Source organism: Paucibacter sp. M5-1 (genome assembly GCF_027498415.2).
In the GTDB taxonomy this organism is placed as follows: domain Bacteria; phylum Pseudomonadota; class Gammaproteobacteria; order Burkholderiales; family Burkholderiaceae_C; genus Roseateles_E.
On sequence record NZ_JAPZLM020000001.1, the window covers coordinates 1,240,639 to 1,354,391 of the forward strand.

100 protein-coding genes and 3 pseudogenes (2 of these 103 only partly in view) are annotated in these 113,753 nt (G+C 65.6%); 39 read left to right on the top strand and 64 right to left on the bottom strand.

The features are described from left to right. The 3 genes from O5M90_RS05705 to O5M90_RS05715 all read right to left on the bottom strand — a co-directional run. Positions 1–950 carry the 5' portion of a DUF1800 domain-containing protein gene (locus O5M90_RS05705; RefSeq protein WP_269840307.1) on the bottom strand. It extends 751 nt beyond the left edge of the window, so only the first 950 of its 1,701 coding nucleotides appear in the window; its start codon is at positions 948–950; its stop codon lies beyond the left edge, outside the window. A 199-nt stretch (positions 951–1,149) separates the two neighbouring features. Beyond that, a complete protein-coding gene (locus tag O5M90_RS05710) occupies positions 1,150–1,788 on the bottom strand; it encodes a CoA transferase subunit B (protein ID WP_137941974.1) in 639 nt (212 codons plus the stop codon). 2 nt (positions 1,789–1,790) lie between these two features. After that, entirely contained in the window at positions 1,791–2,498 is a 708-nt protein-coding gene (locus O5M90_RS05715) for a CoA transferase subunit A (RefSeq protein WP_137941973.1), read from the bottom strand. A 104-nt stretch (positions 2,499–2,602) separates the two neighbouring features. On the opposite strand from O5M90_RS05715, the gene O5M90_RS05720 reads away from it, so the two are divergent. Then, positions 2,603–3,013: a PaaI family thioesterase gene (locus O5M90_RS05720; RefSeq protein ID WP_269840308.1), complete on the top strand. Its 411-nt coding sequence runs from the start codon at positions 2,603–2,605 to the stop codon at positions 3,011–3,013. Next, positions 3,010–3,564 carry a PAS and helix-turn-helix domain-containing protein gene (locus O5M90_RS05725; RefSeq protein ID WP_137941972.1) on the top strand — a complete coding sequence of 185 codons (555 nt, stop codon included), beginning with the start codon at positions 3,010–3,012 and terminating at the stop codon, positions 3,562–3,564. Before O5M90_RS05720 ends, O5M90_RS05725 begins: the two co-directional genes overlap by 4 nt. 17 nt (positions 3,565–3,581) lie before the next feature. On the opposite strand, the gene O5M90_RS05730 is transcribed toward O5M90_RS05725, so the two are convergent. Beyond that, on the bottom strand, positions 3,582–4,805 hold the full coding sequence (locus O5M90_RS05730; RefSeq protein WP_269840309.1) for an erythromycin esterase family protein: 1,224 nt from the start codon (positions 4,803–4,805) through the stop codon (positions 3,582–3,584). A 468-nt stretch (positions 4,806–5,273) separates the two neighbouring features. Here O5M90_RS05730 and O5M90_RS05735 point away from each other — a divergent pair, with 468 nt between their 5' ends. Further along, a complete protein-coding gene (locus O5M90_RS05735) occupies positions 5,274–5,996 on the top strand; it encodes a PEP-CTERM sorting domain-containing protein (RefSeq protein WP_269840310.1) in 723 nt (240 codons plus the stop codon). 31 nt (positions 5,997–6,027) lie between these two features. Next, a complete protein-coding gene (locus tag O5M90_RS05740) occupies positions 6,028–9,141 on the top strand; it encodes a S8 family serine peptidase (protein WP_269840311.1) in 3,114 nt (1,037 codons plus the stop codon). A gap of 50 nt (positions 9,142–9,191) precedes the next feature. On the opposite strand, the gene O5M90_RS05745 is transcribed toward O5M90_RS05740, so the two are convergent. Both O5M90_RS05745 and O5M90_RS05750 read right to left on the bottom strand, forming a co-directional pair. Next, positions 9,192–9,623: a DUF6691 family protein gene (locus O5M90_RS05745; protein WP_262970443.1), complete on the bottom strand. Its 432-nt coding sequence runs from the start codon at positions 9,621–9,623 to the stop codon at positions 9,192–9,194. 11 nt (positions 9,624–9,634) lie between these two features. Next, positions 9,635–10,069: a YeeE/YedE family protein gene (locus O5M90_RS05750; protein WP_269840312.1), complete on the bottom strand. Its 435-nt coding sequence runs from the start codon at positions 10,067–10,069 to the stop codon at positions 9,635–9,637. Positions 10,070–10,219: 150 nt separating this feature from the next. Between O5M90_RS05750 and O5M90_RS05755 the strand changes: the two genes are divergently transcribed. Further along, complete coding sequence (locus O5M90_RS05755) at positions 10,220–13,645, top strand: patatin-like phospholipase family protein (protein WP_269840313.1); 3,426 nt, start codon at positions 10,220–10,222, stop codon at positions 13,643–13,645. A 19-nt stretch (positions 13,646–13,664) separates the two neighbouring features. Here O5M90_RS05755 and O5M90_RS05760 read toward each other — a convergent pair whose 3' ends face one another. Genes O5M90_RS05760 through O5M90_RS05795 form a run of 8 tightly spaced genes read right to left on the bottom strand, consistent with a single transcriptional unit; the run spans position 13,665 to position 20,967 of the window. Further along, on the bottom strand, positions 13,665–14,390 hold the full coding sequence (locus O5M90_RS05760; protein WP_269840314.1) for an arginine N-succinyltransferase: 726 nt from the start codon (positions 14,388–14,390) through the stop codon (positions 13,665–13,667). Continuing rightward, positions 14,390–15,445, bottom strand: coding sequence for an arginine N-succinyltransferase (locus O5M90_RS05765; protein ID WP_269840315.1), 1,056 nt, complete (start codon positions 15,443–15,445; stop codon positions 14,390–14,392). The genes O5M90_RS05760 and O5M90_RS05765 overlap by 1 nt, the downstream gene beginning before the upstream one ends. Further along, entirely contained in the window at positions 15,442–16,425 is a 984-nt protein-coding gene (locus O5M90_RS05770) for a GlxA family transcriptional regulator (RefSeq protein WP_269840316.1), read from the bottom strand. Before O5M90_RS05770 ends, O5M90_RS05765 begins: the two co-directional genes overlap by 4 nt. 10 nt (positions 16,426–16,435) lie before the next feature. Further along, positions 16,436–17,200 carry an ABC transporter ATP-binding protein gene (locus O5M90_RS05775; RefSeq protein WP_269840317.1) on the bottom strand — a complete coding sequence of 255 codons (765 nt, stop codon included), beginning with the start codon at positions 17,198–17,200 and terminating at the stop codon, positions 16,436–16,438. Positions 17,201–17,212: 12 nt separating this feature from the next. Further along, a complete protein-coding gene (locus O5M90_RS05780; RefSeq protein WP_269840318.1) occupies positions 17,213–18,337 on the bottom strand; it encodes a succinylglutamate desuccinylase/aspartoacylase family protein in 1,125 nt (374 codons plus the stop codon). A gap of 4 nt (positions 18,338–18,341) precedes the next feature. Further along, complete coding sequence (locus tag O5M90_RS05785; protein WP_137941959.1) at positions 18,342–19,028, bottom strand: ABC transporter permease; 687 nt, start codon at positions 19,026–19,028, stop codon at positions 18,342–18,344. Then, complete coding sequence (locus O5M90_RS05790; protein WP_269840319.1) at positions 19,025–19,714, bottom strand: ABC transporter permease; 690 nt, start codon at positions 19,712–19,714, stop codon at positions 19,025–19,027. Before O5M90_RS05790 ends, O5M90_RS05785 begins: the two co-directional genes overlap by 4 nt. Before the next feature lie 17 nt (positions 19,715–19,731). Further along, positions 19,732–20,967, bottom strand: coding sequence for a cyanophycinase (locus tag O5M90_RS05795; RefSeq protein WP_269840320.1), 1,236 nt, complete (start codon positions 20,965–20,967; stop codon positions 19,732–19,734). A gap of 304 nt (positions 20,968–21,271) precedes the next feature. Here O5M90_RS05795 and O5M90_RS05800 point away from each other — a divergent pair, with 304 nt between their 5' ends. Next, positions 21,272–23,953: a TonB-dependent receptor gene (locus tag O5M90_RS05800; protein WP_269840321.1), complete on the top strand. Its 2,682-nt coding sequence runs from the start codon at positions 21,272–21,274 to the stop codon at positions 23,951–23,953. Here O5M90_RS05800 and O5M90_RS05805 read toward each other — a convergent pair. Further along, on the bottom strand, positions 23,938–25,497 hold the full coding sequence (locus tag O5M90_RS05805; RefSeq protein ID WP_269840322.1) for an aminotransferase class V-fold PLP-dependent enzyme: 1,560 nt from the start codon (positions 25,495–25,497) through the stop codon (positions 23,938–23,940). The genes O5M90_RS05800 and O5M90_RS05805 overlap by 16 nt on opposite strands. A gap of 131 nt (positions 25,498–25,628) precedes the next feature. Here O5M90_RS05805 and O5M90_RS05810 point away from each other — a divergent pair, with 131 nt between their 5' ends. Then, positions 25,629–26,096, top strand: coding sequence for an Lrp/AsnC family transcriptional regulator (locus O5M90_RS05810; RefSeq protein WP_137941954.1), 468 nt, complete (start codon positions 25,629–25,631; stop codon positions 26,094–26,096). 10 nt (positions 26,097–26,106) lie between these two features. Here the strand turns inward: O5M90_RS05810 and O5M90_RS05815 are convergent, their stop codons facing one another. The 6 genes from O5M90_RS05815 to O5M90_RS05840 all read right to left on the bottom strand — a co-directional run bounded on the left by O5M90_RS05815 (position 26,107) and on the right by O5M90_RS05840 (position 32,271). After that, on the bottom strand, positions 26,107–26,766 hold the full coding sequence (locus O5M90_RS05815; RefSeq protein ID WP_269840323.1) for a YceH family protein: 660 nt from the start codon (positions 26,764–26,766) through the stop codon (positions 26,107–26,109). 4 nt (positions 26,767–26,770) lie between these two features. After that, the gene (locus O5M90_RS05820; RefSeq protein ID WP_269840324.1) at positions 26,771–27,553 is read right to left on the bottom strand and encodes an SDR family oxidoreductase; all 783 of its coding nucleotides are present in this window, start codon (positions 27,551–27,553) and stop codon (positions 26,771–26,773) included. A gap of 75 nt (positions 27,554–27,628) precedes the next feature. Continuing rightward, the gene (locus tag O5M90_RS05825; RefSeq protein WP_269840325.1) at positions 27,629–29,362 is read right to left on the bottom strand and encodes a putative bifunctional diguanylate cyclase/phosphodiesterase; all 1,734 of its coding nucleotides are present in this window, start codon (positions 29,360–29,362) and stop codon (positions 27,629–27,631) included. After that, the gene (locus O5M90_RS05830; protein WP_269840326.1) at positions 29,359–30,681 is read right to left on the bottom strand and encodes a sensor domain-containing diguanylate cyclase; all 1,323 of its coding nucleotides are present in this window, start codon (positions 30,679–30,681) and stop codon (positions 29,359–29,361) included. Before O5M90_RS05830 ends, O5M90_RS05825 begins: the two co-directional genes overlap by 4 nt. Before the next feature lie 12 nt (positions 30,682–30,693). Next, complete coding sequence (locus tag O5M90_RS05835) at positions 30,694–31,086, bottom strand: PAS domain-containing protein (protein ID WP_137941950.1); 393 nt, start codon at positions 31,084–31,086, stop codon at positions 30,694–30,696. Between the two features lie 90 nt (positions 31,087–31,176). After that, positions 31,177–32,271 (bottom strand): phospholipase A, encoded by a 1,095-nt coding sequence (locus tag O5M90_RS05840; RefSeq protein ID WP_262970428.1) that lies wholly within the window; start codon positions 32,269–32,271, stop codon positions 31,177–31,179. 203 nt (positions 32,272–32,474) lie between these two features. Here O5M90_RS05840 and O5M90_RS05845 point away from each other — a divergent pair, with 203 nt between their 5' ends. Then, complete coding sequence (locus O5M90_RS05845) at positions 32,475–34,160, top strand: electron transfer flavoprotein-ubiquinone oxidoreductase (protein WP_137941948.1); 1,686 nt, start codon at positions 32,475–32,477, stop codon at positions 34,158–34,160. 57 nt (positions 34,161–34,217) lie between these two features. Beyond that, the gene (locus tag O5M90_RS05850) at positions 34,218–36,221 is read left to right on the top strand and encodes an alpha/beta hydrolase family protein (protein WP_269840327.1); all 2,004 of its coding nucleotides are present in this window, start codon (positions 34,218–34,220) and stop codon (positions 36,219–36,221) included. A 5-nt stretch (positions 36,222–36,226) separates the two neighbouring features. Here O5M90_RS05850 and O5M90_RS05855 read toward each other — a convergent pair whose 3' ends face one another. Together O5M90_RS05855 and O5M90_RS05860 are read right to left on the bottom strand one after the other, a co-directional pair. Continuing rightward, the gene (locus O5M90_RS05855) at positions 36,227–36,679 is read right to left on the bottom strand and encodes a GNAT family N-acetyltransferase (protein WP_269840328.1); all 453 of its coding nucleotides are present in this window, start codon (positions 36,677–36,679) and stop codon (positions 36,227–36,229) included. Continuing rightward, positions 36,676–37,296, bottom strand: a complete 621-nt coding sequence (locus O5M90_RS05860) for an FMN-binding negative transcriptional regulator (protein WP_269840329.1) — start codon at positions 37,294–37,296, stop codon at positions 36,676–36,678. Before O5M90_RS05860 ends, O5M90_RS05855 begins: the two co-directional genes overlap by 4 nt. Before the next feature lie 57 nt (positions 37,297–37,353). On the opposite strand from O5M90_RS05860, the gene pdxR reads away from it, so the two are divergent. Beyond that, positions 37,354–38,811 (top strand): MocR-like pyridoxine biosynthesis transcription factor PdxR, encoded by a 1,458-nt coding sequence (gene pdxR / locus O5M90_RS05865; RefSeq protein ID WP_269840330.1) that lies wholly within the window; start codon positions 37,354–37,356, stop codon positions 38,809–38,811. A 299-nt stretch (positions 38,812–39,110) separates the two neighbouring features. Continuing rightward, a pseudogene (locus O5M90_RS05870) lies at positions 39,111–39,359 on the top strand (SOS response-associated peptidase family protein); the annotation flags it as partial. A 169-nt stretch (positions 39,360–39,528) separates the two neighbouring features. Here O5M90_RS05870 and O5M90_RS05875 read toward each other — a convergent pair. The 3 genes from O5M90_RS05875 to O5M90_RS05885 are packed head-to-tail and all read right to left on the bottom strand — an operon-like array spanning position 39,529 to position 42,357. Beyond that, positions 39,529–41,610: a putative bifunctional diguanylate cyclase/phosphodiesterase gene (locus O5M90_RS05875; protein ID WP_269840331.1), complete on the bottom strand. Its 2,082-nt coding sequence runs from the start codon at positions 41,608–41,610 to the stop codon at positions 39,529–39,531. Between the two features lie 32 nt (positions 41,611–41,642). Next, positions 41,643–42,008 (bottom strand): TraR/DksA family transcriptional regulator, encoded by a 366-nt coding sequence (locus O5M90_RS05880; protein ID WP_269840332.1) that lies wholly within the window; start codon positions 42,006–42,008, stop codon positions 41,643–41,645. Between the two features lie 31 nt (positions 42,009–42,039). Next, complete coding sequence (locus tag O5M90_RS05885; protein ID WP_269840333.1) at positions 42,040–42,357, bottom strand: hypothetical protein; 318 nt, start codon at positions 42,355–42,357, stop codon at positions 42,040–42,042. Here O5M90_RS05885 and O5M90_RS05890 point away from each other — a divergent pair. The 4 genes from O5M90_RS05890 (at position 42,356) to O5M90_RS05905 (ending at position 47,207) form a co-directional block, all read left to right on the top strand. Beyond that, on the top strand, positions 42,356–42,784 hold the full coding sequence (locus O5M90_RS05890) for an Hsp20/alpha crystallin family protein (RefSeq protein ID WP_262970420.1): 429 nt from the start codon (positions 42,356–42,358) through the stop codon (positions 42,782–42,784). The two genes, O5M90_RS05885 and O5M90_RS05890, sit on opposite strands and share 2 nt — an antisense overlap. A 106-nt stretch (positions 42,785–42,890) precedes the next feature. Next, positions 42,891–43,622, top strand: a complete 732-nt coding sequence (locus tag O5M90_RS05895) for an ABC transporter ATP-binding protein (RefSeq protein WP_269840334.1) — start codon at positions 42,891–42,893, stop codon at positions 43,620–43,622. Beyond that, the gene (locus O5M90_RS05900; protein WP_269840335.1) at positions 43,619–45,985 is read left to right on the top strand and encodes an ABC transporter permease; all 2,367 of its coding nucleotides are present in this window, start codon (positions 43,619–43,621) and stop codon (positions 45,983–45,985) included. The genes O5M90_RS05895 and O5M90_RS05900 overlap by 4 nt, the downstream gene beginning before the upstream one ends. Before the next feature lie 10 nt (positions 45,986–45,995). Further along, the gene (locus tag O5M90_RS05905) at positions 45,996–47,207 is read left to right on the top strand and encodes an efflux RND transporter periplasmic adaptor subunit (RefSeq protein WP_269840336.1); all 1,212 of its coding nucleotides are present in this window, start codon (positions 45,996–45,998) and stop codon (positions 47,205–47,207) included. Positions 47,208–47,211: 4 nt separating this feature from the next. On the opposite strand, the gene O5M90_RS05910 is transcribed toward O5M90_RS05905, so the two are convergent. From O5M90_RS05910 to O5M90_RS05930, 5 genes are all read right to left on the bottom strand, one after another. After that, positions 47,212–47,670, bottom strand: a complete 459-nt coding sequence (locus tag O5M90_RS05910; protein ID WP_269840337.1) for a universal stress protein — start codon at positions 47,668–47,670, stop codon at positions 47,212–47,214. Positions 47,671–48,011: 341 nt separating this feature from the next. After that, positions 48,012–48,362: an RNA recognition motif domain-containing protein gene (locus tag O5M90_RS05915; protein WP_269840338.1), complete on the bottom strand. Its 351-nt coding sequence runs from the start codon at positions 48,360–48,362 to the stop codon at positions 48,012–48,014. Between the two features lie 111 nt (positions 48,363–48,473). After that, positions 48,474–48,683 carry a hypothetical protein gene (locus O5M90_RS05920; RefSeq protein ID WP_262968550.1) on the bottom strand — a complete coding sequence of 70 codons (210 nt, stop codon included), beginning with the start codon at positions 48,681–48,683 and terminating at the stop codon, positions 48,474–48,476. Positions 48,684–49,089: 406 nt separating this feature from the next. Further along, entirely contained in the window at positions 49,090–49,758 is a 669-nt protein-coding gene (locus O5M90_RS05925) for a sensor histidine kinase (protein WP_269840339.1), read from the bottom strand. A 224-nt stretch (positions 49,759–49,982) separates the two neighbouring features. Next, complete coding sequence (locus tag O5M90_RS05930) at positions 49,983–50,759, bottom strand: Crp/Fnr family transcriptional regulator (protein ID WP_269840340.1); 777 nt, start codon at positions 50,757–50,759, stop codon at positions 49,983–49,985. A 287-nt stretch (positions 50,760–51,046) separates the two neighbouring features. Between O5M90_RS05930 and O5M90_RS05935 the strand changes: the two genes are divergently transcribed. After that, entirely contained in the window at positions 51,047–51,883 is an 837-nt protein-coding gene (locus O5M90_RS05935; protein WP_440401869.1) for a VIT1/CCC1 transporter family protein, read from the top strand. Here the strand turns inward: O5M90_RS05935 and O5M90_RS05940 are convergent. Further along, positions 51,826–52,311, bottom strand: a complete 486-nt coding sequence (locus tag O5M90_RS05940; RefSeq protein WP_440401871.1) for a Crp/Fnr family transcriptional regulator — start codon at positions 52,309–52,311, stop codon at positions 51,826–51,828. The genes O5M90_RS05935 and O5M90_RS05940 overlap by 58 nt on opposite strands. Positions 52,312–53,044: 733 nt before the next feature. Here O5M90_RS05940 and O5M90_RS05945 point away from each other — a divergent pair. Then, positions 53,045–54,628, top strand: coding sequence for a methyl-accepting chemotaxis protein (locus O5M90_RS05945; protein WP_269840342.1), 1,584 nt, complete (start codon positions 53,045–53,047; stop codon positions 54,626–54,628). Positions 54,629–54,801: 173 nt separating this feature from the next. On the opposite strand, the gene O5M90_RS05950 is transcribed toward O5M90_RS05945, so the two are convergent. Next, positions 54,802–55,161, bottom strand: a complete 360-nt coding sequence (locus O5M90_RS05950; RefSeq protein ID WP_269840343.1) for an H-NS histone family protein — start codon at positions 55,159–55,161, stop codon at positions 54,802–54,804. Positions 55,162–55,491: 330 nt separating this feature from the next. On the opposite strand from O5M90_RS05950, the gene O5M90_RS05955 reads away from it, so the two are divergent. Both O5M90_RS05955 and O5M90_RS05960 read left to right on the top strand, forming a co-directional pair. Then, positions 55,492–56,460 (top strand): C1 family peptidase, encoded by a 969-nt coding sequence (locus O5M90_RS05955; protein WP_269840344.1) that lies wholly within the window; start codon positions 55,492–55,494, stop codon positions 56,458–56,460. 429 nt (positions 56,461–56,889) lie between these two features. Next, positions 56,890–57,600, top strand: coding sequence for a PEP-CTERM sorting domain-containing protein (locus tag O5M90_RS05960; RefSeq protein WP_269840345.1), 711 nt, complete (start codon positions 56,890–56,892; stop codon positions 57,598–57,600). A gap of 72 nt (positions 57,601–57,672) precedes the next feature. On the opposite strand, the gene O5M90_RS05965 is transcribed toward O5M90_RS05960, so the two are convergent. Continuing rightward, the gene (locus O5M90_RS05965) at positions 57,673–58,170 is read right to left on the bottom strand and encodes a DUF427 domain-containing protein (RefSeq protein ID WP_440401872.1); all 498 of its coding nucleotides are present in this window, start codon (positions 58,168–58,170) and stop codon (positions 57,673–57,675) included. On the opposite strand from O5M90_RS05965, the pseudogene O5M90_RS05970 reads away from it, so the two are divergent. Continuing rightward, positions 58,144–58,239: pseudogene (locus tag O5M90_RS05970) on the top strand (transposase); the annotation flags it as partial. The gene O5M90_RS05965 and the pseudogene O5M90_RS05970 sit on opposite strands and share 27 nt — an antisense overlap. Positions 58,240–58,284: 45 nt before the next feature. Here the strand turns inward: O5M90_RS05970 and O5M90_RS05975 are convergent. The 3 genes and pseudogenes from O5M90_RS05975 to O5M90_RS05985 form a co-directional block, all read right to left on the bottom strand. Beyond that, positions 58,285–58,632, bottom strand: a pseudogene (locus O5M90_RS05975) (integrase); the annotation flags it as partial. 20 nt (positions 58,633–58,652) lie between these two features. Then, positions 58,653–59,051 (bottom strand): carboxymuconolactone decarboxylase family protein, encoded by a 399-nt coding sequence (locus O5M90_RS05980; protein WP_269840347.1) that lies wholly within the window; start codon positions 59,049–59,051, stop codon positions 58,653–58,655. Beyond that, entirely contained in the window at positions 59,048–59,866 is an 819-nt protein-coding gene (locus O5M90_RS05985; protein ID WP_269840348.1) for a virginiamycin B lyase family protein, read from the bottom strand. Before O5M90_RS05985 ends, O5M90_RS05980 begins: the two co-directional genes overlap by 4 nt. Positions 59,867–59,950: 84 nt before the next feature. On the opposite strand from O5M90_RS05985, the gene O5M90_RS05990 reads away from it, so the two are divergent. Together O5M90_RS05990 and O5M90_RS05995 are read left to right on the top strand one after the other, a co-directional pair. After that, positions 59,951–60,865 carry a LysR substrate-binding domain-containing protein gene (locus O5M90_RS05990; protein ID WP_440401874.1) on the top strand — a complete coding sequence of 305 codons (915 nt, stop codon included), beginning with the start codon at positions 59,951–59,953 and terminating at the stop codon, positions 60,863–60,865. Positions 60,866–61,103: 238 nt separating this feature from the next. Continuing rightward, complete coding sequence (locus O5M90_RS05995) at positions 61,104–61,586, top strand: NUDIX hydrolase (protein WP_440401875.1); 483 nt, start codon at positions 61,104–61,106, stop codon at positions 61,584–61,586. Positions 61,587–61,871: 285 nt separating this feature from the next. On the opposite strand, the gene O5M90_RS06000 is transcribed toward O5M90_RS05995, so the two are convergent. Continuing rightward, positions 61,872–62,993 (bottom strand): FecR family protein, encoded by a 1,122-nt coding sequence (locus tag O5M90_RS06000; protein WP_269840351.1) that lies wholly within the window; start codon positions 62,991–62,993, stop codon positions 61,872–61,874. Then, on the bottom strand, positions 62,990–63,475 hold the full coding sequence (locus tag O5M90_RS06005) for an RNA polymerase sigma factor (protein WP_269840352.1): 486 nt from the start codon (positions 63,473–63,475) through the stop codon (positions 62,990–62,992). Before O5M90_RS06005 ends, O5M90_RS06000 begins: the two co-directional genes overlap by 4 nt. Before the next feature lie 139 nt (positions 63,476–63,614). Between O5M90_RS06005 and O5M90_RS06010 the strand changes: the two genes are divergently transcribed. Beyond that, positions 63,615–63,911 (top strand): helix-turn-helix domain-containing protein, encoded by a 297-nt coding sequence (locus O5M90_RS06010; protein ID WP_269840353.1) that lies wholly within the window; start codon positions 63,615–63,617, stop codon positions 63,909–63,911. 309 nt (positions 63,912–64,220) lie between these two features. Here O5M90_RS06010 and O5M90_RS06015 read toward each other — a convergent pair whose 3' ends face one another. From O5M90_RS06015 to O5M90_RS06025, 3 genes are all read right to left on the bottom strand, one after another. After that, entirely contained in the window at positions 64,221–64,835 is a 615-nt protein-coding gene (locus O5M90_RS06015; RefSeq protein WP_440401876.1) for a hypothetical protein, read from the bottom strand. A gap of 346 nt (positions 64,836–65,181) precedes the next feature. Beyond that, the gene (locus tag O5M90_RS06020) at positions 65,182–65,601 is read right to left on the bottom strand and encodes an ATP-binding domain-containing protein (protein WP_269840355.1); all 420 of its coding nucleotides are present in this window, start codon (positions 65,599–65,601) and stop codon (positions 65,182–65,184) included. Next, complete coding sequence (locus tag O5M90_RS06025) at positions 65,598–66,122, bottom strand: enolase C-terminal domain-like protein (RefSeq protein ID WP_332909490.1); 525 nt, start codon at positions 66,120–66,122, stop codon at positions 65,598–65,600. Before O5M90_RS06025 ends, O5M90_RS06020 begins: the two co-directional genes overlap by 4 nt. On the opposite strand from O5M90_RS06025, the gene O5M90_RS06030 reads away from it, so the two are divergent. Then, entirely contained in the window at positions 66,117–66,314 is a 198-nt protein-coding gene (locus O5M90_RS06030; protein WP_269840356.1) for a hypothetical protein, read from the top strand. The two genes, O5M90_RS06025 and O5M90_RS06030, sit on opposite strands and share 6 nt — an antisense overlap. Before the next feature lie 12 nt (positions 66,315–66,326). After that, positions 66,327–66,752, top strand: a complete 426-nt coding sequence (locus tag O5M90_RS06035) for a porin (protein WP_269840357.1) — start codon at positions 66,327–66,329, stop codon at positions 66,750–66,752. A gap of 177 nt (positions 66,753–66,929) precedes the next feature. On the opposite strand, the gene glk is transcribed toward O5M90_RS06035, so the two are convergent. From glk to O5M90_RS06060, 5 genes are all read right to left on the bottom strand, one after another. After that, positions 66,930–67,886, bottom strand: coding sequence for a glucokinase (gene glk, locus O5M90_RS06040; protein WP_269840358.1), 957 nt, complete (start codon positions 67,884–67,886; stop codon positions 66,930–66,932). Further along, positions 67,883–69,073, bottom strand: a complete 1,191-nt coding sequence (gene galK, locus O5M90_RS06045) for a galactokinase (RefSeq protein ID WP_269840359.1) — start codon at positions 69,071–69,073, stop codon at positions 67,883–67,885. The genes glk and galK overlap by 4 nt, the downstream gene beginning before the upstream one ends. Beyond that, on the bottom strand, positions 69,070–70,170 hold the full coding sequence (locus O5M90_RS06050) for a UDP-glucose--hexose-1-phosphate uridylyltransferase (RefSeq protein WP_269840360.1): 1,101 nt from the start codon (positions 70,168–70,170) through the stop codon (positions 69,070–69,072). Before O5M90_RS06050 ends, galK begins: the two co-directional genes overlap by 4 nt. A 285-nt stretch (positions 70,171–70,455) precedes the next feature. After that, the gene (locus O5M90_RS06055) at positions 70,456–72,636 is read right to left on the bottom strand and encodes a glycoside hydrolase family 36 protein (RefSeq protein WP_269840361.1); all 2,181 of its coding nucleotides are present in this window, start codon (positions 72,634–72,636) and stop codon (positions 70,456–70,458) included. 123 nt (positions 72,637–72,759) lie between these two features. Beyond that, positions 72,760–73,824, bottom strand: a complete 1,065-nt coding sequence (locus tag O5M90_RS06060; protein ID WP_269840362.1) for a LacI family DNA-binding transcriptional regulator — start codon at positions 73,822–73,824, stop codon at positions 72,760–72,762. Positions 73,825–74,077: 253 nt separating this feature from the next. Here O5M90_RS06060 and O5M90_RS06065 point away from each other — a divergent pair, with 253 nt between their 5' ends. Further along, positions 74,078–75,892: an endo-1,4-beta-xylanase gene (locus tag O5M90_RS06065; RefSeq protein WP_269840363.1), complete on the top strand. Its 1,815-nt coding sequence runs from the start codon at positions 74,078–74,080 to the stop codon at positions 75,890–75,892. A 35-nt stretch (positions 75,893–75,927) separates the two neighbouring features. Here the strand turns inward: O5M90_RS06065 and O5M90_RS06070 are convergent, their stop codons facing one another. Continuing rightward, the gene (locus O5M90_RS06070; protein WP_269840364.1) at positions 75,928–76,758 is read right to left on the bottom strand and encodes a phytanoyl-CoA dioxygenase family protein; all 831 of its coding nucleotides are present in this window, start codon (positions 76,756–76,758) and stop codon (positions 75,928–75,930) included. Positions 76,759–76,859: 101 nt separating this feature from the next. Between O5M90_RS06070 and O5M90_RS06075 the strand changes: the two genes are divergently transcribed. Next, positions 76,860–77,669, top strand: a complete 810-nt coding sequence (locus O5M90_RS06075; RefSeq protein ID WP_269840365.1) for a helix-turn-helix transcriptional regulator — start codon at positions 76,860–76,862, stop codon at positions 77,667–77,669. Between the two features lie 18 nt (positions 77,670–77,687). Here the strand turns inward: O5M90_RS06075 and O5M90_RS06080 are convergent, their stop codons facing one another. Continuing rightward, a complete protein-coding gene (locus O5M90_RS06080; RefSeq protein WP_269840366.1) occupies positions 77,688–78,428 on the bottom strand; it encodes a phytanoyl-CoA dioxygenase family protein in 741 nt (246 codons plus the stop codon). Positions 78,429–78,688: 260 nt separating this feature from the next. Between O5M90_RS06080 and O5M90_RS06085 the strand changes: the two genes are divergently transcribed. Next, positions 78,689–79,501, top strand: a complete 813-nt coding sequence (locus tag O5M90_RS06085) for a sugar phosphate isomerase/epimerase family protein (protein WP_440401878.1) — start codon at positions 78,689–78,691, stop codon at positions 79,499–79,501. A gap of 15 nt (positions 79,502–79,516) precedes the next feature. Next, positions 79,517–80,374 (top strand): AraC family transcriptional regulator, encoded by an 858-nt coding sequence (locus O5M90_RS06090; protein ID WP_269840368.1) that lies wholly within the window; start codon positions 79,517–79,519, stop codon positions 80,372–80,374. Between the two features lie 30 nt (positions 80,375–80,404). Here the strand turns inward: O5M90_RS06090 and O5M90_RS06095 are convergent, their stop codons facing one another. Beyond that, positions 80,405–81,769 (bottom strand): choice-of-anchor Q domain-containing protein, encoded by a 1,365-nt coding sequence (locus O5M90_RS06095; RefSeq protein ID WP_269840369.1) that lies wholly within the window; start codon positions 81,767–81,769, stop codon positions 80,405–80,407. Positions 81,770–81,783: 14 nt separating this feature from the next. After that, a complete protein-coding gene (locus O5M90_RS06100) occupies positions 81,784–83,259 on the bottom strand; it encodes a GH39 family glycosyl hydrolase (RefSeq protein WP_269840370.1) in 1,476 nt (491 codons plus the stop codon). Here O5M90_RS06100 and O5M90_RS06105 point away from each other — a divergent pair. Next, positions 83,258–83,440, top strand: a complete 183-nt coding sequence (locus O5M90_RS06105; protein WP_269840371.1) for a hypothetical protein — start codon at positions 83,258–83,260, stop codon at positions 83,438–83,440. The two genes, O5M90_RS06100 and O5M90_RS06105, sit on opposite strands and share 2 nt — an antisense overlap. A 2-nt stretch (positions 83,441–83,442) precedes the next feature. Here the strand turns inward: O5M90_RS06105 and O5M90_RS06110 are convergent, their stop codons facing one another. The 8 genes from O5M90_RS06110 to O5M90_RS06145 form a co-directional block, all read right to left on the bottom strand. Next, the gene (locus O5M90_RS06110; RefSeq protein WP_440401879.1) at positions 83,443–84,198 is read right to left on the bottom strand and encodes a PEP-CTERM sorting domain-containing protein; all 756 of its coding nucleotides are present in this window, start codon (positions 84,196–84,198) and stop codon (positions 83,443–83,445) included. Between the two features lie 102 nt (positions 84,199–84,300). Then, entirely contained in the window at positions 84,301–85,905 is a 1,605-nt protein-coding gene (locus O5M90_RS06115) for a glycosyl hydrolase family 8 (protein ID WP_269840373.1), read from the bottom strand. Between the two features lie 243 nt (positions 85,906–86,148). Next, positions 86,149–89,022, bottom strand: a complete 2,874-nt coding sequence (locus tag O5M90_RS06120) for a TonB-dependent receptor (protein ID WP_269840374.1) — start codon at positions 89,020–89,022, stop codon at positions 86,149–86,151. A 376-nt stretch (positions 89,023–89,398) separates the two neighbouring features. After that, positions 89,399–90,376, bottom strand: coding sequence for an SMP-30/gluconolactonase/LRE family protein (locus tag O5M90_RS06125; protein ID WP_269840375.1), 978 nt, complete (start codon positions 90,374–90,376; stop codon positions 89,399–89,401). Between the two features lie 6 nt (positions 90,377–90,382). Beyond that, positions 90,383–91,666, bottom strand: a complete 1,284-nt coding sequence (locus O5M90_RS06130) for a TRAP transporter large permease (protein ID WP_269840376.1) — start codon at positions 91,664–91,666, stop codon at positions 90,383–90,385. Next, positions 91,657–92,145, bottom strand: coding sequence for a TRAP transporter small permease (locus O5M90_RS06135; protein WP_269840377.1), 489 nt, complete (start codon positions 92,143–92,145; stop codon positions 91,657–91,659). The genes O5M90_RS06130 and O5M90_RS06135 overlap by 10 nt, the downstream gene beginning before the upstream one ends. Before the next feature lie 13 nt (positions 92,146–92,158). Then, positions 92,159–93,088, bottom strand: coding sequence for a TRAP transporter substrate-binding protein (locus tag O5M90_RS06140; protein ID WP_269840378.1), 930 nt, complete (start codon positions 93,086–93,088; stop codon positions 92,159–92,161). 71 nt (positions 93,089–93,159) lie between these two features. Continuing rightward, on the bottom strand, positions 93,160–93,963 hold the full coding sequence (locus O5M90_RS06145) for an NAD-dependent epimerase/dehydratase family protein (RefSeq protein ID WP_440401880.1): 804 nt from the start codon (positions 93,961–93,963) through the stop codon (positions 93,160–93,162). A gap of 390 nt (positions 93,964–94,353) precedes the next feature. On the opposite strand from O5M90_RS06145, the gene O5M90_RS06150 reads away from it, so the two are divergent. Both O5M90_RS06150 and O5M90_RS06155 read left to right on the top strand, forming a co-directional pair. Then, the gene (locus tag O5M90_RS06150; protein WP_269840379.1) at positions 94,354–96,243 is read left to right on the top strand and encodes a glycoside hydrolase family 2 protein; all 1,890 of its coding nucleotides are present in this window, start codon (positions 94,354–94,356) and stop codon (positions 96,241–96,243) included. After that, positions 96,240–97,664, top strand: coding sequence for a polysaccharide pyruvyl transferase family protein (locus O5M90_RS06155; protein WP_269840380.1), 1,425 nt, complete (start codon positions 96,240–96,242; stop codon positions 97,662–97,664). The genes O5M90_RS06150 and O5M90_RS06155 overlap by 4 nt, the downstream gene beginning before the upstream one ends. Before the next feature lie 50 nt (positions 97,665–97,714). Here O5M90_RS06155 and O5M90_RS06160 read toward each other — a convergent pair whose 3' ends face one another. From O5M90_RS06160 to O5M90_RS06170, 3 genes are all read right to left on the bottom strand, one after another. After that, on the bottom strand, positions 97,715–99,331 hold the full coding sequence (locus tag O5M90_RS06160) for a glycosyl hydrolase family 8 (protein WP_269840381.1): 1,617 nt from the start codon (positions 99,329–99,331) through the stop codon (positions 97,715–97,717). 94 nt (positions 99,332–99,425) lie between these two features. After that, positions 99,426–99,800 carry a glycoside hydrolase domain-containing protein gene (locus O5M90_RS06165; RefSeq protein WP_269840382.1) on the bottom strand — a complete coding sequence of 125 codons (375 nt, stop codon included), beginning with the start codon at positions 99,798–99,800 and terminating at the stop codon, positions 99,426–99,428. Positions 99,801–100,017: 217 nt separating this feature from the next. Beyond that, entirely contained in the window at positions 100,018–101,208 is a 1,191-nt protein-coding gene (locus O5M90_RS06170; protein ID WP_269840383.1) for a XylR family transcriptional regulator, read from the bottom strand. Positions 101,209–101,508: 300 nt separating this feature from the next. Between O5M90_RS06170 and O5M90_RS06175 the strand changes: the two genes are divergently transcribed. Both O5M90_RS06175 and O5M90_RS06180 read left to right on the top strand, forming a co-directional pair. After that, entirely contained in the window at positions 101,509–104,010 is a 2,502-nt protein-coding gene (locus O5M90_RS06175; protein WP_269840384.1) for a beta-mannosidase, read from the top strand. Between the two features lie 36 nt (positions 104,011–104,046). Beyond that, positions 104,047–106,257, top strand: a complete 2,211-nt coding sequence (locus O5M90_RS06180) for a GH92 family glycosyl hydrolase (protein WP_269840385.1) — start codon at positions 104,047–104,049, stop codon at positions 106,255–106,257. 20 nt (positions 106,258–106,277) lie between these two features. Here O5M90_RS06180 and O5M90_RS06185 read toward each other — a convergent pair whose 3' ends face one another. Together O5M90_RS06185 and O5M90_RS06190 are read right to left on the bottom strand one after the other, a co-directional pair. Next, complete coding sequence (locus O5M90_RS06185) at positions 106,278–107,111, bottom strand: helix-turn-helix domain-containing protein (RefSeq protein ID WP_269840386.1); 834 nt, start codon at positions 107,109–107,111, stop codon at positions 106,278–106,280. Positions 107,112–107,120: 9 nt separating this feature from the next. After that, on the bottom strand, positions 107,121–107,948 hold the full coding sequence (locus O5M90_RS06190; RefSeq protein ID WP_269840387.1) for a phytanoyl-CoA dioxygenase family protein: 828 nt from the start codon (positions 107,946–107,948) through the stop codon (positions 107,121–107,123). 344 nt (positions 107,949–108,292) lie between these two features. On the opposite strand from O5M90_RS06190, the gene O5M90_RS06195 reads away from it, so the two are divergent. From O5M90_RS06195 to O5M90_RS06215, 5 genes are all read left to right on the top strand, one after another. After that, positions 108,293–109,513 carry an ABC transporter substrate-binding protein gene (locus O5M90_RS06195; RefSeq protein WP_440402509.1) on the top strand — a complete coding sequence of 407 codons (1,221 nt, stop codon included), beginning with the start codon at positions 108,293–108,295 and terminating at the stop codon, positions 109,511–109,513. Positions 109,514–109,609: 96 nt separating this feature from the next. Next, on the top strand, positions 109,610–110,512 hold the full coding sequence (locus O5M90_RS06200) for a carbohydrate ABC transporter permease (protein ID WP_269840389.1): 903 nt from the start codon (positions 109,610–109,612) through the stop codon (positions 110,510–110,512). Further along, positions 110,509–111,423, top strand: a complete 915-nt coding sequence (locus O5M90_RS06205; RefSeq protein WP_269840390.1) for a carbohydrate ABC transporter permease — start codon at positions 110,509–110,511, stop codon at positions 111,421–111,423. Before O5M90_RS06200 ends, O5M90_RS06205 begins: the two co-directional genes overlap by 4 nt. A gap of 16 nt (positions 111,424–111,439) precedes the next feature. Continuing rightward, on the top strand, positions 111,440–112,519 hold the full coding sequence (locus O5M90_RS06210) for an ABC transporter ATP-binding protein (protein WP_269840391.1): 1,080 nt from the start codon (positions 111,440–111,442) through the stop codon (positions 112,517–112,519). Then, a protein-coding gene (locus O5M90_RS06215) for a hypothetical protein (RefSeq protein ID WP_269840392.1) crosses the window boundary here: on the top strand, positions 112,520–113,753 show its 5' portion. It continues 695 nt past the right edge of the window; only the first 1,234 of its 1,929 coding nucleotides appear in the window; the start codon lies at positions 112,520–112,522; its stop codon lies beyond the right edge, outside the window.

Consider the following 113,753-nt stretch of genomic DNA (forward strand, 5'->3'; position numbering starts at 1 on the left):
GCCGTCGGCCCGTCGGCCGTGGCGGGAATGTCGACCTGGAGCACCCGCTTCGCGCCGCTCGCAAAGCGGCCGGCGTTGTGGCTCATCGGCCGGCGCATGAAGCTCGGATCGGTCTCGCTGCGGCCGTCGAAATCCCAGCCGGTGAAGACCCGCGCCAGCTCGGTGATATCGGCCAGCGTGTAGCTCTCCTTGGGCTGGCCGCCGGCGCCCAGCACCGGAGTGCCGTCGAGATTGAGCTCGTGCAGGCCTATCGTGAACAGCTGCATCACCTCGCGCGCATAGTTTTCGTCCGGTGCGCTGCCCTTGCCGTCCTCCTTCTTGTTACCGCGCATATTCAGGTAGACGCCCATGCCGCAGGACAGGGTCACGCCCTCCAGCAGATCGCGGAAGGAACCGAAGGCACGCTGCTCCAGCATGTCCACATAGGCGGCCGCGGCGAAGTTGCCCCAGGCCACCGGCAGGCCCGTCATCGAGACCACGAAGATCTCGCTGAGCGCCATCACGACACGCTGGCGCAGCGCGTCCGGCGAGGACAGCCATTTGCGCCACAGACTGTTGTCGACACCGCTGAAACTGTATTTGTAGCTCTCGGCCCCATAGCCCTTGGCCAGCAACCAGTCGACGTGCGAGCTGCCGCCGCTGGCCCGGAACTGCTGCTCCAGCCAGGCGGCGTAGCCCCCCGACTTGACGCTGGCGATATCGGCCATGCTGGCGGAGAAACCGGCCTGGGCGAGGAAGCGCGCCGCGGCGGCGTCGGTGATCGGCACCTGGACCGGGGCCGGCGCCGGCGCCGAGTCGGGCTGGGCCGTGGTGCCGCCGGCCTCACCGCCGCCACCGCCACCACAGGCGCTCAAGGCCGCAGTGACGCCCAGCAGACTCAGGCTTTCTTGGGACAGCGCGATGCGCTGGGCAGGCACTACGGGGGTGGGCTCGGCAACAATCGTGCTCATGCGGGCTCTCGCTAGGATTCGAGGGCGCAATCTAAGGGAGCGACGGCTCCCGCCCGGTAACGAGCCTCCCGGCTTTGCAAGAGGGCGTAAGACCCGGGGCATAGTTCACGCTGGAGCCCGCATTGCACGCCCGAGCCAGCCGCGGCGATGCATGAAAAAGGGCCGCGATCAGCGGCCCTGTAACGAAGCGAAACCCGGCTCAGCGCAGCGGCACGCCGGTCTTGCTCTGCACGAACTCGCGCGTCACGCCCTCGGCCAGCTCGACCAGCTTCAGGCCCTCGGGCGTCACATCCATCACGCCCAGGTCGGTGATGATGCGGTTGACCACGCCCACGCCGGTCAGCGGCAGTGTGCACTTGGGGATGATCTTCAGGTCCTCGCTGCCGTCCTTCTTCTTCGCGACATGCTCCATCAGCACGATCACGCGCTTGACGCCGGCCACCAGGTCCATCGCGCCGCCCATGCCCTTGACCATCTTGCCGGGGATCATCCAGTTGGCCAGATCGCCGTGCTCGCTGACCTGCATCGCGCCGAGGATGGACAGATTGATCTTGCCGCCGCGAATCATCGCGAAGCTGTCATGGCTGCCGAAGATCGACGAGCCCTTGATCGTCGTGACGGTCTGCTTGCCGGCATTGATCAGGTCGGCGTCGACCTCGTCCTCGGTCGGGAAGGGGCCGATGCCCAGCATGCCGTTCTCGCTCTGCAGCCAGACTTCCTTGTCCGCCGGCACGAAATTGGCCACCAGCGTCGGGATGCCGATGCCCAGGTTCACATAGAAGCCGTCTTCGAGTTCCTGGGCCGCGCGGGCCGCCATTTGGTCTTGTGTCCAGGCCATGATCAGGCTCCCTTCTTCTCGGACAGAGTGCGCTTCTCGATGCGCTTCTCGGGGTTGGCGTTGACGACGATGCGGTGCACATAGATGCCCGGCAGATGCACCTCGTCCGGGTCGATCGCGCCAGTCTCGACCAACTGCTCGACCTCGACCACGGTGATCTTGCCGGCCATCGCAGCGGCCGGGTTGAAGTTGCGCGCGGTGCGGCGGAACACCAGATTGCCGCTCTTGTCGGCCTTGTAGGCCTTGACCAGGGACACATCCGGGTTCAGCGCATGCTCCATCACATAGGTCTGGCCGTCGAACTCGCGCAGCTCCTTGCCCTCGGCAACGATGGTGCCGACGCCGGTGCGGGTGAAGAAGGCCGGGATGCCGGCACCGCCGGCGCGCAGCTTCTCGGCCAGCGTGCCTTGTGGCGTGAACTCCAGCTCCAGCTCGCCCGCCAGGTACTGGCGCTCGAACTCCTTGTTCTCGCCGACGTAGCTGGAGATCATCTTCTTGATCTGGCGCGTCTCGAGCAGTTGGCCAAGGCCGAAGCCATCGACGCCGGCGTTGTTGGAGATCACGGTCAGGTTCTTGACCGCGCTGTCGCGCAGCGCCGCGATCAGGGCCTCGGGAATGCCGCACAGGCCGAAGCCGCCGACCGCCAGCAACTGGCCGTCGGCGACGATGCCCTGCAGCGCCTGGGCGGCGCTTGGGTAGAGTTTGTTCATCGGATTTGTCTCCGTGTGTAGCTGTCGAACGGCGCTCAGCGTACTACTTAATGCAATACGTAGGCGGTACGTAGAATCGCCTAAACCACCGAGAGACATCCCGTATGAAGCTCAGCGCCAGCGATCTGCAAGCCGCCATTCCCACGATTTTCGCCCCCTGGATCAGCGCCATGGAGCTGCAGGTGCAGGAGGCCGCGCCGGGCGCGGTGCGCCTGCTGATGCCGGTCAAGCGCGAGTATGTGCATGTGGGCGGCGTGATGTGCGGCCAGGCCGCGATGGCGGCGGCCGATACCGCGATGGTGCTGGCGATGATGGCCGAGCTCGGCGAGTTCAGGCCCATGACCACGGTGCAGCTGAACACCAGCTTTCTGCGCCCGATCTCGGCGGACCATTGCCTGATCAGCGCCAAGGTCCTGCGCAGCGGCAAGAGCCTAGCCTTCGGCACGATAGACATTGCCAACCCCGACGGCCGCCTCGCCGTGCAGGCCACCACCACCTACGCGCTGCTCGGATGAGCGTGGACTATCGCACCGCCTTCGAGATGGCGCCTATCGGCCTGATCCTGTCGGAGCGCCGCCAGATCCTGGACTGCAACCACCGCGTGCTCGCGATCTTCGGTGCGCAGCGCGAGCAGCTCGTCGGCCACAGCTTCGAGCTGCTCTACCCCAGCCCGGCCGAATTCGAGCGCACCGGCGCGCGCATCGTCGCCAGCCTGGACGCCACCGGCTTCTATGCCGACGACCGGGTGATGCGCCGTGTCGCCGGCCCCGAGGGCGGCCAGCTGTTCTGGTGCCATGTCTCGGGCCGCGCGCTGGACCCCAAGGACCCGCATGCCAAGGGCATCTGGAGCTTCGAGGACCTGTCGGCGCACCGCCAGATCAAGGCCGATCTGACCGCCCGCGAACGCGAGATCGCGGCCCTGCTGATCGAGGGCCTGACCAGCAAGCTGATCGGTCGACGCCTGGGCATCAGCCCGCGCACCGTCGATGTCTACCGCGCCCGGCTGATGAAGAAGTACGAGGCCGCGACCACGCCGGAGCTGGTGCACAAGCTGCTCGTGGCCTGAACCGGCGGTCGGCCGTCTCAGCGCTCCATCGTCACCGGGCGCAGCTCGCGGATATAGAACACGCCGTCCCAGTGCCGACCCAGGCCCGCGCCGCCGCCGGTGGGCAGGCCATAGCCGAACTCCATGGAGCGCGAGGGCAAACCGGCAAGATCGGCGCGCATCGGTCGCGGCGCGTCCAGGAAGATGAACTCGGCCGGGTTCTGCGCCAGCGCCGTCTCCAGGCTGCGCGGATAGGCCGGCGGCACCGGCTGGACCTGGCCCGAAGCGAATTCGAGGAAGGCCCCCTGCAGCGCCGTCGTGTTCAGCACGTAGTAGTCGCGGCCCAGCTTCTCGCCGAGGATGTCGCCGGCAAAGCGGTGCTGGGCATCCAGCTTGACGCCCCGGCCCAGATGGATGATGTGACCCCAGATCACCGCCTTCTTGCCCGGGTAGAGCTGCTGCAGCTGCCACAGCACGTTGTCGGCCATCGCATGGTCGCGCTGGTAATCGCCACGCCACAGGGTGGCGGCCTGGGCCTGCAGGCTGGCGAGGCTGCGGCACAGCAGGCCGTCCTCGCCACGGTGCTTGCCGGCGCAGAGCCGGCCGCGCAGCCGCTCGGCCAGCGCGTCGAAACGCTGCTGCTCGGCGGCCGGCGGCGCGCGCCGCTCGAGCGTGAACAGCGCGGCCGCCAGGCGCTCGAACAGCGGCCAGTCGGGCTCGGCACCGCCCAGACGCGCCTTCAGCCGCGGCAGCAGCTCGCGCTGGCTCAGTTCGCCGCTGAGCTGGCTGTCTATGCCCGACAGCAGCAGCGGGCGTGGCCCGGCCTGGCGCTCGTCCAGATAGCGCAGCAGGCCACGGCCGGCATCGCTCTTCGAGTACATATAGAACACCTTGCCGGGCGCCAGCGCCTCGAGCTTCTCGCCGCGCCGCATGGCCTCTTGCAGCAGCGCGATATCGAACACCCCGCTCTCCAGCAGCAGCACCTCGAAGCCCTGGTGCTCATGCAGATAGCGCAGCAGGCGCAGCCGCAGCTCGAACTCCTCGCGCCCGCCATGGGTCTGCTCACCCAGCGCCACCACCCGCGCCTGTCCGACCGCCGCGCCGAAAGCCTGCAGCTGCGCATCACTGATCTCGGCCGCCGTGGCCGCCGGCATCGCCTGGGCATGGCGGCCGACCCAGCTCATCGCCGCGTCGCCAAAGGCCGGCGCCGCCGCCATGGCCGCCAGCAGCGCGGCCGCCAGCCACTGTCTTCGTCCCCTCATCGCCCGTCCCCTCGTCTGGATAGCCGGCCAGCTTAGAGGGCCTGGGTTTAAGAGCGCATTAACGCTGCAGGCCGGCCGCCGCGTCGCGAGGCCGCAAAACCGACCTGGGACATTCCCTAGGGGCAGGGCCCGTCCGGCGGCGGTCTGGCACCGATTTATCGGCCTGTTTTCACTGTGAAGAAAGTCACGGTCGGGCCCTATTGCGCGCACTGACAAGCCCTGACCCCACCCCCATGAATGTGGGGGAGCCCGGCGATGTGCGAAGCGCGGTGCGCGGCTTATCGTCGGGCCTCGCGGCATGGTGAGCTGCGGCTCCCGGGCCGCAGCAGGGCAGGCAGCGCAAGTTCCGACGACAAGGTCCGCATGGGCAGTACGGGGACCGATCAGAACCGGCGAACGCTTGGTCACGGTGCCACACACATTGCCATTGATCCCTCGCGGATTCGCGCCCTCACAGGAGCTTGCCTCATGAAACCCATCAAGAAGATCGCCGCGCTGCTCGCCGCAGCCGCCGCCCTCAGCCTGCCTACGGCCGCGCTGGCCGGTTTCGTCTGGAACGAGACTGCCCCGGGCGCCGGCGACCTGCTGGGCACGGCCCAGACCACGTATGACAGCGGCTTCAACACGCTGAGCGGCATCGGCGGCGCGCTGACCGCCAGCGTGCCGGTCGGCGGCAACCCGCGCCACCAGGTTGATCTCTACAAGATCCGCATCAGCGACGCCGCCAGCTTCTCGGCCAAGACCCGGGACACCGGCTTCGATACCGCGCTCTACCTCTTCGACACCGCAGGCCTGGGCGTCTACATGAACGATGACATGCCTGATCTCTCCGGCCTGACCTCGCTGCTGCCCAGCGGCGATGCCAGCTCACCGATCAGCGACGGCATCTACTACCTGGCCGTCGCGATCGGCGGCTTCGTCGCCGATGGCGCCAACGGCAGCCCCTCCTTCCTGGCCGGTGGCTTCAACGATGTGCTGGGCGGCGATGCCGGTGCCGGCGCGCTGGCGGGTTGGACCGGCTTTGACAGCGGCAGCGAGTCGCCACTGAGTTACTTCATCGAGCTGACCGGCGCCACCAATGCCGAGCTGCCCGAGCCCGGCACGATAGGCCTGGTGCTGGCCGCCGGCCTGGGGCTGTGGGCCTCCTCGCGCCGGCGCGCCCCGCGCACGCCCTCGATCGCCGCCGCCTGACGCCACCCGCTTCTGCAACAAGGAGAACTCCATGTTCAGTTCCCGTACCGCAAGACACGCCCTGCTGAGCGCTGCCGCGATGGCAGCCTTGGGCGCTGCCGTCGCCCAGACCCCCTTGCCCAATACGGCGGCAGCGCTCGCGCTGCCCAGCCCGCAAACCCAGCAGCGCAACTCGCTGCTGCGCCAGCAGACCGGCACCGTGCAGGTGGCCGTGCGCCTGACCGATGCACCGCTGGCCCAGGCGCTGGCGATGAATGCGAAGAAGACCGGCGGCGGGATGACGCTGGCACAACGCCAGGCCTATATGGCCAGCCTGAAAAGCAAGCAGGACGCCTTGATGGGCCAGATCCAGGCCCTGGGCGGCAAGGAACTGGGCCGCCTGGGCAAGGCCTACAACGCCGTGGTGATCTCGGCCGACGCCGCCAAGCTGCCGCATATCGCGCGCCTGCCCGGCGTCTCGGCGCTGCGTCCGGTGGTCGATCACCAGAAAGCCCTGAGCAGCACCGTGCCCTATGTCGGCGCCAAGGTGCTGCAGGACCTGGGCCTGAGCGGCCAGGGCGTCAAGATCGCGGTGCTGGACTCCGGCATCGACTACACCCACCGCAATCTCGGTGGCTCGGGCCTGATCTCGGACTTCAATGCCGCGGCCGCTGCCGCCGCCGGCATGGCGCCGGCCACCCTGTTCCCCAGCGCCAAGGTGATCGGCGGCTATGACTTTGTCGGCGAGACCTGGCCCAATGGCCCGCAGCTCGCCGATCCGAACCCGATAGACGCGGGCGTCGGCTCCGGCCACGGCACCCATGTGGCCGATATCGCCGCCGGCGCCAGCCTGGACGGCCTGCACAAGGGCATGGCGCCCGGCGCCTCGCTGTATGCGGTCAAGGTCTGCAGCAGCGTCTCCACCAGCTGCAACGGCCTGGCGATCCTGCAAGGCATCGAATGGGCGATGGACCCGAACGGCGATCTGGACTTCTCCGACGCCGCCGACATCCTCAACCTCTCGCTGGGCGCCAGCTACGGCCAGCGCGAGAACCCCTCGACCGAGGCGATCAGCAATGCCGTGCGCTTCGGCATCGTCGCCGCGATCTCGGCCGGCAACTCGGCGGACCGCCCCTTCATCGTCGGCTCGCCGTCGAACGCGCCCGAGGCCATCAGCGTGGCGCAGACCAGCATGGCCAATGCCGGCGCCATCCCGCTGGTCGTGACCGCGCCGGCCGGCATTGCCGGCGTCTATTCGAACACCGCGACGCTGGACTGGGCACCGATAGGCGCCGGTTTCGGCGGCACGCTGCGGCGTGCCGGCCCGAACGGCTCGGCCAACGCGCTGGCCTGCGAGATGGCGACGACCATCGATTTCACCGGCACCGTGGCCCTGATTGATCGCGGCGTCTGCTCGATCAGCATCAAGGTGGCGAACGCGGCAAACCGCGGCGCGATCGGTGTGGTGATCGCCAACAATGCGGCCGGCGACGCGCCCACCTTCAGCTTCGGTGGCGGTGCACCGATGGTGCCCAGCCTGGTCGTCACCCAGGCCATCGGCAATGTGCTGAAGTCGGTGCCAACCGACACGGCACAGGTCAGCGTCAGCCCTGCCAACAGCATCCCGCTGGCCGGCAGCATGACCGCGACCTCCTCGCGCGGCCCGTCCTACAATTTTGCCGCGATCAAGCCCGAGATCGGCGCGCCCGGCGCCTCGGTCTCGGCGGTCAACGGCAGCGGCAACGGCACCGAAAGCTTCGGTGGCACCTCGGGCGCAGCGCCGGTGGTTGCCGGCGCGGCCGCACTGCTGCTGCAGAAGTTCCCGAATGCGGCGCCGCCCGAGATCAAGGCGCGGCTGATGAATGCGGCCAACCAGACGGTCTATACCAACCCGGCCACCCAGCCCGGCGTGCTCGCACCGATCTCGCGCATCGGCGCCGGTGAGCTGCGCGTCAATGCCTCGGCCGCGCTGACCACCGGCCTCTGGGACGCCAGCAACAGCTACAGCCCGGCCCTGTCCTTCGGCAGCCCGCGCGCCACCGGCGTGACGACCTTGAGCAAGAAGGTCGCGGTGCGGAACTACAGCGCCACGCCGCGCACCTACACCATCACCCGCAGCTTCCGCTATGCCGACGATGCGGCCAGCGGCGCGGTGGTGCTGAATGCGCCGGCCTCGATCGCGGTGCCGGCCAATGGCACGGCGGCCTTCACGCTGAGCCTGGTGCTGGATGCCTCCAAGCTGCCCGCATGGAACCTCGGTTCCGCCGCCAACCAAGGCAACGGCGCGCTGCTGCAGGGCGTCGAGTTCGACGGCTACATCACCGTGGCCGACGGCACCGACGGGGCCAGCGTGCCCTGGCATGTGCTGCCGCGCAAGAGCGCCAATGTGGTCGCCGCGACCAATGTGGCGCTGGGCGGTGCGGCCGCAGGCAATCTGCCGATCAGCAATGTCGGCGGCGCGGTCTCCGGCCCGCTGGAGATCTTCTCGCTGACCGGCAGCAGCCCGCAGATCAGCGGCCAGCAGCCGGCCTATGGTGGCGGCCAGGCCATCGTGGATCTGCGCGCAGCCGGCGTGCGGGCGGTGGATGTGGGCGGACTCGGCCTGCAGTTCGGCATCTCGACCTATGGCGAGCGTGCGCACCCGGCCTATCCGGCCGAGTTCAACGTCTATGTCGATGCCAATAACGATGGCATCTTCGATGCCGTGGTCTACAACGCCGAGAACGGCACCTTCGCCAGCAGCGGCCAGACCATCGTCTGGGTGCAGAAGCTCAATCCGGACGGATCGAACAATGGCGGGGCGGTTGCACGCTTCTACGCCGGCGCCGATCTGATGTCGGGCACTATGATCATGACCGTGCTGGCCAGCGATCTGGGGGTGACAGACCCGAACCAGCAGATGAGATTCTCGGTCTTCGCCTTTGACAACTACTTCACCGGCAGCCAGACCGATGCCATCACCAATATGGTTTACACGCCGGCCACGCCGCGCTTTGCCAGCGGCATCGGCAACTCGCTGGGCGTGCCGGTCGGCTTCAATGGCACGCTGCCGGTGAACCACAACCCGGCCGGCGCTGCCGCCTCGCCGTCGCAGACCGGTTTGCTGCTCTTGAATGGTCTGGCCAAGACCGGTCGTGAGGCCGATCTGGTCCTGATCAACCCCTGAGCAACGCCGCTCCCGTGAAAGCCACCGCTGCGGCGGTGGCTTTTTTTTCGTCAGGTGCGGCGCTGGCCCATGCGCTCGAGCATTTCGAACAAGCCCATGCCCGCCAGCATGGCCGCGACAAAGATCAGCGCCTGGCCCTCCCCCATGCCCAGCGCCACCAGGGCCGGGCCCGGGCAGAAGCCGGCCAGTCCCCAGCCGGCGCCAAAGGCCAGGCTGCCCAGCACCAGGCGGTGGTCGATATCGCGCGCGGTCGGCAGCCGCATCGCCTCGCCCAACCAGGACAGGCTGCGCGAGCCGGCCAGGCGGAAGGCGATCAGCCCCACCGCAATGGCCCCGGCCATCACCAGGGCCAGCGAGGGATCCCAGGCCCCGGCCAGATCGAGAAAGGCGATCACCTTGGCCGGATCGGCCATGCCCGAGATGATCAGGCCCAGGCCGAACACCAGGCCCGCCAAGGCGGCACTCAAGACAATAAGCAGCATCGCGACTCTCCTCAGCCCGCCAGTAGATGGCGCAGCACGAACACGGTGACAAAGCCGGCGGCCATGAAGGCCAGGGTGGCGACCAGCGAGCGCGGCGACAGCCTGGAGAGGCCGCAGACGCCATGGCCGCTGGTGCAGCCGGCGCCGTAACGGGTGCCGACGCCCACCAGCAGGCCGGCCGCCATCAAGGTCCCGGTGCCGGCTTCGATGCGCGGCACCGGCAGCGGCGCGAACAGGCCGTAGACCCACGATGCCCCCATCAGACCCAGCAGGAAGGCGACGCGCCAGGCCACGTCGCGCCGTGCCGGCCGCAGCAGCCCGCCGAGGATGCCGCTGATGCCGGCGATGCGCCCGTTCAGCAGCAGCAGCAAGGCGGCCGCCAGGCCAATCAGCGCGCCGCCGGCCAGGGCAGTCCACGGGGTGAAAGAGTTCCAGTCCAGGGTCATCACGCCTCCATCGAGCAAATCAAGCGGATCGGAACATCCGCCGCCGCGCATTGTGATTCAAAGCAACGCCACGCCGGCCCGGTACGGAGCTTAGGGATGCGCGCCGCCGCCGGCGGTGCAACACTGGGCCACTCGTGAGAGGTGGACGCTATGAGCGAGACGATTGCGGACCTGGTCAGACAGCGGCGCCAGGCGCTGTATGGCGCCAAGCGTCCACCCGGCGGCGAGGGGCTGTGGGGCTTGGCGCTGTCGGGCGGCGGCATCCGCAGCGCCACCTTCAGCCTGGGCCTGGTCAAGGCCCTGGCGCGTGGCGGCGCGCTGCTGCGCTTTGACCTGATGTCCACCGTCTCCGGCGGCGGCTATCTGGGCGCGGCGGTGGGCAAGCTGTTCCACCAGGCGCAAAGCCCCGAAGAGGTGGTCGAGACCGCCAATGCGCTGGCCAGCGTCGACAAGCGCTGGCTGGCCTGGTGGCTGCGCGCCAACGGCCGCTACCTGATCCCGCGCGGCCTGCGCGACGCGATCTTTGCGGTCTCGCTGTATCTGCGCAATCTGGTCGCCGTGCATATCGAGATGGGCGTGCTGGGCCTGCTGCTGGGCTGCCTGCTGGCGCTGTGCAATATCTGGGTCTGGCCCTGGCTGCGTGCGGCCCTGCCCGACGACGCGCTGGCGCGCAGCACGGTCTACGGCGTGCTGGCCTGGCTGCCGACGGTCTGGTTGCTGCTGCTGCCGCAGCTCTTCATCGCCAGCCTGCTGGCCTGCAGCTACTGGCTGCTGCGGGCGCGCCCGCGCGGTGCCTGGCCCCAGGCCACGCACTACCTGCTGCCGCTGCTCTGGCTGGGCCTGGCCGCGGCGCTGTGGCGGCTGCGGCCGCAGGGCGCGGCCAGCGACTGGCCGGCCGCGCTGTGGTGGGCCTGGCTGCTGAGTCTGTGTGGCGCGCTGGCCTGGGTGCTGGCCGGCCCCTATGCCGCCTGGACCCGGCATCGGCTCAAGCAGGCCGCCGCCCGGGCCGGCGAGCCCTTCTCGCTGCGCGTCGTGATGGAGCGGGCCCGACACAGCCTGACCGCCCAGCTGGCCCTGGTCGGCCAGATCGGCCTGTTGCTGGCGCTGCTGGGTCTGATCGACCGCCTGGCCTGGTATCTGGTCTTCGAGGGCAGCAGCCAGGGCTGGTATGGCGCCGCGCTGGTGGGCCTGTCCGGCCTGCTGCGCCTGCTGCTGCCGCGCCTGGTGCCCAGCAGCTCGACGATGACGCCGGCGCTGGGCCTGTCGCTGGCGGTGCTCGGTCATCTGGCCGGCCTGCTGCTGCTGCTGTCGCTGACGATCTGGTGGGTCTCGCTGGCCTATGCCCTGGTCTTCGTGCCGCAGCCCGACGGCATGATTGGCGCGCATGCGCCGCTGTGGGCCGGCGGCCTGGCCCTGCTGTGTCTGTCCTATATCGCCCTGAGTGCCTGGAATATCGAGTTCCTGAACCGCTCCTCGCTGCATATGTTCTACCGCGCCCGGCTGGTGCGCAGCTATCTGGGCGCGGCCAATGGCAAGCGCTTCGCGCAGGCTGGCGGCCTCAGCAGCGAGCAGGCGCGGCGCTGCCCGCTGGCGGTGATTCCCGATGAGCCCGATGGTGGCCTGCGCGTCGAGGCCATCGATGTGGTGGACCCCGACGACGATCTGGCGATGCGCCGCTATGCGCCCCATCGGCACGGCGGCCCGGTGCATCTGCTGAATGTCTGCATCAACCAGACCCAGGACCCGCGCGGCGGCCTGTTCAACCAGGACCGGCGCGGCCTGCCGCTGTCGGTCGGCCCGCTCGGGCTGGCCCGCGTCGGCCTGCGGCCCTGGCGCCGCATCGGGCCGCTGCGGGCCATGTCGCTGGGCTCCTGGGTCTCGATCTCCGGTGCGGCCTTCGCGCCGGGCCTGGGCGGCATGACACGCATGGGCATCGCGGTGCTGGCGATGAGCTCGGGCCTGCGCCTGGGCCATTGGTGGGACAGCCGCGGCCTGAAGGATTCGCAGGGCCAGCGCAGTCAGCGCCGCCGGCTGCGCGGCGGCAAGTCGGCCATGGTGCTGGCCGAGCTGTGCGGCCAGTTCGACCCGGACCGCCAGCGCCACTGGTACTTGAGCGATGGCGGCCACTACGAGAACACCGGCGCCTACGCGCTGCTGGTCGAGGAGGCCGAGCTGATCGTGGTGGCCGATTGCGGCGCCGATCCGCGCTACGGCTTCGCCGATCTGGAGAACCTGGTGCGCAAGGCCCGCATCGATCTGCAGACCGATATCAAGTTCCTGCGCCCGGCGGCCACCACTGGCACCGGCGGCGAGGCCGTGCCCGAGTGCTTCGGTTCGCTCAGCGATCTGGCCTCGGCGCAAAGCGTGGCCTGCATCGCGCTGGCCAGCATCAGCTACCGGCGCAGCGGCGCCAAGGGGCTGATGGTGGTGGTCAAACCGAATATCTGCCCCGGCCTGCCGGTCGACCTGATCAACTTCAAGCGCGAGAACCCGGGCTTCCCGCAGCAGTCGACCACCGACCAGTTCTTCGATGAGGCGCAGTGGGAGAGCTATTTCACGCTGGGCGACCAGCTCGGCCGCCATCTGGGTGACAGCATGCTGGAGCGCCTGCCGCAGCTGGCCATGCGCCTGTTCGTGCCCGATGACGGCATGCCGGTGGGCCGCAGCGGCAGCGTGCCGGTGGATCGAGAGTCGGGCAAGGCAGCGGCCAAGGGGAACACGGAAGCCAAGCCCGGCATGCTCAGCCGCCTGCCCTCGCGCATCGCCGGCCCGGCGGTGGCGACCACGGTGGGTCTGAGCGCGGCGACGACGATAGGCGTCTCGCTATGGCAGGCGCTGGAGGGCTGGCGTGATGACAGCGCCGAGATCGCCCGCGCCGACCGCGCCGCCTACAAGGAAATCTCCGAGCAGTACGGCCGGCTCGACCTGGCCAGCGACAAGGAAGTGGCCGCGCTGGCCGCCTCGGTGCTGCGTGTCGCCGAGACCCTGTGCCCCAGCGGCGAGGCCGGCTGGTTCCAGCGTTCGCCGCTGGCCCAGTGCGTGCTGCAGCACACCGAGCAGCTGTGCAGCACGCGGCGCGAGCGCCTGCCGGTCTGCGCGATGTTTCTGGACCTGCCGACCAAGCGCTGCCTCGACCTGGGCCGGCTGCGCCGCGACAACGAGGCCCAGCCGCGCTACTGGGGGCTGGACCTGAGCCCGCCGGCCCCGAGCTGTCCGCCGCTGGCCGCGATGGCGGCGACGGACAGCGCGAGCGCCGCAGCGCCCGGCCTGTGCGCCGGCAAGACCATCTACACCCAGGTCTACGGGCCCGAGCGCCTGCCCGAGGTGCGCAGCCTCGTCGTGCAGCTGCGCGCGCTGGGCGCCAAGGTCCCGGCCACCGAGGATGTGCTGGCCAGCGCGCAGCGGCGCGGCCGGGTGCCGCCCAGGCCCTATGGGCAGGTCACCGTGATCTATCACGACGCGGCCAGCCTGGCCTGCGCCGCCAGCGTGCAGCAGACCGGCTGGCAGCTGGCGCGGCTGCCCGAGGGCCTGCGGCCGACGCCGGGCGTGATCGAGATCTGGTGGCCGCCGCGCTGAGGCGCCGAGCCGCCGCGATTCAGCCCAGGTTCAGCTCCCAGATCGGCCCGCCATCATCGATGCGCACATGGCGGCCATAGGCAAAACCTGAGCCTGCGAGCGCGGCGGCGGCGTGGCGGCCGGCGGCGCCGACGCGGCCCAGCGCCGCCTGTGCGGCCTCGTCGAGGAAAGGCAGGTACAGGGTCTGGCGCGGCAGCAGAGCCGCCAGATGGCTGGTCCAGGCCTCGCCCCAGCGCTGGCGCGCCGCCGCCGGATCGCCGGCATAGAAAAAGCGCCCCAGCCCCTGCCAGAACGGCGAGCGGCCTTCGGCATCGCGCGGGCCGGCCAGCTCGACCACCAGGCGCTCGCCGTAGCGCGTGCGCTGCGCCGCGATGCGAGCCAGCGCGGCCACGATCAGGGCCTGCAGGGCCGCGACCGGCTCGGCGCAATCGGGGGCATGGGCCAGATCGGCCAGCTCGCTGTCGCCGGTGTGGTCATTGCCCAGCAGCAGCGTCGCCTGGCTCTGGAACAGGCCCAGCTCGGCCGCCGCGTGGACGGCCCGGCCGACGTGGTAGCTGTAGCGCGGCAGGCTCAGGCCCAGCCGTTCGCGCAGGCGCAGACAGGCCTGCGGCCGGCCCACTGCATCGGCGGCGATCAGCCAGCACTCGCCGGCCGCCAGGGCCGGCTCCACCGCCACACCGGCCTGATTGACCCAGCCGGCCAGCACGGCGGCATCGGCCGCCTCGAACTCACGCAGGAAACTCATCAGTGCCCTCCCTGTTCTGCTGAGGGATCGACGGGCGTGACCCGCAGCCGCGCGCCCTCGGCCAGGCCCAGCCGGGCGGCCGCCTCGTGGCCGGGCGAGAGCTCCTGCGCGGCCGGCGGCAGCGCGGCCAGCACGGCCCGGAAATCCTCACGCCCGCTGGTGGCGATCAGATGCCAGGCCGGCAGCCCCAGCGTCACCGCGCCGGCGCGCAGCGGCAGCGTGCGGGCATGGCGCACGCTGCGCAGCATCGCCAGGCTGGCCTCCACCGTCGGCCCGCCGTCGAAGATGTCGATATAGGTGTCGGCATCGAAGCCCTCGGCCTGAAGGATGGCAAACGGCAGCTCGCCCACCGGATGCAGCTGGCCGATGGCCCATTGCGCGTCCTCGGGCAGCAGGGCCACATAGACCGGCGAATGCGGCATCAGGTCGGCGATATAGGCCTTGCTGCGCCCGCCGGTCAGGGCCTCGGCCTGCGGGTAGTCCATATTGAAGAAACGCCTCCCCACCGCGTCCCAGAACGGGCTCTGGCCGGCCTCGTTGGCCAGGCCCGGGCTCTCGGCCGCGATGCGGTCGTTGAAGCGCTCGATGTGCTGCTCGATGAAGAGCAGCCGGGCGCGCGACAGCAGCTGCGGGGCCAGGCCTTGCTCATAGGCGGGCTCGATATAGAAGGAGGTCAGCAAGGTGTAGCCGGTCAGGTCATGGCACAGATGCAGGGTGTGCATGCGCTGGCTGACGCCCAGCGGGGCCGAGGCATGGACGACGAACTCGTTGCGATAGCTGTAGAAACGCTCGCGAAAGCCGGCGCTGGCGGCGATGCCGCTGCAGCCGACCACGCGACCGGCCTCCCGATCCTCCAAGACGAAGAGATAGGTCTCCTCACCGCTGGCGACGTCCTGGCTGGCAAAGGCCTCGATCGAGCGCGCGATGCGTGCGCTGAGCTTGTCGCGGTCGCTGGGCAGGGAGCCGATGCCATGGGCGCTGGCGGCGGCGATGCGCTCCAGCGCCGGCAGATCAGCGCCGGCCACCGGGCGCAGCAAAAGGGCAAGCGGGTTCATGGCGGGGTCTCTTCCGTGGAGGGCAGGCTGCGCCAGGCGGCGGCACGCTGGCTGCGCTCATCGCGCGGCGTGTGGCCGAAGGAGGCCTTGTAGCTGTTGGAGAAATGCGGCCCGGATGAAAAGCCGCAGGACAGGCCGATCTGCAAAATGGACTGGCTGCTCTGCTGCAGCAGCCGGCGTGCGCGGTTCAGGCGCAGCTCCAGGTAGTAGCGCGAGGGCAGCGAATCCAGATGCTGCTTGAACAGGCGCTCCAGCTGGCGCCGCGAGACGCCCACCAGCCGAGCCACCTCCTCGGTGGGCAGGGGCTCGGCCAGATTGGCCTCCATCAGGGCCAGGGCTTCGGCCAGCTTGGGGCTGCCGGCGCGCTCGGAGCTGGGCCGGCGCTGGCGCTCGTCGCGGCCACGCAAGCGCTCCAGGCCCAGGGCCAGGCTCAGCTCCTGCGCCAGGCGTTCGCCATGCAGCCGGCCCAGCCAGGCCAGCGCCAGATCCAGGCAGGCGGTGCCGCCGCCACAGCTGAGCCGGCTGGCCGCCGCGTTGATCTCCCAGACCTGGCCCGACCAGACCACGGCCGGATAGGCCTCCATCAACGTCTCGGCCAGGGTCCAGTGCACGCTGGCGCGTTCGCCTTGCAGCAGGCCGGCAGCGGCCAGCACGGCGCTGCCGCCGTCGACACCGGCCAGCACGCAAGACCTGCCCCCGAGCTCGCGCAGCAGGGCCAGCAAGGCCGCGCTGGCCGGCGCGCGTTCGTCGGACAGCACGAACAGCGCATGCCAGGGCAGCTGCGGGTCGAGCGCCTCGGTGATGAACTGGGCGCCGCTGCTCGCGGCCACCGGCCCGCCGCTCACGGACACCGGCTGCGGCCGGTAGTCGGCCTCGTCCTGCAAGTCATTGGCCCGGTAGAACGCCTCCAGCAAGGCGCCCGCCGCCAGCGCCGAATAGCCGGGCAGCAGCAGCAGGGCAATGGGGCGGGTCGGACTCACCTGCGCGACTCTACTTCAGCCCGCCGCTGAGGAACTGCTGCAGGCGCGGGCTCTGCGGCTTGAGCAGCACCTCGCGCGGATTGCCTTGCTCCTCGACCTTGCCCTGGTGCAGAAACATCGTGTGGGTCGAGACCTCGCGGGCGAAACCCATCTCATGGGTCACGACAATCATCGTGCGGCCCTCGGCCGCCAGATCGCGCATCACCTTCAGCACCTCGCCCACCAGCTCCGGGTCCAGCGCCGAGGTCGGCTCGTCGAACAGCATCACCTCCGGCTCCACCGCCAGCGCCCGCGCGATCGCGACGCGCTGCTGCTCGCCGCCGCTGAGCTGGGCCGGGTAGACATCCTTGCGGTGCGCCACGCCGACGCGGGCCAGCAAGGCCTCGGCCTTCTCGATGGCTTCGGCCCTGGGCACGCCCAAGACATAGACCGGCGCCTCGATGACGTTCTCGATCACGGTGCGGTGGCCCCAGAGGTTGAAGTTCTGAAACACCATCGCCAGGCGGGCACGCCAGCGCTGCAGCTGCTTGGCGTCCAGGGCCTTGAGGCTGCCGTCGCGGTCGCGGCCCAGTTTCAGTTGCTCGCCGCCCAGCGAGAAGCGGCCCTCCCAGGGCTGCTCCAGCAGGTTGATGCAGCGCAAGAAGGTGCTTTTCCCCGAGCCGCTGGAGCCGATCAGGGTGATCACATCGCCGGTGCGCGCGGACAGCGAGACGCCCTTGAGCACCTCGCGCTCGCCATAGCGTTTGTGCAGGTTTTCAACAACAAGACTGTCCATGATCTCTTTTCTTCAAGCGCTGAGGAGTTTGCCGCTGCGCAGCGCCTGCTCGCCGGCGATCTTGGCCAGGCGCAGGCCGGCATGGGCGTAGCGGCGGTGTTCGCGGGCGTAGAGCAGGCCGTCGACCGGGCTCAGCAGCGGCGTGATCGCGCCACTGAGCGGGTCGATCAGCTCGACGATCAAGTCCCCTGCCCTGACCTCGTCGCCAGGCGCACGTGCAAACACCAGGATGCCGGCATGCGGCGCGTGCAAAGGCATCGAGCCTTCCAGCGGCCGGGCGGCCCGGCGCAGCGGCGGCGGCTCGCTGACCGGCTGATCGATGAAGCCGCGCTCGCTCAGAAAGGCCAGGATGGCCATTGCATCCTGGACCGCCAGGCCATGGCCGACGTCGCCGTAGCCGCGATGCTCGATGGTGGCCGCGAAGCAGGCCTGCGGCACCGGATGGCGGCCCGCGAAGATCTGGCCGAGCCGCCACCAGACCTGGGAGCAGGCCTCATCGAAGGGCGCATCGCCGGACTCATTGGCCAGCAGGCTCAGGCTCACGCCCAGATGGCGGGCCAGGCGCTCGGCCTGCGGCCACAGCGGCGTGGCGCTGTACAGATGCAGCACGGCCTCGCAGTCGCAGTGCAGGTCCAGCACCACATCGGCATCGATCGCCAGGCCCAGCAGGATCTTGCGCAGGCTTTGCAGCTCGCTGCTGACCGGCAGCGCCGCCAGGCTCTCGCGCAAGGCCTGGCGCAGCACGGCCGTGTTGAGGGTCGGGTCTTGCGTCAGCCGCGGCGCGGCGCGCTCGGCGGCCTGGCGGCTCAGGTCGGCATAGTGGCGGTTGAAGTTCTCGCCCGAGTTGGCATCGAAGCGGCCCTGGTGGGCGAGTTGCTGCCATTGCGACAGGCCGATCGGATTGGCGGCCGGCAGCAGCACGATCTCGCCACGCAGCGACCCAGCGTCCTCAAGGCGCTGCAGCATCTGGCGCAGATGATGAGCCACCAGCATGCCGGGCACCTCGTCGGCATGCAGCGAGGCCTGCAACACGGCCTTGCGGCCGCTGCGCTCCTGATCGGGGCCGTAATGCAGGCTCAGCAGCTCGCGCCGGGTGCCGGGCGTGCCCAGCTCGATCACATGGTGAAGGGTTTGCATCGGTTCAACGGGCCAGCATCGGCTGCAGCCAGCGCTGCTCGGCAGCGCGCAGCAGGCCGACCAGGGCCAGGGTGATCAGCAGATAGAAGGCACCGGCCGTCAGATAGGCCTCGAAGGGCAGATAGTGGGTGGCGTTGAACTGGCGCGCCACGCCGGTCAGGTCGGCCAAGGTGACGATGCTGGCCAGCGAGGTGCCGTGCAGCATCATCACGATCTCGTTGCCATAGGCCGGCAGCGCGCGGCGCAGCGCGCTGGGCAGGGCCACACGGCGCAGCATCTGGGCCCGGCTCAGGCCCATCGCATAGGCCGCCTCGATCTCGCCGGCAGGCAAGGCGCGGATCGCGCCGGCGATGATCTCGGTCGTGTAGGCGCAGGTATTGATCGCGAAGGCTGCCACCGCGCAGAACCAGGCCGAGCTGAGCCAGGGCCAGGCCACACTCGCGCGCACCGCCTCGAACTGGGCCAGGCCGTAGTACAGCAGGAAGAGCTGTACCAGCAGCGGCGTGCCGCGGATGCAGTAGGTGAAGGCAAACACCGGCCGGCTCAGCCACGGCGAGGGCAAGGCCCGCAGCAGCGCCAGCGGCACGGCACAGACCAGCCCCAGCAGCAGGGCCAGCAGCAGCAACTTGAAGGTGGTGACGGCGCCCTGCAGATACAGCGGCAGCGCCTCGGCAACCAGATCCCAGTTCATAGCCGGCTCCCCTTGGCGCCGATGGCCAGGCGCCGCGACAGGCGCGCAAAACCCAGCTCCGAGACACTGGTGAAGGCCAGATAGACCAGGGCCGCCGTGCCGTAGAACAGAAAGGGCTCGCGGGTGGCACCGGCCGCGAGACCGGCGCGGTGCATCAGATCGGTCAGGCCGATCACCGAGACGATGGCCGTGCTCTTGAGCAGCACCAGCCAGTTGTTGGCCAGCGCCGGCAGCGCATGGCGCAGCATCTGCGGCGCGACGATGCGCGAGAACACCCGCCACGCGCCCATGCCGAAGGCCTGGGCCGCCTCGCGCTGGCCCGGCGGCACGGCCATGAAAGCGCCGCGAAACGTCTCGGTCAGGTAGGCGCCGAAAATGAAACCGATGGTGGCCACGCCGGCCACGAAGGGATTGATGTCGATGTAGTCCTCGTGGCCCAGGCGCAGCGCGATCTCGTTGATCAGGGCCTGGCCGCCGAAGAAGACCAGCAGCATCAGCAGCAGATCGGGCACCGCCCGTATCGTCGTCGTGTAGCTCTGGGCCAGGCCGCGCAGCAGCCGGCTGCGCGAGAGCTTGGCCAGCGCGCCCAGCAGGCCCAGGGCCAGGGCCACGCCCAGCGAGGCCAGTGCGAGCACGAGCGTCATCAGGGCGCCCTCGGCAAGGCTGGCGCCGTATCCATGCAACATCGGGAACTCCTCGCGGCTCAGGGGGTGGGCGCGTTCATCGGCAGGTAAAAAGGTCGCCTGATCTGCACCGGCAGCACATCCAGCTGCATGCGGACCACGGTGTAGTCCTCGCCGCCAAAGGCGCCGGTGAACCAGCCCCGGGTGTCGGGGCCTTTGTAGAGCCGGAACTCGAAGGCCAGGTCGGGCTTGGCATCGTCGGCCAGCGGCTGGCCGCTGAAGGCCAGGCCACGGGCCTCGCTCGCCGGGCTGTCCAGCAGCTGGCCCATCGCGTTGACGATGGTGGTGTCGCCCAGCATGTCGGGATAGAAAGGCACGCTCTTGAAATAGGGCTTGAAGCCGGTGGCATGCGGGTCGATGAAGAGGTCCTTGGCCTTCTGCGGCGAGGGCGTTGTCACGCCGCTCTTCAGCGAGTGGCGATCCCCGCGGTCCAGATAGCTCAGGCTGGCTCCGCGCACATTGAAGGCCGCGAGCTTGGCGTCATGCCTGGCCTGGCCCAGGTCCACCAGCAGCGCGCCCTTGGCGCCTATCACCTCGATCTCGCCGCCGCGGATGATGGCGGCGCTGTTCTCCTCGACACCGAGGCCCAGCCGGTAGCCCTGAGCCTGCATCAGCGGCAGCATGCGGCCGAAGCGGCCGCGCTTGAGAAAGTGCTGGTCGATGAAGAGATCCGGGCCGACAAAGCCCAGGCCGCGGTCGGTCTCTATGCCCTCGCGCAGCTGGCCCTTCAGCACCTTCAGCGTGTCCTGTGCATCGCGGAACATCGTGCGGCTCATGATGGCTGCGCCGGCGCTGCTGCCGGCCACGACGCCGCCGCGCTCGAACACCGACCAGATCGCCTTGAGCATCTCGGTGGGTCGGCCACCGGGCTGCAAGGTGTCGACGATCAGCTCCTGGGCACCGCCGGAGAAATAGACGCCGCGCGACTCGCGCACCCGGGCGATCAGCGACGGGTCATGAAGGCGGGCCTGCAGGTCCTCGCCCTTCAGGCGCGGGGCGACCGGGATGTGCTCGGCCTGCGCGCCGTGGCGGTTCAGCGCCTCGATGATCTGGCGGGCGCTGCGCTCGGGGTTGCCGGCGGCGGTGGCGAACACCGCGAAGCGCGCACCGGGGCCGCCGGCCTCGTCGACGATGCGCTTCCAGACCGCGTCGTTGTCGAATTTCAGCGCGCCGCCGATCGCGATGGCGGTCTGGGCGCTGGCAGGGCCGGCCTGCAGCAGCGCGGCCAGCAGCAGAAACAGTTTCAAGAAAGGCATGGAGCGTCGGTCTTGTGGTCGATGGCTGCCATCTTGTCAGCCGTCGCCGCGCCCGGCCAGCGGGTAAGGCCCTGGAAAAGCCCTCGCTGCGCCCAGGCCGCAACTGCATGTCGCATTCACGCAAGAGCGCAGCAGGCCGGGGGCGACGGCGCAACAAGGGCTTGCACGCAAGCGACGAGGACTTGCGCACAAGCGACCGCCCCGCCAAAACCCCATCCCCGCGACTTGCGGCCGACTTCTAGAGTCGCCTCAAGGCCTGCAGTCCCGGGCCGGCTCCCTCCACCGTTCGCCAAAGAGGCTTTCCATGTCCATGCCCCGCTTCCGCCGCCCCCAACTTCATCTGCTGGCCCAGGCCAGCCTGTTGCTGCTCAGCAGCGCCGCGCTGGCGCAGGAGGCCAAGCTCGAGCGCGTCGAGATCACCGGCTCCAGCATCAAGCGCATCGACGGCGAGACCGCGTTGCCGGTGCAGACCATCAAGCGTGACGACATCGACAAGAGCGGCGTCACCACCGCCGCCGAGCTGCTGAAGAACATCAGCGCCAGCGCCGCCAATCTCGGCGACGGCGCCTCCATCACCGACAACACCGGCGGCCAGCGCGGCTTCAACGGCGCCAATCTGCGCGGCATCGGCGTCTCCAGCACCCTGGTGCTGCTGAACGGCCGCCGCCTGGCCAACTTCGCCTCGCCCGGCGACAGCGCCGGCGTCGATCTCAACAGCATCCCGGCCGGCGCGATCCAGCGCGTCGAGATTCTGAAGGACGGCGCCTCGGCCATCTACGGCACCGATGCGATCGGCGGCGTGATCAACTTCATCACCCGCCAGGACTATCGCGGCGTCGATATCAGCGCCTATGTGGCCGACACCCAGGACGGCGGGGCCGGCAAGCGCACCGTGACCTTGAGCGGCGGCGTCGGCGACCTCAACCGCGACCGTTTCAATGTCTTCGCGACGCTGGACATCCAGAAGCTCGACGCGCTGCGCAGCACCCAGCGCGACTTCATCCAGGACCGTCCGCTGGCCGAGACCGTGCCCTACTACCTGTCGAGCCGCCCTTTCCCCGGCAATATCCGACTGTCGGGCACGGCCGCCACCCGCAACGCCCAGCTGGCCGCGATCAACGCCGCCGGCTACCGCTTCAACGGCCAGCCCTACAACCAGCGCACGCTCAATCTGTTCGCACCGGGCTGCAATCCGCCCGCCTCGGTCTACACCGAGCTGGTCGGCACCCAGGCCTGCGGCTATGACTACATGGCCGATACCGAGATCTATCCCAAGTCCGACAAGATCGCCTTCCTCAGCCGCGGCATCGCCGATCTGGGCGGCGGCCAGCAGGTCTTTGCCGAGCTGATGCTGGCGCGGGCCGAGACGCTGTATGTGCTGTCGCCCAACCCGACCACGCTCTCCGGGGTCAACTGGAGCGCGGTCAACGCCTTCCTGCCCAATCCGGTCAACCACCCGAGCAGCTTCGAAGTGCGCTTTCGCGCCACCGAGCTGGGCAACCGCAGCAGCGAGGTGACCAGCGAAGCCAATCGCGTCGTCGTCGGCACCACCGGCACCTTCGGCAGCTGGGACTACACGGTGGGCGCCAGCCATGCGCTCAACAAGGTCGAGGACCGCTATGTCAACGGCTACTTCAAGTTCAATGAGCTGGTAGCGGCCGTGCGCGGCGGCCAGATCAACCCCTTTGGTCCCAGCCCGGCCGCCAGCCAGGCGCTGATCCAGTCGCTGCGCATCGACGATGCGGCACGCCGCAGCGAGGGCACGACCTCGGGCCTCGACGCCAAGATCACCGGCACCCTCGGCCAGCTTGACGGCGGCGATATCGGCGTGGCCTTCGGCGCCGAGCTGCGCCGCGAGACCCAGAAGTTCACGCCCTCGGCCCTGCTGGTCAGCAACAACATCGGCGGCGACCGTGACGGCAGCGGCACCAACCCGGCCCTCGTCGCCACCAGCAACGGCCGCAATATCAGCTCGGCCTATGCCGAGATCAGCGCGCCCTACAGCAAGACCCTGGAGATCCAGGCCGCGCTGCGCGCCGACCACTACCAGCGCGTCGGCAGCTCGGTGAATCCCAAGCTGGGCCTGCGCTGGCAGCCGAACAAGGAGCTGCTGGTGCGCGCCTCGGCCGGCACCGGCTTCCGGGCGCCGAGCTTCAGCGAGCTCTACCGCCCGACCTCCTACGGCACCAGCGCCGCCTTCCTGTATGACGGCGTCTTCGACTCCTTCGAGCAGTACCCCACCGAGAAGGTCGCCAACCCCGATCTGAAGCCCGAGAAGAGCAAGCAGTTCTCGCTGGGCCTGGTGTTCGAGCCGCTGCGCGACACCAGCGTCAGCGTCGACTACTGGCATATCAAGAAGACCGATGTGATCAGCGACCTGTCCGGCAAGATCATCCTGGAGAATCCGGATCGCTATGCCGCCTATATCAAACGCGATCCGATCGACGATTTCCCGACCCTGATACTGCGCAAGGAAAACCAGGGCGGCCTGAAGACCTCGGGTCTGGACTTCGAAGGCCGCTGGCGCTCGGCCAGCACGGCAGCCGGCCGCTTCGGTGTGAACTTCAGCGGCACCTATGTGATCGAGTACAAGCGCCAGTTCGGCAAGACCGAGCCCTTCATCGAGAACGCCGGCCGCTTCCTGCAGGACCAGACCATCCAGCGCTGGCGCCATCGCCTGTCGCTGGACTGGGACCTCGGCCCCGCCAGCCTGACCCTGGGCAATAGCTACTTCTCGGCCCATACCGACGACAGCTACCTGCCGGACACCCAGCCGCGCAAGGTCAAGGCCTATGCGCTGTGGGACCTGAGCGGCAGTTACGCGATCAGCAAGGACCTGAAGCTGCGCGCCGGCCTGCTGAACCTGCTGAACACCGACCCGCCGTTCAGCAACCAGTCCTACTACTTCCTGTCCACCTATGACCCGACCTACACCGACCCGCGCGGCCGGACCTGGTTTGCAAGCCTGAGCTACAGCTTCCGCTGAGCGGGCCACAGCGCCAGGCCGCCAGCCAGGCTGAAGGCCTGGTCGCGGCCCAGCCGCCGCAGCGCCCTCGCGGCCTGGGCGCTGCGCTTGCCGCTGCGGCAGAAGAACAGCAGCGGCGTCCCGGCCGGCAGGGCCAGCCAGCCGGGCAGCGCCTCGGGCAGCGCCGACAGCGGCACGGCCTGGCAGGGTAAGGCCGTGCCGAGATCGAGGCTGAGGCCCATGCGCTGCTCATAAGGCTCGCGCACATCGACCAGCAGCAGCTCGGGGTGCTGCTGCAGCAGGGCCCGCACGGCGGCGGCGTCCAGCTCCGACCGCTGCTCCTGCGCATCACCGCCCTCCAGCGACAGCACCGGATGCAGCGGGCGCGGGCCGGCGCTGCATTGGCGCAGGGACTCGCCGCAGGCGCGGATGCGCTCGCAGGCCTGGGCGATGAACTCGGGCTCGGTGGCCGGGCCGAAGGACAGGCGCACCGCCGAGGCCGTCTGCCAGTCGGGCAATCCCATGGCCTCCAGCACATAGCTGGGCTGGGCCTTCGCGGCGCCGCAGGCCGAGCCGCCGCTGACGCGGATCTCGGCAGCGTCGAACAGGTCCAGCAGCAGCTTGGCGCTCAGGCCCGGCACCGCGAAGTTCAGCGTGGTGGGCAGGCACAGATCCGGCGGCGCATTGAAGACCAGGCCGGGAAAGGCCTGCCGCAGCGCGTCGGCGAGGCGCTCGCGGTAGCCGGCCAGCACGGCATGGTGCTTGAAGGTCTTGCCCTCATCCAGCGCCGCCAGCACCGCGCCCAGCGCGGCAATGCCCGACACATTCTCGGTGCCCGCGCGCTGCGCGCCCTCCTGGCCGCCGCCGGCCATCAGGGGCGTCAGCGGCGCGCCTTCGCGCACATAGAGCAGGCCTATGCCCTTGGGCGCATAGAGCTTGTGGCCCGAGAACGGCGCGTAGTCGATACGGCGCGCGGCCAGGTCCAGGCCCAGCTTGCCCAGGGCCTGCACGCTGTCCACCAGCCACAGCGCCGGGCTGTCGGCCAGCGCGGCTGCGATGCCGTCCAGATCGCTGATGACGCCGGTCTCGTTATTGGCGGCCATGGTGCAGACCAGGCCGGCGCGCGGCGCCTGGGCACGCAGCCAGTCCAGATCGTGGCGGCCATCGCGGCCGACCGGAATCGCCTGCACGACAAAGTTCAGGCCCAGCAACGCGTTCCAGTGCTTCAGCGCCTCGGGCACGGCCTTGTGCTCGGTGGCGCCATACAGCAGCAGATCGGGAACGAACTGTCCGGCATCGCGCCGGGCCCGCAAGGCGTTCAGCGCCGACAGCACCGCCGTCTGTATGCCCTCGGTCGCGCCGCTGACGAAGAGCAGTTGGCCGCTGGGTGCGCCCAGCACCCGCCGCGCCTGCGCGCGCACCGCGTCCATCAGCGCGCGGGCCTTCAGCCCGGTGCTGTGGACGCTGCTGGGGTTGCCGAAGTCATCGGCCATCGCCGCCAGCGCGGCGTCGCGGGCCTGGGGCAGCACCGGCGTGGTGGCATTGGCATCGAGATAGATTTCCATGGGATCGGGCGCGGGGCACCGCTGGCTTTGCTGATGCCCGGAATTCTGCGCGGCCGGGGCCGGAAACAACGTTCGTTGTTGACCGTTCTCCGGTCTTGTTATGCAATCCCATTTCTCAACAGAGAATAATTATGAAATTGGATTCCCTGGATCTGAAAATTCTTGAACTGCTGCAGCAGGACGCCGAGCAGCAGGTGGCGCAGATCGCCGCCCAGGTGGGCCTGTCGACCACGCCCTGCTGGCGGCGCATCCAGCGCCTGAAGGAAGCCGGCGTGATCACCCGCCAGGTGGCCCTGCTGGACGCGCGCAAGATCAATGTGGGCGTCACCGTCTTCGTCTCGGTGCGCACCAGCATCCACAGCCAGGAGTGGTTCGAGCGCTTTCGCGCCACCATCCAGGCGATTCCCGAGGTGGTCGAGTTCTACCGGATGAGCGGCGATGTCGACTATCTGCTGCGCGTGGTCGTGCCCGACATCGCGGCCTACGACGCGGTCTACAAGCGCCTGATCGCCGGCACCGAGCTGCACGACGTCAGCTCCAGCTTCGCGATGGAGGAGCTGAAGCTGACGACGGCGCTGCCGCTGAGCTATGTGAAGTGAAAAGGCGGCGTCAGGCCGCGATGCCCAGCTCGGCGGCCATGCGGTGGACCAGGGCCGTCAAGGCCTCGACCTCGGCCCGCAGGCGCAGCTGCTCGGCGCGCAAGGCCTCGATCTCCTGCTCGCGCGGCAGCGCCGGTGCCGCTGCTCCGCCGCTGTAGGCATCCTGCGCCACCGGCCCGCTCAGCAGATGGGCCCAGCGCGACTCGCGCGCCCCCGGGGCACGCGCCAGCTTGATCACATAGGGCTGAGGCTCGCGGCTGGCCAGTTCATCGAGAAAGCCCTCGACCGAGGAGATGTCGGCAAAGCGGTGCAGGCGCTCGGTGTACAGGCGCAGCTCGGCGGCGGTCAGCGGGCCGCGCAGCATCAACAGGGTCAGAATGGCCAGCGCCGCGCCGGGCACACCCAGCACGCGCGCGGCGTTGTGCTCGAAGCGCACGACGCGGCTGCCGCTGACGGTGTTGATCAGGTGCATGGCCTTGAGCTCATCGAGCGCCTGCAGCACCTCGGACTCGGAGGCATTCATCACCGGGTCGCGCGCGGTCTTCTGGTTGCAGCCCAGGGTCAGCGCGTTGACGGACAGCGGGTAGCTGTCCGGCACCGTATGCTCCTTCTCGACCAGCACGGCCAGTACGCGGGCCTCCAAAGGGGTCAGGTCTCGCAGTGTCGACATGCGCTCAGACTCCGAAGCCATCGTCGGCCTGGATCACGGCCCCGTTGATGAAATGGCTCTCGTTGGCGCACAGCATCAGCAGCGAGGTGTCGAGGTCCTGCGGATGGCCGACGCGCTTGCGCGGCAGCAGGTCGATCAGCTTCTTGCCGCCGTCAGTGGTCCAGTGGTGGTGGTTGATCTCGGTGTCGATATAGCCGGGGCAGATCGCGTTGACATTGATGCCGTACTTGCCCCACTCCAGCGCCATCGCCTTGGTCATGTGGATCACGGCGGCCTTGCTCATCGAGTAGACGCCGATCTGGCTGAGCACCCGCAGGCCGGCCATCGACGCGATATTGACGATGCGCCCGCCGATGAAGGTGCCCGGCGCCGAACCGCGGGCCCGCGCCAGCATGCGCTTGCCGACCTCCTGCGCGACGAAGAAGGCGCCGCGCACATTGGTGTCCATCACGAAGTCGTAGTCGTCGGCGCCGACATCGACCAGCTTCTGCGTCGTGCTGACGCCGGAGTTGTTGATCAGGATGTCCAGCGTGCCGACCTCGGTCTCGGCATGGGCGACCGCCGACTTGATGCTGTCCAGGTCGGTGACGTCCAGGGTCACGACATGGGCGTCGCCGCCGGCTGCCTCGATCTCGGCGCGCAAGGCCTTGAGCCGGTCCAGTCGCCGACCGGCCAGCACCACCCCGGCGCCGGCCTTGGCCAGGGTCTTGGCGAACTGCGCGCCCAGGCCGCTGGAGGCGCCGGTCACCAGGGCCACACGGCCCGATAAGTCAATGCTGTAGCTCATGGTCTCGTCCTCGGAAAACTGCTGGAGGAAACGATAGCATGCGCGCCGGTCATGATCGGACTCAGCGACGGTCTGTCAGCGCAGGTGCTCGATGATCCAGTCCTGTGCCTGCTCGGCCGGCAGCGGCCGGGCATAGAGATAGCCCTGGCCCTTGTCGCACTCCAGCACCGCCAGGATGTCCGCCTGCCCGGCGGTCTCGACACCCTCGGCCACCGTGCGCATGCCCAGGCTGCGCGCCACCCGCACAGTCGCCTCGATCAGCACACGGTGGTGGGCGCTGGTCTCGGCCTGGCTGACGAAGGAGCGGTCGATCTTGACCACATCGACCGGCAACAGGTGCAGGCTGGCCAGCGAGGAGTAGCCGGTGCCGAAGTCGTCCAGCGCCAAGCCTATGCCCAGGGCCTTGAGCCGATGCAGCATGCGCTGCACCGACTCGCCCTGCGCGGCCAGGCTCTCGGTGATCTCCAGTTGCAAATGCCGTGCCGCCAGGCCGCTGTCGGCCAGCGAGCGGGCTACCAGCTCGGGCAAGTCGGCATCGGCCAGCTGCGCACGCGACAGATTGACCGAGAGGATCTGCGGCGCGCCGTCTCCGAGCTGGCGCTGCCAGGTGGCGAACTGCCGGCAGGCCGTGTCCAGCACAAAAGCGCCCAGCGGCGCGATCAGGCCGGTCTCCTCGGCCACGTCGATGAACTCGACCGGCGGCACCAGGCCGCGCGCCGGGTGCTGCCAGCGCACCAGCGCCTCGACCCCGCTGCAAGCCCCGCCGACCAGATCGACCAGCGGTTGATAGACCACAAACAGCTCGCCCTGTGCCAGCGCCCGACGCAGATCGCTCTCGACCTGGCCGCGCCGCGCCGCGCGCTGTTTCATCTGCGGTTCGAACACACAGTAGCGGGCGCCGCCCGCACGCTTGGCCACCCGCATCGCGGTGCTGGCGTCCTGCAGCACCGCATCGGCATCACCCTCTGCCTGGGCCCGCAGCACCACGCCCATGCTGGCGCTCAGATGCAGTTGCTCGTGGGCGATGCCATAGGGCTTGGCCAGCGCATCAAGCAGGCGCTGCGCGACGCCGTGCACATCGTCGGCGCGGCGCAGGCCCTCAAGCACGACGACAAACTCGTCACTACCCAGCCGGGCGGCGGTCTGGGTGTGCGACGGCACCGCGATGCCGCTGACTACCACATCGCCCAGCCGCACCGTGCTGCTCAGCCGCTCGGCGATCAGGCGCAGCAGCTCGTCGCCGACACCGGGGCCCAGGCTGGCATTGACGCGATTGAAGCGGTCGATATTGATGAAGAGCAGCGCGAACTGATAGGTCGCATCGGACCGCGCATGCAGCAAGGCCTGCTCGATGCGCTCGAGCGCGACCGCGCGGTTCGGAATCAGGGTCAGGCTGTCGGTGCGGGTGGCATCGCGCAGTTGCGAGGCCACCCGCTGCTGCTCGTCCAGCGCCGCCGCCGTCGCATCGCTGACGCTGGCGATCAAGGTGTCGGCATCGAGCTTGAGCAGGCGGATGTCCAGCGCCTTGACCGGGCTGCGCGGGTGCGCCACCGGCACCCGCAGTGCCTCGCAGATCACGCCGTTCGATTCGCCCAGCGCGGCCGTCTGCGCACGCAGCTCGGGCGCCACGGTCTGCAAGGCATCGAAGAGATTGAGCAGATTGCCGCCGGGCGCCACCGGCATCAGCAGCTGCGCGGACATCGGGTTGGCCATCATGATCTCGCCATCCGGCCGCGCCTGCAGCAGGCCGATCGGCGACTGGTAGAGAAACTGGATCAAGGCCTCGTAGGCGCCGGCCTCCGGCTTCATAGGCCGGTCTCCAACTCGCTGGGGGCGGCGCTGCCATGCCAGCGCTGCGCCCGGTTTCGGCCAAGCGCCTTGGCCTGGTAGAGCGCGGCGTCGGCGCGCTTGATCAGTGCATCCAGACCGGCCACACCGGCCTGCATCTGGGCCACGCCGGCACTGACGGTGTAGCGGACGCAGTGTCCGTCGATCTCGACCGGCCGCTCCGCAATGCTTTGGCACAGGCGCGATGCCAGAGCCTCGGCGCCGTCGATCGTGGTGTCCGGCAGCAGCAGGATGAACTCCTCGCCGCCGACCCGGGCCACCACATCGAGCGAGCGCGAGCAGGCGCCCAGCGCCACTGCCAGATGGCGCAGCACCGCGTCGCCGGCGGCATGGCCATGGCGGTCATTGATCTGCTTGAAATGATCAGCATCGATCATCACCAGCGACAATGGGCGCGGCTGCCGGGCCCAGCGCTGCAACTCGATCTCGGCGGCCTCGAAGAAGGCCCGACGGTTGGCCAGGCCCGTCAGGTGGTCGCAGAAGATCGAGCGGCGCAAGGCCTCATGAGCCTCGCGGCGGTCGGAGATGTCGCGGATGATCAGGCTGTAGCCGCGCGGCGCGCCGGCCTCGTCGGCACCCTCATGCAGCGGCGCGATCAGGCAGCTGCCCCAGAAGCGCGAGCCGTCGGCACGCAGCCGCCAGCCCTCGTCCAGACTCCAGCCGCTGCGGTCGGCCTCATGCAGACGATCCTGCATCCGTGCCGGCGACAGGTCATCGGGCGGATAGAAGACCGCGTAGCCGCGTCCTAACGAGGCCTCGGCCGCAAACCCGGTCACCCGTCCGACGCTGGGGTTCCAGGCTTGCACAGCCCCCTGCTCGTCCAGTGGCAGCAGCGCATAGTCGGTGATGCCGCTGACGATGGTGTTGATCCAGGCCTGGCTCTGGCGCAGTTCGCGCTCGCGCCTGACGGACTGGGTCACGTCGTTGAGCACGGCCATCAAGCGCTCGTCATCGAGCTTGAGCAGGCTCAGAGACAGCAGCTGCGGTTCGGCATGCCCCGAGCCGGCTGGGGCCACCTGCAGCTGCTGCGCCTCGACAATCATGCCGTGCGAGCCCTGAAAGTCGGCCACGCGGTGGCGCAGGTCCGGCGCCACATCGGCCAGCGCGGTGAAGAGATTGGCCAGCGCGCCGTCGCGCGACAGCGGCATCAGCAGCTGTGCGGAGAGTGGATTGATCAGCAGAATCTCGCCGTCAGGGCGCAGTTGCAGCAGGCCTATCGGCGCCATGTAGAGAAACTGCAGCAGCGCCTCGTGCTCCTGCTCGATCACGGAGGTGCTCATAGGGGAGCAGGCTCAAGGGGCACGGTTGACCAGCACATAGCGCCGTGCAGCGCCGGGGCTGGACAGCAGGCGCAGCCTGACCTTGACGGGCCGCATCCGCAAGGTCAGCACATAGTCGATCACGTCATCCAGCGCGCTGCTCGCCTGCTGCGCGTCTTCGAAGCGCTGCGCCACCATGAAGTTGTTCATGCAAGGCGCCACCACGGTGAACAGCGCATGCCCCAGCACGCGCTCCGGCGACAAGCCGGCGGCCTTGGACTCAAAAGCGTTGTAGCGCCGGACCACCCCTTCAGCATCAAAACCGATGACACCAAAGTCCAGGGCATCGAGCTCGGCATCGCCGGCCTGTTCAAGCAACATCAGCAATCCTTGATCGGCAAAAGCGGGGTTTTGAACAGTGTTCATCGAGTTCTCTTGGGCAGATGGGAGGCAAATCGCTCTCTGGGTATACCGTCTTTTCGGCTCAACGGCAGGAAACATGAGGCCACGGCCGGCTCAGAACTGCATGAAGCTCACCCCAGCACCTATGCTGGTCTGGCGGAAGTTGTAGTCGGTCAGCGTTTCGCCATAGCCGCGGAAGGCCTGCAGATACCAGCGCAGGCCGTTGGGCTGGTCCTCGAAGACCGGGTAGGTCCATTCCAGCTGCAGCGCGCCGTACTTGACGTTCTTCAGCGTGCTGCGATAGAGCAGCGAGGCGGTGTGCTTGCCATGGGCCCAGTTCAGCTGAAACTCGCCGCGGCCGCGGTAGCTGACCAGGTCGGGGTTGTTGTCGGTGGCCAGCGGCTCGTTGAGGCGCTGGGTCAGCCGGGTGCTCAGCGACCAGTCGCCGCGCTCGAAGCCGGCGCCGAGATTGACGCGGTTCCAGCTGCGCGACAGTGGATCGGACTGGCCGTTGGACTGGTGGGCGATGCCCAGCTGCGCATAGCGCCATTGCCAGCCGAAGGGCAGCTGGCGCCAGGCCTCGGGCGTGGGCAGCACATAAATCACCTCGGGCTCGTAATCGCTGTTGCGAAAGGGCTTGGAGTCCTTGCCATTCCAGATCTGCCACATCGCCTGCTGGGTGAAGGCCACCCACAGATCACCGCCGGGCAAGATCAGGTCCTGGGCCAGCTTGGTGCGCAACGAGAGCTGGAACTTGGCCTCCTCGCGCCGGTAGTTTGGCTGCGCCACGACCGCCTGGGTCGGCGACTGCGGCTGGCGGTTGATGCGGCTGGTGTAGTGAAAGGGCAGCACATAGTTGGGCTTGTAGCCGACGAAGTTGAAGGTGCCGCGCTTGTCCTCGGCGTCGAGCTCCCAGAACTTGGACATCAGGCTGGAGCTGCTGCGCGTTTGCGCGGCGTTCAGCGCCCCCTTGGGGGCCAGTTCGGAGCTGGACGGAGCGGCCGTGGCCGTCGGCGCGGCCTCGGGGGCCGGGGGCAGCTCGGGTGCCCGCCCCGCCAGCTTGTCATAGCAGGCCAGCCGGTCGGCCGGGGCACCGATCGCGGCGCAATAGGCCAGGGTCGGCGCCTCGGCCTCGGCCAAGGCCGGTTGAGCGCTGGCAGCGGCCAGCAGGGTCAACAACAGCGACGGGACAGCGGAATGTCTGGGCATGGGGGCCTTGAAAACGAATCGAGCTGCGCATGATCGCAGCCCTGGCGCTGCCGGTCTGTGACACGGGGTTTCCGCGCCGCGCTAGAGCTCTCAGCCCAGAGCCGAAAAGCACGATCGTTCTATTTTTCAATCGCACCAGTAGAATGCGGCCCGAACAGTGCGCGGCCACCCGCGTGGCTCCAGCAAAAGAACCAAGGACAAGCATGACGAGCGAAGAACTTGTGGCCCAGTACGGTCCGCGCGAGAACATGGAATACGACGTGGTCGTGGTGGGCGGTGGCCCGGCCGGCCTGGCCAGCGCGATCCGGCTCAAGCAGCTGGCGGCCGCCAAGGGTCAGGACTTGTCCGTGGTGGTGCTGGAGAAGGGTTCCGAGCCCGGCGCGCACATCCTGTCCGGCGCCGTGATGGACCCCCGCGCCATTACCGAGCTGTTCCCGAACTGGCAGGAGCTCGGCGCCCCGCTGAAGCAGGCGGTGACCGGCGACGAGGTGCTGTTCCTCAGCGAAAGCGGCGCCACCAGCACGCCGCAGTGGCTGATCCCCGAGTGCTTCCACAACCACGGCAACTATGTGATCTCGCTGGGCGCGGTCAGCAAATGGCTGGGCGAGCAGGCCGAGGCGCTGGGCGTCGAGATCTTCCCCGGCTTCACCGCCGCCGAGATCGTCTATGGCGAGCAGGGCGAGGTGCGCGGCATCGCCACCGGCAATATGGGCGTGGGCAAGGACGGCGAGCCCACCGGCGAGTTCCAGCTGGGCATGGAGCTGCTGGGCAAGTACACCATCTTTGCCGAGGGCTCGCGCGGCCATCTGGGCAAGCAGCTGATCGCCAAATACCAGCTCGACGCCGGCAAGGACCCGCAGAGCTATGCGATCGGCATCAAGGAGCTGTGGGAAGTGCCGGCCGACAAGGCCAAGCCCGGCCTGGTCGTGCACACCGCCGGCTGGCCGATGGACAACGAGACCTATGGCGGCGGCTTCCTCTACCACCTGGAGGGCAACAAGATCACGCTGGGCTTTGTCGTCGGCCTCGACTACAAGAACCCCTGGCTCTCGCCCTTCGAGGAAATGCAGCGCTGGAAGACCCATCCCAGCATCCGCGCCCATCTGGAGGGCGGCAAGCGCATCAGCTACGGCGCGCGCGCGATCACGGCCGGCGGCCTCTTGAGCCTGCCCAAGACCGTGTTCCCCGGCGGCGCCCTGGTCGGCTGCGATGCCGGCTATCTGAACGCGGCCCGCATCAAGGGCAGCCATGCGGCCATCAAGACCGGCATGCTGGCCGCCGAAGCCGCCTTCGAGGCCCTGGGCGCCGGCCGCTCGCACGACGAGCTGGCCGCCTACCCGGCCGCCTTCGAGCAGAGCTGGCTGCACGCCGAGCTGAACCAATCGCGCAACTTCAAGCAGTGGTTCAAGAAGGGCAACACGGTCGGCGCGCTGATGACCGGCATCGAGCAGTGGTTCCTGCCGAAGCTGGGCATCAAGAGCCCGCCGTGGACCATCCACCGCACCCTGCCCGACCATGTCTATCTGCGCCCCGCCGCCGAGTCGAGCAAGATCGCCTACCCGAAACCCGATGGCAAGCTGACCTTCGACCGACTCTCCTCGGTCTTCGTCTCCAACACCAACCACGCGGAAGACCAGCCGGCCCACCTGACGCTGAAGGACGCCGCGGTGCCGGTGGCCATCAATCTGGCCAAGTTCGCCGGCCCCGAGAGCCGCTACTGCCCGGCCGGGGTCTATGAGTTCATCAAGACCGATGCCGGCGAGGACCGGCTGCAGATCAACGCGCAGAACTGCGTGCACTGCAAGACCTGCGACATCAAGGACCCGACGCAGAACATCGTGTGGGTCACCCCCGAAGGTGGGGGCGGTCCGAACTACGCGGGCATGTAAAGTCCTACGCAGCGCTTAGCCTTCCGCCATAGCCCGCCCTCACCGGCGGGCTTTTTCATGTCTGCCTTGCTTATCCCTATGCCCTCGCTGATCCGCACTGCCCTGCTCACGATCGCCGCCCTGGCAGGGTCAGTCGCCCAGGCTCAGCCGCTGAGCCGCGCCGAGGTGTTCCGCTCGCCCGACTATGCCGCCGCCCAGCTCTCGCCCAGCGGCCGCTATGTGGCCGTTCTGGTGCCCGGCGAAGACCGCCGCCGCAACCTGGCCATCCTCGATCTGGACAGCGCCCGTTTCAGCGCCCGAATCTCCGTGCCTTTTGCCGACGTCGGCGAGTTCATCTGGCTCAGTGACGCGCGCCTGGTGTTTTCGCTGACCCAGCTGGGACAAAGCCGCAAGACCAGCAGCCATGTCGGTGGTCTCTATGTGGTTGGCCGCGACGGCAAGGAGCAGCGCCGCCTGTTCCAGACCGCCGGCGAATGGGCCAACACGGGCGTGCGCCGGATGGTGCAGATGTGGCCGCAGCAACGCGTGCCGGGCAGCGATGAGGAGCTGATCGTGGCCAGCAACGATGTGGACGAGCACAGCATCGATCTTTATCGCCTCAACGTGCTGACCGGCAAACGCACACTGCTGACCGACAAGCGCCCGCCGCGCATCGGCCGCTGGGTGCTGGATGCGCAGCTTCAACCGCGGGTGGCGATCGGCCGGGAGGCCGACTCGCTGGATCTGATCAGCCACTACCGTGACAGCGACGGAAGCTGGCGCGAGCTCTGGCGCCATCGCGGCAGCCGTGGCGACGTCAGCGTGCCGCTGAGCATCGAGGCCGACGGCAAGCTGCTGGTCGCCAGCAATGCGGGCCGCGACACCACGTCCGTGCGCGAATATGACCCGCAGCGCCAGCAATGGGGCGAGGTCCTGGTCGAGCATCCGCGCTACGACGTGGCCGTTGACGCGCTGGGATCGCCCGTCGGTGCGCAGCTGCATCATGAGCTCACCCACGAGCTGCTGGGCTTTGCCGTCGCGGCCGAGCGCCCGCTGCAACTCTGGATGGATGAGCGTCGCCGGGCTGTGCAGGCACTGGTCGACAAGGCCCTGCCGGGCCGCAGCAACATCCTGCAGTTCAGCGCCGGCGATCGGGTGCTGGTGGGCTCCAGCTCAGACACCGAGGTGATGCGCTGGTATCTGCTGGACAGCCGGCAAGGCCTGCTCACCGAGCTGCTGAACAGCCGCCCCGGGCTGGCACGCGAACGCGTGCCGGGGACCGAGATCCTGGAGCTGCGCGCCCGCGACGGCCTGCCCCTGCTGGCGTATCTGCTCAAGCCGGCAAAGGCGCCAAGAGGCCAACCCCTGCCCGTGCTGATGCTGGTGCACGGCGGCCCCTGGGACCGCGGTGCCGTCTGGGGCGACGAGCACGGCGACATGGCCACGGCCCGTTGGCTGGCCTCGCGCGGTTATCTGGTCGTGCTGCCCAGCTTTCGCGGCAGCCTGGGCTTCGGCAAGCGCATGCTGCAAGCCTCGCGCGGCCAGTTCGGCCTGGCCATGCAGGATGATCTGGACGATGTGCTGACTGCCGTGCTCCAGCGCGCCGATGCCGACCCGCAGCGCCTGTGCATCATGGGCGCCAGCTACGGCGGCTATGCCAGCCTGATGGCGGCGGCGCGCGCGCCCGAGCGCTACCGCTGCGTCGTGGCGGGCCTGCCGGTCAGCGATCTGCCGGCGCTGCTGGACTCGGGCTGGAGCGACATCTCCAGCAACGAGCGGGCGCGCGAGTTCTGGGTCGAGATGGTGGGCGATCCCAAGCAGCAGCGCGCCGCGCTGCAGGCCGTCTCGCCAGTCCATCTGGCCGACAGAATCAAATCCAAGGTGATGATTTACGCCGGCGTCGATGACCGCCGCACGCCGCTGGAGCAGGCCGAGAGCATGCGCCGCGCCTTGCAGCGTGCCGGCAATGAGCCGCTCTGGCTGGCCAAGTACGGCGAAGGCCACGGCTACCGGCTCACCGGCAACCATGACGAAATGCTGGACCTGCTGGAGCGCTTTCTGGCCGAGCAGCTCAAGCCCTGATCGCGTCAGCCCAGCGGATAGTCGTAGCGCACAAAGCCACGATGCTGGGCCACCCGGTCATAGAGCGCGCGGGCCCTGGCATTGTGGGCCTGGGTCTGCCAGTAGTAGCGCGTCGCGCCCTGCGCGGCGGCGCGCTCGGCCACCGCCTCGATCAAGTCCGCAGCCACCCCCTGGCCGCGCGCATCCGGGTCGACAAAAAGGTCCTGCAGATAGCAGCTCGAACCGGTCCAGACGCTGGTGTGAAACAGGTAGTGCGCCAGGCCCAGCAGCCGGCCGTCTGCATCGACCGCCGCCAGCCCGTGGACCTCCTGCCCGGCCAGCAGGCGTTGCCAGGCCAGTTCGTAGGTCTCGGCATCATGCTCGGTCTCGTAGAAGGCCTTGTAGCCGCGCGCCAGCGGTTCCCAGCCGGCACGGTCGGCGGCCTGCAGGGGCCGAATCGTCCAGTCCGGCCGGCTCATGCGCCCAGCCCCAGTTGGTGCATCCACCGCGCCAGTTCGCGTTCCTTGGCCGTGCCGGCCTCGCTGTGGGCAATGATGCGCGCACGCTCGAGCGCCGAGCGGTTCTGGCTCAGCTTGGCCTTGGCCTCCCAGCGCTCCACCCTGATGCGGAAGCCCACGATGGCGCCCAGCAGCTTGTGCTGGAAGTCCTCGGGCAGGCCGCGCCACTGCTCGGCATAGCCGGGCTCATGGCGGGCGATCAAGCGCTTGAGCAGCGCGTCCTTGGCGGCGGCCTCGTCGATGGTCTGCAGCGCGCCGTGCACATGGACGGCCAGGTAGTTCCAGGTCGGCACATTGAGCCGGGTTTCGTAGTGCGTCGGTGAGATATAGCCGTCCGGCCCGCTGAACACCGCCAGCACCTGGCCCTGCGCGGCCAGCCAGGCCCAGTGCGGATTGGCGCGCGCCATATGGCCCTCCAGCCACCAGCCCTCTTCATCGCTCCCCCAGGACAGCGGCAGATGGGTCACGAAACTCTGCCCCTGCGCATCGGGGCCGACCAGCATCGCGAAGGGTTGTTCATCGATCAGCCGGCGCGCCAGCGCCAGATCGCTCAGTGCAAAGTGTTTGGGGGTGTACATGGCCCTCACTCTAGGGCATCGCTTGGTACGATCAAAGATCCAATATCCGGAATTTTCATGGCACCAATCCTGGCTCTCGATCCGGCCGGCATGAAGCTGCTGGCGGGGCAGCCGCTGGCCCGCCAGATCCATGCGCAGCTGAAGACACGCATCCTGCAAGGCCAGCTGCCGGCCGCACTGCGCCTGCCGACCACGCGCGAGCTGGCGACCGCGCTGGGGGTGTCGCGCAACACCGTGGTGCGGGCCTATGAGCAGCTGCTGGCCGAGGGCTTTCTGCAGACCCGCGTCGGCGATGGCAGCTATGTGGCCGGGCTGCCGGGCGACGCTATTGCGCAGGCCGCCGGGGTCGCAGCGCAGCAGGCCATGCCGGGCACCGCGCTGTGGCAGCATCTGCAGCGCTACAGCCAGCCCCGCATGGTCGAGGGGCCGCCGCGCGCCTTCCGCTACGGCGTGCCGGCGCTGGACCTGTTCCCGGCCGAGATCTGGGCCCGGCTGCAGGCGCGCTTCTGGCGCCGCGCCGGCCAGCAATCGCTGGGCTACTCGGACCCTGCCGGCCTGCCGCGCCTGCGCGAGATGGTGGCCCGCTACCTGAGCCATTCGCGCGGCCTGCGCTGCACGGCCGAGCAGGTGCTGATCACCGGTGGCTCTCAGCAGGCCATCGCGCTGGCCGCGCTGGCCCTGCTCGGGCCGGGTGAGCGCGCCGCGATCGAGTCGCCCGGCTACCGCGCCGCCGCTGCGGCGCTGGCCCTGCAAGGGGGTCGGGTCTTGCCGGTGCCGGTCGATGCCCAGGGCCTGCAGGTCGGCGCGCTGGAGGCGCTGGGGCCTTGCCGGCTGGCCTATGTCTCGCCCTCGCACCAGTTTCCCAGCGGCGCGGTGATGAGCTTGCAGCGGCGCCTGGACCTGCTGGCCTGGGCGCAGCGCCACGATGCCTACATCCTGGAGGACGACTACGACGGCGAGTACCGCTACACCGGCGTGCCCCTCGCGCCGCTGGCCAGCCTGGACCGCAGCGGCCGCACGCTCTATATCGGCACCTTCTCCAAGCTGCTGTTCCCGGGCCTGCGCCTGGGCTATCTGGTGGCGCCGCCGGCCTGGGCCTCGAATCTGGCCAAGCTGCGCGCACTGCTGGACCGGCATGCCTCGATCGCCGATCAGAGCGTGATGGCCGACTTCATCGAGCAAGGTCACTTCCTGCGCCATGTGCGCCGGGTGCGTCGCGCCGCCGAGCGCCGGCGCGACGCGCTGCTGGGCAGCTGGCAACAGCACTTCGGCACCGCGCTGCCGCTGGCGCCGGTCGATGCCGGCCTGCACGCGCTGCTGCCGCTGGACAGTGCCGTGCAGGAGCAGCGCCTGCATGCCCTGGCAGACGCCCAGGGCGTCGAGCTGGGCCCGCTGCGCCAGGTCGGCGCCGTGCTGCCGGCCAGCGCGCGCGCCGGCCTGCTGCTGGGTTTTGCCGGCGTGACCGAGGCACAGATCCGGTCCGCCGTCGCAACGCTGGCCCGCGCCTGGCGGTAAGGGGCGGCCCAGAAACAACAAAGCCCTCGCAGCTTGCGCTGCGGAGGCTTTTCAACTGTTGGCGGAGTCGGAGAATCAAGAAAGTAGCATTACGCCATCTCCCGCCATGCACACAGCTTTTTTCCACCGCACTTCCCACAAGGACAAGGCGACACCCGAATTGATCCGCACCGTACTGCCGCTGATCTGGCTGTTGCTATAGCTCGTACTGTTGTCAGCGCCCTGGGCCTTTGCCGGCGTTGGCGCTCGCGGTCATCATCTATACGACCAAACCTTCCAGCGTGCCTTGAAACGGGCATCAGGAGATGCTAGCGGCGGTGCTGTGGGCGCACTGGACCGATGGCAAGGAAGAGCTCGACAGCTTTGCACGGGTGACCGATGAGCCGCCCCCTGAGGTCGCGGCTGCGGGGCATTACCGCTGCATCATCCCGATCAAGCCGGAGCATCTGGATCTGTGGCTGAATCCGGACCCGAGCAAGCTCGATGAGTTGCAGGCGGTGCTGGATGATCGGGAACGGCCGTTCTATGGGCATCGCTTGGCCGCTTGATGCAAGTCGTCCTTAGGCTGGTTGCAATAGTTAATCAATGGATGCTGTGGGGCACTTCAGCACTAGATAGCGACTCCTGCGGCTTTGCACAGTCCCGCCGCCCATCCTGAGTACGTGGCGGTATTGAGCTAGGGCAATCCGCGTTAGCGAGCCTGGTTGGACGCGCTTTTCATCCCGAACTCCGACCCGCCACTCGTAGCGTCGCATCTGCCTTGCTCAGAAGCTTGCGGATCTCGCTGGCCGGCATCGGCACCCCCAAAAGGAAACCCTGGACCTCGTCGCAGGCCAGGGCACGCAGGCGATCCAGCTGCGCTTCAGTCTCGACGCCCTCCGCAACCACTTTGAGGCCCAGCGCGTGCGCCATCGAGATTACGGCCTGGACGATGGCATCGCTGTTCTCATCGGCTGGCAGGTTCCGCACAAAGCTGCGGTCGATCTTCAAGGCATCAATTGGCAGATGCCTGAGCAGGCCGAGCGATGAATAGCCGACACCGAAGTCGTCGATCGCGACGCGCACACCCATGGCGCGCATGCGGTCCAGCACCTCGGTGCTCGGGCCGACCGCCTGCAACACGCTTTCGGTGAGTTCGAGCTCGATGCAGCCGGCGATATCCTGCAGCGCATATTGCTCCAGCGCGCGCTCCACCGAGCTCACCAGGTGGTCGTAGATGACCTGGCGACCCGAAACGTTGATGGCCATCCGTACCGGCTCGAATCCGTCGTCGACCCATGCGCGCAGCTGGGCGCAGGCGCGCTGCAGCACCCAGGTGCCCAGCGCGTTGATCAGATGGGTCTGCTCCGCCATCTGGATGAAGCGATCCGGCATCAGCAGCCCCAGCATCGGGTGGCGCCAGCGCAGCAATGCCTCCACGCCCTTGAGCTTCATCGTCGTTGGATCGAACTGGGGCTGGAAGTGCAGCGCCAGTTCCTCGCGTTCCAGCGCGGCGCGCAGATCCACCTCCATGCTCAGCTGTTCGTGCACGCTGTCGCTGATTTCCGTGGTGTAGAACTCGAAGGTGCTGCGCCCGCGCTCCTTGGCCCGGTACATCGCTGCGTCGGCGGCGCGGCTCAGTTCTTCGACGCTCTGAGCGTCATCGGGGTAGAGCGCGATGCCCAGGCTGGCGGATACCACCAGTTGCCGGCCATCGATAGTTACTGGCGTAGACAGCGAGGCGATGATCTTCTGCGCTAGTGTGGCCACATCATCCACCCGGGCGATCTCCTCGACCACGACAGTGAACTCGTCGCCACCGAGCCGGCACACCACGTCCTCGGCCCGGACGGTGCGCTTGAGCCGCCGGCCGACTTCCTTCAACAGCTTGTCCCCGGCCGCATGGCCCATCGAATCATTGACAAGCTTGAACCGGTCCAGATCGATGAAGATCAGCGCGACCCGCTCGCGGTGCCGCTTGGCCCGCTCGATCGACTGCTGCATGCTGCTGGCGAAAAGCAGCCGGTTCGGCAAGCCGGTCAATGGGTCGTGGTTGGCGAGGTGGCGCAGTCGCTCTTCGGCCTGCTTGAGCCTCGTGATGTCGGTCAAGATGGAGACATAGCCCGTGATCCCGCCGGTAGCACCCCTGATCGCGCTGATGCTCTCCCAGACCGGGAACAGTTCGCCGGACTTGCGACGGTTCCAGAGCTCGCCTTGCCATTGGCCCGTGTCCTTCAGCGTCGACCAGAGCTGGCTGTAGAAGTGCTGGTCCTGGCGGCCGGACCTCTGGACGGCCGGGGTCTTGCCCAGCACCTCGTCGGCGCTGAAGCCGGTGATGGCGGTGAAGGCCTGATTGACGCGCACGATGCGGGCCTCAGCATCGGTCACGATGATGCCTTCGGAGGTGCTGTCGAACACCGCCGAGGACAGGTCGAACAGCTCGCGGCTCCTCTGCTCGCTACGCCGCAGCCGCTCATGCGAAAGGCTGAACACCGCGCCCATCGTGAGGAACACCGTCGCCGGCAGCAGCGGCGCGTGAGGTCCTTTGGTGAACTGATACTCCGGCGCAATGAAAAGGTACCAGACCAGCAGCGTCGAGACCAGGGTCGAATGAATCCCAGCCCATCGGCCGCCGAACCAGGAACTGGCGAACACCGCTGGATAGAACAGGAACCAGACATAGGGCCGGATCGCCGACCACAGGCTCCACTGCAACACCAGCGCAATCAGCGGCGGCAGCAGGCTCATTGCGACGATCCGTGCCCACTTTACGGCGCTCGGCGACCGCAACCCGTGTTTGGACCAAGCGGCCGTTCCCATCTCCACTCCTCAGCTTGGATATGGTCGAGTGCCTAGGCTGATCGATGCTCGTGCAGGTGCTGGCAGGCAGCGCAGCGCAGGGTGGCCGGTAGCAGCCTAAGACGCGGCAGCGCGATCGCTGCGCCGCAGTCGACGCAGTGGCCGTAGCTGCCGGCCGCCAGACGCGCCAGAGCGGCTTCGCTCGCGGCGAGTTCATCCAGTGCTCGTTGCTCATGTAACTCGTCAAGCTCATCGAGCTGCAGCCGGCCCGCGAGATCCTTTGTGTCGCTCGATTCCTGGCCTGCCTGCGCCAATGCGCGCGCCTGCCGGGCCCCACTCAGTTCGGAGCGCAGCACGGACAGTCGTGACTCAAGCGCCTGCCGTAGCGTGTTCAGCTGGGATTGGGTGACGATGTCCATCTGGCCTCCTGTTCGCCGCGATCCGCGCAAATCAACGGTAGCAAGGCGGCTGCCGTTCAAGGTTGAGCCGCGTCAAGACCGGCGGGTGCAGTTCAGCGATCAAACTGCGTGCCGATGCTGCGCCTGGCCAGGTCCTGCATTTCTGGAGGCGACTGAACCCACCCGCCGACGCCGAGGCCACCCGGCCTGCGCCGCCCAGGCGGCCGGCATGATGGACCATCGGCAAAGCGCTTGCGAGCTTGCGCATCATCAATGACAAGAGGCCGGGTGTGGACGAATACTGTCTTGCCGGATGCTGATCGAGCCCGGTAAGACAGGCCACTTTCTCTTGCTGATGGAGATTGATCATGAGTGCACTGACCACTAGCAGCAGCCTTTTCGACGAATTCTTGCGCGGCCTCCCCGGCGGCTTCTACCTCAAACCCCTGCACGGCGACCCCTTGCCAGCCCCCGGCAGCATCAAGATCGACGTCAAAGAAGCGGCCGAGGCCTACACCGTGCAGGCCGAATTGCCCGGGGTCGACAAGAACGACATCCAGGTCACCGTCGACCGCAACCTCGTGACATTGCGCGCCGAGATCAAGCAGTTCGACAAGAAGTCCGACAGTGAACGACTGCTGCACGAGGAGCGCTACTACGGCTCGGTGTCGCGCAGCTTCCAGCTCGGCAGCGAGATCGACGAGGCCAAGGTGAAGGCGCGCTATGAGCAGGGTGTGCTGACGCTGACGCTGCCGAAGAAGGAGACCGCAGGAAGCCGCCGTATCAACGTCGAATAGCGACGGCGCGTGCGAAGGCCTTGCCGCAACCGATTCCCGCGACGCTTTCGCTGCAGACTTGATGGCCGTCAAGCCACGTTGGACCTGCGGCTGAGACAGTCAATCCATGTTGCAGCCTTCGCTTCCAGCCGATGCCGCCCCGGTCTTCCTGGCCCGCGGCCTGAGCAAGACCTATCTCACCGGCGAGGTGGAGGTCACGGCGCTGCGCGACGTCGACCTGGAGGTGCGCCGCGGCGAGTTCATCGTGCTGCTGGGGCCCTCGGGCAGCGGCAAGTCCACGCTGTTGAACATCCTCGGCGGCCTGGACGTGCCGACGCGCGGCGAGCTCCGCTTCGGCGATCAGTTGCTCAGCGGTGCCGACGAGGCCACGCTGACGGCCTACCGGCGCAAGCATGTCGGTTTCGTCTTCCAGTTCTACAACCTGATCCCCAGCCTGACGGTGCGCGAGAACCTTGCACTCGTGACCGACATCGCGGCCGACCCGATGCCGATCGACGAGGCCGTCGAGCTGGTCGGTCTGACGCCGCGGCGCGACCACTTCCCGGCCCAGCTCTCTGGCGGCGAGCAGCAGCGCGTGGCGATCGCGCGCGCCATCGTCAAGCGGCCCGATGTGCTGCTGTGCGATGAGCCGACCGGCGCGCTGGACTACCAGACCGGCAAGCTGGTGCTGGAAGTGATCGCGGGCATCAACGCCGACCTCGGCACCACGGCCATCGTGATCACGCACAACGCGGCCATCGCCGGCATGGCCGACCGCATCGTGCATCTGGGCGACGGGCGTATCCAGAAGGTGGTGCGTAATGCCCAGCGCATCCGGGCCTCGGAGCTGTCCTGGTGAAGGCGCTGGACCGTAAGCTCTTGCGCGACCTGCGCCTGATGTGGAGCCAGGCGCTGACGATTGCGCTGGTCGTGGCCAGCGGCATCGGCGGCTTCATCACCAGCCTGTCGGCGGTCGACTCGCTGGCGCAGGCGCGCGACGACTTCTATGCTCAGGGGCGCTTCGCCGATGTCTTTGCTAGCCTCAAGCGCGCGCCAAATGCGCTGGTCGCGCAGCTGCGCGAGCTGCCCGGCGTCGCCGACGTGCAGCCAAGCACCGAATTCGGCGTGCGGGTGGACCTGCCCGGGCTGTCGGACCCCATCGTCGGCCAGTTGATCGGCATCGACCCCCTCAACGGCATGCGCATGAACCGGGTCAGCGTGCGCCTTGGCGGCGGGCTGCCGCGCGACGCCGCATCGGACGGCAGCATCCCGGCCCTGGTGTCCGAGGCCTTCGCCACCGCCCATGGGCTCAGGCCCGGCGCGCGCATCGGCGCGCTGATCAACGGCCGGCGCCGCACGCTGGTGATGGTCGGGACGGCGCTGTCGCCCGAGTACATCTTTGCCGGCCTGTGGGGCATGCCGGACCAGCGCAGCTTCGGCGTATTCTGGGTCGACCGCCGCGTGCTCGATGCGGCCTACGACATGGAAGGCGCGTTCAACCATGTGGCGATCAAACTCGCGCCGCAGGCCGAGGAACGCGCAGTGATTGATGCCGTGACGGAGCGCCTGACGCGCTACGGCGCCCAGCAGGCCATCGGCCGCGAGCACCAGAGCTCGCATCTGATGCTGGACAACGAGATCAAGGAGCAGCGTGTGCTCGGCACTGTGCTGCCGACGATCTTCCTGGGCGTGGCGGCCTTCCTGCTGAATGTGGTCGTGTCGCGACTGGTGGCCACGCAGCGCGAGCAGATCGCGGCAATGAAGGCCTTGGGCTATGCCAACCGCGCGATGGCCGCTCACTACCTGAAGCTGGTCATACTGATCGTCGGCGTGGGCTTCCTGCTGGGCGTGGGACTGGGCAAGGTGCTGGGCACGCTATTGACCGGGCTCTATGCGGACTTCTTCCGCTTCCCGCGCTTCGAGCACCATATCGCGCCGGAGCTGCTGGCGATCGGCCTGTCGCTGACCCTCGGGACTGCGGTGCTGGGCACGCTCAACACCATTGCCGCCACCGTGCGGCTGGCCCCGGCCGAGGCGATGCGCCCGCCGGCGCCTGGCCGCTATCGGCGCACGCTGCTGGAGCGGCTGGGCGTCCGCGGCATCGCGCCCGCTCTGCGCATGATCCTGCGCAATATCGAGCGCCAGCCCTGGCGCACCGGCCTGTCGATCGCCGGCATGGCGGCAGCGGTGGCCATCGTCGTGCTGGGCAACTTCTTTCGCGATGCGATCGAGGTCATCGTCGACCGGCAGTTCAACCTGTCGCTGCGCAGCGACGTGACGGTGTGGGCCGCCGATCCGCTGACCGACAGCGCGCGGCTCGAGCTGGCGCGGCTACCGGGCGTGACGGCAGTCGAGTCGACCCGTTTCGTCAACGTGAACCTCGTCAATGGGCCGCGCCGCGAGCGCACGCTGATACGCGGCTATCCGGCCGCGCCGCAGCTGTATCGCATCATCGATGCCGATGCACGCGAGACCCGGCCCGACGGCGTCGGCCTGGTTCTGACCGACCGCCTCGCCGACAAACTGGCGCTGCGACCGGGCGACCGTGTGCGCGTGGAGGTGCTGGAAGGGCGCGGGCGCGTCTTCGAGGCCGTGGTGGACAAGACCGTGCAGGAGATGATGGGCCTGAACGCCTACATGGAGCGGCGTGCTCTGAACCGCGCGCTCGGCGAGGACGATGTCAGCACCGGCTTCGTGCTGGGCCTGGAGCGCGGTTCGGAGGCGCGCCTGCTCGATGCGACGCGCGGCCTGCCACGCGTCGCCGGCGCCTTTAGCAAGGCCTCGATGCTGCGCAATATGCAGGAGCTGAGCGCGCGCAATATCCGCATCATGAGCACCATCATGACCGCGTTCGCCGCGGTGATCGCGGTGGGCGTTGTCTACAACAACGCACGCATCGCGCTGGCCGAGCGCAGTTGGGAGCTGGCCAGCCTGCGCGTGTTGGGCTTCACGCGCGCTGAGGTTTCCGGGCTGCTGCTGGGCGAGCTGGGCCTGGCAATCGCCGTCGCGATACCGCTGGGTATGGTGCTGGGCTGGACCCTGGTGCACGGCGTCGCGGGCCTACTGGCCTCGGATCAGTTTTTCTTTCCGGTGCTGATCAGGCCGCGCACCTATGGCTGGGCGGCGCTGGCGGTGCTGGCGGCTGCGGGCGCCAGCGCGCTGGTGGTCCGGCGGCGCATCGACCGGCTGGACATGGTGTCGGCGCTGAAGACAAGGGAATGAGGAGCTTTGTGTGAATCGCAGGACTTGGATCTATTCGGCTGGCGCTGTTGTGGCTCTGGCGCTGCTGGCTGCCTGGGCCTTCGCGCCACGTGCGGTCGAGGTGGAGTTGGCACCGGTGACGCAAGGCCGCTTCGAACTGCTGGTCGAGGAGGAAGGCAAGACCCGACTGGCCGATCGCTATGTGGTCTCGGCGCCGCTGGCCGGACGCCTGTCGCGGATCACGCTGCGTGAGGGCGATGCGGTGGCCGAGAACGCCAGCGTGGCGCTGCTGACGCCCTCGCTGCCGGCGATGCTCGACGAGCGCAGCACGAGCGAGCTGCGCGCCCGGCTCGGGGCCGCGCAGTCCGGCGCGCAAGCGGCGACAGCCCGCCTTGCTCGCGCGCGCATGACGCTGGAGCAGGCGCAGGGCGAGGCGCGCCGCAGCGAGCTGCTGGCCCAGCAAAGCTTCATCACCGCGACGCGGCTGGAGAGCGATCAGCTGGCCGCCAGGGCGGCACAAAAGGAAGTCGAGGCCGCCACCGCAGAGCAGCAGGTGGCGATGCACGAGATCGAGCAGTCACGTGCGGCGCTGAGTCTGCTGCGGCAAGGCAGTGGTGGCAATGGCTTCCCGGTCCGCTCGCCGATCGCGGGCCAGGTGTTGCGCGTGCTGCAGGCCAGCGAGGCCAATGTCGTGGCCGGCACGCCGCTGCTGGAGCTGGGCGATATCGGACGGCTGGAAATCGTTGCCGAGCTGCTAACCACCGACGCGCTGGCCGCACGACCCGGCAGCCTGGTGCGCATCGAACACTGGGGCGGTTCCGGCCAGTTGCTCGGCCATGTGCGCCGGGTCGAGCCCTCGGCCTTCACCAAGGTGTCAGCACTCGGTGTCGAAGAGCAGCGCGTGCGGGTGCTGGTCAGCATCGACAGCCCGCGCGAGCAGTGGCAGGCGCTGGGCGATGGCTTCCGTGTCGGTGTGCGCATCGTCACGCTGGCGCAGGACGAGGCGCTGCAGGTGCCGGTCAGCGCGGTGTTCCCGCTGCCGGCCAAGGACGACCGGGCTGCACCCGCCTATGCGGTCTTCGTCGCCGATGGCGCGCGGGCGCGGCTCGCGCCGGTGGAACTGGCGGCGCGCAATGGCAGCTCGGCCTGGCTGCGTGCCGGCGTGGGCGCCGGCTCCCGGGTGATCGTCTATCCGGGCGCCGCGGTTGCCGATGGCGCGCGGATACGCGAGCGCAAGGTCTGAGGCCCTATCTGGCCTCGGGCTCGGCATCACGCACCATCAGCACCGGCACCGCACTATTGCGCAGCACCAGCTCGGCGTCGCTGCCCATGAGGAGGCGGTTCACGCCGCGGCGTCCGTGCGTGCCCATCACGATCAGGTCGCAACCCTGCTTGGCCGCTTCCTCGACGATCACATGGGCGGCACGCTCACCGATGGCTTCGCGCAGCTGACAGGCCACCGGCAGCCCCTGTGCCTCAGCCTGCTGCGCCGCCTTGGCGATCAGTTCCTTGCCCTGGCTGCGCAGCAGGTCCATCGACTGCAGGAAGGCGACTGCGGCGGCGCGCTCGTCGAACATCGGATAGGCATCGATCACATGCAGAAGGCTCAGGCGCGAGCCCAGGCTGCGCGCCAGGCTGATCGCCTCACGCAAGCCGCGTTCGGAAGTGCGGCTGCCGTCCAGCGGCACGAGTATCTGCTTGTACATAGGGATCCCCAGCCGGCTGTCGCCTCAGTGTTGATCCCTGCATATTCAGTGACTTGCGGCTGGCAATGCTTGCGCCGCGTCAAGCCAACCCGACGGGTCGCGGGGCTGACTTGATGCAGATCACCTCGGCATGCTGCCGGTCACGCTGTTGCTGGGGCAGATCGGCTTGAACATCCTTTTCAACATACCGGCCAGATCCGGTCACTGGCCACGCAGCTCTGCGGCAGCTTCATGCGCTCTGCGCACGCAAGCCCAGTCATCCTCTCCGCCGTCTTCAAGCAGCATGGCCGGGGCAAAAAAAACCGACTCAGAAGAGTCGGTCATTGCGGGGAGCCGCTGGTTCAGTAGCGACCACCGCCGTAGCCGCCCGTGCCGTAGCCAATATCCGAACGCTTGGCTGCGGTGTACCCACCTGCGCTGTAACCGTTCGAATCTGTGCTTGCTTCGCGGGGGCGGGCCAGCGTCACGACGATCGAGCGTCCATCCACGGTCATGCCATGCAGGGCCGAGATAGCGGCCTGGGCAACTTCCGCAGAAGCCATTTCCACAAACCCAAAGCCCTTGGAACTGCCGGTTTGGCGGTCCATCATGACTTTGGCAGAAGACACGCTGCCGAACTCGGCAAAGTTGCTCTTCAAGCTGGAATCGGTCACTGAGTAGGGCAGGTTACCCACGTAGATCTTGCTGCTCATGGACGAGCCTTTCTTAGTACTGGCGCACCTTCAGGATGCGAATCTCGAATCTGCGAATGAGGCATCCGCAGCGAGTAGGACCTTTGGACTGGATCTGGCGGGACCAAATCGTCAGCACACTGGGGGGTGCGGCATGCACGCCTGCAACCAGCCCTGAGTGACGGCGAACAACCGAGCAGCGTCGTTAGAGGCAAAGGTTGTTTCGAAGCGGAACACACGGCGGTGACGGCCGTTGTCCTGAGCACGGCGAACCGAGAAAGAGGCGCGAAAGCGGCCACAGTCGGTCGGGTGTGTCGCGGGCGAGACGACGTACTTGCCCATGGGAATGGCGTTGTTTGAAATGTTCTTCAATCAGTATTGCAGGCTTGAATCGCCCGACGGGAGCATTCTTGAACTCGGTTAGCGGCTGCTGTGCCGGCCAAAAATGCACTGGTCGCAATCAGCTTCCGACTGGCGTCAATCGCCAGTCAAAGGAAACATGTCGCGGACGCTTTCATTATACCTTTTACGCCTATTGAATTAGATCTATATTTCTTCGGGTGCTGAGCCATGGGTTGCGGTTCAGTTTTTCCGACACCGTTCGCCATAAGCCAGCTGCACAAGCGTGCCGAACCGCGGCTCTCCTCCCCTCGCCGCCAGGCGAGCAACTGATCGCTGCAAGGCTGGTCAAGCTTGGGCGCCGATGCAGGACTCGTAGGCGATGTTTGAGCTCTACTCATTGCTCGGTTCAGGCGGGATCAAGGTGAATTGCGTGCTTTGGAAAGCCATGCTTTCGAGCACCCGGGACAGGAAGCATGACTGTGAACGCGCTACCCAACCCTGGTCCGGCGCTTCTAGCGGCGACCCTTCCGCCGTGAGCCTCTGCAAGTTCGCGCACCAGTGACAAGCCGATACCCAGGCCACTGCCGTCACACCGTAAGGCGAGGTCCGTTTGCACGAACGGATCGAATATCTTGCCAAGGCTGTCCGTCGGGATGCCGATCCCGTTGTCCGACACCGTCATCTGGATCCAGTCTGCACACAGCATGACCGACATTGAAATCTTGCCGCCTCGCGGTGTGTACTTGGATGCGTTGCTCAGCAGGTTTCCAATCATCTGCAAGAGGCGAATCGGATCGCCGTGCACATGAAGACCCGGCTCGGCGGGGAGATGCAACGCGAGATGCTGTGCACGCAGGGCTGCGCTAGGGCGGCATGCACCAATAGCCCGGGTAATCAATTCCGCCAGGTCCACGTCGACGCATTGCAAGCGGATCTTTCCGTGGTCAGCGCGGGCTTTGTCCAGCAAGTCGCCGATCACTCGAGACATGACGTCGATTTGTTGCTCAATCGAAAGCCTTAGGCGGGACAACCGCACGGCATCAAGATTGCCTGCATTGAGTTGTGCTGCCGCCAAGCGTAGGGGTAGCAACGAATTTCGCAACTCGTGCGCCACAAGTTCAAGGATGCCGACCCGAGGCCTTTGGTCCCTGCCGACAGGTCGCGGAATCGCGTGATGGCGCCGAAGGCGCTTCCCCCAAGCTCCTGCCCGCAGCAACTGCAAGTGATGGTTCGCCTCAGTGGTCCGGTTCGTGGTTGGGTGCAGGTGCATATGAGTATCCTCGGTTGCGGATGTTGAGTTCAGCACTGCGCCGAAACCAAACAGGCGTGTCGCGGTCGGCGGTTCACTGCTGAACTCCCGAGCATCAAGTCCGGCATGAGCCGCTCGTATTCATTTCTCACGACGGCATAGCATTCACAGCTTTGTCGCGCCAAACCCGGACGATCGATCACCTTGATTCGCCCGCGAAAATACCGAATCAGTCCCGCTGCTTGCAATTTCAATGCAGCATTTGTCACCCCTTCGCGGCGAACGCCGAGCATTTGGGCGATCAGCTCTTGGGTCATGACCAATTCGTTGCTCTGAAGGCGGTCCAGACTCAGCAAGATGAAGCGACACAGTCGCTCGAACAAGGAGTGATGACGGTTGCACACGATGGTTTGGGACATCTGTGCGATCAGCGCCTGGGTGTAGCCGAGCATTTCCCGCGTTACCTTCCGGTTTCGATTGAAGGCCTCGTTGAGGGCTGCCGCACTGAGCCGAAGACCAAGCCCCGCGCTCAGCACAACGGCACAATCCGGTGCGCAGCCTCCTCCCATGAAGACCGACACGCCGACGACACCATCGTTGCCGACCAAGGCAACTTCCGTCGATGCGCCGTTTTCCAGCGGAATCACCAAGGCAACCATGGCCGTGGTCGGAAAGTATGCATAGCTCGGCGTCTGACCGACTTCATAGAGGACGCGGTTCTGGGTCAGCTCGACAGGCTCGAGAAGCGGCAGCCAACGTTGGAACTCATCGTCCGGTAACGCAGCCAGCAGATGGTTCATCAGGGCGGTGGAGGCATCAATGGTCATGCTGGACTTTCGTGGTTCGGCCGGGTCAAGCGGGCGACCTGTGCGTCGCCACTACAGACCCAGCGTATTGGATCGCGGGCGCCGCCAGTGTTCGGTACCGTACGCAGCAAGTTCGCAGTGCAGGGCATTCACCAGTTCGTTGATCTGGCGCAAGTCCCATCGAAGGTCTGCATGAATTTCGTCTGAGAACGAACAGACTCAAGCCTCGACGGGTTCCGGAAACATTCGGCACGGATGCGCGACTCCGGCGCAGACCCACTGTCCATGAAAAACACACATGCGTAACCATGAGCAAATGGTCCGCACAGCCAGGAAAGCACAACATGAAACCATCGCGCCGACACGCAGAGCAACACCGCACCGACCGGATTGGCTGGCTGCGCGCCGCCGTGCTGGGAGCCAACGACGGCATCGTCTCAACGGGAAGCCTGTTGGTCGGCGTGGCTGCAGCGAGCACCACCCAGAGCAACGTCCTGTTGACGGGTGTGGCAGGCCTGGTGGCTGGGGCCATGTCAATGGCGGCGGGCGAATATGTCTCGGTCCATTCTCAATCGGATACCGAAAAGGCTGACCTGTCACGCGAACAGGCCGAGCTCAAGGCAGCCCCTGCAGCAGAGCGTCGCGAGCTGGCGGAGATCTATCGCGCCCGCGGACTCGACCCCGCACTGGCGGAAGAGGTTGCCGAGCAGTTGATGGCGCATGACACCTTGGGCGCCCATGCCCGCGACGAGCTCGGAATCTCCAATGCGCTCAGCGCGCGACCCGTGCAAGCCGCGCTGGCTTCGGCCGGGAGCTTTGCCGTGGGGGCCGCACTGCCGCTCGCGGTCACCTTCATGGCCCCCGCGCAGTCGCTGATCTATTGGGTTGCCGCCACATCCATCGTCTTTCTGGCTGCGCTGGGCGGCGTGGCCGCCAAGGCCGGCGGTGCCGGAGTGCTGAGGGGAGCGTGGCGGGTCACCTTCTGGGGTGTACTGGCCATGGCAATCACTGCAGGCGCGGGAGCCTTGTTCGGTGCGGTCGCCTCAACCGTTCAAAGGCCGCTGCATACCGCAGGCGATCTTGCGGTTCAGCGCGAACTTCTGCTTGAGTCGAGCCGATCGCATTCGCGCTTGACCACCTGGTAGCACTCGCAGCTGGTCTTCTTCAGCGCCGCGCGATCCACGAGCTGGATTCGCCCTTCTCGATAGTCGATGGCCCCGCTGGCACCCAGCGCTGTTGCCACAGCCGTGACCTCTTCACTCTTCACGCCGAGCATCTTCGAGATGAGCTTCTGTGTCATCACCATCTCGGTGCCGATGAGGCGATCAAAGCTCATCAGAAGCCAGCGGCTGAATTGCTGGTTCAGCGTGTGATGCCGAATGCAGGCCGCGGTCTGGGTCATCTGCGTCACGAGCGATTGCGTGTACAGGGGCACCGGCCGCAGCGCTTCGCCGCCACGAGCAACCTGCGCCGCCAGTTCGCTAGCCGGGAGGCGGTAGTTCATGCCCGCACTTTGCACGACCGCTCGGATGGTTGTCGAGTTGCCACCCATGAAGACGGTGATGCCCAGCATGCCGTCGTTGCCCACGAGAGCAATCTCGGCCGAGCCACCATCGTTCGCCGGACGGCCAGCGCATTGCCTTCGTGGGTCGTGTCGGCAGCGAGTACGACATCCACTCGCGCGACACGAGCGGCTCAGGCCCGGTCACGCTCATCGCCAATCCTGGAGCAGACCGTAACCCTGCCTGGCTCAAGCGCACCTCTTCTTGAGCAGCAAAATCCCGCCGCCATCTCGGTTTCTCGCGACAAACCACACCGCCAGCTTTGCCGCAGCTCGAGCCCGCCTACCGAGCCTCCAGCTCCAGCCTATCTAAGCGCTCACGCACGGCCAACCCATGCCAGGCAGCCACAGCTCGCGCGAAGCCGACGTTGTCGTCCATCTTGAACACCCCGCCAATCGGCGCCAGCGCGAGCGTCTACATCGCAGGCATTCCTGAAGGCGGCCGTGAGCCCGCCTGCCCCAGCCTCTTCGCCTGCCACCCCGGCAACGCGCATGCACATGACAGTCTCGGGTCCCTCCTTGCCCACCCGCGACTTTCCTACCGTTTACGCGCAATAACCCACGCAAATCACCGCCCGCGCGCCGCCGAGACCCGTCGCATTCGTAGGCTGACTGCTACATTTGTCCTAGACAAACAATTGACAACAACTGGACGGCGTTGGTTCTTCTTTGTCTCAACCTGTTGCGATCGATCGCCATCTTGCGACTTCGTGGTCCCAGGACAACTGGATATGAGGCTATTTCTATGAAATTCGACCAAATGACGGTGGGCAAGCGCCTCAACCTCGGGTTTGGACTGGTGCTTTTAATCCTGGTGATCGTCGCGACGGTGGCCTTGGTCAAGGTGAACGCGATCACCGTGGCCTTGCATGCCAACAGCGATGTGCATGCACCCATCCAGCGTTTCGCAATCAATTTCCGGGGTTCGGCGCACGACCGGGCCATCGCGGTACGCGATGTGGTGCTGGGTTCCGACCCCGCCGAACGGCAAAAAGAGGTGGCAGCCATTGACGCGCTGGCCAAGTTCTATGCGGAATCCGCCAAGCCCTTGGAGGCCCTCGTCGCCAAGAGCGAAGACAAGCAGGAGCTTGACAAGCTGTATGCCGCGATCAAGGACATCGAGGCCAAGGCCGTAGCGACCACACAGTCCATCGTCAAACTGGTGGATTCTGGTGACACCGCCGGCGCGCAGAGCTTGCTCTGGTCAGAGGCGAAACCCCAATACGTGCAGTGGCTGGCTGCGGTCAATCAGCTGATCGACTACGAAGAAAGCCGTATCCAAACGCAGAACAAGATCGCGCTGGACCAGGCCGACGGCTTCCTGACCGTGATGCTGACAGCACTGGTCCTGTCGCTGTTGTGCGGAGTGGCGCTGGCCTGGACGATCTCACGGAGCATTGTGAGACAGTTGGGCGCTGAGCCCCGAGCCCTGGGAGACGCGGCACGGCGCGTGGCCGGGGGCGATCTCGGCCCAGTACCGGGAGTCTTGCAAGCCCCCGCCGACAGCGTGCTTGCCTCTTTGGGCGGGATGCGTGAGAGCCTGGCCGGCATCGTTGCCCAGGTTCGGCAAGCCTCCGACTCCATCGCCACCGGGTCCGCAGAGATCGCGACAGGCAATGCCGATTTGTCCAACCGGACCGAGCAGCAGGCGGCAAGCCTGCAACAAACCGCCTCCTCGATGAGCGAGATGAACGTCGCAGTCAAGCAAAACGCCGACACCGCACGGCAGGCGACGCAACTCGCCGCGTCCGCCAGCGCTGCTGCGGCCAAGGGGGGTCAGGTGGTGGGCCAGGTCGTGGCGACCATGGACGACATCAGCGCCAGCTCGAAGAAGATCGCCGACATCATCGGCGTCATCGATGGGATTGCCTTCCAGACCAACATCCTGGCCCTCAACGCCGCCGTTGAAGCGGCCCGGGCTGGTGAGCAAGGACGAGGCTTCGCCGTCGTCGCCTCCGAGGTGCGCAGCTTGGCCCAGCGCAGCGCGGAGGCCGCCAAGGAGATCAAAACGCTGATTGGCGCCAGCGTCGTCAAGGTCGAGGCTGGCACTCGGCTCGTCAGTGATGCCGGCGCCACCATGGATGACATCGTCAGCCAAGTTCGGAACGTATCGGACCTGATCAACGAAATCGGTGCCTCGACGCAGGAGCAGACCGACGGCATCGGCAGAGTCAGCGGGGCTGTCACCGAGCTGGACCGCAGCACGCAGCAAAATGCAGCCCTCGTCGAACAAAGCGCGGCAGCCGCCGAAAGTCTCAAGCAGCAGGCCAGCCGGTTGGCCGAGGTGGTGCGCGTCTTCCGGCAGGATCAGCAAGAGACCGCTCGATAAGGCGTCATCCAGCCGGCGGCATGCATTCACCGGCCGGATGCGCAGCGGCGGTCCCGCCACCGCCCCTGCCGGCGCAACCTCGCCGGTCTAGCTGGCGGGGCCGCTTGCCGGGATCTGCGGCGCTGGGGGCACCGCCCTGCTCATGCCCGGAGAACGGCTTCCAGTCCGATCCCTCAAAAGCTGCCCACCCTGAACTCGTTCCGATGATGACCCTTGGCTTCATAGTCGGCCAGCCATCTCGCCGCCCGCCCCCGGCCACTCCAGGTGTTTTCCGGGTTCGCCGGATCTCGGTAGAGAACTTGCAATGAGCCATTCCTCGCAGCGCGATTGCCAGGAATGGCCGGACCCACATAGGGCCGCAGAGCGCCCATCGCTTCCGCCACCGAGAATCCGGCCGCTTGTACCTTCTTGGCAAACCCATCTGCCAGGACTTTCAGCTCCTCGCCGCGCTTGTCCTCTATCTCTCGATCCAGCTTCGCCCGCAGAGCAAGCAGTTCTGCGTAGGACAGCCTTCCAACATCAACTTCCGTCATGCATCTCTCAATGGCACCGCCGGGCAGCGGCGCGCAATAGTACGCTGCTGCGCAGTGCTTTGAACGAGCTGCCCGAGCCCAGGACACTTGATGGCTGAGCCGGTCCGGCAAGGTAAAACGCTGACGCAAACTGCATCGCAGACCATCTTGCAAGATCTCAACTCGCGCTTGCCACTGGTCCGGACACCAAGTGCGGCCTATGGCTCCTCAATATTGGGGACCACAGCTCGAAGTGGGTATGCAACTCTTGACTGAAGATTGAGAACCGCGCCGTTGGCGTGCTGGTCCCCTCGTGGGGTCAATGCCTGCACCGGACGAGGAGGCGACGTGATGGTCATTCCCAAGAGGCTGTTCTCACGAAGGCACAAGGATGGTACCGAGCCTGCCAAAGCTGATGCTGCGAACCAGCCGAGCGGGACGGACCGCTTCTTGATCAGCAGCCACATACTGGAGTGGGTCAAGGTATTGCTGCCGCTTGTGCTGTCCTGGCCGGTCGTTGTCCTGCTCATGGTGCTGGCCCTCCGCCAGCCGATCACGACCGTGATGCAACGCTTCGCAGACGCCGAGAGCGGCCAAGTGGAACTGCCTGGTGGCGTGAAAGTGGCAATGGGCAAGAAGGTATTGCCGCCGCAATACCGGGCATCGGAAGTAGCCGCTGCGGAAGCAAAGGCTTCGCATGAAGTCATCGATTTATCGGCCAGCATTGGCCCCATCGCCGACTCAGGACCCGAGGGGGCGACAGTCGGATTCGTGCTGAAGTACGCGGTACAGGCTGCGGCAGGAAAGCTGGGCGAAACGACGACAGCAATCTCCGCGCAGGGCATCTATAGCCTGTCCAAGGAGTACGACGAATGGCCAGGAACGGACTATGACGGAAGCTCCTTGAGTGGGGGCATAAAGGCGATCGCCAAAGTCGGCGTCTACAGCGAAGCAGACTGGCCGTATGGGGCGAAGAAACCTACGAGCGCCGCTGCCAAGCCGCTGTTTAAAGTGAGGGCCCGACGCCTTGCGGCCGTCGCCGACATTCTGAAAGAGCTTCGCCAGGGCAATGTGGTTCCGCTGTGCGTAAGCATGACGTCGGCGTTTGACACGCCGGGCCCAAAGGGGCTCATCACAATCAAACTCCCGCTTGAGCCGACCGGCGGATCGTGCCTCGCAATCGTCGGCTACGAGGCGGCTACAGCTGAGTTTCGTTTCGCCAACCACTGGGGTTCCCAGTGGGCAGACCAGGGATTCGGCCGAATCAAGGACACGGATCTAAAGCAGATCTTGACGGAGGCGTATGTACTGCTGCCTTGAGCGTTCGTGACGCGGCAGCACCGCTGACCCGGAGTTGCGGGCAACGAAAGGGACCTCACACGAGTCCCCGTGGCCATGTTCATCTGAAGTGCTGGTTCGACTCTGCAGCGACCGTTCGCCGCTGACGGCAGCAGGTTGTCAGCCACGAAGCGCGAACGCACAAGCTGCGCCAAAGCAGTCACGGATGGAATTCGGCTCCCAGCCTTTTGCTGGCGCAGGGCATTTCGATCAATGACGATTGGTGGCACATCGATTCGAAGTCAGGCCGCAGCCACGACACCTTCACACCTGCTAGTTGCAGACATACCCTGCCCGCTTGTCAGTGAACCAGGGGACAGCACGATGTGCCGGGCCCTTGACGCCGTCACGGTGAACCGCCACTGTACGCACTCCATCCGTCGAAATTCCTGCAGCAGGAGTGAATGCATCATGAGATTGAGCCCCTGGATCGTCTCGTTCGCACTGGCAGGAGTCGCAGCCGCCGCCGGCCCAGCCGTTGCGGCGACCTACCTAAACAGCAGCAATATCACCGTCGCCGTTGGCGCTGGCACCTCTCCGGGCGACTTCAACAACACCTTCAACAACGGCGCGACCATCACCAAGGTGATCGATGCCCCATCCGCTTCCGCCGAGGAATTCCACGACCAGCAGACGCACATCTGGTTCACCGCCGACGCGCTCGGCGGTGGGCTCGAACTGCGCTTCGACTTTCAAATCGAGTACGACATCAGCGTGCTGCATTTTTGGAATTACACGTCTGAGAACTTCGATGTCGACACGGTCAGCTTCACCTTCTACAGCGGGGCCAATGTCCAAGTCGGCGCACTGTCAGTGGAGCCGGAGCTCGGCACCAATCCCGGCATCCGCGCTCAGAATCTGACCCTGGCCGCGCCGCTGAATGTGCGCTACGTAACCGCCTTTTTGAGCGGCAGCAACCGCCAGGTCGATTTCCAGAATATCGGCTTCACCGCCGACGTATCAGCGCCGATTCCAGAGCCCGCTACATTCGCGCTGATGGCGCTTGGATTCTTGGCCGTACTGCTGGCCGCCGGGCGGCGATCCTCGGCAGGCAGGCCGGAACCGTATCGCCCTGCGGGAGATTCAGGCGCTAGGGCTGCAATTGCCAGTTGCTGCGATTGATGGTGACAGGGGCCAGTGCCGCAGGCTGCCCGACACGAAACCATTGGCCGCGCAGCTCCGTGGCATCGATCTCTAGCAAGCCAAAGTTCTGGCACTCGGTCCCGATCCAGATTGCACGGCATGAACGGCAGCGCCGCCCGGCACGTCCATGACCGCTCTCCGGTATCCGGGGGCGGGCTCATCGGCGGACCAAAGCCGGGCATCGCTGTCATCGGCCGGAAATTGCTGCTTACCCTCCAGATGGGCACAGTAGGCAGCACCGGCCACAAAAGCCAAGACATGCTGCCCTTGGCTCGGCGGTAGCGCACAGCGCCATGCGGCCAGGCTTCGGGCGTGGCGGATGATCGGGGGGGCGATGTGGCCGCAGGCCTTACCGTCAGTGGGATGATGCCCCAGGAGGCGGTCTGACCCGTTGACCAGATCCCAGTAGCGCGCCGGCCCCTTCCACTCACAAAACGAACCACCGCCGGCGGGCCGCAGCAGCCCACGATGAACGTCGGCCAGGGGCAAGTAGCAACTGGGTGGGTGTGTCGCCTCTCGCACGGCCCAAGCACCGCGCGTGCGCGCCACCTCTTCGACAACGGCCGCCAGTTCGCGGCCTGGCTGGGCATAGCCCCGCGACAGCACTCCAGCGGCGGTGCCCATCAGCGATGGTTCTAAGGCCTACGAGCAAAAACGCACGCTGCTGAGCTGGCGTGCGGTCAGCGGGTTCGTCGGGTTCATGCCCGGAAACAGCCAACTGCCCGGCAGCATTTGCCCTGCGCGTTGGCCAGGCGCCACCACGCGCGCAGACGCTCCAGCAGGAGGGGCGACATCATCGCGTAGCGATCTTTGCGACCCTTGAATCGCGGCTCAGCCCGACGGGCAGCTTCGGCGGCAGTTGCACGGTCGGCATCATGATGCATCGCTGCGACCCAGGGTGATGCCGAAGAAGAACTTCAGGCCGCAGGTCGTGGCGTTGATGGTGATCGGAGAGGTGCCCTAGTCCACCAGATACATCTGGAAGCGGCGCAAGTCCTCGGCAGTGGCGGTGCCCCTCATTCCAAGCACCGCTAGTCGGACCCCAGGGGCAGCGAAATACCCGACTCTGCGAAGACTTCTCGCACAACCGCCAAGCCATTGAGTGCAGCCGGAAAACCCGCGTAAACAGCCATTTGCATCACTACTTCGACGATCTCGCTCGGCGAGCAACCGACATGGAGAGCTGCGTGTACGTGCACCCGAAGTTGAGGCAGCGCGTGACCGAGAGCACACAGTGCCGCCAGAGTGGCGATTTCGCGTTCGCGCAAGCCCAGCCCCTTGCGCGCATAGATGTCACCGAACGGAAACTCAAGCAAGTAGCGCGCGAAATCGGGAAAGGACTGCGCCAATCCCTCCACCACCGCCAGGCCTGCAGGGCCGTCTACGGCAGCCAGCATGGAGGCGCCGCGTTCGTAGCGGCTGGCGCTCATCGTGCGGCTCCATAGCGATATCGACGCACACTGCCATCGCCCCAGTTCCCAACAGCAAGCTCCGAGCCGCTTTTTGACCGAGCCATGGCGACGGGACTTTGAAGGTCTTGAATGAGCACGGTGGCGCCACCGCTGCGCGTGATCCGCCAGACCGATGTGCCTGAGTAGTCCGGCACCAGCACCGCGTCGGAGCCATCGGCCACGATGCCTACCGCAGGCGCTCCGAGACGCTTCGTCAATTCTCGCTGCACGCCGTCAGCTCGAACTTCAACCACGCCACCGGCGAAGTTGGAGATGACCAGCGTGCCATCAGCGAACTCGACGACACCGACGGGAGTTGGCAGCCCCTGCGCCAGCACCTGCTTAGAACCTGACGCGTCTGCCCGCAAGATCTGATTGAGACCGCGGTCGGCGATCAGCAAACTGCCGTCCCTGCCGATGGACAGACCCGCTGGCGTGCGCAGGTTGCTCACGAACTCTTCGGGCACTCCGTCTGAGCGAAGGCGGTGCACCACCCCTTCCGAGTACGACGCCACGTAGACGGTTTCGTCGGGCCCCACCACAATTCCAGAAGGCGAGCGAACCTTGTCAGTCACAAGGCGCGTGACCCCGTTCGAATCGATGTGGCTCACCCTGTTGGCCGACCACTCCGTGACGTACAAGCCGCCGCCAGAGTCGTACGCAAGTCCCGTCGGTGAAGAGAATGTTCCCGAGACGGAGCCTTCGCCGCGTAGCTTGGCCGGCTCTGCGGCAAAGGTTGGACCGGAGCAGATGGCTGCGAGGCTGCCCGCAGCGATGATGTATCTAAGGGTCATGAGTGGCTCCTGGATTGCGATGTAGGCCACTGTAGGGACTGCTGGTGAGCGTTGAAACGACCAATTTCGTGATACCTTTTCGGTATGTCGTCTCGCTTGGATTCCCGCTCGCTCGCCCTCTTCTTGGCTGTAGCCGACACTTTGAGCTTTCGGCAGGCCGCCGAGACGCTGCATTTGTCGCAACCCCCGTTGAGCCGCGCAATTCGTGAACTCGAGGAGCGGCTGGGTGTACGCCTGTTCGACCGCAGTACTCGGGGCGTGAGCCTCACCGACGCGGCCCGCAAACTGCTGCCCTACGCTCGCAACATCGGGAGATTGCTGAGAGAGGCCGAGGCCAGTCTCGCGAATGAGGGCATGCCGCAGAGTTTGAGGTTCGGCCTGACGAACGCTGCCGAACCGGCTTGGTTTGGTGGACTCGCGGAACGGATCCAGGCAAGGCATCCCGAAACGGCCGTATCGGTGGTTGTCGACACTTCCCCCAGACTCGTGCGCCAATTGCGCGCAGGTCGATTGGCCGCAGCGTTCATCGCATTACCCACCGAGGCTTCTGATCTTGACGTGATGGAACTCGACCGCTTGCCGATGATCGTGGCTATGCCATCGTCCCACCGCCTGGCCCGGCGTCGCACGGTGCGACTCGCTGACCTCGCCGCGGAGGTCATCTTCTGGTTCGAGCGTGCGCGCCAGCCTGCGTTCTACGACCACTGTCAGCGGGTTTTCGGTCGTCACGGATTTGCGCCGCGAAAGATTAAAGAGCCTACAGACCATCATGTATTGCTTGCCGATGTGGCGGGCGGGCGTGGCATTGCCTTACTGCCAAAATCGTTTGCAGGACTGCGGCGAGCCGGTGTCTCCTATCGGACTCTGGTCGAGGGCGAGGAACTGGCCGTCGGCATTGGACTAGCGACTCTTCGAGACAGGGAAGACCTGCGTGAACTCTTGATCTCGAGCATCGGAATCAGCCCGGTGCGCGAGATCAAGGCGCAGAGGTCCAAGTAGGGCCGTAGAGGGTGGAAACACTTGAAATTCATCCAAGGACATCCAAGCACAGTTGGTCTTCGCCCATTCGCGGCCAGTAGCGGGAGCTGGTTGGCATCGGCTTCCGGGTAAGCATTGCCGGCCTTCTCTCATGACACATGCTCAAATGTTGGGCAGATATCGTCAATGATCCGCATCCAACACAGCTATGCGCCATAGAGCACTGCCGAGGCGTCCCGAATCCGTGCAGGTCTTCCTCGTGAGTCAAATCGATGAACGGCGAGCGTACTTGCTGCTGCAGCGCGTCGCCATGCCTCAGCTTGCTCTGCCCGCGTTCTGGCAAGGCGTCACTGGGGCGTTGGAGTCGGGTGAGTCATTTGAAGAGGCAGCAGTCCGAGAGGTGCGTGAGGAAACAAGCTTCTTGATCGAGCAAGTCTTCAGTGCGGGCTACACCCATTACTTTCCAATCCGACCGGAGTGGCGGTCCTCCTATGGCCCGGATCCTGTTCAGGTGGAGGAGCGCGTCTTCTACGCCTTTGTTCCCGGTGGCAGCTTGCCTCGTCTCTCCGCCGAGCACCAGGCGTTCAAATGGTGCCTAGCGGAAGAAGCCATATCGCTGCTCGAGTTCGGTCAAAACCGGGAGTGCTTGTCGGCGGTCGAGGAAACTCTTTCGTCTGCCACCGTGGGGCATAGCCCCTCCATCGAACGGCAGGTTTGGGGCGCTGAATCCAAACAAGCTTAGGACCGCAACGGGTCGATACCGCCCCCCCGAGCTGTAGAGAACCTGCCGGTGGCGCGACTGGGGGCCGCGCGCGCGAGGCCTACGGCCTCAATGACTCTCGCATCGGGCGGTGACACCACTGTCAGGCGGCTGGGCCCACGACTGCTTGGTACCCAGCAACATGGGCGAGCCCGCCAGCGACTATCGGCAAACACATGCCGCGATGCGATCCTTCCCACCGGCTCAGCTTGATGCCGGAGCGCCGAAGTGGCTGGCCTGGCCCTCACCCCGCTCGCTACCAGCTCATTACTGCCGACCCAGCTCAATCCGCCCGGCATGCGCCTTGACCGCCAGGCCGTGCAACTCCGCCACCGCGCGCGCAAAGCCTTCGCTATCGCCGGTCTTGTACTGACCGCTGACCCGCAGATCCGACAGACCGGCGGCCAGCACAATCGGCGTTGAGCTGTAGCGGTTCATCTCGGTCACCGCCTCCAGCAGCGAGAGGTCTGCAAACACTGCCTCCCCTCGCCGCCAGGCGAGCAACTGGTCCATGCGAGGCCGGTCGAGCGCAGGCGCCGCAGCCGGTAGCGGTGATCGATGGCCCCCTTGATCGCTGCGGACCCTCAGCCGGTCACCGGCCGCCATCACGATAGGTTGCGCAATCGCGGGCGCAGCTTTTCTGCTGCCGCTGCCCTCCACGATCACCTGCCCCTCGACCAGCGTGACATCCAGCGCTTCGGGCACACCAGCGTCCGAAGGAACGATCCGCACGAGAAAGGCCGTTCCTGTGGCTGTGACGGCAGCATCGGCGGCCTCCACGACAAAAGGCCGGCTTGCATCCTTGGCGACCTCGAAGAACGCCTCTCCGCCTTCCACGCGCACACGGCGCTTGGTTTGGTCGAGTTCCACCTTCACCCGGGTCGAGGTGTTCAGCGACATTCGGGTGCCGTCCTTCAGGATCACCAGGCGCTGCTCGCCGATGCCGGTGTCATAGCGGTCGATGTCGCGCCAGGGCTGGCCCACCAGCACACCGACCACGACGACCGTCGCTGTGAGCGACGGGGCGAGCGCCCAGGGGCGCGGCCAACCCCACACCCTGGTGCCGGCATTCGCGGGGCTGGCGCCCTGCCCTTCCCCGCCTCGGCCCTCAGGTCGGCTGGCAGCCGTTGCCTGAGCCACAGCGGCCCGGTCGACCCCCGCCGCCTCCATCCACAGATCCGTCCCACGCTCGAACGCCAGCCGATGCACCGCCGAGCGCGCCTGCCAGGCTCGGCATTCGCGTTCCATGTGGTTGGATCGATCCGGCCCGTGCAGCCGGGCGATCCAGACCGCCGCCTCGGCCGCGATCTCTCGCGTCACGACGGGCTCGGCCCCCTGCCCTTCCTGCTGCCCGTCCCCCTGCCCGTCCCGCCCCTCTTCGCCAGTCACGTTCGCCAGTCCTGCATCCCGGTGATGAGCTGCATCGTAGCCTTGGCGATGTGCTTCTCCACCGTGCTGATGCTCAGGCCGTGTTGATCGGCGATCTCCCGGTAGGTCAGCCCGTCCAGGCGGTGGGCCAGGAAGATGTCCCGGCTCTTCTCGGTCAGGCGCCCCAAGCAGTAGTGCAGCCGTGCCAGGCGTTCACGCCCCAGCACCACGGCCTCGACGGGCGGCGAATCGTCGACCAGGATCACCTCTTCGAACACGACCTGCTCGCCATGGGTGACACGGCCCCGGTGTTCATCGATCGCCAAGTTCAGCGCGGTCTGCATCAGGAAGGCATCCGAATTCTCGACAACCTGCCCACGCTCGTAGCGGGCCAGCCGCACCCAGGCTTCCTGGACGATGTCTTCGGCGTCCTGAGTCGAGCTGCCACGCCGCCGCAGGGCGTCTCGGATGCGAGAGAAGACCGGAGGTAGATGCTTCTTCATGGTGAGCTCCCTTCCATGTTGTTAGAAGCCAAACGCTCTGGGAGGCCCGCCGCAGCAGCTACGGTCAGGCTTGATAGGGCCCTGTCATGAGTTAACTATAACGTGGTTTAGATTGATTTTGAAGCCGACGCTGACGGCTATGCAGAAGCGTGTTATTCAGCGAGGAAGGCCGGTCGGCGCAACAACATTCGAGGAGGGGCCGGCGCGCGCGTTTGGCGCGGCGGTTCGAGCCGCACGTATGACGGATGGAATCGCTCAGGAAGAGTTGGCACTGTTGGCCGGCGTAGAACGATCACATATGGGGAAAATCGAACGCGGCGAGCACATGCCTACGTTGGCAATGATTCTCAAGATCGCGGGAGCGTTGGGTCGCAGCTCTGCGGAACTCATGCTCGAGACGGAGGCCCGTTTGTCCCCGGAATGGCGTGAACCATAGGCATCATGCAATTGACCGAGGCCGGTCACATTGAGTTCGGATGTGAGTCCGACGACCACTCAAGGCTGATCTGAGTCATTCGCACACCGGCCCCGAGTGACAGCATCCGCTGAAAGCCGTCCTTGAATCCAGGATTCCGCGAACGGCTGGTTCACCTTCGACATGCGCCAGTCGGCCGCCGTTCGGCTGCGGTCCGCCTTGATCAACCGCTCTTGGCGGCTGCGACCTGGCGTTTTCGACCGAGGCTGCTCGGGGCGAACCGTCAACAGTGCGGCTCGCCTTTGGGGGTTGATGGTGAAGAGCGCCCGTTTACGCGGCCCAACCGAACTCCCTCAGGACCAGGCCGATCGCTTGCAGAGCCAGTTCATCATCACCGGTCTCGGGCGGTCTGGCCCCCTTTGCGTGCTGCACGTTTGGCTTACCCCGGTTGTGAAGAAGGGCAACGATTTGGGCGGACTTTGCCACGCAGTAGAGCTCAAGCTTTTCAACTTTCTTGGCCAAGTCGCCCAGGTCTACGCCGAATACGGTATCGCGCTCGTGCCCCGACTGGACGAGCCATCTGGACAGCAAGATGGTGAGCGCGGCTCGGCAATGGTCCACCACGGACGTCGGCGTCTCGCGGAACGCGGAGTTGAGGACGCGCTCAATTGCCTCGCCTACCGCTGGGCGATGTTCCGGCGCGACTTGCCCATAGTCCACTGCCGGAATGATCGCGAAGGCAGAGAGTGATTTGAGCGTGTCCATCACGGCCCCATTGGCCAGTACTTCAGTCTGGATGATCCGCCAAGGAGAAACGGCTCTCGATTCGCCAAGGGCGAGTGTCATGCCCTCGCCCTTATTGGCCATGTTCAACAGAGGGTGGCACGCCGAAAAGGTGTAGAGCGTCTTGGCAACCCGCCCTCCCGCGCCGACCTGACTCATCATCGGGTCTTCGTATGGGTGCGGCCCTACTCGCTGTTGGTTCGGCTGTCCCTGCCCAGGCTGCGGCACATAGAGTCGGCCCCGGCGAGTCCGAGTGACCGGGTCGAATGAATCCTCGCGAAAGATCCACCTTAGAGGGTCAACGGCCAGGCCCCTTGGCAAGTCCTGCCAGTCCGCCTCGGCAGCGATCAGCTTCGCTTGGGTGATGCTCGGGGTCGGAACCGATGGAATGTCCGCAGTGCCCAAGCCTTCGTAGACCAGCCCCGTGTTGTTGCAGATTCCTAAGTACATAGACCCTCGCAAGCTTCGATTGAAGGCTGACCCCGTCGATTGCCCACAAGTAGGCCGATCACAAATCCGGCGCGTTGAACTGGACGAACCGCTGTGACGACGCGATCGTCAGCGTTCGCGTGGCTCTGGAAATCGCGACGTAGAAGAGCTTCGCTTGGGCTTTTCGCTCCTTGCCGAAGTGGGGCGCGTCGGGGATGACGACATGGTCGAATTCCAGCCCTTTCAAGAGGAGCGGCGTTGAGACGGTGCGCTTGGGCATCTTTCGGCCCGAGTTGCTCGCGCGCTGGCGGACGCTGAGAGTGGCCGCCGCCATCGTTTCAACGCGGCCTGCGGCGACCTCGTTGGCCGCCCGTTCGGCGTCCCGCCAGAGCTCGTTGCGGTAGAGCCTCCATTGCGGGCGCTTGCGAGCCAGGGAGAACAACTGAGCGACGGCTTCTGCTCCGTTGCCTTCGCCGACATCCGGGATCAAGTCCCTCATCGCTTGCTGAACCACGGCGTCTTCCGGATCAGGGGCCTCGCCGTCGGCGGGCGTCTTCTTGTGAAAGCAGTCCTCGCTGAGAGCAAGGAAGGCTTGGACTCGAGCGCGGCCGTCGGCAGCGCGATCCCAAGCGGACGCGAATTCCCGTAGGCGGTTGCCGTCGCGGAAGCCAAGAGCAGACCGGCGCCGCAGGCTGCCCGGCACAGGAATGCCGTGGCTGGAAGTCCTGCGGCAGACCGGAATCCTTCGGCCACGCGCGCCACCGCCCGTGCAGCGAGCGCGGCTGTGCCCAGCGAGCCGCTGTGGGGGGCGACTTGCAGCGAATGCGCTTCGGCGATGGCGGCGAGCTTGCGCATCTGGGTCAGGCCACCGAAGCGACCGGTATCGGGTTGCACCACATCGACCAGGCCCTCGGTGATGAAGGGCAGCATCTCGGCCAGGGTCGACAGGCGCTCGCCGGTGGCCAGCGGTAGCGCCAGCTTGTCGCGCACCCGGCGCCAGCCGGGCAGATCAGCGTGTATCTAGGCCGCGAGTATGTGCCGATCTTCTGGCCGGCGCTCAAGCTCGACCCCTGGGGCTGGGATACCGTGGGCTCGCCCAGCCTGAACCATCAGCTGGCGACCTACCGCATCGACGGCCATGCGCGCGCAAACAACTCGGTCGGCTACCGCTCGCCCACGCTGCATGGCTTCAGCAGCAATGTGGCCGTTTAAGCCGGCGAAGGGGTGCGCGATCAATCGGTGGGCGCCAATATCGAGTACACGGCCGGTGCGCTCTATCTGGCCGCCGGCTTCGACCGCCAGGCCAGCAACAACCGCGTTGCACTGATCGGCGGCGCCTATGACTTCGGCTTCATCCGCCCCCGTGTCTCCTTCACCAGCGCCGAGGTGGGCGGCCGGGCCGCGAAGAACCTGACGCTGGCCGCCAGCATTCCGGTGGGCAACCATCTGGCCCGGTTCGCTGTGGCGCGGCTGGACCCCGAGGGCGGCAATAACAACACCACCAAGCTGGGCGTCGGCTACGAGCACTTCCTCAGCAAACGCACATCGGTCTACAGCGATCTGGGCAGTTCCAAGCAACAAGGCACGGTCGCCGGCAAGGCGCTGACCCGCAGCACCGTCGTGGACTTCGGGCTCAAGCACAACTTCTGATCTAGCCATGGCGCCGACCCCAAAGTCAGAGGCGATTCACAAACTGCTGGCCGGCGCGTCTTTTCCATCTGCTGACCCGCACGCGACATTCGCTGGCGCGGCCACATGCCGACCGCGCTGTTAGGTAGGTAGTCAAATGCCAGCTCGACCTTTGCCGCCAAGAGGAGTGGGTTCTTGTCAGGCATTCAGCGCATTGGCCGCGCCGAGCAGGCTCGGGTTGTCTGCCGTGATCAGCCAGGTGGGTATACGTTCGACATAGCCGCGCAGGCGCCCCTTGTCCTCGAACTGGTGGCGAAAAACGGCTGCGTCCAATAACCCACCGAATCGAGGCACGATGCCACCGCCGATGTAGACGCCGCCAAGCGCGCCAAAGCTCAGCGCCAGGTTGCCGGCGACGCCACCAAGGAATGCCAAGAAGAGTTCAATGGCTTGGGCGCAAGCCGGATCATGGCTCGCGCGGCCGGTCACGTCAGCCGGGCTCAGGTCCGCTGGCGGCCGGGCATCTAGCGTACAAACGGCGCGATAGAGATTCACCAAGCCAGGCCCCGACAGCACCCGCTCGGCCGAGACATGGCCGAACTCGCGCCGCAGCAGGCGCAGCACTTCGCATTCACGCTCAGTGGCCGGCGCCACCGTTGCATGGCCGCCCTCCCCGCTGATCACGCAGGGCCGGCCATCGGGCTGGATCACCAGACCGGCCACACCGAGACCGGTGCCTGGCCCTAGCACCACCATCGGAGCCCCCTCCACCGGCGAGCCTCCGCCAAGGGACTGGCGCCCCGCATTGCTGAGCAGTGGCAGGCTCAGGGCCAGGGCCGCAAAGTCGTTGAGCACCAGCAGGCGCTGCAGCCCCAGGCTCTCGCGCAGGGTTGCGATGGAAAAGCTCCAAGGGTTGTTGACGAAGCGTACGCTGTCTCCGGTCACTGGCGTGGCCACGCCCATGGCCAGCTCACGCGGGCGTTGCAGCCCATGGCTCAACAGGTAGTGCTCGATCACGGCCTCCAGAGTGGGGAAGTCAGCGCACTGGTAGCCACGCACCTGACTCAGCGCGCCGCCCGCCTCCGTCTGATAGGCCCAGCGCGCGTGGGTACCGCCGATGTCGCCGACCAGACGCGGAAAGTCCCCGACGCTCAAGGTGCCTCCTCGGCTGCCGTCGACATGGTTGCCAGCAAACCGGCTCCGTCGGCCGCCCGGCATAGGAAGGCCGTGCCGGGCAGGCTGTCGGGCGAACGGTAGGCCTCGGCCACACGCTGCATGGCCAGGGCCGCCAGCGGGGCCGTGGTCAGCGCCACCACGCAGCCCCCAAAGCCGCCACCGGTCATGCGGACGCCGCCTTGTGTGCCGATCACGGCGGCAATCAGCGCAACCAACTGGTCGATGGCCGGCGTGGTGATCTCGAAGTCGTCGCGCATGGATGCATGAGAGGCGGCCATCAAGACCCCAAGCCGGTTCAAATCGCCGGCAGCCAGCGCCTCGGCGGCGGACAGCGTGCGCGCGTTCTCGCTCACCACATGCCGGGCACGTCGCCAGACCAAGGCGTCCAGCGTACCGGGCTCGCTGCCCAGCTGTGCGCTGTCCAGATCGCGCAAGGCCTTGACGCCGAAGTGGCGCGCGGCCGCCTCGCATTGCTCGCGGCGTAGGTTGTATTCGCTGTCCACCAGGCCGCGGCGCACATTGGAGTTGATGATCAGGACCGCCAGATCGGTGGGTAGCGGCACCGCGCGAGTCTCCAGGCTGCGGCAGTCCAGCAACAGGGCGTGCTGCGCGACGCCGCAGGCGCTGATCATCTGGTCCATGATGCCGCAGCGGCAGCCGACGAATTCGTTCTCGGCCTTTTGCGCCAGCAGCGCAAGCCGAGCAGGCGTCAGCGCATCGAGCCCCAGCAACTGCTTGAAGGCCTGGCCAATCGCAAGCTCCAGCGAGGCCGACGATGACAGGCCGGCACCCTGAGGCACATCACCAGCGATCACGAGATCGGCCCCGCAAAGACGGAAACCGGCGCCCTGCAGAGCCCACACCATGCCGCGTACATAGCCGGACCAGTGCGAGTCCGCACGCGCCAGCAAGGGCTCGTCAAGCAGAAACTCGTCGAGCTCGCCGCCCTGGTCAACAGCCAACACCCGCACCAGCCGGTCGGGTCGCATACGCGCCCCCACCACAGTGGCGAAATTAATCGCGCAAGGCAGTACGAAACCGTCGTTGTAGTCCGTATGTTCGCCAATCAGGTTGACCCGGCCCGGGGCCTGCACCACCAGATCAGGAGGGCCGGAGAAAGTCTCGGCAAAGGAACGCCGAACGCGTTGCTCAAGTGTGGTCGTCATGTATTGCGGGTCCGGTAGTGCACCATGCTTGTGGCACGCAGCATCTGCGCCGCCTGCTCGGGAGTGATGTCGCGCTGCGCCTCGGCCAGCATTTCGTAGCCGACCATGAACTTGCGCACGCTGGCCGAGCGAAGCAGTGGCGGATAGAAATGCGCATGCAGCTGCCAGTACGGCGAAGCCGCGCCAGCTAGTTCCGTCGCCCCTGGTTCAAACGGCGCGCCGTGCCAACCCATCGAGTAGGGGAAGGAGCACTCGAACAGGTTGTCGTAGCGGATCGTCAACTGCTGTAGAGCCAGGGCCAGGTCGGCGCGCCGGCCGGCATCGAGATCGCACAGGCGCTGCACCGCGAAACGCGGCAGCAGCAGGGTCTCGAAGGGCCAGGTGGCCCAGAACGGCACGACGGCCAGCCAGTGCTCGGTCTGCACCACCGTGCGTTCGCCCGACTGCTCCTCACGCCGCACATAGTCCAGCAGCAGGGGCCGGCCGCTGCGCTGGAACCATTCGCGCTGGCGCTGCTCTTCATCCTGCGCCTCGTTGGGAAGGAAATCGCTGGCCCAGACCTGGCCATGGGGATGCGGGTTGGAGCAGCCCATCACGGCGCCCTTGTTCTCGAACAGCTGCACCCAGCGGTAGCGCTGACCCAGCTCGCTCGTCTGAGTGCACCAGGTTTCCACCAGCTCAGCGATGGCGGGCAGCGACAGCTCCGGCAGGGTCTTGCTGTGATCGGGCGAGAAACAGATGACGCGGCTGACGCCTCGGGCTGCGCTCGTGCGCAGCAGCTCGTCGTCGGCCTGCGCAGCGCTGGCCTCGGGCACCTCGGCCATCAGCGCCGCGAAATCGTTGGCGAACACAAACGTGCCTTCGTAGACCGGATTGCGCTCGCCGTTCACGCGCAGGTTGCCGGCGCACAGATAGCAGCTCGGGTCATGCGCTAGGCAGGGCCCCTGCTCCACCGCCTCCTGCTGGCCCTGCCAGGGCCGCTTGGCACGGTGCGGCGAGACGAGCACCCAGCGCCCATTGAGCGGATTGAAGCGGCGGTGCGAATGCTCGACCGGGTCGAAATCGGCTTCAGCGGAAGGGTGCAAGGAGGTCGTCATAGCGCGCCGATCAGGCAGTTCAGGGGAGCATCGGACGCCGGGCCGACGGCAACGCCAAGCGCAGCGCCGGACTCCTGCAATCCAGAATTAACTCGCGTTACTGTCGCGCGTTAGTTAAAGGATTATAGGAAGATGGAGTACCCCGCATCAAATTGGTACTGTCCCTAGGGCGGTCGGAAAATCTGGTTTGATTGCCAACGCACAGCCGCGGCTGATGACGCCTGCCACCACGGCGACCCCATGAGCCCATGAATGGCTGCGGCACCAGCAAGCGCCGCCAATGCCTCAGGCGTCGACGCGCTCCAGCAGCAGTCCGGCGCCGTTGTAGCCTCGGCTGAAGCTCAGCAATAGATGTCCGTTCTCGATACAGGCTCGCACCGCGTCGGTGTGGAAGTGGTCCGTCACGCGCCAGGGCCCCGCAGGCAGCGCGATGTTCAAGTCCTGCTGGCCCCGAGCATCGAAGTTGTGCGCCGTCAGCAGCGCCTGGGCTCCATCGTCGCGCAGGCGCAGCACGTACTGCCAGCCCTGGCTGTGGCGGCGGTTGGCGATGCCGCTGTCGCGGATCAGCGAGCGGCCATGCTTGATCGTCGGCGCCGCCTTCAGATAGAAGTCCATGCTGCGGCGGACCGTCTCCATCTGTGCCTTGCTCAGGTCGAACACCTCGCCCGAGATGCACATGCGGCCATAGAAGGTGGCGGCCAGGCTGTAGACCAGTCGATCCTCGCTGTCGGCCGCATGCAGCACGGCCCAGATCTGCGACTGGCGCGGCAGGATCAGTCGCTGCAGTTGGGCCGCGAGGATGGGGACGTTGGTCGTCTCATGGGCGTCGGAGAAGGAGGCCATCTCGCAGCGGGCCATCAGCGAAGGCTCGAGGCGGTGCCCGCCCGAGGAGCAGTTCTCCACCACCAGATCGGGGATCTGCGCCTTCAGCCGGCCGAGGAAGTCATACCAGCCCTGCACGCTCTGGCGCAGGCCCTCGCCCAACGAGTCGGGGTGATCCACGCCGATGCCCAGGGTCTCGTTGTAGTCGATCTTCAGATAGCGGAAGCCGCTCTGATCGAGCATGTCGATCACACGCTCCTGCAGATAGGCCTGGGCCCAGGGGTCGTTCAGATCGAGGAAGCGCCGGCCGCTGGCGGTCAGCGGCACACCGTCGCGCTTGAGCAGGTGCTCGGTCTGCTGGAACAGGGCCGAGTTAACGCCGCAGTTCTCCACCTCGAACCAGATGCCCGGCACAAAGCCGGCCGCACGGATCATGTCGGCCGTGGCCTTGATACCCTGCGGGTAGCGCTGCGGCGCGACCACCCAGTCGCCATGCACCGCGTTGAGGTCACCGCTGCCGGCATTGAACCAGCCGGCGTCTATCGTCACATAGGTGATGGGCAGGCCCTTGAGCCTCTCGACCGCGCGGCCGATGGAGGCATGCGAGGTATTGCCCCAGGCCACGCACCAGTCATTGAAGGCGATCGGCAAGCCCTCCTCGATGGCCGGCACGCCGCGCAGCGCGCGGTCCTGCGTGCGGGTCAGCGCATGGCACAAATCGTCGAGTTCACCGGCCACCGCCGCCAGCACGGCCGCCGGCGAATCGACCCGCTCGCCCGGCTGCACCGACTTGATCCAGTGGCCGCGCTCGCGGTCGGCCAGGCCGCCGGAGAAGCCCACCCAGTCGTCGCGGCGCGAGACCTCGATCTGCCAGGAGCCGCCCCAGGCGATCTGCGCGCCCCAGAATACGCCGGCCACCCGGTCCTCCAGCGCCACGAAGGGAAAGAAATCCTTGGTCGGCATGCTGCCGTTGGCACCAAAGCGCTCGTTGACCCAGACATCGCCGCCCCAGGCGGTCTCCAGATGGAAGTCCTCCAGACTGCGCACCTCGTGCCGCGCCTCCTGGGCCCAGCTCGTGCGGTAGCGGTGCAGGAACAGCTGCTCGGGCGCATCGACAGCATGAAAGGGGGTCACGCCGCCAAGTGAGAAGCTGGTCAGCGCCTCCAGCTTGAGCGGCGCGTCGCTGCCATTGATGAAGCTGCTGGCCACATGGACGGCGTCTTCATCGTCGAACCAGTGCAGTCGATGTTCGAGCTGCCAGCCGCGCGGATGGCTGAAGCGGGTCAGCACGGTCGAGCAATCGCCCTCGCGGCTGAGCACCGGCGCCTCGAAACTCAGCTCGGCCAGGGCCGGCGCCAGCTTCATCGAGCTGCCATGCAGGTAGGCGCGCGAGTAGGCATCGCCGACCAGCTTGGCATGCACCAGCGGATCAGGTTTTGCCGGGTTGCGTTGAGCCGTGTTTCCCCAGGGCAGGACTTCCAGCTCGGCCGTGCCGACGTAGTTCGGTCTGTGTGGCACTTCGGCATCCAGCTTGGCGATCGGCAGCAATTGCAAGGACACAGTGCTCCGCGCAGCATCGGTCCAGTAGCGGATCAAGGTGGAGCGGTTGCGGAACTCTTGAAGGATGACGATGTTCTGGCTCATGGATTCTCGGTGACCGTATAGGCCGCCGGATGGTGCCGCTCCGACAGGGCAGCAGCAATTGCGAAACTCACCAGCGCAGCCCACGATTAAGCACAGCCGCCACTGTGCCTACAGCGCTCAGGCTCAGCCCCTCTTCACTGCCCCACAGGACTCGCGCAGGATGAACTCAGTCTCGTAGGCGGCCTCGCTGCGCTGGTACGGCTCGCCGCCCAGTTGTGCGCGCAGGATGTCGACCGCCTCCTGCCCCTGGGTCAGGGGGTCGACCCGCATGGTGGTCAGTGGCGGACAGGCGAACGGGGCCAGCGGGATGTCGTCATAGCCGACCACGGCCACATCCTCCGGGATGCGGCGCCCGGCCTCGACCAGGGCACGCATCGCGCCGAAGGCCACCGTGTCGTTGCCGGCAAACAGGGCTGTGAATCCGACCTGCCGCTCCAGCAACCGCTGCATCGCCAGGTAGCCGCTGTGCGCGCTGATGTCTGCGTGCGCGAGCAACGCCGGGTCTGGCGCGATCCCGGCCTCCTGCAGCGCTCGCCGATAACCGGCAAGCCGTTGGGCGACATTCTCGTAGTCCGCCGAGGCATAGGCCAGGTGGGCGATATGGCGGTGCCCGCCCTCGATCAGATGCCGGGTCAGGCGATGGGCCGTGACCGTGTCATCGGCCGCCGAGGCGCGTCCATAAAAGGGCTCCAGCCCATTGCCTACCACCACGACCGGAAACCCCTGCTGCTTGAGCTGCTGCACAAAAGGCCGCTCGGCCGAGCGCATATTGGCGATCACCAGGCCATCCACCCGCTTGCTGCGCACCAGATTCACGAAGGCACCAGGAGCCTTGCCAAGGTCGTCGGCGGCTTCCAGCAGCACCTTGTAGCCATAGCGATGACAGCGATCATTGACGGCGCTGAGCAGGCGCGGCAGGAAGGAGTCCACATGCAAATGGTCGGAGCGCGGAATCAGCACCGCAATCGTGCCGGTGCCGCCACCGGCGAGGCTGCGCGCCGCCGCATTGGGCTCATAGCCCAGCTCAGCCGCCGCCTGCAAGACCTTCTGCCGGGTGGCCTCGCTGATATTCATGCTGCGCACATCATTGAGCACAAAGCTCACCGTGGTGCGAGACACCCCGGCGCGTTCGGCCACCTCGCTGCTGGTTGGGGTGCTGCGGCGGCGGCGGATCGTGTCATCGGTCATGCGAGGCTCAGACAATAGAAAAGTAACGCGAGTTAGCCGTTGAATTCTATGCATTCGTTCGTGGCGTCACTCGACGGGCTTTCCCCTACGCTGCCATAAGGCCGGATCCAGGGCTATTACCTATAGGTCAAACCCCCGACAGCTTCCGACAATAGTGAAACTAACGCGAGATAGTAACTCGCATTAGCTACCCTCTCGCAGACTGAGTACCCCGGTCTGCTGACTCCGAAGCCCTCAAGAGAAAGGCAAGCCAATGCCGTTGAAATGGCGTGAACTCGCGCGCATCCTGCCGCTGACCATGGCGCTGTGCGCTTCGCTGGCCCTGGCCAAGCCGCCGCTGCGCCCGATCTCACCCGAACTGCAGTCCAAGCAGGCGCCTAGCCTGCTCGGCGCGCAAGGCATGGAGGGCTTCGTGCTACGCGACAGTGAAGGCATCGGCGCTACATTCAGGGCCACCGACCAGCACCAGGGCCACACCGTCTACACGATCAACGTGCCCAAGCGCTCGCGCTCGGCCAATGCAGTGGAAGTGCTATGGAATACCGACCGGCCCATTGCCAAGGGTGATGTCGGGCTGGTCCGGGTCTATGCCCGCACCCTGCGGGCGCGCCAGGAATCGGCCGAGGCCGAGATGAAGGTCATGTTCCAACGCAATAGCTCCCCTTGGGAGAAGAGTTTCACCACCCTGTACAGCTTCGGCCCGGACTGGACCCTGATCGAGATTCCGTTCACCGCAAGTACCAGCCTGGAGGCTGGCCGGGCGGCGCTCCATCTGGGCTTTGGCGGACTGGAGCAAAGCGTCGAGCTGGCCGGCCTGGAGTTGCTCAACTTCGGAAACCGTGCCACGCTCAGCGAACTGCCCAGCACCCGCTACACCTATCCGGGCCGCGAGGACGGTGCCGCGTGGCGGGCCGAGGCCCTGCAGCGCATCGAAGCGATACGCACGGCCCCCATCAGCATCACGGTGGTGGACAAGTCGGGCCAGCCTGTCAGGAACGCCCGCATCGAGGCCGCGCTGGTCCAGCCGAAATTCCTGTGGGGCACCGAGGTCCACGGCGGCGTGCTGTTGCAGCAGACACCCGAGGCCGAGCGCTATCGCAGCGAGCTGCTGGCGAACTTTGACACCGCCGTGCCAGGCAATCAGTTGAAATGGCCAGGCTGGATCAAGGACCGCACCGTCGGCATCCGAGCGGTCGACTGGTTGAACGCCAACGGCCTGCGCGTGCGTGGTCACAACGTCGTTTGGCCGGGATGGCAGTTCACGCCTGAACAGATCAAGAGCAACCCGCAGCGAGCCACCGAGCTTGCCGGGCAAATCGATGCTCATCTGCGTGACATCGTCTCGTCAATGCGCGGCAAGGTGATGGCCTGGGACGTGGTTAATGAGCCGATGCACGAGAAGGACTACTTTGCCTATATGCCCCGCGAGGAGAGTCTGGCCAACTGGTACAAGGCGGTCCGGGCCATAGACCCAGACGCGCAACTGGCGTTGAACGACTACGCGATGCTCAACAGCAGCGCCAGCCCGCTGGTGATCGGCGAGTTCGTTGATTTGATCGGCAAGGTCCGTCAGTTAGGGGGGCCGATCGACGTCATCGGTGTGCAGGGCCACGTCGGCCAGCAACCTCGGGCGCCGGAGCTGGTACTGAAGGACCTCGATCTGTTCCGACCGACGGGCCTGCCAGTGCAGATCACCGAGTTCGACATCAACACCTCAGACGAGCAGCTCCAGGCCGACTACACCCGTGACTTCCTGATTGCCATCTACAGCCACCCGGTGGTCAACGGCTATATCCAGTGGGGCTTCTACGAGGGCCACCACTGGAAGCCCAAGGCAGCGATGTTCCGCAAGGACTGGTCCGAGAAACCCAATCTGCAGGTCTGGCGCGATCTGGTGCTCAAGCAGTGGAAGACCCGCTTCGCCAGCAGCACGGACAGCGCCGGCGCGCTGCATTCGCGCGGGCACTTCGGCAAGTACAAGCTCACGGTGAGCGCCGCCGGCAAGCGCTCGGAACATGAGTTCCAGCACGACAGCAGCGGCGCGCCGGTACGCATCGTGCTGCCGTGAGCGAGCCTGGGCTGCGTCGCCGCTGCAGCCCGCGATCAACGCACCAGCGAACGCCGCATCGCATGGTTCCAGCCGCGTAGCACCAGCTGGCTGTTCGGGTGGCTGACGCCGGGGTCCACCGCATCGCGGCCACCGTGCAGCTGGAACAGCACCGAGGCACGGTCGCGGCTGCCACTATTGGGCAGCGAGCCATGCACCGTCAGGTAATTGAAGAACAGCACATCGCCGGGCGCCAGCACCGCCGGCACGCTGTCACTGAACGGGAAGCGCTGGGCAAAGCCGAGTTCGCCACCACCGCCACCTTCGCCGCCCATGCCGCTGCTGTGGTCAAGCCGACCCAGCTTGTGGCTGCCCGGCCAGACGCGGATGCAGCCGTTGTCCTCATCGCAATCACTCAGCGCCACCACGGCCGCGAGCATCTGGTCGTCGCGGGCGGGGAAATAGGTCCAATCCTGATGCGGCGGGAACGGAGCACCCAGGCCGGCCGGTTTTAGAAACAGCTTGCTGTGATGCAGCACCACGTCCTCACCCAACAAGGCCGCGCAGGCATCGACAAAGCGCTCGTTGAAGCAGAAGCGGGCCCAGCTGGAGGCGAACTGATGGATCTGGTGCGTATGCACCACCACGGTCTTCCGCTCCGGATCGAGCGCATCGTTGACGCTGGAATTCCAGCGCGCATTGGCACTCTCCTGCGTGCTGCACACCTGCGCGACAACTCGGTGGAAGTCACGCGTCAGCTCGGCCAGGGTTGCCCCGCCGACGACGCTGCGGGCGATCACATAGCCATGCTCGGCATAGTGCTCTGCCAGGGACCGGGCGGCTTCGGAGGGCGCGCTTGCGGCGCAGAGATCAACAGCAGGGCTCATGGCTCTCTCGTGGTTTGAATCAAACATGATGAAAGCACTATAGGTTTTCATCACCAGTCAAATCAATACGATGACACCGAATACCATGGTACAAATCCACCATGATGAGCTTGCACTGGCCACTGGCCGCTCTGCCCGATATCAGCCGCGCCGGCCGCTTCCTGCACGAGGACCGCGACTTCAGTCCCGGCTATCGTTGCGCGACCCATGCCCTACATTTGTACGACTACGCGGCAGACATGGAGTTGGATGGCCGGCGGCTGCGGCTGAGCCCGGGCGACGCCACGCTGACACCGGCGGGCAGCGAGGCGCGCTACCACCTCGAAGAGTCCGGCTATCACTGGTGCATCCATTTCCGCTCGCTCGATAGGCCAGCAGGCCCGCAGCTTGACTTGCCCCTGCATCTGGCGGCCGGTGCCTGGCGGACCCGGGCGATCGAGAGCATGGCCCGCATCGGGCAATGGACCTCCGATGCGCAGAGAGGGCTTGGGCCTCTGGCGGCGGCACTGGCAGCGGCGGCCCTGCAGGAGCTGCTGCTCAGCCTAGCCTGGGAAGCGCAACGGCCGGCTAGCCGGCAGGTGCGCGCCGCGGTGGCCGCCGAGGCGGCAGCGGCCATGCTCGACGCGGCCCTGGCTGATCCCCCCAGCATGACGGTGCTGGCCCAGCGAGTGGCTCTCTCCCCGACCCATCTGGCACGGGCCTTCCGTGCCCGCTATGGCGTCACGGCGGCGCGCTATCTGCTCGGGCGGCGCATCGAGGAGGCCGTCCATCTGCTGAGCACGACGGATCTGGCAGTGGGGCGCATCGCACGGCGGCTCGGCTTTGCCGACGTGCAGCATTTCAACAAGCAGTTTCGCCGCAGCCTCGGCTGCGCCCCCAGTGATTTCCGGCGCGATGCCGGGCAGCAGTAAGGCAGTCTGCGAACCAGCTCAGCCGTTGGCGTAGCGGTTGCCGGCCAGGTCGCGGCCGCGCGCCAGCCAGATCTTGAAGGGCTCCCCCTTGTGGTCGGTCTCGTGCACCACTTTGATGTTGGTGGAGAAGTAGCGCATCGTGTAGCCGCAGCGGCGGTGCGGGCTGGTGTTGGCGGTGGCACCGTGCACGATGCGTGAATCATGTAGCGAGCATTCTCCGGGCTCCAGCTCGAAGTACACCGCCTTCGATTCGTCCACGTCCTTGATCTGGGTGTCAAAGGTGTTCATGCCGCCATCCACCGGCACATAGTCCGAGAAGCCGTTGACCTGGGTGCCGGGGATCACTCGCATGCAGCCGTTTTCCTTGTTGCTGCGATCAAGCGCCAGCCAGACGGTGACGATCTGCTCGAAGCCGTCCACACGGCTGCGCCAGTAGGCCGAATCCTCATGCCAGGGCGTGGCGCGACCTACCAGCGGATCCTTGCAGATGAAGTGGCTGGACCACAGAGCGATATTGGGACCCAGGATCGGCTCGACCAGATCGAGCACCTCGTCGGCCAGCAGGAAGTCCAGCAGACGCTCATCACGGAAGTGCGGCGTGTCCAGCTCGTCAGAGAGCTTGGACCCTTTGTCGCGCAAATGCTCTTCAAAGATCCGCGTCAACCGGGCCAGCTTGGCATCGGCAAACAGAGGTTTCTTGTAGAGGTGGTAGCCGTTTTGCTGATAGGACTTGAGTTCGGCATCGCTGAGCAGGGGCATGGAAGTCTCCAGTGAAATCGATGCTTGGCAGTCTAGGAACTTACCGTCGACAGGACTTTGGGAAAGTTCGGCGGCACTATGCGGATCTTCGGATCCTGCAAACCTGAAGATCGGTTGCGTGTTGCCGATCTGGGGTTGAGTCTGCATCGAGGCCGCTGCCTAGAATCCGACCGCCACCCTTGCAAGCATTGCAATCTAGGCCAGCACGCCTGGCCGCCGCAGCACAACAGCGGCGTCGATATCGACCGAGCACACCAACCATGCAACTACGCGCATTCAAATCCCTGTGGGAGTGGGAAGGCCGCTGGCAGGGCCGGCTGGAACAAGTCAAGGCGGCTGGCTATGCCGGCGTCGAGTACACGCCCCCCCCTGTCGCGCAGGACTGGGCCGGCTTTCGCGCCGAGCTTGATGCACTGCAGCTCGACTTCATTGCCCAGACGCTGACGCGCGGGCCAGACCACATCGGCTCGTTGCGCGAGCAGGTGCTGCGCGTGGCCGAAATGAAGCCTGTGCTGATCAACTCGCACAGCGCCGCCGACAGCATGCCGCTAGATGAGCAGTACCGCTTCTTTGAAGAGGCGCTGGAGCTGGAGCAACGGGTCGGCATCCGCATCGCCCATGAAAGCCATCGTGGCCGTGCGCTGTTCACGCCATGGCACACGGCGGCCCTGCTGCGCCGCTACCCGGCGCTGAACCTGGGGGCGGACTTCAGCCACTGGTGCGTGGCCTGCGAGCGAATGCCCAGTCTCGACGACCCCGACATGCAGCTGAGCATCGCCCGGGCCATCCACATCCACGGTCGCGTCGGCTACGAGGAGGGCCCGCAGGTGCCCGACCCGCGCGCACCGGAGTACGCGCGCCATACCGAGCTGTTCCTGCAGATCTGGCTGGCCATTGCGCTGGCGCGCCAGCAAAGCGGAGCCACCGTCATGACCTTCACCCCCGAGTTCGGCCCACCGCCCTATCTGCAGCAGCGCCCGTTCACCGGCGAGCCTGCAGCCGATCTGTGGGAGGTGAATCTGTGGATGTTCGAGACCTTCAAGGCTCAATATGATGAGCGCTTTGCGTGGTGACCCCCGCGTGACCGCATGCGCAGCAGCCCGCCCAAGCGACTACTGAACAAAGAGTTCTTCACCGAAGGCCTGCAGCTCCAGCTCGACCGCCAGTCGCTGGACCGGCCCTACGGTCTTCACTGGCATGAGTTCTACGAACTGACTCTGGTGCTGTCCGGCCGGGGCAGCAATACCGTCAACGGCCAGACCCGCGAGCTGCAGGCCGGTGACGCATTCCTGCTGACCCCGGCCGACTTCCATGCAATCGCGCCGGCCAAAGGCCAGACGCTGGAACTCTACAACCTGATCTTCTCCCAGGCCCTGCTCAACGATGAGCTGGTAGGCCTGCTGTTCGCCGAGGACTCGGGGCCCTACGCCCGCTTCGCAGACGCCGCCGCCCAGGCAAACATGATCTTTCGCTGCCAGAACCTGGCAGCCGAGATCGAGGGCAAGGCCCCGGGGCACGCACTGGCCGCGCAGGGCGAGCTCAACGACATTCTGATCGCCTGGCACCGCCAGCGCAGACCCGAGCTGCGGGTAGCCCGCTCGCGCGGCCCCCGTCTGGCGCATCACGAGCATCCGGGCATCCAGAAGGCGCTGATCCACATCCAGCATCACTTTCGCCAGCCGCTGAGCCTGCAGGATGCCGCGCGCCAGGCCCATCTGTCGCCCAACTACTTCAGCGAGCTGTTCCACAAGGCCACGGGCTCAAGCTTTCAGCACTATCTCCAGCAGCAGCGCCTGCGCTTTGCCCAGGCTCTGCTGCAGAGCTCCAACCTGCCGGTGACCGAGCTGTCCTATGTGGCGGGCTTCAACACCCTGACTCACTTCGAGCGGGTGTTCCGCCGCGAGTTCGGCATGACACCGAGCCAGGCGCGGCAGCACGAGCGCTGACGACAGCCGTCTCCATGACGATGGTGCTGATTACTGCTCGAACGCGCCCCGGTCCACACCCGCGCCCTGCGGCCGCTTGGCGCCATCGTGATCCACCGCCTGGGCCAGCTCGCTCGTGCCGCTGTGCAGCGCAGGGCTGCCCTTGGACAGGCGGAAATCGGCTTTGCGCAGGTCGCGATCGACCCGGATGAACTGCGGGTCGGCCACGATGTCCTTGGGGCCGCGCACCACGTTTTGCTCCACCGGATAGAGGTTGTAGTCCCAGCGCAGGCCCTCGTTGCGATTGTTGGAGGTCACCTTGCCGCCGGGACGAGGCACGATGACGTTGTTCAGTACCGTGACCTCGCGCGAGCGGTTGGCAAACAGCTCCTGGTAGCCGACCGTGTCGCCGTTCCAGTAGGTGGTGTTGTTGATGATGTCCACATAGGCTGTACGGAAGGTGTGAATGCCCGAGCCGCCATTGAAGGCGCTAATGTTGTTGGCGATCAGCGCGCGGCCTGTCCAGATCGGGCGCTTGGCCAGCACCTGGCCGGCCAGCGCTGCGGCATCACCGACGATGGCGTCGGCATTGGGGTTGGTTGCTCCCGGGCCGGCGCCGTAACCCTCGGTCACGTCGAGCAGGATCCCGTTGCCATCGCTGAGCTTGCCAATCCGCTCCCAGGGCACCAGGGTCTTGTTGTTCCAGACCTTGTTGCGCTGGACAACGATGTGATAGCCAGGCTTGTCGTCATGGGCCCAGCTGTCGAGAAAGGTGATGCCCGAGCCGCCATAGCGCATGAACCAAGCGTTGTCGAAGACGAGGTTGTCTTCGACGGTGATGTAGTCGCCCTCCAGCGCGGTGATACCGCCGCCCGGCATCTTGCTGACCACGTTCCTGCGCACGATGATGTGGTGCGGCTTGGCATCGGGTTTGTTGCGGCGGCCCTCGATCAGGATGCCGTTGCTATTGAAGCGCGCACTGGGCTGCTTCTTCTTGGCGTCCTCCAGGGCGTCCAGCAGCACGATGGAATCGTTGGCGCCGGTGACGGTGAAGCCCTCGATCACCAGGTAGGAGCCGGTCACTTGGATGCCGGCCCAGCCGATCGGGCTGACCACCGGCTGATGACCCGGGCGGGCCTTCCAGGTGATCCAGGCATCGGCCGTGCCGGAGCTGGTGATATTGAGCACGGCACTGCCGTCGCCGGTCTTGGCATCGGTGTAGAGGCCGTTCCCGACCAGCACCACATCGCCAGGCTTGACGGCGCCTTCCGCGCGCTGCAGGGTGCGCCAGGCGGTGGCCGGTGTGCGGCCGTCGCTGCTGTCGTTGCCGTCGCCGGAGACATGCCATTCGGCCGCCGAGACCGCAGCGCTGAACAGAGAGAAGGCGAGAATGAAGGGACGGCTGACGCGGTTCAAACGGAACTCCATATTCATTGGCTGATGTTGATCAAGCTTTTGTCTGCCACGAGCACAGGCGCGTCATAAAGCGGGATGTTCTTGAAGCTGTAGGTGTTGCCCTTCTTGTTCCACTGCGCGGCCGGGATCTCGTAGACCGCGCCGGTCAAGATGTCCACCACCACCGGCTGCTCGAAGTTGCCGTTGCTGACACTGAAGTCCTGCAGCCGCACATCGTTGCTGTTGGAGGGGATGCTCTCGGACAGCCAGAGCGTGTAGACCTGCTTCTTGCTCATCCTGTGCTCATAGCCGTAGACGGCTACCTTGCGGTCGGTGGTCAGCGTGTAGAGATGGTCCTCGGGGCCGGCACTGGCGAGATTGTGGGTGTGCTCCACATCCTTCAGGCGCACCAGCGAATCGTCGAACACCGAGGTCACGTTCTGGATCGCGTAGTAGGCGATCTTGGGACGGATAACCCGTTTGCTGGCGTCGGACTTGAGCAGGCCTTTAAAGTTCATGCGATTGATCGGCCCGAAGGTGTAGGCCATCTCGACAAGGCCGAACACGCTCGACTCGATGCCGTTGCCCAGGTTGCCGAGCATGCGGCGCGTGTTCCACTTGGCCTGGCTCAACTCGGTCCAGTCATGATCCCACAGCGCGCCACGGCCGATGCCGCCCGCTGACGGCGCCCCGTTCTCTCCCTGGCGCAGCTTGACGGTCTTGGTGTACTTCTCCAGCTCCGCCTTCATCGCCATCACCTCATGGTGGTTGAAGTCGGGGTTGTAGACGTAGTCGTGGTAGGTCATGTTGTCGAACAGACCGAACTTGGCCTTCGCGCCGATGTGCTTGAAGAATCCTTCGACAAAACGCTTGTTGTAGTGCCCCAGCGCGAGGCCGGATATCTTGGCCTGCGGCTGGATCTTCTTGATGATCTCGGCGGTGCGGATGTTGAACTCGGCCGACATCTCCGGTGTGTTGACCGTGTTGTCGCCGAAGTTGGGTTCGTTCCAGACCTCCCACAGGTCGACCTTGTCCTTGTAGCGCGTGACCAGGGCGGTGACCCAGCGTTCATAGGCTTCAAGCGCTTCCTTGGACGTGGGCATGCCGGCACCCAGATTGGCGCCGCCGCCGCCCGGGTAGAGGCTGTTGCCATAAGAGGTCTGCAGCCAGGGCTGGAAGCCGCGGCGGGTCGCGTCATTGACGATGTGGTCCAGCCAGGCAAAGTCGTACTGCCCTTTGACCTTCTCGGTCTTGGCCCAGCCGGCCTGCATGCGCAGGCGCTTGATGCCCAGCGGCGCGATGAACTCCTTGTACTGATCGTAGTCGGCGAAATCGCGGTCCAGGGTCTCGCAGCCGAGCAGCCAGTTGGAGCCGGCGATCTCGGCCGTGCTGCGGGCCTTCACCGTGCCAATCTTGGGCAGACGGATGTCCAGGTTGGTAACAACGCGCTCGGGCGAGCTGTCGAGAATCTGGGCCTGCACGACCGTTGGCGCCAATGCCAGCAACAGCATGGCCGTGACCGCCGCAGCGCAACAACTCTTCAAGGCCGGGACGCTCGACTCAAAGGACTTCTCGTTCATCGTCATGTCACATTTTGTCTGGTTGCAGAGGCGCCGGCTCTCCAGAAGCAAGGCAGCCAGCAACGTCCGGACATTTATCAAGGCCGTCTGCCGGCTGCTGCAATGCGGCTGAATCTAGCTGAGCGCGTCATTGCCAGCGCGCTGACGCCGCCGCATAGCAAGGCCCAGGCAAGCAAGCCCCCCCAAGGTCAGGGTCAGGGTCGCGGGCTCTGGGACGGCCAGAACGTCACCGCTGCGAACGGCCATGGCATAGAACGGAATCTGCTTGAAGGTCACATCCTGCACACCGTCGTAGCTGTCGAAGCGCCAGGCGGCTTCCGTGTCGAACTGATCGGCAAGCCAGTACCCGCCGGCTTGCAGGTTGCGGAAGCTGCCGGAATTGGTCAGACCGGCGCCGAGCAGGCGCTCATCGCCCAGCGCGTCGTAGCGGCTCTGATTGCCAAGGGTTAGTTGGAAAAGGTGGGCAAATTCGCTGCTCGACGGATTGACGTTGTAGCCGCAGTTCGTGCCGGCAAACTCAAACTCGCAGCTCGAGATGTTGGCGATCGTCATGCCGGGAAGACGCCAGTCGCTGATTTGCGTGGCGCCACTGCCGGTGACCAGATCACTCGCCCACTGATTGGCGGTGGCCCAGTCCATTTCGCCGTTCAGGTTGGCATCGCGAAGCCAGGTGATGCCCAGATCGCTGGCGTACAGATAGACGGCGGATTCACTCGTGGCCGACACCGCATTCAGATGGATGTCGCGGCCCTGCAGCGTGCTTTCCCAACTGCCCTGGCCGGATATGGGCGCGGCGTACGCGGCATGCGTCAGCGCGAAGCTGAACACCAGACTCGCCAACGGCGCAGCGACTACATTCTTGAATTGCATGAGAACCTTCTCCTGTCTCGAAATCTAGATGGTCCCGCCGGCGACCACCTCGCTGCCAAGGACTGCAGGTGGCGCCATCGCTCAAGGGAACGGCCTCGATGGTTACTGCGGCGCGATGTCCGGCAGGTTGGGCATATTGCCGGTGATGGCAATCATGCAGATCATCATCACCGTGTCTGCAAAGTAGCCCGCATTGATGGTCTGGCCGCCCAGCGGATGGACATAGTTGACGCCAGGAACCTGTACTCGCAACCAGTCGTACATCGCATTCAGCCACTGCTGGTTGCTGGCATCGGTCATCGCAGCGACGACCATGGGCGCAACCACGGCGCGCTGGTCATACTTGGCCGAGGTCGATGGCAAACCGTCCAGCGCATACTGCGCGAACAGGGTCCGAGGATCGGTCTGGATCGTGCTGTTCATCCATTGCACGTTGATCCGGGGCAGATCCCGGGCCAGGTTGACGCTCTCCGGCCGAACGGCCGCCCGCGACGAGTTGGCCGTGCCGTACCACAGATAGTCCAAGCCGACCCGCCATGGCACACGGCCAGAATCCAGGCCGTAGTTGTAGCCGCGCGAGGGTACTTTCAGGTATTGGAATGCCGGATCCGGGTAGGTCTGAAAGGTGAACGGTGTCAGGCCGATCTGGGTGCCGCCGGGCGACTTGCTGTTGTTGTAGAAATAGTCATACAGCTTGTAGCCGGCGCGCAGCACATCGTCCCAGCGTCCATCGGCAGTCGCATCCTTGAACTGCTTGAAGTACTGCACCATCTGGTACGAGCTCATCGTGTAGCTGTTCGTGGCCTCGATGCTCGTTGGCGCGCCCAGATCGAAGCGGGTCATCAGATAGGAGTTCTTCGTAGGGTCGGCGTTGTTGTTGTACACCGCCCACTGCATCAGGTTCTGAATGACGCTGAGTGCCTCGGCCTTGTAGTTGATGGCGCCGGAGCTGCCCCACTTCTTGTCGGCCACCAACAGCGAATAGGCCGCATCCAGGTCGCCGTCGGGCGCGGCGAACCAATCGGCCACCGAGCCGTCGGCATTGACCCTCCAGGCCATCAGGCCCGGTGTGGTCACCCCACCGACCGTTTTCGGACGACGCTTGGAGTTGTAATAGGTGAGCAGGCCGTCGAAATCGGCCTTGCCGCTGTTGTCGGCGCGCGCCATATAGACCGAGATCAGCATGCCGTAGCCAACACCTTCGGACACCGACTCCTGGTTGTCAGGTGCCGGCTTGTAGACACGAACGCCGCCAGGGCCAGCACCTGCCGTGGTCAGGTAGCGAGCCTTCCATTTGTCGTACATAGCCAGCACATCGGCGTCTTTCTGAGCCTGGCTATAGTTGCTGGGTGTGATGCCATTCGGGTAGGCCACGCCATACGGAAAGTCCAGCGCCGTGCCCACTGCTGCAGACGCATAGCCCGTCGAAGGCCCACCCTTGCGATAGGCCACCACCTGGTACTCATAGCGCACCAGTGGCTTGAGATTGGTGTCGGTGAAACTGCGAACGGGCTCGGATGCGTAGCGGACCCGGACCCAGTCATTGCTGCCGCTGACACGGCGCCGGACATCGAATCCATAGGCCCGCGGTGCATCGGCTTTCCAGCGGATGACTGCCGAAGCAACAGTCGCGCCGGGCTGGTACTGGACGGTGACTTCGTAAGGCTCGAGCACGGCCGCTGAGGCAGTGCCTGCGAAACCCAGCATGGCACCCCCACTCAGAGCGCCAACCGCGCGAAGCCATTGTTTTCTCGTATACATCAGTCATGTCTCCTGCTGTAAATCAGAATTCCGTCGAAGAGGATCCTCGACCAGATACGAAGCTGCACAAGGCAAGACGGCTCGTGCCGGGCACAGTGCTTTGCCCGATGCGCGGCGGCGCCCGAGACCGGCATGCGGTACCGGGGGTCAGCGCTGCAGAGCGGCGGCGTTCGTCGCCGCCGCACCGCATCAGAAGCTGCCGCGCAGGGTCACCGTGAAGGTGCGACCGTGCTGATTGGCCGCCTCGACACGAGAGTTCTCGTCGCCGTACAGGCCTTCGAAGTGACGGAAGAAGTCATAGGTCTTGGTACGGGTCAGGTTTGACACATCGAAGCGCAGTTCCAAGGCATTGCTGAATTTGTAGCCCACCGTTGCGTCCAGATAGCCTCGCGAGTTGTACCAGCGCTGGTATCCCTGTGGATTGGTGCCGGATTGGCCATAGTTGGCGAACTCCGACTTGTGGTTGTAGGACATACGCAGCGACAAAGGCCCCCTCTCGTAGTAGCCCGAGATCGCATAGGTGTTCTCCGGCACGATAGGCAGCTCGTACTCGTTGCCCTTGTAGGTGCGCTTCACGCCGGCGGTCTTGATGTTGGTGTAGCTGGCAATCAGGCCGAGTCCGTTGAAAGGCTCGGGTAGGAAGCGGAACGCCTGTTGGTAGGAGAGCTCGAAACCCGACACCTTGAAGGCTTCTGAGTTGGTGAAGCTCCTCACCTCGATGGGCGTGGTCGGATCATTGGTCACCTCTGCCGCGATATTGGCGGTGAACAGCGTGGCGGGCAGCCCGAGGGAGTTGAATGGCACCTCGGTGGATGTGCTGGCGGGTCGACCGGTGATCTTCTTCTCGAAGGCCGACGCGGCAATCACGCCACCCTTGGCGAAGTACCACTCCAGGCTGGTGTCGTAACCCTTGGACTCTTCCGGCTTCAGATTGGGATTGCCGGCATCGATGACTTTGTTTCCAGCGTTGGGCACGCCGTAGGAACGCGCGATCAAGGAGATCGAGCTGCGTGAGATCGTCTCGCCGTAGGCAGCACGCCAGACCAGATTGCGGCTCAGGTTGTAAGCCGCGCTGACCGACGGCAGCGTGTTGGTGTAACTACCCTTGCGGTTGGTCGGCTCGTAGACACCGGCGATGAGCGTGTAGTTGTCGATATCGGTGTCGGTCTTGATGTGGCGAACGCCAACATTGGCGCGCAGATCCCGACCGAACAACTGGGTCTCGAAGTCGGACTGCAAGAACAAGGCATTGATGCTCTCGCTGGCCTCGAAGGTGCCCGCCCTGTTGAGATCGGCGTTCTTGTTCGCGTTGACAGAATCCAGCGTCCCGTAGATGTAGTCTCGCCCCAGCACCAACCAATCGCCAGGATAGTTGCCGCCGCCACTTCTGGAGACATTGCCTAGTTCATTGGGAACCAGGAAGGGACGCATGTAGGCCTGCTGCTGCGCGAAACTGGCCGTGGCGTATGCGCCCACCCCCGGGATCACCTGTTCATTGACGAGGTTCTTGGTCGAGAAGGTATTCAGCCTCTTGGTGCTTTTGCCCGAGCTGAAGCCTGTCTTGAGCTTGGAATCAATGCCAAGGAAGGAGTAGTCGTACTCGGCGCGCAGCGATACATCGCTGAGCTTGTCTTCTTCGGTGCGATAGCTGCCGCTGTAGCTGAAGGTCGTGTAGTTCAGCGGGTCCAGCAAATTCTTGTTCGTGGACACATTGGGGGCGAATGGATCGGACAGATCGAAGGTGACGGTGTGGCGGCCAGCCAGAGAGTTGTCGACCGCGCCAGCAGACACATTGCTGCGGTTGGCCTTGCTGCTGCTCAGCGCAGCCTGACCTATCAGCACGAGACGATCCGAGGCCTGGTAGCGGCCATTCAGTGCGTTGTAGGCGAAGTTCGTCTTACCGAAGCCTGCAAACGAGGAAGACTCCATCGGCAGATTTCCGACCGTACCCTGCAGATTGTTGTTCGCATCGACGCGCACATCGATCGGAATCAGCTGGCTGTTGGCCGCAGTCAAAGGACCGCCGAAAGCGGTGTTGCTGAGAGTCACGCGGCGCACCGGGAAACTCAGGCCATTGGATCGATAGTCATCTTCCATGCTGGAGTACAGGGTGTCCCAGCTGATGTCAAACGTGCTGTCCTTGTATTGCAAGGAGGTATTGAGGCCGGTGCGGTCGCGACGATTCTCGGTGGCGACCATGCGCAGATAGCGCGGCATATTGGCAGTATCAAGCTCCAGCGGTGTCAGCGTACCCAGATTGGCCAACGGATGGGTCTTGTTCCACGAGAAGTTGAAGGCCCCCTGGTCGAAGCGCTGCAGTGCATTGTTGTAGCCACCTGTGGTCTCGAAGCTGTTGGAGCCGTTGCGATTCTTCGAAGAGGCGACGGAGACCAGCAAGCCCACCTTGTCCCAGGTATTGCTGAACAGCACATGGGCTCGCGGGCTGGTGTAGCGGCTGCGCTCGTTGTAGGCGCCGGCCAGCGAGTATTTGATCGTGCGACCCTTGTGATCAAACGGGCGCGGCGTGCGCAGATCTACAACGCCTGCCACACCGCCTTCAATCACCTCGGCGACGGGCGTTTTGTAGACATCGGCTCGGCTGAAAAGCTCGGAGGCAAAGACGTCGTAGTTGAAGTTGCGCGATGCGCCACCGATGCTGCCCGACGATGTCGTGCGGACCTGCACGCCGTTGAAGCTGGTGACGGTGTACTGCGCACCCAGACCCCGCAACTGGATCGTCTGGCCTTCATTGGTGCCAGGATCCTTGACCACCTCGACACCAGGCAGGCGCACCAGCGCGTCGGCAATGTTCTGCTCAGGGAACTTGCCGATGTCCTCGGCGACGATGGAATCACGAATGCCGATGGCGTCGCGTTTGAGATCCAAGGCCTTCTCCAGGCTGGCCCGGATGCCGGTCACAACCACCGTGTCGAGCTGCGAGGCCTTGGCCTCGGCCTCAGGAGCGGTCGGAGCTTGCTGGGCCGCGACGGGCATCACCAGCCACGTGCAGGCGCTGGCAACCGCCAGGCTGACCATCGTTCTCTGGGTCTTCAACTGAACCATATCTGTCTCCGTCTATGTTTTATCGGTGTACGTTGTGCGGGCACACCCCAGGGTCATGAATCACTTGCTACCGGGCGGCCGAGACGCAAACTCAGCCCGTCTGACCGGCGTCGCATTGACTGCTTCGACGGGATCAACTATCGACCCGGACGCCCCCCTGCCTCAATTGTGAAAGTGACCAAGCGAACTCATCTTTTTCGGCTTTTCTTTCTGGGTGTCGCCGTCCCGTCCGGGCGAACCCTAGGATGTGCGCCAAACGCGGCGGATCGTACCCGCCAGGCGGTCGATCAGCAGGGGGTACGGGAGGATTCGGACTGGGTTGGAGAGACTCCGCGACCAAGGAACAAGCGACCCGCAGATCGCTGTCCACGTCCCGTCAGCACGCACCCCGCGTGTTGGTGTACAGGGCGTACAGGGAATGGCCACTGGCCATGAAGAGGCGGTTACCTTTGGTACCGCCGAAACACAGGTTGGCGCAGCGTTCGGGCAGATGAATATGGCCCAAGGCGGTACCGTCGGCAGCGAACACCCGCACCCCATCCAACGCGCCGGCATCGGCTCCCAGCGAGCCATCGCTGCCCCAGCCGCACCAGAGATTGCCCTGCGCATCGACGGCGATGCCGTCCAGCGCCCCCGGCCCGGCCGCATCGATCACCAGGCGCTGTCCGGACAAGTGGCCATCGGCACCGAGCTCGTAGGCCCAAACCTTACGGTGCGGCCTAGCGCGGCTCTCGACGATGTAGAGCAGCCCCTCATCAGGAGTGAACGCCAGCCCGTTGGGGCCTTGCAGGCCGACCAGCATTTGCTCCACAGCACCACCGTCGGGCGCAATGCGGTAGACAGCATGCGGTAACTCTGAGGCCGCTCGTGTGCCTTCCCAGTCGCTCTCGATGCCAAAGCTCGGGTCGGTAAACCAGATCGCTCCATTGCGCTGGCAGATGATGTCGTTGGGTGAATTGAGGCGCCGACCCATGAACTGATCAGCCAGGACGGTGATGCGGCCGTCGTACTCGGTGCGTGTAACGCGGCGCGTCAGATGCTCGCAGGCAAGCAGCCGGCCCTGCCGATCTCGCGCCAGGCCGTTGGCATGGTTGGACGGCCGGCGGAACTCGCTGAGCTGCCCCGAGCAATCGTCCCAGCGCAGGATGCGGTTGTTGGGGATGTCCGAGAGCAGCAGGTAGCGTCCGTCGCCAAACCACACCGGTCCCTCGGCCCAGCGCAGGCCGCTAGCCACTTGTTCGACACTGGCGCTGAACAGGCGCAGCTCGCGCAGGCGCTCGTCAAGCACCTCGATGCGCGGGTCGGGATAGCGTGCGTTGGCCTCAAACGGAATCTGCGGTCCGGTGCTGCTCATGCGGGCTCACTTGAGGAACAGACCGGGCAGCCACATCGAGAACGCCGGCACGAACGTGACCAGCATCAACGCGACGATCAGTCCGCCGTAGAAGGGCCAGATGGTGCGCATCACCGTACCCACCGACACGCCGCCTATGGTGCAGCCCACAAATTGCGTGGTGCCGACCGGCGGGGTGTTCAGGCCCAACGCGCAGTTGATCAGCATGACGATGCCGAACTGCTCGGTGCTCATGCCGAACTGCTGGGCAATCGGCAGGAAGATCGGCGTGCAAATCAGGATGGTGGCGGCCATGTCCAGGAAGGTGCCGAGCACGAACAGAATCAGGTTGATGCACAGAAATATCACCCAGGGCTTGTCGCTGAAGCCGGCAAGCATCTCGCCGGTCAGCTCGGCCACGCCATACAGGCCGATCAGATAGCCGAACATCGCGCTGATGCCGATCAGCAGCAGCACGGTGCCAGTGCTCTTGACCGCCTTGGCGGCCGCTTTCAGGAACTGCTCGCGGGTCAGCTTCCTGTAGACGATGGCTGCGAGGAACAGCGCCCAGAGCACGGCCACGGCGGCCGACTCGGTCGCGGTGAAGGCCCCCGACAGAATGCCCACGATGATGATGACCATCACCAGCAAACCGGGCAACGACTGCGCGAACGACTGCACGACCACCGCCCACCCGGGGAACCTGCCGGCGGGATAGCCGCGCTTGACCGCCACCAGATAGGCAGCCACCAGATTGCAGACGGTCAACAGCAGCGCCGGCACGATGCCGGCCAGGATCAGCGTCGCGATGCTGGCCTGGCCGCTGGCCGCTAGGCTGAAGATGATCAGGTTATGGCTGGTGGGCATCAGGGCTCCGACCAGGGACGCATGCGTGGTGACATTGACCGCGTAGTCGGCGTCATAGCCCTCCTTCTTCATCTGCGGGATCAGCACTGCCCCCATCGCCGAGACATCGGCCACCGGCGAGCCCGAGACGCCCCCGAAGAGCGTGCAGGCCAGCACATTGCTCATGCCAAGACCACCGCGCACATGGCCTGCCACCGCCTTGGCGAAGTTGATGATCCGGTCGGCAATGCCGCCATACATCATGATCTCGCCAGCAAATATGAAGAACGGAATGGCCAGAAACGAGAACGGGTTCATGCCCGAGATCATTTGCTGGAAGCCCACCGCCAAGGGCATGCCCTCGACGAGCAGCGCGGCCAGCGAGGACAGGCCGATGGCAAACGCTACCGGAACGCCCAACAAAAGCAGCAGCAAGAAGCTGACGGAAAGAACAGTCAGTGCCATGAGGGCTCCACGTCACGGTCGCTCAGCAGGGCCAGCAGATGTTCAAGTGAAAACAGAGTGACCAACGCACCGGCCAGGGCTGGCGGGGCGTACTTGAAGGCTTCGGAAATGCCTAGCGTGGGAATCTTGTAGTTCCACACGCTCAGGGCCAGCAGGGCGCAGTTCCAGGCCATCACAACGCCAAAGACCAGCACTAGGCCATGGATCAGAAACTCCATCTTTCGTCGCACGCCATCCGACGCCAGCACGAGAAAGGACTCAAGCCCGATATGGCCGGCATCGCGCACGCCGACCGCCATGCCCAGCATGGTCACATAGAGCACCAGCATCACCGCCGCGCTCTCGGCCCAGGTCGGTGTGTCGTTGAGGACATAGCGACCGATCACTTGGTAGAGCACCGCGATCACCAGCAGCACCATGCCGCCGACCCCCACGCGTAGACACAGCCGCGCCAGCGCGGCACAGAATCTTGTGTACATGGCTTGCCCGCGCTTACTGCACCGCACCAATACGCTTGATCATGTCCTGCAGCTTCGGGTCGCTGATGAACTTGGCATAGACCGGCGGCATCGCAGCCTGGAATCCAGCCTTGTCTACCTCAACGATCTGGGCTCCGCCGGCCTTCACTATCGCTAGCGATTTTTCTTCGCGCTCGTCCCACAGTCGCCGCATCGTCAACACCGAAGCCCTTGCCGCAGCGCGGATCGCCTGCTGATCGGCCGCAGACAAGGTGTCCCAGACCTTCTTCGAGAACAGCAGCAACTCAGGCGCCATCGAGTGCTCGGTCTTGTTGTAGAACCTGGCCACCTCGAAATGACGGGTGGACTCGAAGCTCGGATAATTGTTCTCGGCCGCATCGACCAGGCCGGTGCGCAGTGCGGTGTAGACCTCACCGAAAGGCATTGGCGTCGCGTTCGCACCCATCGCCTCAATCAGCGATACCCACAGATCACTCTGCTGGACCCGCACCTTCAGCCCCTTGGCATCGGCAATGCTGTGAATTGGCTTCCTGACCGTGTAGATCGAGCGCGCGCCGGAGTCGTAGAAGGCCAAGCCGACGAAGCCTTGGGCCTCGCAGTCGCGCAGGATCTCGTCACCGATCGGGCCGTCCAGTACCGCCCGCATGTGTTGCTTTGAGCGGAACAGAAAAGGCATGGTCGGCACCAGCGTGGCCGGGCAGATATTGTTCATCGGCGCCACATTGACCCGGGTCATCGCGATCGCGCCGATCTTGGTCTGCTCGATCGTGTCTTTCTCGTTGCCGAGCACGCCCTTGGAGAACACCCGCACCGTGTGCCGGCCACCGGTCGCGGTCTTGATGGCCTCGCCCATCTGGCGCACCGCCTGCACGGTCGGGTAATCATCGGGATGGATATCAGCCGATCGGAAAACGGCAGCTTGGGCTCCGGCAGCGGCCAGCATGGCCGCCAATGCAAGGACCAATGCCGCAAAGCGGGCAGGCGAGAGGGTCGTCATGGGTAGGTCTCCGAGTTTTAAGGGAATGGGAAGGGACCGATGCCGAGAAACCGCCCCCCCTGGTAGAGCTCTGTCGGGTCTTGCGGGTCGGCGACCGGTGGCCTGGCCTCGATCTGCGCGCGGTAGGCCTCGGCGCTGTCCTGTGGGCGGTAGCCGATGTCGCGCTCCGCGCTGTTGTCCCACCAAGCTCTCGGGTTGTCCGAGGCCCCGTAGATCGTCAGGCAGCCGACGTCCTCGGCGCTGAGGCTGGCGAGGACCAGTCGTTCCAGATCGTCGTGACTGAGCCAGATGGCCAACCCGCGGCGATCGGCCGGCTCGGGTGCGCAGTTGCCCAGACGCAGACTCACCGTCTCTATGCCGTACCGGTCGAAGTAAAGGCTGGCCAGGTTCTCGCCAAATGCCTTGCTGATTCCGTAGTAGCCATCGGGACGTGCCGGAGCCGTTGGTCTGATCACCTCGCCCTGCCGGTAGCAGCCGGTCACATGGTTGGAACTGGCGAACACGATGCGACGCACGCCCTGTAGCCGCGCAGCCTCGTAGAGATTGAAGACGCCGACAATATTGGCTGGCAGCACCATGTCGAAGGGCTGTTCGACAGACACGCCGCCGAAGTGCAGCACCGCATCGACACCGTCCAGCAACTCCAGCATGGCGTGGGCATCGGCCAGATCAGCCGGCATCAGTTCCTCGTGTGCGGCCGCCCCGCCCAGGTCAGCAAGATCGCTGAGCCGCAAGCGTTCGCAATGCCGCTGCAGCCGTGGCCGCAGCACACGACCCAGCCCCCCGGCGGCTCCGGTCAGCAGCAGGCGTCTGCACCTCATCGCGGCAGAACACCGGCAAACAGCGCGGCCCGCGCGGGAAGGTCTGACATCTGGGAATCTCCGTGTTGTGACTACTCGATGCTCAGTGACCCATCCCGCGAGTGGACGGCCAAGAGACGGCGCATGGTGCCGCCGGGCCGGTTCGCAGGCAATTGCGAAACTCACCAAGCGCATTGGGTTTTTGCCAGCGCAACAAAGCGACACGCGCGCCCGGGAAACATGGAGTGGCTTGGCGATTTTCACAATTGCCCAGACGCCGGACTGCGGGCACGATGATCAAATATCTGCCCTGCCCTTCTCGACCCGCGCGCGCAGGGGCAGCAGATTCGGCGAGGCCTGTACCAGCGAGGCCTCAACAACCGCATCGCCCCAAGAACAAACGGAGACCTGATGAATCGTTCCCGCCACCTGTTGGCCGCCGCCCTGCTGGCCAGCGCCCTGTCGTCCACACCGAGCCAGGCCGCCAAGGAGTTGCACCCGCCCATCCTGCTGACCAATGCGATCAACCGCAGCGGCGACGATCTGTCGGGCACCTGGACCTATTCCAAGGACCGCTACCGCGTCAGCCTCAGCGAAATGAACAACACGCCGCCGGACCCGCGCAACCAGCGCTACCGCGACGTCATCGTGCAGGCCGAGGAGAAGGCCAACCCGAGCATCTTCTTCGAGTACGACATGCAGCGGGCGCCGCGCGCCACCCTGCCGGGCTCCTGGAATATGCCCAATACCGAGCTGCGCTACTACGACGGCCTGATGTGGTACCAGCGCACGTTCAACGCGCGCGATCTGGGCAAGGACAGCAGCACGCAGCGTGCCTTCCTGCGCTTCGAGGCAGTCAATTACAAGGCCTCGGTCTATCTGAACGGCAAGTTCGTCGGCCAGCATGAAGGCGGCTTCACCCCGTTCACCTTTGAGGTCACCAGTCTGCTGCGCAAGGGCGAGAACCAGATCACCGTCGGCGTCGACTCGACCCGCAATGATGAGAGCGTGCCGCCCACATTCACCGACTGGGAGCTCTACGGCGGCATTACCCGCCCGGTGCGCCTGATCTACACGCCCAAGACCTATATCGACGACCAGCATCTCAACCTCAACGAGGACGGCAGCATCAGCGCCAGCGTCAAGCTCGACGGTCCCGGCGCTGCCAGGCAGCCGGTCACGCTGAGCATTGCCGAACTGGGCCTGAAGCTGACGGCCAGCACCGATGCGGCCGGCCAGGCCACGTTCAAGGTGAAGGCCCCGGCGAGCCTGCAGCGCTGGTCGCCGGAGTCGCCCAAGCTCTACGACGTGCAGGTGCAGGCCGGCGACGACAGCCTGAGCGACCGCGTCGGATTCCGCACCATCAAGGTGGTGGGCGAGAACATCCTGCTCAACGGCCGCCCTATCTTCCTGCGCGGCATCAGCATGCACGAGGAAGAGTTCGGTCCAACCCCGGCTCGCATCATCACGCCGCAGGCCGCCCGAGCCCTGCTGTCCGAGATCAAATACGGTCTCAACGGTAACTATGTGCGCCTGTCCCACTACCCGCACTCCGAGCTGACGGTGCGCATGGCCGACGAGATGGGCCTGCTGGTGTGGAGCGAGATTCCGGTCTATTGGTCGGTAGACTTCAGCAGCGCCAAGGCCCTGCTGACCGCCCGCAAGATGATGGCCGAGAACATCCTGCGCGACCGCAACCGCGCCTCAGTCTTCGTCTGGAGCGTGGGCAACGAGACGCCGGGCACACCCGAGCGCCTGCACTTCCAGAGCACACTGGCCGACGACACCCGCGCCCTTGACCCGAGCCGCCTGGTCAGCGCCGCGCTGTGGGCGGACAAGGCGAAGGTGGGCAAACGCATCGAGGCCAAGATCACCGACCCGTTGGCCGCCAAGCTCGACATCCTGGCCATCAACACCTACACCGGCTGGTACGGCGACGACTCGCTGGCCGACATCACGACGATGAACTGGAGCAACCTCCACGGCAAGCCGATGGTGCTGTCGGAGTTCGGTGCGGACGCCAAGGCCAACTACCACGACCCGGTCAACCAGCCGAAGTACTCGGAAGAGTTCCAGGCCCAGTTCTACACCAACACGCTGAAGATGGCCGACAACATCAGCTTCCTGCGCGGCGTCTCGCCCTGGATCCTGAAGGATTTCCAGTCGCCGCGGCGCGAGCATCCGGTGTACCAAAATGGCTGGAACCGCAAGGGCGTGATCTCCGAAACCGGGGAACGCAAGCTGGCATTCGACGTCCTGTCGAACTACTTCAAGCGCAAAGCGGAAGCCGTCAAGCCATGAAGCGCCGGGACCTCATCCACGCGCTCGCCGCCCTCGGGCTGACGAGCGTGCCGCTGTCATCGCTGGCCAGTGCGAAGGCACCGCACATCCTCTGGCGCAATGCCTGGAACACCAACAATATCGGTGACATCGGCCATGTGCCGGGCGCATTGGCGCTGCTGCGCCGCTACATCCCCGAGGCCCGGATCACACTGTGGGTGCACAAGGACCTGGTGATCCGCGGCGAGATCGCCCGCCTGGGGCGGGTGGCGGATGGCGCGCTCGACGCCGGCACGATCCACCGCCGGGTATTCCCCGACCTGGAGATCGTCAGCGGCGAGATCGACGCCAGCGGCGCGACCAGCAACGCTGCACTGGAGGCCGCCGTGGCCTCGGCCGACGTGATGGTGATCGGCTCCGGCGCCGGCATCCTCGAGCCGGCCGCGCTGCTGAGCTTTCACCGCCGCACCGGCCGCCCGATCGGCATGTTCGGCATCACCACCGATTCCTTCAATTTCACCTACTTCAACGACGGTGAGCGCAGCGCCGACGTGCAGGCCCTGCGCGCCGCCAGCTTTGTATTCACCCGCGAACGGACCTCATTGCGCCTGCTGGGCGGCGCCGATGTGGACGGGCCGCTGGGGGCCTCGGTCGACGACCCCGCGACCCCGGTCAACGAGACGATCAACCGCCAGGCGCTGAGTCTGGACCTGTCCGGCGTGAACGCGGACTTCGTGCCCGACAGTACCTTCGCCTTCGATGCCCGCGACGATGCCAGGGCCGCCGCCTTCATGAAGGCCCAAGGCCTCGTCTCAGGAAAATTCATCTGCGTGGTGCCGCGCCATCGCTGGACACCCACGGGCACCAAGACGCGCCAGGGCGACTCGCGCGAGGTCTATAACGCGCTGTACCTGAAGGCGGACCACGACAAGCTCAAGACGGCAATCATCGACTACCTGCGCGCGCCGGGGCACGGCGGGCACAAGGTGGCCCTGGTGCCCGAGACGGTCTATGTGGTAGAACTGCTGGGCCTCCTGCTCAAGGAGGGACTGCCCGAGGACGTGGCCGCCCGAGTGGTGGTGCGCGACAGCTACTGGTTGCCCGACGAAGCCGCCTCCCTGTTCGCCCAGGCGCAGGCAGTGCTGAGCATCGAGAACCACTCGCCCATCATCGCGGCGGCCGTCGGCACGCCTTTCCTGATGGTTCATCAGCCCGAGGACTCGATCAAGGCCGATATGTTCCGCGACATCGGTCTGGGCGACTGGTACATCCCCGACATCAACCGGGCCAGCGGCGCCGACATCTCAGCAGCGCTGATGGCCATCCTGCGCGACCTTCCGAAGGCTAGGCGTCGGCTGGCTCGGGCCATGACCGGCGTGCAGGAACGTCATGCGTTCGGTATGCGCTATCTGCGGCAGGTGATCGGCCTGCCCCAGCGCTAGCCGGGCGGCCGGCGGCGGCCTCGTCAAGGCCCTCCGCCGACGCCATATCGTCAGGGAATCGGTACCGCCGGCAGATCGGGCATATTGCTGGTGACAGCAATCATGCAGGCCATCAGTACCGTGTCGCCGTAGTAGTCGGGCTGCACGGTAATCCCGCCGCTGCTGAAAGTCTGACCGGGCACCTGCTGACGCATCCACGCATACAGGGTGTTCAGCCAGGCCTGGTTGGAGGCATCGGTCATCGCGCCGACTGCCATCGCCGAGGCCATATTGCGCTGGCCGGCCCGGTAGGCGCCCGGCGAGGTGCCGCCGCCGAGTTCGTAGCTGACCATCGCCGCCTGCGGATTGCCGCCGGTGATGGCCTCGAACCACTTGGCCTGGCGCGTCGGCATGTCCCTGGGAAGATTGGCGTTGATGCCGGTGTGGGTCAGCTTGGCGAAGTTGGCATTCGTCGTGCCGTGCCACAGATAGTCCAGCCCGAGGCGCCACGGCGTGCGGCTGGAGTCGTAGCCGAAGTTGTAGCCCTTCACGCCCGGCTGATACTGGTTGCTGCCCGGCTGGGTCAGGAAGGTGAACGGCGTCAGGCTGCCGTTGCTCGGGTTGGCCTTGTAGAAGTAGTCATGAAACTTGTAGCCGGCGCGCAGCACCGCATCCCAGCGTGCATCGGCTGCGGCCTCCTTGAATTGCTTGAAGTAGCTGACGATCTGGTAGGAGCTCATCGTGTAGTCGTCTGCCTTCTCGACCCGATCCAGCACCGTCATCGCGGCCCGGTACATCAGGTTCGAGTCGCCCGCGCCGCGGTTGAGCACCGCCCACTTCATCAGATTGTTAAGGATCGCGACCGCCTCCTGCTTGTAGTTGATCTCGCCGAAGCTGCCCCACTTCTTGTCGGCAACCAGCAGAGCGTAGGCGGCGTCGATGTCGCCGTCGGGTGCCACATAGTTGTCGATGACCGAACCGTCGGCGGCAATGCGCCAGGCCATCAGCCCGATGCCGTTGCCGTTCAGCAGTTGCGGCTTGCTGCGGTAGTAGCGGAACAGGCCATCGAGGTCGCTCTTACCACTGTTACCCGTGGCAGCCATGAAGACCGAGATCAGCATGCCGAAGCCGATGCCCTCGGACACCGACTCGCCGTTCTCGGCCGGCTTGTAGACGCGAATGCCGTTCGTCCCGGCGCCGTTGCTGGTCAGGTAGAAGCTGCGCCAGGCCTGCCACATTGCCAGCACATCGGCGTTCTGCTGCGCCTGGCTGAAGTTGCTGGGCCGGATGCCGTTCGGATAGTTCACACCATAGGGAAAGTTCAGCGGCGTGGCCACCATGCTCTCCGAGGTGTAGCCGGCCGTCGGGCCACCGGGGCGGTAGCCGATCACGCGATAGACATAGCGGGTCAGCGGTTGCAGATTGGTGTCGGTGTGCGAGCGGCCAGGCTCGGGCACATAGGCTACCTTGGTCCAGGTCGTGCCGCCTGCGGGTCGGCGCTCGATGTCAAAGCCGAAGGCGGCCGGCGGCGCACTCTGCCAGGTCAGCGTGGCGCTGTTGGAGGCAGGCAAATAGCTCACCGCAAGGCCATAGGGGGCGGTCTGCGCCTGAGCGGAACCGAAGCCGGCGCTCAGCAGCCCGGCGCAGGCGGCCAGCGACTGCTTGAGAAAGTGTTTTCTGCTTGTCATGGATTTGTCTCCGTCGGTGTTTTATGAGATCCGTGCCAAAGGGATGAATAGGGGAAGTGGTGGGCTCCTTTCGCTTGAAGTGGAAACGTCGGCGTCAGCGCGGCCGCGCCGAGCTCAGCGATGGCTGCGGCAGATCACGGCCCCAGGCGGAAGGCTGGGCGCCCCACGGCAAGACCAACTCGGCGCCATCGGCGATGTCGCAGTGGCGAAACCACGCCTGCTTGGAGGGCCGCCCGTTGCGCGTGGCGGACTGCACGCACTCGTGCGTCGGCGACAGGCCCGGCGCGCGGATCACCAGGCGCTTCCCGCTGAGATCGCCGTAGCGCGCGGTACCGCCGGTGCCGCTGCTGTGGTTGTGGCTGAAGCCCAGCACCGGATTGTTGGAACGGTAGCCCGAGGTCTCCTGCGGAGCCACCGTGTCCGGGCCCAGACTGACCGCGCAGATAGCCACGCCGATCAAGGAGTCCACCTCGATCAAAGCTGGAGGTGTGGACCGGGCCGCCCCGCAGGCGAGCAGCCCCCATGCGAGCAGGGTGAGGTGAGCAAGAGCACTTCGGTTCATGGGTCGGCTGGCTGGGAGCAACGACGGATCGGGCCGTCGCGAATGTCCACCCAAGCCGGATCGCGCTCAATTGCGAAACCGACCAAACCGACTCATGTTTTACCGTTGCCGGGCAGCCGCCCGTTCAGCCGATTTCGGCCGATGCCTGCATCTGATCGCGGTACTTCCTCGGGGTGCAGCCCAGCTCGCGCTTGAAGACGGCGTGCATGTACTGCACCGAGGTGAAGCCGCAGCGGATCGCCACATCGGCGATGCTGGTGCTGTCATTGGCCAGGATGGTGGTGGCCGCATCGATCTTGAAGCGCAGCACTTCGTCGTGAACGCTGCGGCCCAATTCGGTCCGGAAGTGCGACTCCAGGGAGGAGCGGGAAATCCCGACATAGTCGGCCACCTGCTCGGTCTTGATGCCCTGGCAGGCGTACTGGCGGATGAAGTGCTGGGCCCGCATCACATAGGGATGCTTGGCAGTCTCATGCCTGGACGAGGCCAGCACATGGACGCCAACCGGCTCCACCAGCACCTGGGTAGCAGGCTGGCGCACACCGTTGAGCAGTTGATGCAGCATGCGGGCCGCCGTGCGGCCCATCTCATGCGTGCCCTGAATGACCGAACTCAGTGGAATGCGGGTCAGTACCCGGGCCAGCGGATCGTTGTCGACCCCGATCAGGGCCACCTGGGCCGGCACCGCGATATCGGCGATCAGGCAGGCCTGCAGGAGCTGGCGCGCCCGCGAATCGTTGGCGGCAATGATGCCGATCGGCTTGGGCAGGGCACGCAGCCACGCCACCAGACTCGAGCCTTCCTCGCCCCAGGTCGGCGCATTGCGGCTTGTGCCTCGATAGATCTCGACCGGCAAGCGGTCGCGCTCCATCAGCTTGCGGAACTCGTGCTCCCGCTCCTGTGCCCAAGGGTTGTCGGGCGCCGGTGGCACGCTGAACAGCGCGAAGCGCGACAGTCCGACCTCGACCAGATGCTCATAGGCCAGCGAGATCAGCCGCCCGTCATGGCTGGCTACATAGGGAATGCCGGGCGGATACATGCTGGCATCAGCAAAGGCACAGCCCACAGCGACCACCGGCGTCGGCAGCCCCATCAAGGCGCTGCGTGCCGGTGCATCGTTGAAGTCGGCAATGATGCCGTCGCCCTGCCAGCTTGCGATATTCGCCAGACCGGCGCTGAAGTCGGTCTCCAGAAACAGATCCCAGGACACCCGCGTGGAGCTCAGGTACTGCGATATGCCTTCAACAATTTCACGACCATAAATCTCATTGGACTTGAACAGCAGCGCAATGCGGTGCGTGGTCGGCAGCTTCATGGGTCTTTGTCTCCAACTCTTCTTTTCTTATCTCGGGGCCCTGACCAAGTTTACTCGGGGCCTACGGCAAGGTCTGACCCCTGGCGGACCGCCTGGAACACCAAGCGTTAGTAATCATCACGGGGCTTGGTGAGTTTCGCAATTGCCGCCGAGGGGGCAAGCGGGCACGATCTTCGCAACCGTGGAAGTGCCGTCGCATGCTGGTCGCGACGCAGCCATTAGCCTGCGGCATTTTTGCACCGCCGGTGCTCGCAGGCCAGCCCTTTGCCGTTTCGGCCACAAGTTCTCACCCTCTCCTGCATGAAAAAGATAGATCTCGGCTCGGCCACGTGGACATTCCAGGAGCCCCAGACCCAGGCCTGGCTGAGCGCTCAGGTCCCCGGCTGCATCCACACCGACCTGCGCCGCCATGAGCTGATTCCCGACCCGTTCTACGGACGCAACGAGCTTGATCTGCAGTGGATCGAAAACCGCGACTGGCACTACCGCTGCGATTTCGAGGTCGATGCCGACCTGCTCGCCGAGGACGAGATCGAGCTGGTGTTCGAAGGGCTGGATACGGTTGTCACCGCTCGGCTCAACGGCGTCACCATCCTGGTTTCGGACAATATGTTCCATCGCCACAGGGTGGCCGTGAAACCGGGCTTGCGCGCTGGCAGCAACAGGCTAGAGTTCTACTTCTCGAGCGTGATGGACTACTTGAAGACGCAGCGCGCGGACTTCAAGGTCGAGGAGAGCAACGACCCGGTCGGTGGCCGCTACCGGGTGCGCAAGCAGCAGTGCCAGTTCGGCTGGGATTGGGGGCCACGCTTCGTCACTGCCGGCGTGTGGCGGCCGGCGCGACTGGAAGCCTGGAGCGGCAACCGGCTGGACACGGCGAGGCTGACCCAGGTCCATGCGGCCAATGGCAGCGTCAGCCTCTTGATCGAACCCAGCCTCGCCCATACCGACGCCCAGGCACGCTACGCGGTGACGGTGTCGCTCGATGGCCACCGTATCGTCGAGGCCCGCGCCGTCCTCGCTGAAGAACTGCGTTTCGAGATCGAGAACCCGCAGCTGTGGTGGCCGGCCGGCCAGGGCGAGCAGCCGCTCTACAGCGTCAGGCTCGAACTGCTCGATGCCAGCAACGAGACCATCGATGCCTGGCAGGCCCGCATCGGCCTGCGCACCATCGTGCTGGACCAGGCCGATGACGGAATTGCACGGGGCGCGGCCGAGAGCAATGGCCGCTTCGGTCTGCGCGTCAACGGTCGACTGATCTTCTCCAAGGGAGCCAACTGGATTCCCGCGCACAGCTTCGTCGCGGGCCTGAGCCGCGCCGACTATGAGCCGCTGCTGCGCGACGCCCGGGCGGCCCATATGAACACCATCCGCCTGTGGGGCGGCGGCATCTACGAGCACGATGCTTTTTACGATGTCTGCGACGAGCTGGGCCTGCTGGTCTGGCACGACCATATGTTTGCCTGCTGCCTCTACCCCGCCGACAAGTCTTTCCTGACATCGGTGCAGCGCGAGGTCAGCGATCAGGTCACCCGTATCCGCCACCATGCCAGCCTGGCCCTGTGGTGCGGGGAGAACGAGGTAATCATGCTCAACCGCAAGGCCTTGCTAGCCGACCCGTTGAGGCAGCAGGAGTATCTGAAACTGTTCCTGGGTGCGATTCCCCAGGCCCTGGCTGCGGTCGACCCGCTCACGCCCTATTTGCACTCCTCGCCCGCCCTGCCCCTGCCCGGTGAGCACACGCAAACCCGGCTGGCCAGCCATGACGCGCACGACTGGGAAGTCTGGCACTCGCGCAAACCGGTCGAGCATTACGAGAGCACGCGGCATCGCTTTGTCAGCGAGTTCGGCATGCAGAGCTACCCCTCGCTGCCGGTGGCGCAAAGCTTCTGCCCGCCCGAGCAGCTCGACGTCGCCTCGCCGACCTTCCAGAACCACCAGAAGAACCAGGGCGGCAACGGCACCATTCTCGACTACACGCTGCGCCTGTATCGGCTGCAGCCGGCTTATGGTGACCTGGCCTACCTGTCACAGCTCAACCAAGCCTATTGCATGAAGATGGCCGTCGAGCATTTCCGCCGCAACCAGCCCTACACCCTGGGCGCCCTCTACTGGCAGCTCAACGACTGCTGGCCGGTCGCCTCCTGGAGCAGCATCGAGTACGGTGGCCGCTGGAAGGCCCTGCACTACGCGGCGCGCCGTTTCTTCGCGCCGGCCCTGGTATCAGCCCGGCATCTGGGCAGCGAAACGACGACCATCGGCAACTACCCCGCCAACACCAAGGCCCACGTAGAACTCTGGACCAGCTACGACGCCCCCGAGGCCCGCAGCGCCCAACTGCACTGGTCGCTCCAAGACCTGAGCGGCGAAGTCCTACGCGAGGGTTCTATGCCGCTGTGCCTGCAGCCGCTCGAATCGGTGCTGCAGACCACCTTGGACTTCAGCGCCGAAGTGGAACGCTGCGGCCGCGACCAGGTGGTCCTGCGGCTGCGGCTGCTGGACGGCGACGCGCTGTTGTCGGAGAACACCCTGTTCTTTGCCGCACCGCGCCTGCTGGACCTGCGATCAAGCCAGGTCGAGGCCTCGGTGCAGCCTGCCGGGCCGGGCTGCTGGAACGTCCAGCTAAGCAGCCGACACTTCGTCCACGCTCTAAGCCTGGAGTTCGCGTCGGAAGGTATCCGCCAGTCTGACAACGCCTTCGATCTCTACCCCGGCGAGGCGAGAGTCGTGCGCGTGAGCGCCGCCTCGCCCGAGTCGAATCAGATCCCCGAATGGGTGCTGCGCAGCGCCAATCCCAGCTAAAGCAAGACTGCCCAACTGCTCAAAGAAAATTCCGTCATGCGTCATTTGCTCACCTTCAGCCTGCTCGGCTTCGTCATGCAGGCCGCTGCCCTCCAGCCGAGGCCAGACCGCCTGGCCCATGTCGATCCCCGCATCGGCGTGCTCGGCGAGGGATCCACCGTGATCGGTCCGACCCTGCCCTTCGGCTCCATCCACCCCAGCCCCGACACGCCCGATGGCGGCCTCGATGGCTACCACCCCGACCGTCCCATCCGCGGCTTCAGCCAGACCCATGTCAGCGGCACTGGCTGGGGTCAATATGGCAACTTCCTGATCTCGCCCCGGGTCGGCGCCCTGCTGACCCTGCCCGAGGCCCAGGAGTCGAACAAGGCGCTTGAGAAGGCCGAGGCCCACCAGTACAGCGTGCTGCTGACGCGTGACAATATCAAGGCCGAAGTCACGCCAACTCACAACGCCGCGATTTACCGTTTCAGCTTTCCAGCTACGCAACAGGCCCACATCGTCTTCAACTCAGTGCACAACATCCCGGGCGATATCGCCAAGCAGATGTTCGCCCAGCACCGCAAGCCCATCGCCACCGAGCTGAACTTCAGCGCTGACGGCCGTAGCCTCTCCGGCTGGAGCCACTACACCGGCGGTTTCGGCAGCCCCTATCGCATCTACTTCCATGCCGAGTTCGAGCAGGCCCCGCGCGCCTTCGGCACCTGGCGCAGCGACACCACCCAGGCGGGCTCCCGTCGCATCTCCGACGACGGCCGCGGCCAGCGCGAACAGATGGGCGTCTACGCCAGCTTCGCCACCCCGACAGGCGGTGCGGTGCAGATGAAGATCGCCGTGTCCTTCCTTAGCGTGGAGCGCGCCCGCGCCTCGCTCGCCAAGGAGATCCCGGGCTGGCGCTACGAGACGGTGCGTGACGCCGCTGCTGAACGCTGGCGCCAGACCTTGGGCACCCTTGACGTGCGCGGCGGCAGCGACGACGCGCGGACCCTCTTCTACACCGCCGTCTATCACGCCCACCTGATGCCGCGCGACCGCCGCGGCGAGTTCGAGCGATTCGCTGCGGGCGCACCGATGTGGGACGACCACTACGCAGTCTGGGATACCTGGCGCACGCTGTACCCGCTGCTCGCCCTCGTGCGACCCGACGTCGTGCGCGACACGGTCAACTCCTTCATCGAGCGGCAACGCGTTGACGGCTGGGTGTCTGACACCTTTATCGCCGGCCTCAACCGCTACGGCGAGCAAGGCGGCAACGGTGTGGACATGATCATTGCCGACGCTCATGCCAAGCAGATCGCCGGCATTGACTGGCCGGCCGCCTATGGCGTTATGAAGCACAACGCCGACAAGAGGCGCAACGGCCCGCACTTCGACAACCCGGCCAAGGGCCCAGGCCCTTATCTCGAAACAGGCTGGATCCCGGCAGGCATCATGTCCACGTCGATGTCGCTGGAGTATTCGTACAACGACTTCGTCGCCGCGCAGCTCGCCGCCAGCCTTGAGCGGACGGACGACGCCAAGCGCTACAGCGAGCGCTCGCGCCAATGGGTGAACCTGTGGAACCCCGACACCGAAGGCGACGGCTTCAAGGGCTTCATCATGGCGCGTAAGGCCGATGGGGAGTGGGTGGACTTCGACAAGAAGGCCTACTCGGGCTCATGGAAGCCCTATCTCTACGAATCCAATGCCTGGACATATTCGTACTTCGTGCCGCACCAGGTGGCGCGCCTGGTGGAGCTCATGGGCGGCAAGGCCCGCTTCGTCGAGCGGCTGGAATACGCGCTGCAGAAGAATTACATCGACCTCTTCAACGAGCCCTCATTCCTGGTGCCTCAGCTCTTCCACTACGTCGGCCGTCCCGACCTCTCGGCCAAGTGGATGCAGCGCATCACCAGCGAGCGTTTCACGCTCCAGGGCTACCCCGGCGACGATGACAGCGGCGCCATGTCCTCGTACTACATTTGGGCCCAGCTGGGCCTGTTCCCCAATGCCGGTCAGGACATTTACTACCTCAACGGCCCCGGCTTCGAGCAGGCCACACTGCGCCGGCCCGGCCATGCGCCGCTGAAGATCAGCCGCAACGGCCCCGGTCTGTATGTCGCCGGCGTCAAGCTCGATGGCCGGACACTGAAGCGCTCCTGGCTGCGCCATGCCGAGTTGCAGTCGGCGACGACGCTGGCGTTTACGATGAGCGAGACGCCGACCCGTTGGGCGCAGCAGGCCCCACCCCCGCCCTCCATGCCGTGATGAGTCGGCTTGGCACCGATTCAGGTGCTTGCCCGCGCGGTGGACAGTATCGAGCGATAGGTCGCTGGCGGCACACCGAAGTGGCGCCTGAAGCGGGCCGAGAAGTAGAAGGCGTTTTGGAAACCCACCGACTCACCGATCTGCGCAATCTGCCAGGACGAGGTCTGCAGCAGGTGGGCGGCCCGGGTCAGCCTCAGCGTCTCGATATAGACCTGGGGCGAGAGCCCCACCTGCTGAGTGAACAGGGTGGTGAAACGTGCACGGGACAGGCCAATGGCCAGGCCCAGCGCCGCGCTGTTGAGCGGCTCCGCCAAGCGCTCGCCGATCAGCTCCAGCGCCTTGTGGATACGCGCATCCCGAATTGCAGATCGCTGCTCGGGATTGCACTCGTCGGCCGCAATCAGGAAGCGCTCAAGGCAGTTCATGGAGGCATCCAGACTCAGGCGCTGCGGGCGGCTGGCCACCTCGACCATCTGACGAAGATCGGCTTCCAACGCACTGAACGCCGGCTCGCAGCGCAAGCGCATCACTCCCTTGCCCAACTCCGGCCACTTCAGCCAGGGCAGCCAGTGGCTGCGCGGCCGAAAGTGCACCCAGATATTGAGCCATTGGCCTCTGTCCTCGGCATGGCCATAGGCTTGCCGCGTGCCCGGAGCGATCAGGAACACGTCGCCACGTCGCAGTTCGTGCCAGGCATCGCCGGCCTGTACCGTACCCAGGCCGCCGAGAGTCGCCACCATCAGCCACTCCCGTGTGCCATCCGGCCGCACGCCACGGCTGCCGCCGCCCAGGGCCTGCAAGCCCGAGAGGATGGTCAGTGCCTGCGGCGCGGCCAGCAGTTGCGGGACGGGCATGGTTTGGCCTCAGACCTCGATGCCGCGGAAGACGCCGGGAAGCCGCGGCTCCATCGGCTGCAGGATCTTGCGCTGAGCCGGTGTGACACGGTCCAGCAAGTCCCTGGAGTAGCAGAAGCCATGTCGGGTGCGTCCCCAACTCGGTCCATAGCGGTAGATGCAGACCCGTCGTTCGCCCGGCAGGGTACGCTTGGTGGCACCATGGCACAGGGCATCGGAGAACATCAGCGCGTCGCCGGCCTTGAGATGCACCTCGATCGAACCTTCCACCACTTCGTCCCCCAGGGACAGGCGGGCGCTCATGGCCTCACGGCAGGCCGGATGAGCGAAGTTGCTCTTGTGGCTGCCGGGAAGAATGCGGGTGCCGCCATCGCCGGGGCCGATATCGGTCAAGGCCAGCAGGATGTTCACCTGCCCGCAGCGGAACTTGCCGTCAACGTAGCGGTACTGATTGCGCACCACGCCGTCCTGCCCTCCGGAATGCATCGGGAAGAAGCCGCCGGAACGTCGGATCGAAGCCAAGCACTCATCCAGGAAAAGACCTTCAACATAGGTCCCCTGCTCGCCGCAGTACTTGCGCAGCTTGTCCACCCAGGCCGGGTGATCGATCAGGGTTTCGAACGGCCGGCCACCTTCAACAATGTTCTGCATCTCCTGCCCGGAGATGCCGTTGTTGTCGAGCCGTTGAACCTGACCCCACCACTGGCCGAAGTCGAGGGCCGGAAAGGCGTCAAAGGCCTTGTTCAGCTGGTCAAGCAGGGTCTTGTCCACCGCGTTCTCAATGACGTAGTAACCACGCAGGTCGAAAAGATAGTCTTGAAGATCGTGTTCGCTCATCGGGCACTCCGGCTGTTGCTACCGCGAACTGTAGTGGCGGCGGCATCGGCAAGCCATGCCTTGCGGTCTTGTGAACATTTGAGATTGTTTCGCCCGCATGGACACACAGGGTATCCACGAGGCGACGGATTCCGAAAAATCAGTCTAAACAGCGCAGTTGGTGCAACTACCAATAGGCCGCCCGCGAGCCCCTCTCGATAATTCACCACTAACGCGCGGTAGTAACACGAGTTATTAGAGCAATCAAAGCGCAAGTTTCGGTGGATTACACCGGCCGGACCTCGGTCCCAAGCGCCCCACGGGGTGCCTGAGAACCCAAGAACTAGCAGGAGACAAATATGACTATGAACGGCAAGCGCGCGCTGCTGATCGCACTGACTGCCTGGAGCGGTGCGGCCCAGGCGCAGACGGCGGAGGTTGTGCACTGGTGGACATCCAAGGGCGAGTCGGCGGCGGTGCAAGAGCTGGCGGCCGGCTATCGCAAGGCCGGTGGCGTCTGGGTAGATACCGCCATCGCTGGCGGGGAGAACGCCCGCAACACCATCATCAACCGGATCGCAGGCGGCAAGCCCCCCACCATCGCCCAGTTCAACCCCACGAGCCAGTTCAAGGAGTTGATGGAAGAGAACTTGCTCAACGACATCGACGCGGTGGCCGTCAAGCAGAGCTGGGACAAGATGCTGCCCGTGCCACTGCAGCGTTTTGCCAAGTCTGGCGGCAAGTACTACGCGATGCCGGTTGGTGTGCACAACCCGTCCTGGTTCTGGTACTCGAAAGAAGTACTGGCCAAGGCCGGCGTGAACAAGGAACCGGCCAGTATCGACGAGTTCTTCGCTGCGCTAGACAAGATCAAGAAGGCCGGTTTCGTGCCGCTGGCGCTGGGCGGCCAGGCCTGGCAGGAGTTCATGCTGTTCTTCACCCTGCTGCATACCTCGGGCGGCGCCGATCTCTACACACGGGTGTTCGCGAGCACCGACGGCAAGGTGGCCACCTCGCCCGAGTTCAAGAAGGTGCTGAGCGACTTCAAGCGACTCAAGGGCTATGTCGACGCAGGATCGCCCAACCGCGACTGGAACCTAGCCTCTGCGATGCTGATCAGCAACCGGGCCGGCTTCCAGGTGATGGGTGACTGGGTCAAGGGCGAGTTCAACGCCGCCAACAAGGTGGCGGGCAAGGACTATGGCTGCTTCCCCGGCTTCGGCCCCAAGGCACCCTATCTGGTTGAAGGCGATGTGTTCGTATTTCCGCGGACCAAGAATGCGCAGGCCATCAAGGCCCAGCAGTTGTTCGCCCTCACCTCCACATCCCCCGAGGTGCAGGTGGCCTTCAATCTGAAGAAGGGCTCGCTGCCGATCCGCACCGACGTCGACCTGAGCAAGGCCGATCTGTGCACCCAGATTGGCATGGCCGCAATGAGAGAGCCAGGCCGCCTGCTGCAAAGCCCCGAGCAGATCGTTTCGCCCAATAAGGCAGCCCAGATGACCGATGCCATCACCCAGTTCTGGAACACCAACCAGTCAGTGGATGAGGCGGCCAAGGCCCTGGCTGCTGCGTTGCGCGGCTGAAGAAGATCGGCAAGCATCATGATCTTCCTGCACAGCCTGCCGTGCGGCGCGTCGAAGAGTGTCGCCTTCCCACATCCCTGCTGAACCGGCCGCAGTATGCGAAACAAGAGCAACAAGGCGCGCATGCCCCATTGGTGGCTGCATATCGCGATGCTACCCCTGGCCATCACCGCCATCGTCGGCTATCTGGGCACGACGGTCTGGACGATCTTCCTGTCCTTCACCAGTTCCCGCATGTTTCCCAGCACCAATCTGGTGGGACTGGATCAGTACCAGCGCCTGTTCGCCAGCGAACGCTGGAGCGTGGCCATCGACAACCTGGTCCTCTTCGCCGCCGGCTCCATCATCTTGTCGACCCTGCTGGGCTTCCTGTTGGCGGTGTTCATCGATCAGAAGATCCGCGGCGAGAGCCTGTTCCGCAGCATCTTCCTCTACCCCTATGCGCTGTCCATGGTGGTGACCGGGCTGGTCTGGCAATGGATGTTCAATCCCGAGATGGGCCTGCAGGCGGCGGTGCGGCGCCTGGGCTTCGAGAACTTCGAGCTCGACTGGCTGGTCTCGCAGGACATGGTGATGTACTGCATCATCATTGCCGGCATCTGGCAAGGCTCAGGCCTGATCATGGCCCTGATACTGGCCGGCCTGCGCGGCATCGATGAGGAGATCTGGAAGTCGTCCCGGCTCGACGGTATCCCGACCTGGCGCACCTATGTGTCCATCGTGCTGCCGATGATTCGCGGCTCGATCGCAACCGCGATGACGCTGCAGATCATCGGCACGATCAAGGTCTACGACGTCGTCGTGGCGATGACCCGGGGCGGGCCCGGCATGGCCAGCGAAGTGCCGGCCAAGTTCATTCTCGACAATATGGGCGGCCGCTCCAACCTCGGCCTGGCCTCGGCCGCATCGACCGTGCTGCTGCTGACCGTGATCGCCCTGCTGGTGCCCTACTTCTACTTCAACAAGCATCAGGCAGCCAAGCGCGGAGGCCAGGCATGAGTGGCAGCACGACACTCCAACCCGTGACCGCCGCGGCACAGCGGGTCGCCAAGCGCCGCAGGGGCTTCAGCCCTGCCCGCCTCGGTGTCTACGCCTTCCTGCTGTTGGGCGCCCTGTTCTTCCTGGTGCCCCTGTACGTGATGCTGGTGACTTCCTTGAAGTCGATGGACGAGATCCGCGAGAGCTCGATCTTTGCGCTGCCGATGATGCCCACCATCCAGCCCTGGCTGACCGCCTGGTCCAGCGCCTGCACCGGGCTTGAATGCAAGGGCGTGCAGGCCGGCTTCTGGAACTCGGTCATGATCGTCATCCCCAGCACCATCCTGTCCATTCTGGTGGGCGCAATCAACGGCTATGCGCTGTCGCTGTGGCGGCCCCGCTATGCGAACTTCCTGTTCGCGGTGCTGATGATTGGCGTGTTCGTACCAGCCCAGGTGATCATGTATCCGATGGTCAAGCTGATGTCGTCGATCGGCCTGTTCGGATCGCTACCGGCCCTGGTGCTGGTGCACACGATCTTCGGCATGCCCATCATGACCCTGCTGTTCCGCAACTACTACAGCTCGATTCCCCTGGAGCTCTTCAGAGCAGCGCGCATCGACGGCGGCGGCTTCTGGCGGATCTTCTGGCATGTGATGCTGCCGCTGTCCACCCCGATGCTGATCGTGGCCACCATCATGCAGGTGACCGGCATCTGGAACGATTACCTGATGGGCCTGATCTTCGGCGGCTCGGACATCGCGCCGATGACGGTCCAGCTCAACAACATCGTCAACAGCACCTTCGGCGAACGGGCCTACAACGTCAACATGGCGGCCACCCTCCTTACGTCGGCTGTGCCGCTGCTGATCTATCTGGTCTCGGGCCGCTGGTTCGTGCGCGGCATCGCCTCCGGTGCGGTCAAAGGTTGAAAGAAAGAACAAGAGCATGTCTGGCATTTCCATCAACGCACTCGACATCCGGCTGGGCGGCACCGCCATCATCAGCCAGCTCGATCTGCAGGTTCAGGCGGGCGAATTCCTCGTCTTGCTGGGGCCTTCGGGTTGCGGCAAGTCCACGCTCTTGCACAGCATCGCCGGCTTCATCGAAGTGAGCTCGGGAAGCATCGCCATCGGTGGCCAAGATGTCACCTGGGCCGACCCCAAGGATCGCGGCATCGGCATGGTTTTCCAGTCCTATGCCCTGTATCCGACCATGACGGTCGAGAAGAACATGGCCTTCGGACCGAAGATCGCAGGCGTGCCCAGGGCTGAGATCAAGAAGCGGGTAGACCGCGTCGCCGGCATGCTGCATCTCGAAGAGTTGCTGCAGCGCAAGCCGGCCAATCTGTCTGGCGGCCAACGTCAGCGTGTGGCCATCGGCCGAGCCCTGGTTCGCGAGGCCGAGGTGCTGCTGTTCGACGAACCCCTGTCCAACCTCGACGCCAAGCTCCGCTCGGTCCTGCGCCGCGAACTCAAGGAGTTGCACGCCAAGCTCGGTGCCACCATGGTCTACGTCACCCACGACCAGGTCGAGGCCATGACCCTGGCCAACCGCATCGCGGTGATGCGCAACGGCGCGATCCAGCAGATCGACACGCCCGCCGCTGTGTACGGCAAGCCAGCCAATGTCTATGTCGCGGGCTTCCTCGGTTCGCCGACCATGAACTTCATCAAGGGCCAGCTCAAGCGCGACACCGCCGGCTGGCGCTTCGTCCATCCACGGCTGCAACTGGACCTGAGCGGCTATGAGTTCGCCAGCGCGCCCCAAGCCGGCCAGCCGGTCATCATGGGTGTGCGTCCGGAGGACATCACGGTTCAGACAAGCCCCGGGGGCAGCTTCGCCTCCGAGGTGCGCCTGGTCGAACCGATGGGTTCCAACCAGGTTCTGTGGCTGGCTCTGCAGGATCTTGACCTCGGCGTGATCGCCGATGCCACGCTGGTCGCGCCGGCAGGCACCCAGGTCTACGCCAGCATCAACGCGAGCCGGGTTTCGCTGTTTGACGCCGGTACCGAGGAGCGGATCTGAATGAGCCGCAACGCACTCTTCGATCTGCCCAGCAAGTTCTTCATTGGCGTCAACTACTGGGCCTCGCATGCCGGCACCATGATGTGGTCCGACTGGCGCGCGGAGCAGGTCGACCTGGATCTGCAACGTCTGGCTGCGGCCGGCATCGACCTCATCCGGGTGTTTCCTCTGTGGCCCGATTTTCAGCCCATTCACAGCCTCTACGGCGGCGAAGGCGGGCATGCCGGCTACCGCTTCGGCGACCAACGACTGCCCGATGACGAAGCCGGCCGCGCGGGCATGTCCATGCTGATGATGGCGCGTTTCGCGGAGCTCTGCGCCATCGCCGACAAACACGGCATCAAGCTGGTCATCGGCCTGATCACCGGCTGGATGAGCGGGCGCTTGTTCGTGCCGCCGGCGCTTGCCGGCAAGGGTATCCTGACCGACCCCGACTCGATTCGCTGGCAGGTTCGCTTCGTGTCCTACTTCGTCAAGACGACCAAGAAGCAGAGCGCCATCATTGCCTGGGATCTCGGCAATGAGTGCAATGTCATGGAGAAAGTCCAGAGCCCGCAGCAGGCTTATGTCTGGACCGCCGCGCTGGCCAATGCGATCAAGGCACAGGACGGCTCGCGCCCACTGTTGTCGGGCATGCACTCCCTGGCCCCAAAGGGCTGCTGGACCATGCAGGACCAGGGCGAGCTGACCGACATCCTGACCACCCATCCCTATCCCCTGTGGACGCCGTATCTCGACTACGACCCGCTGACCACGATGCGGCCCTCCCTGCATGCCACGGTGGAGAGCTTGTTCTACAGCCAGCTCGGCGGCAAGCCCTGCTTTGCGGAGGAAATGGGCACGATGGGCCCGATGGTCTGCAGCGAAACCGTGGCCGGGGCATTCGCACGCACCAGCCTTTGGTCGCAATGGGCCCACGGCCTGCCCGGCATGATGTGGTGGTGTGCCTACGACCAGACTCGCCTGCAGACCGCCCCTTACGATTGGACCGCTTGTGAGGGCGAACTGGGTCTGTTGACCGAGGATGGGCGGGTCAAGCCGGCGTTGCAGCAGATGGATCGGGTCAAGCGCCAAGTTGCCGCCCTGCCCGAGCTTCCGCCGCGCTGGGTCGAGGCAGTCTGCGTGCTCAACAGCGCGCAAGACCATTGGGCGGTGGCCCTGGGCGCCTTCATGCTGGCCAAGCAGGCCGGCTTCGATGTCGACTTCCGCTTCGAAGACCAGCCCCTGCCCGATG

Coding starts and splice junctions, on each gene's coding strand:
- O5M90_RS06065 (WP_269840363.1), top strand. CDS start 74,078: ATGCCGTTGAAATGGCGTGAACTCGCGCGCATCCTGCCGCTGACCATG.
- O5M90_RS05825 (WP_269840325.1), bottom strand. CDS start 29,362: ATGAAGCCGGAGGCCGGCGCCTACGAGGCCTTGATCCAGTTTCTCTAC.
- O5M90_RS06005 (WP_269840352.1), bottom strand. CDS start 63,475: ATGAAGAAGCATCTACCTCCGGTCTTCTCTCGCATCCGAGACGCCCTG.
- O5M90_RS06185 (WP_269840386.1), bottom strand. CDS start 107,111: ATGCCCGTCCCGCAACTGCTGGCCGCGCCGCAGGCACTGACCATCCTC.
- O5M90_RS05855 (WP_269840328.1), bottom strand. CDS start 36,679: ATGAGCCGGCCGGACTGGACGATTCGGCCCCTGCAGGCCGCCGACCGT.
- O5M90_RS05950 (WP_269840343.1), bottom strand. CDS start 55,161: ATGACGGAAGTTGATGTTGGAAGGCTGTCCTACGCAGAACTGCTTGCT.
- O5M90_RS05800 (WP_269840321.1), top strand. CDS start 21,272: ATGTCCATGCCCCGCTTCCGCCGCCCCCAACTTCATCTGCTGGCCCAG.
- O5M90_RS06020 (WP_269840355.1), bottom strand. CDS start 65,601: ATGAGGGACTTGATCCCGGATGTCGGCGAAGGCAACGGAGCAGAAGCC.
- O5M90_RS05990 (WP_440401874.1), top strand. CDS start 59,951: ATGTCGTCTCGCTTGGATTCCCGCTCGCTCGCCCTCTTCTTGGCTGTA.
- O5M90_RS05785 (WP_137941959.1), bottom strand. CDS start 19,028: ATGAACTGGGATCTGGTTGCCGAGGCGCTGCCGCTGTATCTGCAGGGC.
- O5M90_RS05720 (WP_269840308.1), top strand. CDS start 2,603: ATGAAGCTCAGCGCCAGCGATCTGCAAGCCGCCATTCCCACGATTTTC.
- O5M90_RS06015 (WP_440401876.1), bottom strand. CDS start 64,835: ATGATGAGTCAGGTCGGCGCGGGAGGGCGGGTTGCCAAGACGCTCTAC.
- O5M90_RS06150 (WP_269840379.1), top strand. CDS start 94,354: ATGAATCGTTCCCGCCACCTGTTGGCCGCCGCCCTGCTGGCCAGCGCC.
- O5M90_RS06050 (WP_269840360.1), bottom strand. CDS start 70,170: ATGACGACCTCCTTGCACCCTTCCGCTGAAGCCGATTTCGACCCGGTC.
- O5M90_RS06010 (WP_269840353.1), top strand. CDS start 63,615: ATGCAGAAGCGTGTTATTCAGCGAGGAAGGCCGGTCGGCGCAACAACA.
- O5M90_RS05960 (WP_269840345.1), top strand. CDS start 56,890: ATGAGATTGAGCCCCTGGATCGTCTCGTTCGCACTGGCAGGAGTCGCA.
- O5M90_RS06195 (WP_440402509.1), top strand. CDS start 108,293: ATGAACGGCAAGCGCGCGCTGCTGATCGCACTGACTGCCTGGAGCGGT.
- O5M90_RS06145 (WP_440401880.1), bottom strand. CDS start 93,963: ATGAGGTGCAGACGCCTGCTGCTGACCGGAGCCGCCGGGGGGCTGGGT.
- O5M90_RS05850 (WP_269840327.1), top strand. CDS start 34,218: ATGTCTGCCTTGCTTATCCCTATGCCCTCGCTGATCCGCACTGCCCTG.
- O5M90_RS06180 (WP_269840385.1), top strand. CDS start 104,047: ATGCGTCATTTGCTCACCTTCAGCCTGCTCGGCTTCGTCATGCAGGCC.
- O5M90_RS05945 (WP_269840342.1), top strand. CDS start 53,045: ATGAAATTCGACCAAATGACGGTGGGCAAGCGCCTCAACCTCGGGTTT.
- O5M90_RS06055 (WP_269840361.1), bottom strand. CDS start 72,636: ATGAGCCAGAACATCGTCATCCTTCAAGAGTTCCGCAACCGCTCCACC.
- O5M90_RS05845 (WP_137941948.1), top strand. CDS start 32,475: ATGACGAGCGAAGAACTTGTGGCCCAGTACGGTCCGCGCGAGAACATG.
- O5M90_RS06090 (WP_269840368.1), top strand. CDS start 79,517: ATGCGCAGCAGCCCGCCCAAGCGACTACTGAACAAAGAGTTCTTCACC.
- O5M90_RS06170 (WP_269840383.1), bottom strand. CDS start 101,208: ATGAAGCTGCCGACCACGCACCGCATTGCGCTGCTGTTCAAGTCCAAT.
- O5M90_RS05810 (WP_137941954.1), top strand. CDS start 25,629: ATGAAATTGGATTCCCTGGATCTGAAAATTCTTGAACTGCTGCAGCAG.
- O5M90_RS05775 (WP_269840317.1), bottom strand. CDS start 17,200: ATGGACAGTCTTGTTGTTGAAAACCTGCACAAACGCTATGGCGAGCGC.
- O5M90_RS05830 (WP_269840326.1), bottom strand. CDS start 30,681: ATGAGCACCTCCGTGATCGAGCAGGAGCACGAGGCGCTGCTGCAGTTT.
- O5M90_RS05915 (WP_269840338.1), bottom strand. CDS start 48,362: ATGAGCAGCAAGATCTACGTGGGTAACCTGCCCTACTCAGTGACCGAT.
- O5M90_RS05980 (WP_269840347.1), bottom strand. CDS start 59,051: ATGAGCGCCAGCCGCTACGAACGCGGCGCCTCCATGCTGGCTGCCGTA.
- O5M90_RS05875 (WP_269840331.1), bottom strand. CDS start 41,610: ATGGGAACGGCCGCTTGGTCCAAACACGGGTTGCGGTCGCCGAGCGCC.
- O5M90_RS06080 (WP_269840366.1), bottom strand. CDS start 78,428: ATGCCCCTGCTCAGCGATGCCGAACTCAAGTCCTATCAGCAAAACGGC.
- pdxR (WP_269840330.1), top strand. CDS start 37,354: ATGGCACCAATCCTGGCTCTCGATCCGGCCGGCATGAAGCTGCTGGCG.
- O5M90_RS05755 (WP_269840313.1), top strand. CDS start 10,220: ATGAGCGAGACGATTGCGGACCTGGTCAGACAGCGGCGCCAGGCGCTG.
- O5M90_RS06200 (WP_269840389.1), top strand. CDS start 109,610: ATGCGAAACAAGAGCAACAAGGCGCGCATGCCCCATTGGTGGCTGCAT.
- O5M90_RS06085 (WP_440401878.1), top strand. CDS start 78,689: ATGCAACTACGCGCATTCAAATCCCTGTGGGAGTGGGAAGGCCGCTGG.
- O5M90_RS06070 (WP_269840364.1), bottom strand. CDS start 76,758: ATGAGCCCTGCTGTTGATCTCTGCGCCGCAAGCGCGCCCTCCGAAGCC.
- O5M90_RS06075 (WP_269840365.1), top strand. CDS start 76,860: ATGATGAGCTTGCACTGGCCACTGGCCGCTCTGCCCGATATCAGCCGC.
- O5M90_RS05820 (WP_269840324.1), bottom strand. CDS start 27,553: ATGAGCTACAGCATTGACTTATCGGGCCGTGTGGCCCTGGTGACCGGC.
- O5M90_RS06190 (WP_269840387.1), bottom strand. CDS start 107,948: ATGAGCGAACACGATCTTCAAGACTATCTTTTCGACCTGCGTGGTTAC.
- O5M90_RS05740 (WP_269840311.1), top strand. CDS start 6,028: ATGTTCAGTTCCCGTACCGCAAGACACGCCCTGCTGAGCGCTGCCGCG.
- O5M90_RS05860 (WP_269840329.1), bottom strand. CDS start 37,296: ATGTACACCCCCAAACACTTTGCACTGAGCGATCTGGCGCTGGCGCGC.
- O5M90_RS05710 (WP_137941974.1), bottom strand. CDS start 1,788: ATGGCCTGGACACAAGACCAAATGGCGGCCCGCGCGGCCCAGGAACTC.
- O5M90_RS05780 (WP_269840318.1), bottom strand. CDS start 18,337: ATGCAAACCCTTCACCATGTGATCGAGCTGGGCACGCCCGGCACCCGG.
- O5M90_RS05765 (WP_269840315.1), bottom strand. CDS start 15,445: ATGAACCCGCTTGCCCTTTTGCTGCGCCCGGTGGCCGGCGCTGATCTG.
- O5M90_RS05930 (WP_269840340.1), bottom strand. CDS start 50,759: ATGACCATTGATGCCTCCACCGCCCTGATGAACCATCTGCTGGCTGCG.
- O5M90_RS06060 (WP_269840362.1), bottom strand. CDS start 73,824: ATGACCGATGACACGATCCGCCGCCGCCGCAGCACCCCAACCAGCAGC.
- O5M90_RS05835 (WP_137941950.1), bottom strand. CDS start 31,086: ATGAACACTGTTCAAAACCCCGCTTTTGCCGATCAAGGATTGCTGATG.
- O5M90_RS05745 (WP_262970443.1), bottom strand. CDS start 9,623: ATGCTGCTTATTGTCTTGAGTGCCGCCTTGGCGGGCCTGGTGTTCGGC.
- O5M90_RS05890 (WP_262970420.1), top strand. CDS start 42,356: ATGAGTGCACTGACCACTAGCAGCAGCCTTTTCGACGAATTCTTGCGC.
- galK (WP_269840359.1), bottom strand. CDS start 69,073: ATGACGACCACACTTGAGCAACGCGTTCGGCGTTCCTTTGCCGAGACT.
- O5M90_RS05840 (WP_262970428.1), bottom strand. CDS start 32,271: ATGCCCAGACATTCCGCTGTCCCGTCGCTGTTGTTGACCCTGCTGGCC.
- O5M90_RS05795 (WP_269840320.1), bottom strand. CDS start 20,967: ATGCCTTTCTTGAAACTGTTTCTGCTGCTGGCCGCGCTGCTGCAGGCC.
- O5M90_RS05750 (WP_269840312.1), bottom strand. CDS start 10,069: ATGACCCTGGACTGGAACTCTTTCACCCCGTGGACTGCCCTGGCCGGC.
- O5M90_RS06115 (WP_269840373.1), bottom strand. CDS start 85,905: ATGCTGGGTTTCGCAGGCACTGCCTCAGCGGCCGTGCTCGAGCCTTAC.
- O5M90_RS05885 (WP_269840333.1), bottom strand. CDS start 42,357: ATGATCAATCTCCATCAGCAAGAGAAAGTGGCCTGTCTTACCGGGCTC.
- O5M90_RS05880 (WP_269840332.1), bottom strand. CDS start 42,008: ATGGACATCGTCACCCAATCCCAGCTGAACACGCTACGGCAGGCGCTT.
- O5M90_RS05790 (WP_269840319.1), bottom strand. CDS start 19,714: ATGTTGCATGGATACGGCGCCAGCCTTGCCGAGGGCGCCCTGATGACG.
- O5M90_RS06175 (WP_269840384.1), top strand. CDS start 101,509: ATGAAAAAGATAGATCTCGGCTCGGCCACGTGGACATTCCAGGAGCCC.
- O5M90_RS06160 (WP_269840381.1), bottom strand. CDS start 99,331: ATGACAAGCAGAAAACACTTTCTCAAGCAGTCGCTGGCCGCCTGCGCC.
- O5M90_RS05920 (WP_262968550.1), bottom strand. CDS start 48,683: ATGGGCAAGTACGTCGTCTCGCCCGCGACACACCCGACCGACTGTGGC.
- O5M90_RS05985 (WP_269840348.1), bottom strand. CDS start 59,866: ATGACCCTTAGATACATCATCGCTGCGGGCAGCCTCGCAGCCATCTGC.
- O5M90_RS06210 (WP_269840391.1), top strand. CDS start 111,440: ATGTCTGGCATTTCCATCAACGCACTCGACATCCGGCTGGGCGGCACC.
- O5M90_RS05955 (WP_269840344.1), top strand. CDS start 55,492: ATGGTCATTCCCAAGAGGCTGTTCTCACGAAGGCACAAGGATGGTACC.
- O5M90_RS05730 (WP_269840309.1), bottom strand. CDS start 4,805: ATGAGGGGACGAAGACAGTGGCTGGCGGCCGCGCTGCTGGCGGCCATG.
- O5M90_RS05760 (WP_269840314.1), bottom strand. CDS start 14,390: ATGAGTTTCCTGCGTGAGTTCGAGGCGGCCGATGCCGCCGTGCTGGCC.
- O5M90_RS05725 (WP_137941972.1), top strand. CDS start 3,010: ATGAGCGTGGACTATCGCACCGCCTTCGAGATGGCGCCTATCGGCCTG.
- O5M90_RS06110 (WP_440401879.1), bottom strand. CDS start 84,198: ATGCAATTCAAGAATGTAGTCGCTGCGCCGTTGGCGAGTCTGGTGTTC.
- O5M90_RS06140 (WP_269840378.1), bottom strand. CDS start 93,088: ATGCTGGCCGCTGCCGGAGCCCAAGCTGCCGTTTTCCGATCGGCTGAT.
- O5M90_RS06155 (WP_269840380.1), top strand. CDS start 96,240: ATGAAGCGCCGGGACCTCATCCACGCGCTCGCCGCCCTCGGGCTGACG.
- O5M90_RS05735 (WP_269840310.1), top strand. CDS start 5,274: ATGAAACCCATCAAGAAGATCGCCGCGCTGCTCGCCGCAGCCGCCGCC.
- O5M90_RS06135 (WP_269840377.1), bottom strand. CDS start 92,145: ATGTACACAAGATTCTGTGCCGCGCTGGCGCGGCTGTGTCTACGCGTG.
- O5M90_RS06125 (WP_269840375.1), bottom strand. CDS start 90,376: ATGAGCAGCACCGGACCGCAGATTCCGTTTGAGGCCAACGCACGCTAT.
- O5M90_RS05895 (WP_269840334.1), top strand. CDS start 42,891: ATGTTGCAGCCTTCGCTTCCAGCCGATGCCGCCCCGGTCTTCCTGGCC.
- O5M90_RS05805 (WP_269840322.1), bottom strand. CDS start 25,497: ATGGAAATCTATCTCGATGCCAATGCCACCACGCCGGTGCTGCCCCAG.
- O5M90_RS05815 (WP_269840323.1), bottom strand. CDS start 26,766: ATGTCGACACTGCGAGACCTGACCCCTTTGGAGGCCCGCGTACTGGCC.
- O5M90_RS06130 (WP_269840376.1), bottom strand. CDS start 91,666: ATGGCACTGACTGTTCTTTCCGTCAGCTTCTTGCTGCTGCTTTTGTTG.
- O5M90_RS05715 (WP_137941973.1), bottom strand. CDS start 2,498: ATGAACAAACTCTACCCAAGCGCCGCCCAGGCGCTGCAGGGCATCGTC.
- O5M90_RS06105 (WP_269840371.1), top strand. CDS start 83,258: ATGGCCGTGACCGCCGCAGCGCAACAACTCTTCAAGGCCGGGACGCTC.
- O5M90_RS05935 (WP_440401869.1), top strand. CDS start 51,047: ATGAGCAAATGGTCCGCACAGCCAGGAAAGCACAACATGAAACCATCG.
- O5M90_RS06205 (WP_269840390.1), top strand. CDS start 110,509: ATGAGTGGCAGCACGACACTCCAACCCGTGACCGCCGCGGCACAGCGG.
- O5M90_RS06120 (WP_269840374.1), bottom strand. CDS start 89,022: ATGGTTCAGTTGAAGACCCAGAGAACGATGGTCAGCCTGGCGGTTGCC.
- O5M90_RS06100 (WP_269840370.1), bottom strand. CDS start 83,259: ATGCTGTTGCTGGCATTGGCGCCAACGGTCGTGCAGGCCCAGATTCTC.
- O5M90_RS05940 (WP_440401871.1), bottom strand. CDS start 52,311: ATGCTGGGCATCACCGTCTTCATGGGTGGCAACTCGACAACCATCCGA.
- O5M90_RS05910 (WP_269840337.1), bottom strand. CDS start 47,670: ATGTACAAGCAGATACTCGTGCCGCTGGACGGCAGCCGCACTTCCGAA.